Raw genomic sequence first — 115343 nt, forward strand, 5'->3', positions numbered from 1 at the left:
ACCCCGCCCGCCTGCTATTTTTTAAAGCGGCGACGTTTTTACAGCAGTACCGCTAATGCTCACCATCAACATACTGCCTTTGTCACCAATAACTTGGTAGTCAAGATCTATCCCCACAACTGCGTTAGCACCCATGCTACGCGCCTCGTGCTCAAGTTCTGTAAACGCTAGTTTTCTTGCCCGCGTTAACTCTTCTTCATATGAACCAGAACGGCCACCTACAATGTCACGAATAGAGGCAAATAAATCTTTTACTATGTTAGCGCCCATTACGGCTTCGCCAACTACAATGCCATAGTAGGCTTCAATTTTTTGGCCTTCCAAAGTAGGCGTAGTTGAAATTATCATGGGTTGCTCCTTGCTGAGTAGTTATAAAAATTTGGTTTATTATTTTGGCCTTATAGTAGACCATTAGATATCTTGTTGAAGTGCTAATCACATAGCACCTGGTTATCCTAGCCTATTAAGATAATGCCTGCTTCAGCACGTCTACCAATTCGGTCGCTTTGTCTTCAGGGTAAGCCACAACGGCTTGCGCGCCCCAAATTGGCTTTGGCCATGCGATATCACTTTTATACCTTGCAACATGGTGAATATGCAACTGACTCACCACATTACCCAGTGCCGCTACGTTTAATTTATCGGGTGAAAATTGCGATTGCAGTAAACGGCTCACCTGTGCCGACTCACTTAAAAACTGTTGTTGTTGGACATCTGACAACTCAATGATTTCAGTTACCCCATCTACACGAGGCACCAATATCAGCCATGGAAACTGACTATCATTCATCAGTAAAACCCGACAAAGGGGTAAATCGTGGATAAAGAACGTATCAGCCTCTAGCCTTGCATCTAACTTAAACACTGAGTTTCTCCAGCTTTGTAGGTACAACCGTTAATAAAGCGCGCTGTCCTATTGCCACATTCGCATTAGGAAACACTATCGCTTCGCCGTCTTGCTGCGCAGTATAGGTAGCACCGGTTTCGGTCGCCAATACCGTGCCTTTAGCATAATCGGTAAAATTAGGTGTGTCGTCATCGAAATGCAACGTGAAATCGTTTTGATGGCGATTAATGACTTGATTCACGCGATAAATATCTAACGAGTCTATATCAACGTCAGGTCTAAAATCATCTTCACAAATAAGAGCAGTAATTGATTGTTTCGCCGCTTCGAACCGGCTCATGTCGTTTTGACCAAACGGTTGCACTTTACCCAGTTCGACGGTAAAGGCATGCGCTTGGTGCTGCACTGAAGAAGAGTAGCTAAACGTTGTGGTCGCTGACTCAGACAGCAATATGGTTTGAATACCACACGCGGCTAAAAATCCAAGCTGGCTTTTGCTGTGCGCTTTACCATGTAAATACGGGTATACCGCAAACTTTTCATTTTTAGACTCACGAATAGCTGTATGTAAATCGTAGTGGTATTTCTCATCACCAGGAAGTGCCACAGAGAAAAATGCTGTTATCGCGTCTTCCAGTACTTTAGCCCGTTTGCGCTCACTGTTGTTGCACCCTTCCCCTTTGGAGTGAGCACCATTAAACAACCGGTTCATGTTTTCTTCTACAAATCTTTCGGCAATATCCATGGCGGGTAAGTTGCCAAATAGAAAAAGTACGCGATGGCTAAGCTCGAGCTTGTTAGTAAGAATATGCTGTACCAGCTCGTCGCATATTTCGATGGGGGCCGTTTCATTTCCATGAACGCCGCTAGATAGCACAACATGCTTATTAATAGACGTTTTCGCAACGGGCGTGAAGGCGATAATTCCGGGTGCAGTAATAGTAACGTCAGTACCATTGTCTAACGTAAATTGAATCGAAGAGGTAAATAACTCTGGTTGAGTTCTAGACAAAGAAAGAAAATTTCCTTGCTCGATAAGTTGTTGCATACAAAAACCAATAGTAGCTTGAATAGCGCTAGTTTAGCGATTCAGCCAAGCGAATGCACGTATTGCCACTTGCAAACTGGGGGTATTTTATTTACGCACGTAAAGGAGAGTTACCGACGATAATTTCTTGCTGAGCTAGACCAATAAAGTCATTTAAAGGAATGGCTTTTGAAAACAAGTAGCCCTGCCCTATGGTTACCCCCACTTCTCGAAGAATGTGCAGTTGAGCAATGGTTTCTACACCCTCGGCAATCACATCGCAGTTCTTCGCTTTACCGATGATTTTGGCAGCCTCGATAATAGCGCGATTAACAGGATGTTTAGCGAGTTCTATAACAAAGGTTTTGTCTATTTTAAGCGCGCTTAAATCAAGATCTCGAATATAAGCTAGGTTTGAATAGCCCTTGCCGAAGTCATCCACCGAAATAGCTACCCCTAAGGCCCGCAATTCATCCAGTTGCTTTTTCACCATCAGTGAGTTGGACAATGCAACGTCTTCTGTTAATTCCAACTCTATACGGGTAAGCGGCATGGAATAAGACTTACTGAGCATCTTCAAGGAAGGGATAAGGTGGTTATCATACAATTGAGTAGGCGATATATTAACCGACAAGGTGAGCGATAAACGGTGGATATCAAAATCAACTAAACTTCTAAACGCTTGCTCTAATGTCCAATAGCCCAGTTCATTCATCATATTATAGGATTCTGCCGCTTCGATAAGCGGGCCAGGAAATAACACGCCGTCTAACGGGTGATTCCAGCGAAGTAAGCACTCAGCACCGATAACTTCAAGGGTTTGCAAGTTAACTTTGGGTTGAAAGTAGAGCTCTAATTCATTTTGCGATAAGGCGCGTTTCAAATCAGCTTTTAAGGCAAGACTCCGACCAGTGTCCGTTTTATCCTGCATATTATAGAGGAAGAAATTTTCGTACTTATTTTCTTTCGCTTGCTTTAGTGCCGCTTCACCACGAGACACAAAAGCGGTAATTTCAAACGCCTGACTATCTGATGTCACTACACCTACATTAAAATCGGCAATGAACGCATGACCATCGTGATGCATAGGGGTTTTGAAATGCTCGACAAGCCGTTCGAACATGTCGCGCATTTGGCTTGAACTTCGCGTACCGGGAAACGCTATACCAAATACATCACCACTTATTCTGCCAAGGCGGATATCAACACCAAACAGAGATTGAATGCGGTTAGCAATTTCTAGCAGAAACCTGTCACCAATATTAATACCTAAACTGGTGGTTACATCTGAGAAACGGACCACATCTACCAACATTAATGATAACGACGGATGCAATACACCACACTTCGACACTGTGTCGATAAATGCAAATCGATTGGGAAGTGTAGCCAGCGACTTATGATGTTGGCTCATGACGGTTTCCTTGCACTAAACGGCGGCTAGGTGCTAAAAATAAGCAAACGGTAGTTCAACACGACTTAATACTTAGAGCAACTCGCAATTAGTATATAAATCGATACACAATTATATATCGTAGACTTTTCTCTTATGATTCCGCTATGTATTGATTTTTAATTTATTTTTGGTTTAAGCGGGTAAAAAGGTCACAACAAAAAGCCCGGAAAGCATAGCATTCCCGGGCTTTTTTTTTGAGAGTCGTTGAGACTAGCTTTCGATCTTACACGGTGAAAGTTTCCAAATACGTTCTACGTAATCTTTGATTGAACGGTCTGAGGTAAACTTACCCATTTTAGCGGTATTGATAATCGCCATCTTAGCCCAACGTGCTTTGTCGCGGTACGCCTCATCAATGGCGATTTGCGCATCGCAATAGCTACGGAAATCAGCTAATACCATGTATTGATCACCATGATCTAACAAGCTTTGCTTAATCGACACTAGCGCACCTGGTTTACCCGGCGTGAAGTAATCGGTTTCTAGCCAATCAAGAACGGCTTTAATTTCAGGGTCGCGGTAGTAGTAATCGTAAGGCTTGTAGCCTTTATCCTTCAGTTCGTGAACTTCTTCAACCGTTAAGCCAAAGATAAAGATGTTGTCATCGCCCACTTCTTCAGCAATCTCTACGTTAGCACCATCAAGCGTACCTACGGTAATAGCGCCGTTAAGTGCCAACTTCATGTTACCAGTTCCAGACGCCTCTTTTCCTGCGGTACTAATTTGCTCAGAAACATCTGATGCAGGGATCATTTTCTCAGCAAGAGACACGCGGTAGTTCGGCAAGAACACCACTTTAATTTTGTTGTTAACACGCGGGTCATTATTGATTTTATCAGCCACTTTATTGATGGCGTAAATAATATCTTTCGCTAACTTGTAACCCGGTGCTGCTTTCGCGCCGAAAATGAATACACGAGGCACCATATCGTAATCAGGATTTTCAAGCAGTCGACGATACAAAGCCATTATATGAAGCAAATTCAAGTGTTGACGCTTGTATTCGTGAAGGCGTTTAATTTGCACATCGAAAATAGCGTTTACATCTACTTCAATGTCTAACGATGCTCGAATTTCATCAGCCAGCAACTGCTTGTTGTTAAGCTTCACTTGCATGAATTGCTTTTGGAACGTTTTGTTATCGGCGTACTTTTCTAGCGCTTCAAGTTTGTATAAATCTTTTGGCCAATCTGAACCAATTTTCTTATCAATTAATTTAGAAAGTTCTGGGTTACACGCTTTTAACCAACGACGCGGCGTTATGCCATTCGTTACGTTCGTTAATTTACCAGGCCATAGTGCATCAAACTCTGGGAACAAATCAGACTTCACCAAGCGAGAGTGCATTTCGGCTACGCCGTTAACAGCAAACGAACCAATGACCGATAAATGGCCCATACGTACCATCTTCTCGTTGCCTTCTTCAATAATAGAAAGCTTCGCTTTAATGCGGTTGTCGCTTGGCCACTTCTTATCTACTTCAGCCATGAATCTATGGTTAATTTCATAGATGATTTCCAAATGCCGCGGTAGGATTTTTTCAATCATACGTGCAGGCCACTTTTCTAGGGCTTCAGGTAATAATGTGTGGTTGGTATAAGCAAATACTTTCGTGCTGATCCCCCATGCTTGATCCCAATCTAATTCTGCGCGGTCAACTAATATACGCATAAGTTCAGGGATGGCGATGGCTGGGTGTGTATCATTTAATTGGATAACAACCTGATCAGCAAAGCGGCTCCAGTCATCACCATGGGCACGTTTGTAACGGCGAATGATGTCTTTTAATGAACATGAGCAGAAGAAATACTGCTGAATTAAACGAAGCTCTTTACCCGCTTCAGTTTCATCGTTCGGATAAAGTACCTTTGAAATGGTCTCTGCCTGTACGTTTTCACGCTGTGCATCTACGTAACCACCGGCGTTAAATACATCCCAATTGAAGTAATCAGAGGAATCTGACTGCCATAAACGCAACACGTTTACGGTTTTGCCTTCATAGCCTACGACAGGAATATCCCATGGGATCCCTTTTACAATAGAACCAGGGTGCCATTCTTTTTGAATACGACCGCTTTCGCCATACTTAGTTTCTACATAACCAAATAAAGGCACTTCTTGAATTGACTCTGGGCGGCAAATTTCCCAAGGGTTACCGTAATCGCGCCAGCTATCAGGGCGTTCTATCTGCGCACCACTCTTAATTTCTTGACGGAAAAGACCATGCTCATAATGAATACCATAACCAATGGCAGGCAATTCCATCGTAGCAAGTGAGTCGATAAAGCACGCAGCTAAGCGCCCTAACCCGCCGTTACCTAGTGCCATGTCTGGCTCTTCTTCCATGATGTCGGTAATTTCAACACCGAGTTCTTTTAATGCGCCACTGGCAACATCAAATAAGCCTAAGTTTTGAAGGTTATTTGATAGCAAACGACCCATTAGGAATTCTGCAGAAAAATAGTGCACTGCACGAGTATCATTGAAGTAGTGACTTTTTTGCGTTTTACGAAGGCCTTCTAGTACCTGAGCCTGAATGGCTGCACAGGTGGCTTTCCACCATGCGTGGTTGTTGGCCTTATTTTCATCCGTACCTAGCGTACAGTGAAGGTGCTTAACAATAGCAGCTTTAAATTCAGCCTTGTCTAGCGGTGAAGAGGGTTGCGTTTTGGCAGCTTTTGCGTTCATTTTGCGTCTCACTCTGGTTGATGTGTACTAAGGCACACTCAATGTGTAATTTAATTACAGAAAAAATCAACGATATGAGAGCAATATAGCAGTGCTTAAACGATTATGTTGTGATAATTTTGTTAAAATAACAAAAAACCGGATGAAAACGTATGCATTCACCCGACTTTTAACACCATATTAACAATAAAAAGCTTGGGAAGGTTGTTTTTTGACCTTATTTGATAATTTTACCTACTAAGGCTTCCGCTTCTTGAATTAATTCTTGTAAGTGAGTTTCACCTTTAAAGCTTTCTGCATAAATTTTGTAGATTTGTTCAGTCCCTGATGGACGTGCTGCAAACCAACCATTTTCTGTAGAAACCTTTACACCACCAATAGCGGCATTGTTACCTGGGGCGTGGGTTTGCACGGCAGTAATGGGCTCACCAGCTAGGGTATCGCTGGTTACTACCGAAGCATCCATAGCAGATAACTTCTGCTTTTGCTCTAAGGTAGCGGCCACATCTACACGGTTATAAACCGGCGATGAAAATTGCTCAGTTAATGCCTGATAGTGTTCACCTGGATCTTTCTTAGTCACCGCAAGAATTTCAGCAGCTAACAAACACAGGATAAAACCGTCTTTATCGGTAGCCCAAGTTTCACCATTACGTTGTAAGAAGATACCTCCGGCACTTTCTTCACCTGCAAAACCAATTTCACTGTTAGATAAACCATCTACAAACCATTTGAAGCCTACTGGCATTTCAGCAAGGGGTTTGTCTAAGCTATTCGCTACGCGATCAATCATGCTGCTTGAAACCAGTGTTTTGCCAATTTTTAGCGAAGCTGGCCATTGTGCTCTGTGGGTATACAAATACTTAATAGCCACCGCAAGATAATGATTGGGGTTCATTAAGCCAGCACTTTTGCATACGATACCGTGGCGATCGAAATCTGGGTCGTTGCCCCATGCAAGGTCAAAATCATCTTTTAATTCGATTAAGCCCGCCATGGCGAAAGCACTTGAACAGTCCATGCGTAACTTGCCGTCTTTATCGCGGCGCATGAATCCAAACTGAGGGTCGACAGCAGGGTTTACAACCGTGATGTCTAATCCATATTTATCCGCAATACGAGACCAATAACCTATACCTGCACCGCCAAGGGGGTCAGTACCGAGTTTCAAGCCCGCTTTTGCGATAGCCTGCATATCAATAACCTGAGCTAGGTCATCAATATAAGGTTCCATAAAATCTTCTTCGCGCACTAACTTCTGGGCTCTTACGGAACGGATATCGATGCGTTTAACGTCTTTATTGCCTTCGGCAATAAGCGCGTTCGCACGATTTTGAATTTTGGTCGTAACGTCGCTATCAGCTGGGCCGCCATGAGGAGGGTTATATTTGAACCCACCATCTTCGGGTGGGTTGTGTGAGGGGGTTATGACTACCCCGTCAGACTTCGCCGCGTTTTCCCGGTTATAACGAATGATAGTACGGGAAATTACCGGCGTCGGGGTATAACCTAAGCTTTCGTTGTCGCTTCGTTGAATTACCACATCAACACCGTTGGCACTGAGTACTTCGATGGCGGTGATCATGGCAGGTTCAGACAATGCATGGGTGTCTTTACCTATAAATAGCGGCCCGGTAATACCTTCTGCTTCACGATATTCAACCAGTGCTTGGCAGATTGCACTAATATGGGTATCGGTAAAAGTATAGTTCGACGCCGATCCTCTGTGCCCTGAAGTACCAAAACTTACTGCTTCAGTTGGGGCAGCGGCGTCTGGTTTGTAGCTGTAATACTGGCTAACAAGTTGTGCCACATTAATCAGTTGTTCAGGTGCAGCTGGCTTACCAGCCTGCGGATGTAAAGCCATGAAAAGTCCTTATTTTAAGTTAAGCGTTTATTTGCCCTCTGGGGCGAATCGACTTACTACCGTTTCGACGACATCGGGCTGATACCCTAATGTACGCAAAACTTGTTCCAGCATGTTTACTTTCTTCGCGGTATTGTTGTTGGTGACCACCCAGAATGGGCTATTGGGAATGGCTTTCGGATTAGTACTACTGCCATTTTCTAACAACGCCTCTTTGCTTGTAGCAAAATAGGTACGATTTTTACCAATAATCGATTTAACATTTTCAAAGGTATCGCTATTTAACTTGTGCGCAGCACTTAGAATAAATAAGAACTGGTCGACACGTTTGGTAAAGGTCGATAACGCATCTTGAGATACCATACCCACAATATCATCTTTATTGTGATTTTCTATTTCAGTCACCACTGGCGCCACTACGTCTTTTTTAACAGGCGCTTTGGCTGCAGTTGTTGACTTTGCAGCGGGTGATTTCGTCACTGGCGCTTTGGCAACGGTTGCTTTAGGCGCCGCTTTGGCCACCGGTTTAGTGACTGGTTTCGCTTCTGCCTTTTGCGCCGAGGCGTTAGCTGTAGTGGTAGCAGCAACCGGTACTTTCGTCGATTGTACTGACTCATCAGGTAGAGAGGCGTTGCTTGCACCCTTTATTTCACCATCTTCAGGCAATAAAAGCCTACGTAAAATTTCTGATGCGCTCTCGCCTATATGTTTTGTTTGGCTGGCGATAAAGGCATACAAATCATCATCTATTTCAATGCTTTTCATAACTACTTCCTTAACAAGATGCCCCATTATAGACAACCGATACGCACAGCGCAGCACTATTTCTAACCTAACCCTAAATTCGTTACAACCAGCAATAAAATGCTGCTTTCAATGTGTTAAATAACCATGCTCATACCTTTGTATGGCTGCCAACTGCTATTTCAGCACTTTAGTTGCTACTATCAATATAGAAGGGGATTAAAAGGTCACGTTTTATCATGCGAAAAGAGATTCAATTAGTGCATGACGCGCTAAGTCAGAAGATTATTGGCAAATCGGAACAGTTAAAACTTGCGATGACGTGTTTGCTAGCCCATGGTCATCTCCTTATTGAAGATTTACCTGGTATGGGTAAAACCACGCTTTCCCACGCACTTTCCCACGTATTCGGTCTTCAATATTCGCGTATTCAATTTACGTCAGATTTACTCCCATCAGACATGCTAGGTGTTAATGTTTATCAAAGTCACAATGGTGAATTTCAATTTAGGCATGGCCCCATTTTTAGCCAAGTTGTTCTAGCCGACGAGCTAAACCGAGCAAGCCCTAAAACGCAAAGTGCCTTGTTAGAGGCGATGGAAGAGCGACAAGTGAGTATTGATGGCACCACCCATGCTTTACCTTCTCCCTTTTTTGTTATCGGCACCCAAAATCCTGGTTATCAATCTGGCACCTATCCGCTACCTGAGTCACAACTAGACCGCTTTTTTATGCGTATATCATTGGGCTTTCCCAATTGGGAAGCTGAAAAAGCCATGCTGAAGCAATCAACCGACGTTCAGCAGCAGATAGCCTCGTGTTTATCGCAGATCGACTTAATTACTATGCAAGACGCGGTTCCCCATGTGCACGCTAGTGATGATGTGATTAATTATATATTGCGACTAGTTACAGAGAGCCGCGCAGAAGGGCGCTACCCTACCCCATTATCACCTCGCGCTAGCAGAGCTTTGTTGCAGGCCGCTAAAGCTTGGGCTTTTATGCACGATAGAACGTTTGTTACTCCAGATGACGTGCAAGCTATATTCGTTGCCGTTACTGAGCATAGGCTTAGTGCAAGTACCCCTGAACATACAGGCACCTCGCTAAGTCAGCATTTACTGGATAGTATCGATCCGCTGGCGGCGTAATCCATGTTTAAAAAAGTACTACACAAGTCTTTGCTTGCTTGGCTAGACAAACGTATTCCGCCACATCCTTCACATGCTTTGAATATGCGCTCGGTGTTTATTTTACCGAGCCGTTTTGGCTGGGGATTTATCGTGATGTGTATGTGCTTGTTTCTATTAGGCACAAACTATCAAAACAACCTTATGTTGTTATTAAGCTATTTGTTACTTAGCGTAATGTTACTTACCTTGTTTTACAGCTATCAAAATTTTGCGGCTATTGCCCTTAGCGTATCACCTCCAAAAACCATCTTTGCTAACACGTCAGCACACCTCACCCTCAATCGGGTCAAACACTCCGACTATAAAACTACACCGGAAGGCTTGTTACAGGTGCAGTGGCTTCAGCTGCCGAGGCTTAAAGATACGAGCACTATCACCTTTGATATTGGCAATCGAGAACAACGACTGACTATTCCTGTCTTACTTCACGCTAGAGGCGAACACAAACTTCCCCGAATTACCTTAAAAAGCGCCTACCCCTTCGGTTTGTATCATTGTTGGACTCACCTAGATTTCGACGTGCAGGTCATGGTGTACCCAGAGCCTAAAGTTGGGAAACTTGGTGAAATGGCTCACAGCACTCAAGACACCACCGGAGGTATAGAGGATGAGCGACAAGGTAATGAGGACTTCTTTGCGCTTACCGACTTTATTGAAGGCGAGCCGTTAAACCGGGTAGCGTGGAAGCAGGTCGCTAAAACAGGAAATTGGGTGGTAAAGCAATTTAGCGAACAAAAAGGTGAAGACGTATATTTAAGCTTACCGACTAACACTCCGCTAGAAGAAGGGTTAAGTGCATTAACCCAAAAAATAGTGTCAATGCAATCGCAAGGCATACATTATGGTTTAAAATTAGGTAGTACGACCTTTACGCCCAATAATTCTATTACGCACATGCACCAATGTCTGAGGGCACTGGCGACTTACCCCAATACACCTTTTACTGTCACTTCGGCCAAATTTTCCGGTAAAGCCTCATCTTCAGGGGCGAATATCAGCGCGGCGCAAGGTCTGATTCAATGAACAATAAAGCCAATATGCTGCTAGCCACCTGCTTTATCGTATTAACGTTCAGTTTGCTTACCCCACTGCTAACGTGGGTGGTATTACTCGCCATATGCGCGGTTATTATGCAAACCGCGTTGTATTTTGGGTGGCAAGAATATAACCCAAGCAGTCGCACCGTCAATTTGTTGGCCGTACTGGCCTTAATAGCCCTAGGGTGGTTCGGCCTTTCTATTGGTTTGCTCAACAGCATGATTAATCTATTAGTAATCGCCTGCTCGCTCAAGCTTATGCTGCTCTCAAGAACAAGAGATTTCTTGCAGCTTTTCTGCTCCTGCATATTTCTTGTAGGGTGCGGTTTTATATTTGCGTTAGGTATAGAAGCGTGGTTAGGCTACGTCGCCATTATTGTTCTTTTGTTTACTGCCTTATCATTGGTATATGCCCCCGCTAGAAGCTTTAGGGTGTCTATGCGTAAATCGACGATAATACTACTACAAGCATTTCCCTTGGCAGCGCTGTTATTTGTAGTAATCCCGCAGTTTCCGCCTCTGTGGCAAATGCCAACATCAAAGTCGAATGAGACGGGTTTATCAGAGTCGGTCACGCCAGGGGACATTGCCTCGTTGGCGAGATCGTCCGATTTAGCGTTCACCGCCACCTTTGAGCAAAGCCCACCATTGGCCGAACAGCGATATTGGCGCGCGATGACAATGGAAGCCTTTGACGGAAAAACGTGGACAATTAGCCCAAGACGAAAGCAAGCTGAAGCACAACTTAAAGCCATGGGACGAAATGTTGCGGCTCCCTCACCGGCTTCCTCTCCCTCACAACCACTGATATCTTCTGAAAACTATCAATTGATTGTAGAACCCAGTAACCAACGCTGGTTGTATACTCTTGATGTGTCGGCTGAAAACACAGCTTTAGACAATCCAGAGATGCGCCGTCAGTTTAATTATGCATTACGGGCAGCACGTCCAATTGTTGGCAAACGTGCATTCTATTTAACTTACTTCCCTGATACCCCACTTATTAGTGAGATATATGACTTTGATTATCAGCTTAATATTCACTACCCAGAAAACAGTAACGTACGTACTCAAGCGTGGGCAAAGCAGCTAAAAGCAAATGCCCAAAGTGAGCGAAGTATTGCCGATGATATTCTTCGTCACTTTAGAACCAGCGGATTTAGTTACACCTTACAACCTAACGCTATGCCGAACTCGCCCATCGACACCTTTATGTTTGAAGCAAAGACGGGGTTTTGTGCTCACTATGCCAGCGCCATGGTTTTTGCACTTCGGGTTGCGGGCATTCCTGCTCGAATGGTGACAGGCTATCAAGGTGGCGAATTATTAAGTGATAACGTAGTACAAGTTCGCCAATACGATGCCCATGCTTGGGTAGAAGCGTTAATAGACGGCGTTTGGGTGTCGTACGATCCTACCAGTGTGGTGGCACCATCACGTATTACCTTTGGGTTAGAACAAGCGTTAGCCGATTTTAACGAAACTCGTAGCGAGGGAATATTTAACGATTTAAGTTCTGCTGAGTTGTTTTTATCCATTCGCGGCTGGTTTCGCCAACTTGATTATCAGTGGAGCCGCATTGTGTTAGGTTTTGATAATCAAACGCAAACTGATTTATTAAAAAAGCTCCTTGGCGATTTGACCTCTCAAAAAATGACGTTCTTTTTTCTGAGTGTACTGGCGATAGTGAGTATTTTTCTGCTGGTATTATTCTTCCCTCTTAGAAAAAAATCGACAATGCCTAAATATCAACAAATCTATCTAAAAGCCGCCGAATTAATTGCTAATTTCACCAAGATACACAGACAGACCATGGCTAGTTCGGCATACTTTAATCTTGTTAAACCCCATATGTCGGCACAAGCCGTGAGCCAGTTTAATACTATTACTCAAGAATTCGAACGTGCACGCTATCAGCCTGACGAAAACGACAATAGCGACAGCCGACAGCAACGGGAGCGTATAATGAAAAGCGCCCTTTCTGAGCTGCAGAAATCCTTAACGCTACCAAACAACACGCGTGCGCCTTAGTTCTTGCTGGGCTTACTTCTTGCTGGGGTAGAAGCGCTGTAAACTCTTGTGAATGTAAGGCAGATGTTATCTACAAGAAGTTATCTAGACACCCACCAAATCGGTGCATAACAGCGTGTAATTTGCACCATAGTGGATTAAATCTTATAACCTTCCCCTACAACAACACAATCCAGATACCTAATAACAAACTGATTTACATGGTTTTTTATAAAACAAAACGTTATTGGCATTAATCTCGCAAAGATTCTGTTAGTAAGAGTCAGGTAATAAACTGGCTATCACAATCTATCGAATTGGATAAAGACGTCCACAACCTTCTTTGGAAACAGGGAATGGTGTGGACGTTTTTTTTTATTTATTTGTTAGATAAAGCGGTTTAAAAGCACGTTATTTCAATAATAGTTTATATATCAGGGTGATTAATTATGGCTTATTTACTTCCCGCCGAGTTTGCCACGAAAATGGTAGATGCAGGTGAATCTAAAATTTACATGTCTACACGAGATACGCTGATACGCGCATTTATGGCTGGCGCAATATTAGCGTTAGCGGCTGTATTTGCTATTACGATTGCGGTACAAACCGGCATATTCTTACTGGGAGCCGTTTTGTTCCCTGTTGGTTTTTGTATGCTGTATTTAATGGGTTTCGATCTGCTAACAGGTGTATTTGTATTAACCCCGCTTGCATGGCTTGCCAAGCGACCGGGTGTTACCCCTAAACAAATTTTACGTAACTGGGGTCTAGTATTTTTAGGTAACTTTGGTGGCGCACTTACTGTTGCCTTTATGATGTCTTTCATTTTCACCATGGGTTACAACGTAGATGGTGGCGCTATTGCTGCTAAAGTAGCTAGCATTGGTGAGGCAAGAACATTAGGTTACGCAGAACATGGAACTGCAGGTTGGTTTACTATTTTTATTCGCGGCATGCTGTGTAATTGGATGGTATCACTTGGTGTGGTTGGCGCGATGATTTCAACCCACGTGAGCGGTAAAGTATTGGCCATGTGGATGCCTATCATGCTGTTCTTTTTCATGGGTTTCGAGCACTCTGTTGTAAACATGTTCTTATTCCCGTTTGGTCTTATCATGGGTGGTGAGTTCTCTATCATGGATTATTTCGTGTGGAATGAAATTCCAACAGCCCTAGGTAACCTTGTTGGTGGTTTAGCGTTTACTGGTTTAACGATTTACAGCACACACGTTAAAACTGCACCCAAGCGTAAAATTGCTGTTGCTGAAAATGCACCAGCTAAAGCCGCTACAGTATAATTTAGCAAGCCCGATACGTTTCCTCTGTATCGGGCTTTTTCAATATGCAGATTCAATCTTTATCACTTCACTATAGCGAGTTTAGCAGCGCCGGCGTTAAGCCTATAAATCAAGACGCTTGCGATGCCTTTATTCCAGCTAGTAACAGCCCAGCTTTAACATTAAAAGGCGCCGCCTTTGCAATTGCCGATGGTATAAGCAGTAGTACTGTTAGCCAAATAGCCAGTGATTTGGCGATTAAAGACTTCATAAAACAATACTTTTGTACCCCCGAAACCTGGAGTGTTGAAACAAGCGCTAAAACCGTTATACAAAGTATTAATGCCTCTTTATATACCAAAACCCAGCAAAGCCCTTTTTGCTATACCCCTGATAAGGGCTACGTATGCACTTTTTCTGCGGTTATCGTTAAAGGCGATACGGCACATATATTCCATGTGGGTGATGCTAGAGTCTGTTTGTATTCTGATGATAGGGTACAAGTCCTTACCCAGTCTCATCGAGTCAACCACTCACAGCATGAATCTTATCTCGCTAACGCACTGGGCGTGCATGCTAATGTCGACATCGATTACCTCGCGGTACCGCTAAAAGCAGGCGATATTATTATTCTAATGACAGATGGTGTTTATGAATACGTTTCTTCCCCTACGCTTGCTTCACTTATATCGACGGTTAACGTCTCTGAAAGTGACGTTGGTATACATAACACCTCTATTGATAATAAAAATGCTACGCCTCTTGCGCAACGCCTTGTAGACATAGCGCGTGAAAACGACAGCGATGATAATGTCTCTTGCCAGTTAATAACGGTAGAGTGCGTAGGCGATGGTAAGTTTTTAACACCGGAATATGCTGTTGATGAAACGTCAGTTCCCACTATCAAGCAGTTGAATGTGGGGGAGACAATAGATGGCTACCGCATTGAACGACAGCTATATCAATCGGCTAGAAGTCATGTTTTCCTAGCGTGGGATGAAAATACCAAAACACATATCGTTATTAAAATACCGTCTACTGAACTGGCACAAGACAGCCACTACCTTGAGCACTTTGCATTAGAAGAATGGCTGGCAAGACGAATTAAATCTAACCACGTAATAAACGTACCTACTCGTATTCAGCCACCTTCATGTATGTATACCATTAGCGAATATATTGAAGGGCAGAATTTAACCCAGTGGCTCACCGATAACCCTAAGCCAGATGTTGAAAAAGTACGAAGTATTGTTGAGCAGGTAGCGCAAGGCTTAATGGCCATGCACCGAGAAGGGCTTCTCCATCAAGACATTCGCCCTGAAAATATTATGATTGAAGCTTCAGGCAACTGCAAAATAATAGATTTAGGTTCGGCCCGTGTTGCTGGCATTAGTGACGCATTGTTTGAACACGAGAGCGATATTATGGGCACCGCAGCTTATGTTGCTCCAGAATACTTCTTAGGCGATAGCGGCTGTGATCAATCCGACCTCTATTCTCTTGCCGTACTCACCTATTACTTACTCAGCGACCGCTTTCCTTATGGCACACAAGTAGCCAAAACCCGCACCGTTGCGGCGCAGCACAAACTCAAATACCAATCGGTGCTTGATGATAGACGGCCTATTCCAGCATGGATAGATGCCACGCTGAAACGAGCATTACAGCCTAATCCTGAAAAGCGTTTTGCTAGCTTATCTGAGTTTATCTATCACCTTCGACACCCTAGCCCCGCTTTTCTTAACCGCGTGACCGCGCCATTAATACAACGTCACCCACTTAAATTCTGGCAGGGACTGTCCCTGCTGTTAGTTATTAGTAATGTAATTACATTCATACTGCTTTATGGCAACAACTAACTTTTATCAATAACCCGTATCACTCAAAAAAGGAAATGCAATGATTACCAATCGAACTCAAGTTACCGACATGATCCAGTCTTCAAAAATTTCTAAAGGCATTAAATGGAGTGAGATTGCCCAAGCGGTAGGACAATCAAAAGAATGGAGTACCGCCGCGTGTTTAGGGCAAATGGCGATGACAAAGGAACAAGCGACGGCCGTTGGCGAAATGCTAGAACTGAGTGATGAAGCCATTGCTTGGTTACAAATTGCGCCTTATAAAGGTTCGTTGCCGACCGCAGTGCCTACCGATCCGCTTATCTATCGCTGGTACGAATTAGTCAGTGTTTACGGTACAACCCTAAAAGAACTTATTCATGAAGAATTTGGTGACGGCATAATGAGCGCTATCGATTTCTCGATGGATTTGCAGCGCGAGAACGACCCTAAAGGTGACCGCGTCAGTGTGGTGATGTCTGGAAAGTTCTTACCGTACAAAATGTATTAATTAGCATTTAGCAACAAAAAAGCCCGTCTGGTATACCAGACGGGCTTTTATATGATTAACACTAAGGTAAGCATGAATGCTTACCTAGTTAGTAGCTAATTACTTAGCTGCTTTACGTGCTTTAGCTTCTTCCATTACTTTGTCAGCTACGTTTTGTGGACAAGCTGCGTAGTGTGAGAACTCCATAGAGAACTGACCACGACCAGATGTCATTGTACGTAGTGAACCGATGTAACCGAACATTTCTGATAACGGAACGTCTGCTTTAATGCGAACGCCAGTTAAACCAGCTTCTTGGTCGCTTAGCATACCACGACGACGGTTAAGGTCACCGATTACGTCACCAACGTGATCTTCTGGCGTAAATACGTCAACTTTCATGATTGGCTCAAGAAGTTGTGCACCCGCTTTAGGAATAGATTGGCGGAAAGCGCCTTTAGCAGCGATTTCGAACGCGATTGCTGATGAATCCACTGCGTGGAAGCCACCGTCAAAAAGTTCTACTTCAACGTCTAGTACTGGGAAGCCAGCTAGAACACCTTCGCCCATCATTGACTTAAAGCCTTTCTCAACTGCAGGCCAGAATTCTTTCGGTACGTTACCACCAACAACAGATGATGTGAACGTAAAGCCAGAACCCGCTTCGCCAGGCTTGATGCGGTAGTCGATTTTACCGAACTGACCAGAACCACCAGATTGCTTCTTATGCGTGTAGCTATCTTCAATTTCTTGAGTGATAGTTTCACGGTAAGCAACTTGAGGTTGACCAACAATAAGGTCTACACCGTAAGTACGCTTAAGAATATCTACTTTGATGTCTAAGTGAAGCTCACCCATACCTTTAAGGATGGTTTCGCCTGAATCTTCATCAGTTTCAACTTGGAACGAAGGATCTTCTGCAATCATTTTACCGATAGCGATACCCATTTTCTCGTTTCCGCCTTTATCTTTAGGCTGAACAGCAATCGAGATTACTGGCGTTGGGAAAACCATTGGCTCTAGTGTTACTGGATCTTTCGGATCACAAAGTGTGTGACCAGTTTGTACGTTCTTCATGCCTACGATAGCAATGATGTCACCCGCTTGTGCGCTAGATAACTCAATACGTTCGTCAGCTTGCATCTCAACCATACGGCCAACACGCTCAGTTTTACCCGTAAATGCGTTAAGGATGGTGTCACCCTTGTTCAATTTACCAGAGTAAATACGTACGAATGTTAGTGCACCGAAACGGTCATCCATGATCTTAAATGCTAACGCTTTAAACGTTTCATCAGCAGATACGATTGCATGTTCGCCATTTTCGTTACCTTCTTCATCCATAAGAGGCTGAGGATCAACTTCTGTAGGAGAGGGTAAGTAGTCAACAACGGCGTCAAGTACTAATTGAACACCTTTGTTTTTGAATGCAGAACCACAGAACGTAGGGAAGAAAGCAAGGTCACGTGTACCTTTACGGATACAACGCTTGATGTCTTCAACCGAAGGAGTTTCACCTTCCATGTACGCTTCCATTAGGTCATCGTCTTGCTCTACAGCAGTTTCGATAAGCATTTCATGGTATTCATCAACTTTGTCTACCATGTCTGCAGGAACGTCTTTAATTTCGTAGTTTTCAGGAAGACCAGTGTCATCCCAAACGTATGCTTGTTTAGTCAATACGTCTACTACACCTACGAAGTCATCTTCGATACCAATTGGTAACGTCATAACTAGTGGTACAGCACCAAGTACTTTACGTACTTGCTCAGTTACACGGTAAAAATCAGCACCCATACGGTCTAATTTATTTACGAATATAATACGTGCAACTTCTGATTCGTTAGCATAACGCCAGTTAGTTTCTGATTGCGGTTCAACACCACCAGAACCACAGAATACACCGATACCGCCGTCTAATACTTTTAGTGAACGGTAAACTTCAACTGTGAAGTCAACGTGTCCTGGAGTATCGATAACGTTGAAGCGGTGATCTTTCCAGAAACAGCTTACTGCTGCCGACTGGATAGTAATACCACGCTCAGCTTCCTGTTCCATGAAGTCAGTAGTTGACTCACCGTCGTGTACTTCACCGGTTTTATGGATTTTACCAGTAAGCTTCAAAATACGTTCTGTAGTGGTAGTTTTACCCGCGTCTACGTGGGCGAAAATACCAATGTTTCTGTAAAGGGATAAGTCTGACATTAGTTCACTTTCATTGATTCAGAGTAAAAAAACGGCCGGATTATAAAGGATTTCTGTACAAGAGATACACCTTTATTTAGCACAAACTCTGAAAACGTTTGTGAAAAACCGAGCCACCATAAATTTTTTATTTAAATATCAATAATATAAGCATTTAAGATATTTTTTTTAAAAGTAACAAAAACACACCTCGTTTCACGAAGTGCGTACAATCGTTACTGTAACTTCATCTCTGTCATGATAGAGATGTCTAACCTTGACAGTGAATGCATCGTCTAACGCATTCAATCTGGTCATTAACGTCGACATGGCCTCTATTACGGTTTCATATCGTCGTTTCATGGGTAGCTTTAAATTAAACACCGCATGAGTGGCCCAATGTTTTACCAACCAGTCACCCATCAGCTTTGCTACCCGATCGGGTTGCTCTATCATATCACACACTAGTAAATCTACACGACCAAATTGTGGTCTGTAAGTAAACCCGTCTGCAGCATGGTGTTCAACAAGCCCTGTGCTCATTAAGCTGTCAGCAATTGCTCCATTATCAATCGCTTCAACGTACATTTCACGTTTAACTAGTTGATAAGTCCATCCACCAGGGCATGCACCCAAGTCTACTGCTCTACCGCCAGCGCGAAGTACTTCACGTTGCTCGTTAGCACTTAACATGTTCACCAAGGCATCTTCCAACTTGAGGGTTGAGCGACTTGGTGAATCGGACGGAAATTTTAATCGGCAAATGCCTAAATGGTCATTAGAGCGATATCCAGCAAGACTATAGCCTATATAGCAAGTTTCAAAAGACTCGAAGAAAACATGCAATTTAGGTTTAACCTCGTTTTCCTTTGGTGATAGCCAGCCCTTCTTTCTTAATGCCTGACGAAGAGGAACGGTAAACTTCCTACAAAATTTCGCTAGGGTTTTGCCGTCTTCCGTATCTGGGTATTCAACATCGATGGCACCGAATACACCATGAGCACCGGTAAATGCTTCTAAGGACACATCTTCTAGCGCATCGAGTACTTGCCCTACTCTATCGTCTTTTTCAATATCATTAAGCGTAGCGAACACACCTATTAATTGGCGGGGAAATATAGACTCGCTTACCGCGAACAATGCCAATGCATTACCTAGGCTCGTATTATCGTACAAGTTATAATGCACAAAGCCCGTGTTCGACTTTGATACCGGGTAGCCAAAGAGTTCTTTTTCACCGTAACGGGTAGCCAGTTCATTGGCCGTGTCGTTTTCATAGCCAGGGCGACAATAAGCTAAAATACTAGTCATTAGATTTTCCCTTACTGGTCTTTCCCTTAACGACTGCGATAGCCAATGCCATCCACCCGATAATTAAACATAGGCCGCCCAAAGGCGTAATAGGGCCAAATAACCCGTTACCGGTTACTGCTAATAAGTATAAACTGCCACTGAACAACGCACAGCCAATCACAAAAAGTGCCGCTACCGCGTTAAGCCATTTAGGTGGAATGTATGCCGACAAAGCGGGAAGCGCCACAATGGCTAAACCATGATACATCTGGTAGCGAACCCCAATTTCAAATGTAGTCAGTGCCGATGGTGCTAATATCGCCTTTAAGCCATGTGCACCGAAAGCGCCTAGCATTACTGCGGTAGCCGCCAAAAGAATGCCAGCACACAGCCAGAGTTTGTTTAGGCCTTGCTTATTACTTAGGCTCTGATCAACAGACCCTGTGTTATTTATTGCCTTATTCAAAGCACCTGCCCATGACATTGAGTGTGAGTTAAACCGAAGATTAATTGGTGGTTCATTATTTATTTACGCGTGCTTTTATAAAATCAGCTGTCGATTTAGCCGCGCATTCTATATGGGTCTCTAACGTAAAGCCACTTTGCTTTCTGGGTTTAAAACTATGATCGCCGTCAGCTAAGTAAGAAACCGCAATACCACGCGATAACGCATAGGCACTCACCTCATCTTTTGTGCCAAAGGTATCACGCTCGCCTTGTAGTATAAGCAGTGGTTTTTTGAGCGTTTCTAAATGGACGGTTCTGAGTTTTTCTGGCTTACCCGGAGGGTGAAATGGATAACCGAATGCTATCGCGCCTATTATTGACTCAGCATCATCAAGCACCATAGTCGCCATGCGTCCTCCCATGGATTTACCGCCAATAAACGTAGGTACGCTAATTTGGGTTTTGCTCACCTCATCGATAAGCGCTGTGAAGTGTGTGAGTAACTTTTCGGCTTTATCTGGCGGCCTACGCTTTCCCGTTTCCATCATGGTTTGCATGTAAGGAAAGTTAAATAATATCACTTCAATATTATGGCCAGTTAACTGCGAAGCCATCGCTTGCATAAATTCATGGTGCTTACCGGCACCCGCGCCGTGCGCAAGAATAAGGCGTGCTATAGGTGCATTAGCCTTTCCATCCGTATTTACCGAATGAATTTCAATATCAAACATCGACTGACTCATTATCTGTATTATTTCTAAATGTAAAATTCATCATTCTTGCTCTTCTTCAACCAAGCCTAAGATCCACTCTCTGAAAGCGGCAATCTTGCCTAACTCAGCTTGAGACTCTTCGCACACCAAATAAAAGGCATCACGACTTTCTACTTTCTCTTCAAAAGGCATAATCAATCGGCCTGCATCTAACTCTGGCCGAGCAAGTACCGTGTTACCTAACGCAATCCCCTGCCCCAACGCCGCCGCTTGAAGTACCAACATAGAGTGACTAAAAACCGGACCTTGGTTTACATTCACGCCCGACACGCCAACATGCTTAAGCCAGTTCTTCCACGCCGCGCGGCTTAAGTCGTGAAGCAGCACATGATGACGTAAATCTGCCAAGCTCGTTAATGGCTTAGGGCCATTGAAAAGCATAGGGGAACATAATGGTGTTAGGAATTCACGGTGAAGCTTGTCTGCTTGCAACCCACTCCAGCGGCCTTTGCCATAGTAAATAGCAACATCTACATCATCGTCTAAAAAGCCTTCATCGAAGTCTACCGCTTTTATTCTTACGTCTATGTCCGGTTGCGCCACACTAAATTGACTAATTCGTGGCACTAACCACTGGCTGGCAAAGCTCGGCGGCATGGCAACGGTTATGGCTCCCTTACTGCCTCGCGCTAACAGTCTTTCCGTCGCTTCTTGCAGGTTTTTAAAGATATCTTTCAATTCAAGGAAGTAAGCCTGACCTTCCTCGGTTAATAACAAGGTTCTGTTACGACGAATGAATAACTTCATCGATAAGAATTCTTCAAGCGCTTTAATTTGATGACTGACCGCGGCTTGCGTAACAAAAAGCTCATCTGCGGCTTTAGTGAAACTCAAATGCCGGGCAGCCGCTTCAAAGGCTTTTAAGGCGTTTAGAGGGGGAAGACGTCGATGCATGTTAAGAAATAAATCCTGTGTGACCTACTCATTCTATAGTAGCAGTGATCGCATTAGTTTTACTAATGATAACCCATACTTTTACTCGTTTTATTTTTGCACGAGTTTTGGTTATTATTTGCGCGAACTTTGGAAAGAGCCTCGAATATCAACTCTTTACAAAGCCTATTTGTTAAGCAATTTAACAAGTGGAAACATATTTTTAAATTATTTTTATTAGGTGTGAAAATGAAAAAACTACTACTAGCTAGTGTATCTGTAATGGCTTTTGCAAGCGCTGCTGCGAATGCTAACGTACAACCAGAAAAGATCAATCTTCAATCGTTAATCGCTACGGCGATGACCAGCGTAAACATGGCAGACGTATTGCCTGAAAACGACGCTCACATTGTTGTTAAAAAGCAGTCAGCTGCATTGCTGGCAGAAGAAACGCAAATTGCGTTACATAAAAACTTACTTGCCATGGCAAAAGAAAATAATAAACAATCTACTGTATTAGTTGCTGAAAGCGAATAATACACGCCCACACCTGATACGCATGCCGGTGCGACGCACCGGCATTCGCCATCAGACTTGCCTAGGTATTACTGGTATCTAACGGCTCAAATCCTTTCACCAATTCATCTAACGCTTTCATTTGCGCTAAATACGGCTCAAGTTTTGCCAATGGCAACGCACATGGACCATCACATTTTGCTTCATCCGGATTCGGGTGTGCTTCAATAAACAACCCAGCAAGGCCTAACGCCATTCCGCTTCGCGCTAATTGTGCCGCTTGAGCACGACGACCATCGGCTGATGTTGCTCTGCCTCCTGGCATTTGCAGCGCGTGGGTAGCATCAAATATTACCGGTGCGTAGGATTTCATTGCATCCATACCCAGCATATCAACCACAAGGTTGTTATAGCCAAAGCTACTGCCACGTTCACATAAAATGACTTTATCGTTACCCGCTTCACCCAATTTAGTCATGATATGACGCATTTCATGGGGCGCTAGAAATTGCGGCTTCTTCACATTAATCACGCTACCGGTTTTAGCCATGGCAACCACCAAATCAGTTTGACGGGCTAAAAACGCGGGAAGTTGAATAACATCTACCACTTCAGCCACAGGTGCGGCTTGGTGAGGCTCATGAACATCGGTAATTAATGGCACATTGAAAGTAGATTTAATTTCTTCGAATATGCGCAAGCCCTCTTCCATACCAGGGCCACGGTAAGACGCTACCGATGAGCGGTTTGCTTTATCAAATGAAGCTTTAAAAACATAAGGAATACCCAATTTTTGGGTAACTTCAACATAATGCTCAGCAATGCGCATGGCAAGATCGCGAGACTCTAATACATTCATTCCGCCAAAAAGCACGAAAGGTAAGTGATTAGCAACTTCTACATCGCCAACACGAATGATCTGTTGAGATTCAGACATAATTAATTCGTTATCCGTTGATTTCTAGAATAAGGGTTGTTTAGTGACTGCCACCATCGCAGTGGTCATCAGTACCACGAGCGCGGCAATGAAAAAGGCCCAACGTCCTAAGGTCGTTTTTGCTTTTTTAAGGGCAAATAAACCAAGTACGATATAAGCAATAACGCCAGCTAACTTGAATGTGAGCCATGCATTTACAATGGGATATTGAGACAAGATCACACATAGCCAAACAGCACTGGCTAATAAAATAGTATCAATAATATGAGGCACAATTTTAACCCACTTTTTCGCTAAAATTGTGGCGTCAAATTGTGACCATACAAAGCGAAAAATAAACAGTAAAATACTTAATCCTACTGCCGTTAAGTGCAGATGTTTTGCCATCATATACATACAATAATTCCTATCGTTCTTGAGTTTTGATTATGTAATTATTCGTTATTGTACGTTATTTACTGACATTCGACTAAGTTAAACATACTCAGGAATATCAGGGTACTGATGTTGAATAGCCATGAATTTTTCAATATGGTTCAACAGGTAGTCGACTAATAGCGGGTCGAAATGTCGCCCTTTTTCCGCCTTAATAACCTTTTCCACCTTTTCTAATGGCCAAGCAGTTTTGTAAGGGCGAGTATTGATTAGTGCATCAAACACATCTAACAGGGTTGCAATACGGCTTTGTAACCTTATGTCACTGCCTTTCAACCCTTCTGGGTACCCATTACCATCCCACCGCTCGTGGTGTTGCCGTGCCAATGTTGCGGCCAACTGAATGGTGGGTCGTGTTGAATCTTTTAAAATCTGATAGCCAAATTCGGCATGCTGACGAATAGCAAAAACTTCATCTTCCGTTAATGGCTCAGTTTTACGCAAAATGGTAACAGGTACCCGTGAATTACCTACATCATGAAGTGGTATAGCATGCTTTAGTACCCGCACGTCATTTTCATTCATGCCAATGCCACAGCCTATAATCTCTGCCATCGCACTCATTCGCGTGATGTGATTACTTCCATGATCGTCATGCTCCATCGCTTTGCCTAAGCGCTCAATAATTTCTCTTTGAGTACTTTCTATTTCAATGGTTTTAAGCACATTATCAAAGGCGAGTTGGACGCTGTTCGAAAAGCGTCTAACCAAGTGTTTGTCATTTTCGCCTATACGGCGAGGTAACCCCGATAAATATAACAAAGCACCGTTTTGCGTTTTGCTATTACAATACGCCACCACATGATCTTCTGCGTACACAATTTCACGGTCGCGCATAGCGCGTTTGCAGAGTTCATATTGCTCAGCGGAGACGGCATCTTTTAACAACACGCCTTCTTTGTCTGAATACTCGCCGTTACCTGCAAAAACATACAGCTCATTTAGTTTCAGTTCGCTACCGTGGTTAGATGATGCATCGGGAGTGGCTGCAACTGCAGTGGTAATATAAGCAGCATCTTTCGAACAGCCTAAGATAGATGCTAGCTGTTGAATAATGCCTTGCATGAATTTTTCGAGCGAATTGGATGAAAACAAATCAACAGAGGCATCAATAATTTTTTCTAAGCCGGCACGGCTCTCTTCGATTACAATAATATCGCGATAAGAACGCAGCGCCGCAATAATAACCGTAAACAGCTTTTGTGCGGTTAGTTCTGTTTTCGATTTATAGTCATTAATGTCGTAATTAATAATGACATCTTTTTCAGGGGCTTGCCCTGGCTGACCCGTTCGAAGAATAATGCGGGTAAAGTGATTGTCGAGTTCGTTGCGAACATACTCTGCCACTAGCAACCCCGCATCGTCACTTTCCATTACGACATCAAGTAAAACCACCGCTATGTCATCATGTTCTTCGAAACAACGCTTTGCTTCGTCGCCGTTATAAGCACTAATGAATTCAAGGGTTTTGCCATTCAAGAAAAAGTCGTTGAGTGCCAATTTTGTGATGGCATGAACTTCTGGTTCATCGTCAACAATTAGAATTTTCCATCTGCCTAATTCTTCTACTACATCATCTTCATCGTCTTCGATGAACAGTAAGTCATCACTCATCTATCACTTCCTACTCCCCAAATGCTCCTAAAATACTAATGCAATACGTATTTTTAGCAAGTCCCTATATAATGGCAGCACGTTTTTATGACGTTGTGGATAGATAACCGTACGTGACTCGCTCATTCCCACCATAGTCGTTTTCGGTACGAATACTCACAAAACCATGGGCTTTTAACAGGCCGCCAACCGCTTTTGATTGGTCGAAACCATGTTCAAAAGCCAGTAAGCCGCCTTCAAATAAATGGGGAGCTGCAAGTGCAATAATGTGCTTAATATCGTCGAGCCCATCAGCGCCTGATGTAAGTGCTGATGCAGGTTCAAAGCGCACATCGCCTTGCTGAAGAAATGGACTGGATGTTTCTATATAAGGTGGATTGGAAACGATAACGTGAAATTTTTCATTCGCTAAATTATCGAACCAACTACTTTGTTTAAAGTGTACATTTGAGATGTTATTAAGCGTAGCATTGCGGGTAGCGAGTTGAACGGCTTCATGTAGTAAATCTACACCTGTGACCTTTGCGCTAGGTAATTCTGAGGCTAGCGCCAAGGCAATTGCCCCTGTGCCTGTACCTAAATCACAAATCGCTAACCCATTATTTTCTAGATCTGGGAAAAACGGTTCCGACGCGATACATGCAAGAGTTTGCTCTACTAACACTTCCGTATCGGGGCGAGGAATTAAAGTATGGGGTGTTGTAGCTAAACGCAGTGTCCAAAAATCCCGGCTGCCCGTTAGGTAAGCCACTGGCATGCCTTCAACACGTTTACTGACTAGCGTTTTATATTGAGATAACTCATTCTCGTTTACTGTTTTGTCAGGCCATGTAAATAGATAAACCTGAGGTTTATCTAACACATGGCTTAACAGTACTTTAGCATCAACTGCTGGCGACTCGCCTTCGTGCAACTCGGCTATCGCCCACGCTAATGCGGCGTCTATACGCATGGTATTAGTCGTCTGACAACGAGGCGAGTAAGTCAGCTTGGTGCTCTTGCATGATAGGGTCAAGAAGCTGTTTCAAATCACCTTCTATCACTTCATCTAACCGGTAAATCGTTAAGTTAATGCGGTGATCGGTGACACGCCCTTGCGGGAAATTATAAGTACGGATTCGCTCTGAACGATCACCACTTCCTACCAGACTCTTACGAGTAGAGGCTTCTTCTGCCGCACGCTTTTCTTCTTCAATATTGTTCAAACGCGCTTGCAATACCGACATGGCTTTGGCGCGGTTTTTATGTTGCGAACGCTCGTCCTGGCATTCAACCACTAACCCAGACGGTATGTGAGTAATACGAATAGCCGAGTCGGTTTTGTTAACGTGCTGACCACCTGCGCCAGATGCTCTAAAGGTATCAATGCGAAGATCCGCTGGATTAATATCAATCGCTTCTGATTCAGGGATTTCAGGTAATACTGCAACAGTACAGGCAGACGTATGAATACGACCTTGAGATTCAGTGTCAGGTACGCGCTGAACACGGTGGCCGCCTGATTCAAATTTCAAGATACCGTAAACGCCATCGCCACTAATATTCGCAACTACTTCTTTATAACCACCATGCTCACCTTCGTTAGCGTTAACTAGCTCTACGCGCCAACCTTTGGTTTCTGCATAACGGCTGTACATACGGAACAAATCACCGGCGAAAATAGCCGCTTCATCACCACCGGCACCGGCTCGGACTTCTAAGAAACAGTTGCTATCATCGTTAGGATCTTTAGGTAACAATAAAACTTGTAACTCAGTTTCTAGGCGTTCAATATCCGCTTTCGCAATTTTAAGTTCTTCTTGCGCCATTTCACGCATTTCTGCATCATCTTCTTTCAACATTTCATTCGCTGAATCAAGATTCTCTTGCGCTTGTTGATAGGCATTAAATCCACCCACTACGCTTTCAAGCTGGCTGAACTCTTTTGACAAATTACGAAACTTTTCTTGATTGCCGATTACTTGCGGATCGCCCAATAAGGCCTGCACTTCTTCGAAGCGTTCCACCAAGTTTTCGAGTTTTCTGACAACCGAGTCTTTCATATTTTTATGTTTACCTTATTTTTTGATATCTGACGTAGTGTCAGATAACGATAATGCCTGCCCCAACCACCGACTCAGCGCCGGGTCATCATGCATTGCAGCTTCTCTAAGTGCCAGGGTTGTGGGGTGCAGCAATGTATTGGTTAGCTTATAGGCCATTTCACTTAAAACCGTTTCGGCGTCTTTGCCTTCGGTTAACTGCGCCAATGCTTTTTCTACTACATCGTCGCGCTGTTCCATGCCTTTTTGACGATACTGCCTAACTAAATCAATAGATTGTTGAGACTGCTTCCAGCTCATGTAATCGCCAGCTTGCTTCTCAATCAACTTTTCAGCTTCCAGCGCCGCTTGCTCACGATTTTGTAAATTCTTTTGAACGATGTGCTGTAAATCATCTACGGTATATAAATAGGCATCACCCAATTCGTTCACTTGCGCTTCAATGTCACGAGGTACCGCTAAATCAACTAAAAACATGGGCATATTTCTGCGTTGTTTCAACGCCTTCTCTACCATGCCCTTCCCTATTAAGGGTAGTTGACTGGCAGTAGAGCTGATCACTATATCAAAATCTTTTAGGTGTTCCGGTACCTGTGAAAGGGTATACACACTGGCATCCAATTTTTCAGCCAAGGCTTCTGCACGAGAAATAGTTCGGTTCGCTACCGCTAGACAAGTAACACCTTGCTCTTTTAAGTGCTGTGCCACTAACTCAATGGTTTCACCCGCACCCACCAGTAGCACCGAGCGCTTGGGTAGCTCAGCAAATATATGCTTTGCTAATTGAACTGCAGCATAAGCTACGCTGACGGCATTCGCGCCAATTTCAGTTTCGCTGCGTACCCGCTTAGCTACAGAAAAGGTATGCTGAAATAGTTTATCAAACTCGGTATTAATCATACCTGAGTGTTTGGCATCACCAAAGGCTTGCTTTACTTGCCCTAATATCTGCGGTTCACCAAGAATGAGCGAATCTAACCCACTTGCCACCCGCATAATATGTTTAACCGCATCATCTGCGGCAAGCACATAACTGTTATTGGCAATTTCATCAACTTCAACATGGTGGAAGTTTGATAACCACGCTAATAATGCAGTCGCAGTTTCATGCTGGGTGTTCACGTAAAGCTCTGTGCGGTTGCACGTAGAGACAATTACCGACTCATCAACCCCGTCCACCTTTCTTAATGACGCAAGCGCTTCCACCAGAGAGTCTGGTGTAAAAGCCACTTTTTCACGCAATGCGACAGGGGCGGTTTTGTGGTTAATACCAAGGGCGAGTAGAGTCATTCAAATCTGTGCTGGCAACGTCGGACGCGCATTGTACGAAAAACCCAAAATGATTGAAAGTGTTGGTAGAACTGTGTTCACATAAAGTATGCACTTTACCTAAGACGACACCCAATGATTCGCTTTGCTTTTTTACTTGTAGTGGTTAGCCTATTTATCAGCGCCTGTATCACCTTACCTGATGGTCCTGAAGACGCCGTCAACCTTAGCGCCCAGCTTAAAAAGGTGGCTCAAGTTGATGCCTGGCAATTGCGCGGAAAAATAGCCTTCAGAAAGGAAAAAGAAGGGGCTAGCGCGAACCTATTGTGGAAAACCGATGACGCCAATTTTCATTTCCGATTAACCAATTTACTCGGTGTAACCATGGTTGATTTGAATGTAAATGGTGATAAAGCCATTTTAGAAGCCGGTAATGAAGTATATGAAGACGCCGATCCTGAACCTTTAATCTATTATACCACTGGCATGGATATTCCCGTCGCCCCCTTACTTTCGTGGATCAAAGGGCTTCCTCTTGCCGATGATAAATTTACCCTTACCGACAAGGGTTTGCTTAATACCCTTGAAAGCAATTGTCGTGCATGTAAAGGCTGGCAAGTGAGTTATGCTAACTATGGCAATGTGACTACCCCCGAAGGCAATAATGTGTGGCTGCCCCACGCTATTAATTTGGTTCAACCCAACCCGCCATCAACGCAATTAAAAATAAAAATATATGAATGGACGCTGCTTTAGTTTCAAGCCTAAACCTAGCAGCGTCAAACCTAGCACTAAAAAAAGCTAGAAGTAACAAACTAAGTCGTGACAAACTCAGTTGTGACAGGCTCGGAAGTAAAGAAATAAACATGACTAATTCAGAAGTAACGAATCCACAAGAGATAAGCCCAGATTGGTGGCCATCTCCCGCCAAACTTAATCTTTTTCTACATATTAATGGTCGTTACCCGAACGGCTATCACCAATTGCAAAGCTTATTTCAGATGCTTAATTACGGCGACAAGCTTGCTTTTGACATTAATGATTCGGGTAAAATTTCTATGGCTACCCCGCTCGAAGGGGTAAAAGATGAAGATAATCTTATTGTGCGTGCCGCTAAGCTATTAGCTGAACATGCTCATATTGATAAAGGTGTTAGCATTAGTGTAGAAAAATGCTTACCCATGGGCGGCGGAATTGGCGGCGGATCTTCAAATGCCGCCACAACGCTAGTCGCTTTGAATCATTTGTGGGGGACGGGGCTAAAAGAAGATGAACTTGCTGAATTTGGGTTAAAGTTAGGCGCCGATGTACCTATTTTTGTTCGCGGGCTTACCGCTTTTGCATCAGGAGTAGGTGAAGAGATCACCCCTGCCCCGCAACAAGAAAAATGGTATTTGGTGGCGAACCCCAATGTGCATATTAGTACCGCCGAGGTATTTACCGCTGAACAATTGCCTAGAAATACACCAATTATGCAGTGGGAAGACTACCAATTTGGAAAAACTCGCAATGATTGTCAGCAATTAGTCGTTAATCGCTATCCCGAAGTTGCAAATTTATTACAGTGGTTGGTACACTACGCACCGTCGCGAATGACGGGCACAGGTGCCTGCGTATTTGCCACCTTTTCTGACGAAGTTTCCGCTAAACAAGTTCAGGCTAAACTGCCTGCTGCTTGGCAAAGTTTTGTTGCAAAAGGTGTGAATCGCTCACCGCTATTACAAAAATTAAAAAAATCAGAGCACGTGTACGCCACATCGGACAAGAAATAAAAAATTGGGGTATAGCCAAGTTGGTAAGGCAGCGGGTTTTGATCCCGCCATTCGTAGGTTCGAGTCCTGCTACCCCAGCCAAACCTCTTTTATCAACGCACTGAGGAACCCACTTGTGCCAGATATGAAGCTCTTTGCAGGTAATGCCGTACCAGAACTTGCCCAGAAAGTCGCCGATCGCCTTTATACCAAACTCGGAAACGCCAAAGTAGGCCGTTTCAGTGATGGTGAAATTAGCGTAGAAATTCATGAAAACGTCCGTGGTTCGGACGTTTTTATTATCCAATCAACCTGTGCACCCACTAATGACAACCTAATGGAATTGATCGTGATGATCGACGCTTTGCGCCGCGCATCAGCAGGTCGTATTACTGCGGTAATTCCATACTTTGGTTATGCGCGTCAAGACCGTCGCGTTCGTTCAGCCCGGGTGCCAATTACTGCAAAGGTTGTCGCAGACTTTCTTTCTAACGTTGGTGTAGATAGAGTACTTACTATCGACTTGCACGCCGAGCAGATTCAAGGTTTCTTCGATGTACCTGTAGATAATGCATTCGGAACGCCTATCCTGTTGGCCGACATGGTTCAACGTGATTTTGCCGATCCGGTTGTAGTATCGCCAGATATTGGCGGTGTTGTTCGAGCACGTGCTACCGCTAAGCTACTTAACGATGCTGATCTTGCCATTATCGACAAACGCCGTCCTAAGGCGAACGTTGCTCAGGTAATGAACATAATTGGTGACGTTAATGACCGTGACTGTATTATTGTGGATGACATGATTGATACTGGCGGCACGTTAGCGAAAGCAGCTGAAGCATTGAAAAGCCATGGTGCACGTAATGTTTATGCTTACGCCACCCATGCAATTTTCTCTGGTAACGCAGCACAGAACCTAAAAGAATCTGTCATCGATGAAATTATCATTACCGATTCTATTCCGCTTAGTGCAGATATGCAGAAGATTGGAAAAGTGAAACAACTAACATTATCTGAAATGCTTGCTGAAACGATTCGTCGTATCAGCAACGAAGAGTCTATTTCAGCGATGTTTGAGTACTAGTTTCTAGTAACCGTCACAAGTACTCATCTCGAATTCTCGCCGCGAATAAGTTAAGCGATGACAGTTCGACGATTTATATATAAAAGGGCCTACGGGCCCTTTTTTTGTGCCTACTATTCTTGCCTCTTCATCTCCACATTAAAAATCACCTGAAAAAAGTAAAATATTTAGTGTCTCTTTTACTATTATTAACACTCGTAGACTAAGTCGTAGACTAACGGTCGAATTTCAACCACGATCAGTCTGTTAAAAAAGTTGTTCCTAACGTGAGTTTTCTTACAAGCCACGTTCAAATACAAATAATAAAAAAGGAGCGGTTAGTGAATGTAAGAAAAACTCGCTCGTCAACAGCATTTTGGTATTGGTTAAGTCGATTTTGGACCGACCCCGATGCTACGTCTGAGCTGGCTAACTACTATCGTGCCCGGCAAATTGACTCTCTATCTCGACAACTTCCCCTTGCCAGCAGTGCAACTGTTCTCATCGTTATTTTGTGTTCCGTTTTTGCTAATGACCTTATTAATAGTGATTTCATGATTGCATGGTCGTTGTCATTACTTATTATCGCAGCCGGTGATGTTATTGCTTGGTACTTATTGGTTAAACGAAAAATTGAGAATACCGGCTCTAAGCGGGTTCAATTTATCTTGGCACTCATGTTGGGATTGGCGGCTGTTTTATATGCGCAAATGACGACCGTATTACTTGGAGTATTGGATACCCAAGGTAAGATTATCTTAGTTGCTATTATTGCAGCATTTATTGCAACTGGCGCTTGGCAGTTTGCGTCCTTACCCGCAGCCGCGTTATTTTGGGTTTTGTTCTTAACCTTGGGGGTATCAGTAGGTATCCACATAAGTTACTTTGGCGAGTATTTATTTATATCTGCATTGCTGTTGATCTATTGGATATATCTAAGCTGTGTGGTGCTGGTTACATCGAAACGTTTTGTTCGCGGATTAATGGCAGAAACCGCGATAGAACATCAACGCCAGGTTGTAGGGTTGTTGTTGAAAGATTTTGAAGAAAACGCTAGTGATTGGCTATGGGAAATTGATAGTCACGGATGTTTGAAGCATGTCTCGTTACGTATGCAACATGTTTTAGGGAAACCTGTACAACAACTCTCTGGCAGCCATTTTTTAAACTTACTTTCAGACAGCACATCTGCGGCGAACCAGCACGTAGTGAGAGAATTAGCGACCAATTTTCAACAGAATGAGCCCTTCACACAAGATAACATTCCTATTGAAGTCAATGGCGATACTAAATGGTGGTCGCTGACTGCCCAACCTCTTATTAATAGTACGGGTAACTTATCTGGCTGGCGCGGCGTAAGCACTGATGTGACAGATGCGCTACTTCGCGAAAAAGAGATGACGTTTTTAGCTAATATCGACTCTTTAACTGGGTTGGCTAACCGCCACTTATTCTCCAAAACATTACAAGAATGCTTTGTCGTTGAAGCTGAACTGAACACCCCTGAAATAATCAAGGATATAACCTTAGTTACGTTAGATCTTGATAATTTTAAAGTGATTAACGATACGTTAGGCCACTTAGCTGGTGATGCGTTATTAAAAGAAATTTCATGTCGTTTTCAAGAAATCACACCAAAGAATGTCTTGCTCTCAAGACTGGGGGGTGATGAATTTGCTTGGGTTTTCAAAAATAGCCTTACGCCTCTGGAAGCAACACGTTTCGGGCAGAAAATCCACGACTTATTAGCTGAACCATGGCTACATCAAGAGCACTCGTTTGATTTAGGCGCCAGCATTGGGGTAGCAAACGCGCCAATGGATGGTGTGTCCCCAGTGTCTCTTCAACGTGCCAGCGACATGGCACTATATGCAGCCAAGGCGAGCGGTAAAAACAAACTTTGCTTCTACGATCCTAAACTCGATGAGTATGCCATGTTGAGATTGGCGCTGCTAAGTGATTTTCGTCAGAGCTTTGCAGACCACGACTTTGTTGTGCTCTACCAGCCTCAAATTCGGTTTAGCGATAATACGCTAATCGGTTTTGAAGCATTGGTTCGTTGGCACCACCCCGAACGAGGCGTCGTGTCGCCTACCGATTTTATTCACCTTATTGAAGAAAATGGCATGATAGTCCAGTTAGGGGAATGGGTCTTAAGACAGGCCTGTAGTGATGCCATGAACTGGCCTGCACCGCTTCAAGTTGCTGTGAATGTTTCTCCCGTTCAAATTGAGCGAACCAATTTACTCACTACGGTGATCAAGGCGCTTAAAGCAACCGGTCTGCCCGCTTCTCGATTAGAACTTGAGTTAACTGAATCATCATTAATGTGTGATGGCGACAGCACGATTGTGCTTTTGAATAGCTTAAGAGAGCAAGGCGTTCGGATCGCATTGGACGATTTCGGTACAGGGTACTCTTCACTGTCTTACCTTCAACGTTTCCCTTTTGACAAGCTTAAGGTAGACCGAAGTTTCGTTATTGCCGCGTCAGAACACACTCAAAACCTAAACAGTGCAAATGCGGAATCTATCTTGTCAGCAATACTACAATTGGCTAATGCATTACACTTGCAAACCACTGCAGAAGGTGTAGAGACCCGAGAAGTTTCCACTTTGTTACAACAGCTAGGTTTTACGAATGCCCAGGGCTTTTTCTATGGTCGCCCGATGACCTCCGAACACGCTCAAAATTTCATCAGTAAATGGCCCGACATTCAAAATAAAGAGAACTAAACCTGCTTTAAAGTAGTCTTTCTTTGTAGCCATGTGGCCACTTTCGGTTTACCGTTAGTATCTAACAAAAAACTATAAAAGAGGCATTTATGAAATTTACTCGCACATTATCTACGCTGTCAGCCGCCACATTACTATTAGCCCTTGTTGGCTGCTCTAATGAAGATGACGCCACTGTAGATGTTAAAGAAGAGCCCCTTATGACTGAAAAAGCAGATGAAAAGCCTCAGCAAGCCTTAGTGGCTAAAACTGCGGAACAAAAACGTCTTAGCGCGTCAGGTGAAGCCAGTGAAGTTACCCTAACCGGCACCATTGTGTACAAAGAAATGGAAGGTGGCTTCTATGCCTTTATTGCTGAAGATGGCGAGCGCTACACACTTCGAAAACTGGATAAGAAATTTCATAGAAATGGCTTAATCGTTAAGGTTACCGGTATGCCTATGCCGGACCTTATGACTATCACCCAATACGGCACCGTGTTACAGGTTGAAAGTGTAGAAATTCTCGACGCCAGCAGAGTGATAGGAAACGCACCCACTCACTAAGCATGCTTTGACTAAGCAGTGGTTGATTGGAAAAAGGAACCGGTGATCGATTACGGCTATCTACGCCGTACAAACGTCACTGTTAATAGTAGGAGTAATAAATGATTAATGCATACGCAGCACAAGAGCCAGGTGGAAAGCTGGAAAAGTTTGAATATGACCCTGGCGAATTAGCCTCTCACGATGTTGAGATAGACGTGGAGAGCTGCGGCATTTGTCATAGTGATTTAAGCATGTTGGATAATGAATGGGGTATAAGTGAATACCCATTCGTACCAGGACATGAAGTGGTGGGAAAAATAAGTGCGGTAGGCGAACACGTTACGTCATTGAAAGTAGGTCAGCGGGTAGGCTTGGGCTGGCACGCCGGCTACTGTAATAGCTGTGGCACCTGTGAGTCTGGCGATCAAAACTTATGCTCTAATGCCACGATGACGATTGGCGGTCGCCACGGTGGATTTGCCGATAAAGTTCGAGCTCAAGCTACGGCCGTTGTACCTATTCCTGATGGTGTAGACCCACAAAGTGCTGGGCCACTATTTTGCGGCGGTATTACGGTATTTAACCCACTAGTACAATTTGATATTAAACCCACCTCAGTAGTTGGCGTGGTAGGTATTGGCGGCTTAGGGCACTTAGCATTGCAGTTTTTGAATGCGTGGGGATGTAAGGTTGTTGCTTTTACTTCGAGTGAATCGAAGAAACAAGAAGCGTTAGAACTTGGTGCTCATGAAACCTTAAATAGCCGCGATAAAGATGAACTTAAAGCCGCCGCGGGCAAGTTCGACCTTATCATTTCTACGGTGAATGTGAAGCTTGATTGGAACTTGTACTTATCGACTCTAGCGCCTAAAGGCCGTTTACACTTTGTTGGTGCAACGTTAGAGCCTTTAGATATAGGGGCGTTTAATCTTATTGGAGGTCAACGTTCAGTATCAGGTTCGCCAGTAGGTAGCCCTGCAACCATTAAAACCATGCTGGAATTTGCAGCGCTGCATAATATTGCGCCGGTGACAGAAACCTTTAAATTCGACGAGGTTAATGAAGCAGTACAACGGCTTCGTGACGGTAAAGCCCATTATCGTGTTGTGTTGACTAAATAGGCATTGCTGTAGTGCCATTTAGACACGCAAATAAATGACTCCCGCCAAGTAAAATTTGTATGTTATAGGTCTCGGTGTTAGAATTCGCCGCCCTCAAAATTTGAGGCGGCGATTGTTGTTTACAATTTGTAGCTACAACGCCCTATAACAGTAGGTTCTGGTCGCAAGAACTTACATTCTTAATTTTTTATTGGAGACATATAATGTCTAAAGCAATTTTTACTCTGGAAGCTACTGTACGTACAGACCTAGGGAAAGGTGCGAGCCGCCGCCTACGTCGTGAAGACAAGCTTCCTGGTATCATCTACGGTGGTGAAGAAGCACCAGTGTCGATTACTCTTGAGCACAACAAAGTAAACAACGCCGCTGATTTTGAAGCGTTCTACTCTCACGTTCTTACTTTGAACGTAGACGGAAAAGCTGTTGAAGTACTTGTTAAAGACATGCAACGTCACGCTTTCAAGCCGCGTATTCTTCACGTTGACTTCCAGCGCGTAATCGCAGGTCAAGAGTTACACACTAACGTACCTCTTCACTTCATCAACGAAGACAAGTCTGCAGCTATCAAAGCTGGCGGTATCGCTGAGCACCACGTAAACGAAATCGAAATTACGTGTTTGCCTAAAGATCTTCCAGAATTCATCGAAGTAGATATTGCTAACGTTGAAATGGATTCTACTCTTCACTTGTCTGACCTTACACTACCTGCTGGTATCACCTCTGTTGAGCTTGGAAAAGACGACGAGACTCACGACCTTGCAGTAGTCACTGTTAAGCCTGCTCCTAAAGCAGCTGATGCAGAAGAAGGCGACGAAGAAGCAGCTTCTGAGGAATAATCAGCTTGGCTGATATCCGACTTATCGTGGGCCTGGGAAATCCAGGCCCCGAATATGATAATACCCGACACAATGCCGGTGAATGGTTTCTCAACCAACTTGCCGACACCTTCAATACCCCGCTAAAACCAGAATCCAAATTTTTCGGTAAAACCGCCCGCGTGACTATTGCTGGGCAAGATGTGCGCTTACTCTACCCTACAACTTTTATGAATAAGAGTGGTCAGGCTGTAGCGGCATTAGCCAATTTCTACCGTATTGAACCCGAACAAATTTTAGTGGCCTTTGATGAACTCGACTTACCTCCCGGTGTAGCAAAATACAAAATCGGCGGTAGCTCTAGTCAAAATGGTGTTAGAGACATTGTGGCAAAATTGGGTAACAATAAAGACTTCTTACGCTTGCGTATTGGTATTGGACATCCGGGTCACAAAAGCCGTGTTACCGGACATGTATTAGGTAAGCCCCCCGCTGAAGAAAAAATGGCCATAGAAAGTGTCATTGACGAAGCTGTGCGCTGTACTGAAATACTCCTTAAAAACGACCTAAAGCAAGCGCAAAATCGGCTACACTCCTTTAAGGCGTGAGCCTGAGCTAGTACTAATTCCAGACAAGGATCCCTACCATGGGTTTTAAATGCGGTATTGTTGGACTACCAAACGTAGGTAAATCAACACTCTTTAATGCACTGACAAAAGCAGGTATTGAAGCGGCAAACTTCCCTTTTTGTACCATAGAGCCCAATACAGGCGTTGTACCTGTACCGGATCTTCGCTTGGACAAACTGGCTGAAATTGTAAACCCTCAACGTGTTATTCCAACCACGATGGAATTCGTTGATATTGCAGGTTTGGTTGAAGGGGCTTCAAAAGGTGAAGGCTTAGGAAATAAATTCTTAGCTAACATTCGTGAAACCGATGCCATTGGCCACGTGGTTCGTTGTTTTGACAACGAAAATATTGTTCACGTTGCGGGCAAAGTTAACCCACAAGACGATATTGATATTATCAATACCGAACTTGCACTTTCAGACTTAGAAACCACAGAAAAAGCCCTACATCGTGTTGCTAAACGCGCTAAAGGTGGCGACTCTGATGCTAAGTATGAACTTAAAGTATTGGAAAAAATTAAGCCTCATTTAGATGAAGGTTTATTACTTCGTTCTTTAGAACTAACTAAAGAAGAGCACGCGGCAATCAGCTACATGAACATGCTTACCCTCAAGCCAACCATGTACATTGCTAATGTTGACGAAGACGGTTTCGAAAATAACCCATACTTAGACAAAGTACGCGCTATCGCCGAAAGCGAGAACGCCGTTGTAGTTGCAGTATGTGCCGCTATCGAGTCTGACATTGCCGAGCTTGAAGACGATGAGCGTGAAGAATTCATGCAAGACATGGGGCTTGAAGAACCAGGTCTTAACCGTGTTATTCGTGCAGGCTATAACTTGTTGACTCTTCAAACCTACTTTACAGCAGGGGTAAAAGAAGTACGCGCTTGGACCTTCCCAGAAGGCTCAACTGCACCACAAGCAGCAGGTAAGATTCACACCGACTTCGAGAAAGGCTTTATTCGTGCCGAAATCGTTAGCTACGATCACTTTGTTGAATTCAACGGTGAACAAGGTGCTAAAGACGCCGGTAAGTGGCGTTTAGAAGGTAAAGAATACATTGTTAAAGATGGCGATGTAATTCACTTTAGATTTAACGTGTAATAAGAATGTAGCCTAGGCTAGCCTTTCTTTTAACGTTACAAAAACCACCCTTAGAGGTGGTTTTTTATTGCCTGTAGAATTAGTTGTTGATTTAACAGGCAATGACTCGGTACTTTAAACACATCAAATGGCACTTATAACAGTGCTTATAATAAGATTCACATTAGGGCTTACAAATAAAATGATAAAAAACCTCATATGTTCACTTTCAGCACTGTCTGTCTCGCTCTGTGTGGCATTTTCTGGTGTAGGTATTGTTTCCGCAAATGACCATGGGAAAAGCGTTGAGGATACTCTGATAAAAGAAAAGCTCCTGCTGGATACCAACATAGCCAACAAATGGTACAAGGTGCCTACTAAACATATCGTTACCCTTGAGACACACTACGGTGATGTCGTCATAGCGCTGAACCCAGCTTTAGCGCCCCATCATGTAAAACGCTTTCGTAAATTGATTAAGCGTGATTTTTATCAACAGCAGTACTTCTATCGCGTGGTAGACGGTTTCGTAGCCCAAGGAGGAAGTAATGAAAGCCATACCCCCTCGCAAGGAACCGATAAGTTGAAGGCTGAGTTTGTTACCCCACTTTCATCCTCTGCGGTTGTTATAGAAGAAAATGACATGTTTGCCCCCGCTACAGGTTTTCTAAATGGGTTTCCTGTAGGAATAGACAGCGCTCGAAATGAGATGTGGGCGCTTCACTGCCCTGGCACGGTCGCTTTTGCCCGAAATAGTGAAAAGGACACTGCCAGCACGGAGTTTTATATTGTGATTGGCCAAGCCCCCAGACATTTAGACCGAAATATGTCTGTTATTGGACGAGTACTTGAGGGGATGGAAGTATTGCAGCAATTGCCTAGGGGCCCAATAGAGAATAGTGGCGTTATTGAAGTGCCTTCAGATAAGAGCCAAATTAAAAATAGTTACGCAGGTAACAAAGATACGTCGGGTAAACTGTATTATATTCAGCTTCCCTCACACCCGGAATACCAAAAACGTATGAAAACTGGACAAACACTCAATAATTCTTTCTTTCATGACAAAATTTATAGTCCTAGACCTATCGATGTTTGCTATTACCAGACTAAAACTTCATCAACGCCATGGAATTAAGTTTAGGTTTATTGGCGATATTTGATTAAATTCACTGCACTTTGACTAGATTTTAGACCTGAACGCACAGATATTAGCCACTTAGAAAAAGTTAGTAAAAAAGGGGTTGACGGTCGCCAGTCATATCCGCATAATACGCGCCACTTCCTGAGAGGGAAAAGAAAAAGCCGGAGGCTATGTAGCTCAGTTGGTTAGAGCACATCACTCATAATGATGGGGTCGCAAGTTCGAATCTCGCCATAGCCACCAATTTTTCTTTTTATCTAACTTCTCTTGAGGTTCTGACTGTGCGGGAGTGGTGGAATTGGTAGACACGCTGGATTTAGGTTCCAGTGCTTCACGGCGTGAGAGTTCAAGTCTCTCCTTCCGCACCACAGTTGGGGTATAGCCAAGTTGGTAAGGCAGCGGGTTTTGATCCCGCCATTCGTAGGTTCGAGTCCTGCTACCCCAGCCATACATAAGAAACCGGTCCTTCGACCGGTTTTTTGTTTTTAGACCTAAATAAAGTTGTAATCTAACTACTTATTCCCTCTTCACTCTTTTTTCCCACATGCTACTATATTTGCTTACTGTGTCTTTTGAGCGCTCTCCTGCAAGATACTTTCTTCTACGGTGCTTTAGTTAAGGTGTATTCATTTAAAGTACTCTCGATTTAGATATTAGCCTTTTAAGGTACTTGCCTTTAAGCGAGTAACAGCCTCTTTAGGATTTCTACGAGTCTCACAACAAAAACAAAGGAAAACGCGTGATATACGACTTTGTCTCGGCGGTGAATAACGTCTTATGGGGTAACGGCCAAGTATTAATTATAATGCTATTGGTGTGTGGTATTTGGTTTACCGTTAAATTAGGTGGTGTTCAATTACGTCATTTTGGTCACATGTTTTCCTTATTGAAAGGAAGCAATAAATCCTCAAAAGAAGGTATTAGTTCTTTTCAGGCATTGTGTACTAGTTTATCAGCCCGAGTAGGTACCGGTAACCTAGCAGGGGTAGCTGTAGCTATCTCGCTTGGTGGCTCGGGGGCTATTTTCTGGATGTGGATGATTGCCATATTAGGCATGGCCACAGGCTTCGCAGAGAGCGTGTTAGGGCAACTTTACAAAGTACGTGATGAAAACGGTGAGTTTCGTGGCGGCCCTGCGTATTACATTAAACAAGGTTTGAATAAAACCTGGTTAGCGGTAGCCTTCTCTTTATGTCTTTTCTTCGGTTACGGCTTTGTCTTTAGTGCGGTGCAAGCAAACACCATCACGGATGCATTAAACAACGCGTATCAATTTCCCAGCGAATACACAGGCATAGCGATTATTGCCCTAGCCTCTTTAATCGTAATAGGTGGCTTACGCGGTATTGCTAGATTTGCTGAGTTTGTTGTGCCTTTTATGGGTATTGGTTATGTATTAGTGGCATTGGGAATTACCTTTATCAACATCTCAGAACTACCTGCGATGCTGATGGATATCGTAAAATCTGCATTTGGATTGCAAGAAGCGGGAGCTGGCGCGCTAGGGGCAGCGATTAAAAACGGTATACAACGAGGGTTATACTCAAACGAAGCCGGAAGTGGCTCTGTGCCTCATGCAGCGGCCAGCGCGGTACCTAATCCTAACCACCCAGTGTCACAAGGCTACATTCAAATGCTGGGCGTGTTTTTAGATACTATGGTGCTTTGTACCTCTACCGCCTTTATTATTCTGCTTGCCGGCGGGTCTAACTCCGATCAAATGGAAGGCATTAGATTAACCCAAGATGCAATGAGCAGCCACTTAGGCGAAGGGGGAACTGACTTTGTTGCCGCCGCTATTAGCTTATTCGCCTTCACTTCGGTTGTGGCTAACTATGCCTACGGCGAAAGTAACTTACATATGTTCAAACTCGATAACCGCGCGGGTCGAGCCGCCTACACAATAGGTTACCTGGGTATGATTTACTGGGGCGCTCAAGCTGCTATGCCGCAAGTATGGGCCATGGCCGATATGGCATTAGGGTTAATGACTGTTATTAATATCACCGCGATTGTGTGGATGACGCCTACCATTGTCTCTATCAGCAAAGATTACTTTGCTAAGCGCGATAGGGGTGAAAAGGTAGAATATAAAGCTGGAGACTGTGAAATTCAGGGTAAATCTGAAGACGGTATTTGGTAAGCGAAACATTAAGCAGTAATAAAAGGCAGTGGCCGCTAACTAAACACAGTCGCCACTGCTTTTTTATGCCATAAACTCTCTCTATTTCGGCCTGAAAAGCGCAAACATATTGCGACTATCTACGGTGAAGTAATCCCCTGCTCCGCCACCACGCATGACAGGTTCAGCTTTCAACGTTTTATATACACCCGCTTCAATCATACCTTTTTGAATGTGAACGCCTACTACCTCGCCCATGACAAACCAGCTTTCACATAAGCCGCCTTCTGCATTTTTTAGCTGTACGATATCGGTAAGCTTACATTCCATACTGACCGGGCTGGACTTAACCCGTGGTACATCAACAATGTGAGATTCAGCGGTGCTTAAACCAGCGAATGCGAACTCATCTTCATCAGATGCTAACGGTGCACTTGTTTGGTTCATTGCCTCAACTAATGATTTACTGACAAGATTCCAACAAAACTCACCGGTTTCTTTGATATTTTTCAGTGAATCTTTATCACCCACGCTAGAAAAACCGATAATAGGTGGTGTGTAATTAAGTGCATTAAAGAAACTGTAAGGCGCTAAATTGGGCTTACCGTCTTTACTTTTAGTCGAAATCCAGCCAATGGGTCTAGGCGCAATAATGGCATTAAACGGATCGTGTGCGAGGTTATGACCTAACTTGGGTTCGTAGAAGTGAATGTCAGACAAGAATGTTCCTTAGCGGCGAGTATCGTTACTTTACCATTATGAGTATAGCGCCTAAGACGTTCAATTAGCAGTAGTGGATACTCATTTAGATGAAGCATTTATCTGATGAACTGTGGCACCGAAACAGACATACGAATGCCATTAATAGAAAATAAAAACGGCGTAAAGCCATGCTTATACGCCGTTTTATAAATGTAAATTAATATAGCGAACTATTTTTTCTTCGCTTTTTTAAGCTCTTTTTTAAGCTTTTTAAGTTTACCTTCTTGCTTAGAAATTTTAGCTTTTGTTACTTTGATTTCTTGTTTGACTTTTTTAGCTTTAGCCATTGGAAATATCCTTTTATTACTATTGTTATTGAGTGAGGAATGCTAGGCATTATACGCCCACTCGATGTAATCACTGCTTTAAGAGCATATGCATTTTTGATAAAGCAAAAGCGCTAATCTGAAGACTTGGCTTTTTGCTCTTCAGTGAATTCTTTAATAAACCGCCTGATCTCTCTAGCCGCTGTAGTATCTAACTCTTCGCAGAGATGAATAAAGTCAGCACGCTCCTGATCATTTATGCGAATAATCAGCTGACTATTCTTTTTTTTCTTTTTCTTATCCAATGTAAGTCCTCATCAAGAACTTCATTATGAGTTCATGCGGAATATGGCTATACACCATATATCAATTGTATATACACTTTCAAGGTTTATTGCTTTTATATGACAGTTTTGTTTAACCAAAATAGCAAATAACAAGAAAATTAGACGTAAAAAAACGGCCTTTGATTATCAAAGGCCGTTTTTGTATATTCATGTTTTACTTGAACTTTCGTAAAACCATTGCTATTTCACTACGGGTAGAAGAGTTAGCTCTCTCTACCTTCTTCGTACCTTACTTCGGTTCCCAGGCAAACGATTTGAATGCATCGTCTACTGGGGTTTCAGCTAGGTGGTTTGTGTAGTTACTCATCACTTTTTGCGCCAATATTAGAATAATCTCTAATAGTTGCTTATGCGCATAACCCGCATCGTAAAATGCTTTAAGCTGTGCATCTTCAATGTGGCCACGACCACGCGTTACTGCTAGTACGGTATCTTTCAAAGTGTTTAGCTTGGCATCAGAAAGGGTTTCGTCGTTACGTAACTCTTCAATTAGCTCATCACTTACTTTCATACTTTTAGCAATACCGGTATGTGCTGGTACGCAGTAATGACACGCATGCTCTACGTTAACCGCTTGCCATACTACCGTAAGCTCTTCTGCATTGAATGACGTATCTTGTGCTAAGCCGTGAAGTACTTGATAACCTTCAAGCAACGTTGGCGCTTCCGCCATTACTGCATGCAAGTTAGGGATCATACCGAAAGCTTTTTGAGAATTATCAAGAAGTGGTTTAGCTGCTTCTGGTGCACTATCTGCTGTGTGTAATGTAAAATCGCTCATGTCACTCTCCTATTGATGTGAACTGAAAACCAGTAACTAAAATGATAAATACTGATTACGTTTTGATGTAATACAATATAGGTTTACTTGAACACTTGTTCAAGCCATAATTGAACAAGTGTTCAAAACATTCAAATATAAGGTATACCAGAATGAAATATGAAGAGTCTGAAGTGATTGAGAAGGCAACGGCGCTTTTTTGGCAAAAAGGCTTTCAGGCCGCTGGTATGCGCGACATTCAACAAGCGCTAGATATGCGACCCGGCAGTATTTACGCTCGCTTTAAAAGTAAAGAAGGCTTGTTCCAGTTAGTAGTGGAAAAGTATGTTACGAACAGCCAAGAAAAACTCAGCATTGTTATTGAGGCTGTCAGCCCCCTTGACGCTTTACGCGAATTTTTCGTCAGCGAGCTTATTAATCCTGAAGAAATGCGCTTCCAGCGCCAATGCTTATTAATTAAGTCTATTACCGAATTAGAGATGCTGGGTGAAAACGGGAAACAATCTGTGCTTGATGGCATGAGTACCTTAAAAGCGTGCTTCAAATCGATTGTAGAAAAGGCCGTTCAAACTAACTCTCTACCTTCGAGCACACCGATTGATAAAGCCGCAGATTGGTTACAAAACCAATTTATAGGCCTTCGCACTTTTGCGTTAATGCAAAGCGACGATCACGCCATCGAAACCATGATAGATAAAGTACTCATCGATCTTAAAACTTCTTGGCCTGAGTGAAAGATGTATATGGTGAACCCGCTTTACCCCTTCACAATGTGAACGCCTTGGTAGACCTTCCATGGATGGATTTACCACGAGTTTTTAAGTGTTAGCTGTTCACTCGTGCATCTATAGAGCATTGGGAGAGTATGCATTAGAAACCTTCCACAGCATGGATGCTGTGGCAGAGCGCCCATGGATGGGTTTACCGCGAGTTTCTAATGCACACTCTCCCAACGCCCTTTCAACCTTTCGAGCTTTCAACTTCCCATCCAAACAGCTAGCTAAGCAGCATCCGCAGAAGTTGTGCAACAAGTAGAATGCCCATTAGCGGCCATATCCACTTAGACCACTTGGCGGTGTCTTCATCACTAATGCGCATTTTCGAGCGCTCGATAAGTGGTATTACTATAAAAAGTGCGCCGAACAGTACGGCAAGTATGATTAAAACTTCCATTCTCGCATCCCTATCGCATATTTAAGTACTTCCCGTTTAGCTGGCTCAAAGTGTTGTGCCACAGAAAGTAATTGGTTTCTTAACCATTTAATGGGGCCGATATCGTTACTAAACAAGCCATAGAAACCGTCCATGGCAGACATCATCAAGCCATTATCACGCTGGCGTGGCTTTTCGTAGCTTGTTATTAAGCGGCTTTTAAACGCTAGCGACGTTAAGTCGATACCTTCGCCGGTCACCGCTAATAAGGTTTCAACATCTCTAAACCCTAAGTTAACTCCCTGCCCTGCCAATGGGTTAATGGTGTGGGCGGCATCGCCCACCAAAATAACGCTATCGGTAACATAGCGGCTAGCATGTGCACGGGTTAACGGGAATGTAGCTTTGTCTATTACTGTAAAGTCGTTACCGTTTTTTATTAGCTCACTGGGAAAGGCTTCTATAATGGCTTGTTTTAATTGTGCGGCATTAAGGGTTGATAACCGCTTAAGTTCATCGGGCGAGTCGTACCATACTAACGAGGCGTAATTGTCGAACATTGGCAATAAGGCTTTAGGGCCTTCAGGGGTAAATTCTTGCCATGTAATGGCGTTAACCGGGTTTGCCATTTCAATAGTAATACCCATAGCTTGTTGGCGGTATTGCCAACCCGATACACCAATATTTGCAGATTGCCTAACTTGCGAGGCCGCACCATCGGCACCTATCAACCACTTAGCGTGAATAGTTTCGCCGTTATCAAGACTAAGGATAGCGGCGTGGGCCAATGACGCTGCAGAATTAGCCGAGCTATTAACTGAGCTATCAACTGAGTTACTAACTGAGCTATTGCCAAGCGCGATATCAGTCACCTTACAGCCAGTAAACCATGTTACGTTGTCAAACGCCTTTAATGCTTGATGACACCCTAATTGCAATAAACGGTTTTCAACAAAAAAGCCTAGCTGAGGTACATCGATACTTTGCGCTGTAAAGTCTGTTCGATGCGCGGGATCGTCCCACACACTCAGGCCCGTATAGGGCTTAACACGCATTGTTTCAATGTATTCCCACGCGCCTAACGAGGTTAATAACGATACAGACGCGTCACTAATGGCAGATACTCTTAAGTCTGGCTTACTGGCCTCGTCAAAAGCTTTGGGCAAGTGGGGCTCAATTATAGCTACCCGGTATTGCTGCTTCGCTAAGCCCAATGCAAGCGCAGCCCCAACCATGCCACCACCATTTATACAAAAATCATACATACTATAAATCTCTTCTACTTACCCAATAGCTTACTCGCTTTGCACTAATAAATAATACGAATGTGAGCCCAAATACGTTCGCCATTTTAATTTACTAATATCTTCTGCTTCATGCTTTATATCAACCACACCGCCCTTGCAAGATGGCAGTGCATTAAATTCCGTCGAATGTGGGTGAATACACTGGGCATTCGACGTTATAACAGGTAAAATACGCGGCTATTTTGAACATCTTCCCAAAACTGCAGTGGCAGGCTTTGCCAGAATTTACACCTAACCTAGTTAGCGTGTGGCATTTTCAACCGCCAGTCAATTGCTTACGGGAACTCTATCAGGTTATCGACTAGTTGTTATGACTAAAAAGCTGTATATCAAAACCTGGGGCTGCCAAATGAACGAGTACGACTCGGAGAAAATGGCAGACTTACTCGACTCTACTCATGGCTACACTGCAGCAGAAACTGCGGAAGAAGCCGATGTTATCTTGCTTAATACGTGCTCTATTCGTGAAAAAGCACAAGAAAAGGTGTTCCACCAACTTGGTCGTTGGAAGAACCTTAAACAAGATAACCCCGAGCTTATCATTGGCGTAGGCGGTTGCGTAGCTTCTCAAGAAGGTAGCGTTATTCGACAGCGCGCGCCTTATGTTGATTTAGTTTTCGGCCCGCAAACCTTACATCGTTTGCCCGAAATGATTAACCAACTTAAAGGCGGCGAAAAGTCGGTTATCGACGTAAGCTTCCCTGAAATTGAGAAATTTGACCGTTTACCTGAGCCTCGAGCTGAAGGCCCTACGGCGTTCGTTTCTATTATGGAAGGCTGTTCTAAGTACTGCACATTCTGCGTAGTACCTTATACCCGTGGTGAAGAAGTAAGCCGTCCGGTAGATGACGTATTACTTGAAATTGCCCAGCTAGCCGGTCAAGGCGTACGCGAAGTTAACTTGTTAGGCCAGAACGTAAACGCGTTTCGCGGTGAGAACCACGATGGAACCGTATGTCGCTTTGCCGAGTTATTAGAACTTGTTGCAGCTATCGATGGTATAGACAGGATTCGTTATACCACGTCGCATCCGGTTGAGTTTACCGATGATATTATCGACGTGTACGCCACTATTCCTGAGCTTGTTGATCACCTCCATTTGCCTGTGCAAAGTGGTTCAGACCGAATTCTTAACTTAATGAAGCGTGGTCATACCGCTATTGAGTATAAGTCTAAAATTCGTAAGCTTCGTAAAGTTCGCCCAAATATTAGTATGTCGAGCGACTTTATCATTGGTTTCCCAGGTGAAACCGATGCTGACTTTGAAGCCACAATGGACCTTATTCAGGCCATTGATTACGACCTAAGCTTTAGCTTCATTTACAGTGCTCGCCCTGGTACACCCGCGGCAGATGCAGTAGATGATGTAACCGAAGACGCCAAGAAGCAGCGTTTATACCTTTTACAGCAACGTATCAACCAACAAGCGTTGCGTATTGCGCGTAACATGGTAGGTACTGAACAACGTATTTTGGTAGAAGGCCCGTCAAAGAAAAATCCTATGGAGCTTTCTGGCCGTACTGAAAATAACCGCGTGGTTAACTTCGAAGGTACGCCGGATATGATTGGTGAATTCGTAGATGTGAAAGTGACAGACGTATTCTCCAATTCATTACGTGGTGATGTTATTCGCCGTGAAGATGAAATGGGCTTGCGTGTTGCTGTTTCGCCCCAATCTATTATGGCCAAGCACGAGGCTGACTTGCCTGACGCGATAGGCGTAGGTCAATTTAACCCAGCATAAATATTGAAAGTGAGGAATACAGTAGTTTGAGTACATTGGTAAGTAATGAATTTGATTTAGAGCCGGCAGACACAAAACGTTTGTCTAACTTATGTGGGCCGTTTAACGACAACATCAAGCAAATAGAGCGCAGGTTGGGAGTAGAAATTACTTACCGGAATAATGCGTTCAAGGTGCTAGGTGAGCCACGTCAAATTCAGAGCGCCACTGAGTTACTTAAGCAACTGTATGTAGAAACTCAGCCAGTAAAAGGCCGCTTACCTGAACTTGAACCTGAGCAAGTACACTTAGCCATTCAACAGGCCGCGGCTCTAGAGCAAGATACAGAGTCAGGCACTGGCGATTTCGGTAAAGAAGTACACATTCGCACGAAACGCGGCGTTATTAAGCCCCGTAACCCGAATCAAGCTCAGTATGTAGCTAATGTTCTCAATTATGATATTACCTTTGGTGTAGGCCCTGCAGGTACAGGTAAAACGTATTTAGCCGTTGCTGCAGCAGTTGATGCGCTAGAACGCCAAGAAATACGTAGAATACTACTCACTCGCCCTGCTGTAGAAGCGGGTGAGAAGCTAGGCTTTTTGCCAGGTGACCTTTCACAGAAAGTAGACCCTTACCTGCGCCCGCTTTACGATGCTTTATTTGAGATGCTTGGTTTCGAAAAAGTAGAAAAATTAATGGAACGTAACGTAATAGAAGTTGCACCATTAGCCTATATGCGTGGCCGTACGTTAAACGATGCCTTTATTATTTTGGATGAGAGTCAAAATACCACGGTTGAACAAATGAAAATGTTCTTAACCCGTATCGGCTTTAATTCTAAAGCGGTGATCACCGGTGATATCACCCAAGTTGATTTACCACGTGGTGCCCGCTCTGGTTTGCGCCACGCTATTGAAGTATTGAGTAACGTTGACGATATTTCGTTTAACTTCTTCAACGCTGAAGATGTGGTCAGACACCCTGTAGTAGCCCGAATCGTGCGTGCTTATGAACATTATGACGCCGAACAAGAGCGTGTTCGCAAAGAGAAGAAAGAGGAAGCTTTGCGTCTTCAACGTGAACAAGCTGATGCTAACGCCTCATCTAATAGCTCATCTGCACAACAAAATAGCGATAGCCAGTGATAGCTATTGTAGATTACCAGCAAGCTTATGAAGCTGACGCGGAAATGGCTAAGGCCATTCCCTCTGTTGAGCAAATCGAAACATGGGCCAATGCAGTCCTTGTGGCGGAAAATACTGGTGAGCAAGAAATTACCGTACGCTTCACTGATGATGAAGAGTCACAAACGCTAAACCATGAATACAGAGGTAAAAATAAGCCTACTAATGTGCTGTCTTTTCCCTTTGAAGTTCCACCTGGCATAGAAATGAACCTGCTTGGTGATTTGGTTATTTGTGTGCCTGTGATCATGCGTGAAGCGGTAGAGCAAGACAAAGCCCCCACCAACCACTATGCCCATATGGTCGTTCACGGAATATTACATCTTCTGGGCTACGATCATATAAACGATGCTGATGCTGAGATTATGGAAGCAAAAGAAATTCGTATATTGGCATCTTTAAATATTGGTAATCCTTATCAATAAAACCCAATAGCGCCAACAAGTTACACTTGGGCAGTTGCGTAATTTATGTGCAAATAAACAATAAAGCATTGACGCCCCTCCCCAAGACATTTAACGTTGACGTTGTATCAATAAATTAGCGGACATTATGAGCGACGATAATCCTCACTCTACCAACGGCTCCCAAGGAAAAAGTTGGTTAGACAAACTTAAACTTTCTATCTCTGGCGAGCCGAGAAGCAAACAAGAACTGGTTGAAGTTATTACTGAAGCCGAGCAGAACGAAATCATTGATCCCCAAACCCGGGAGATGATTGAAGGCGTTATAGGTGTCAACGAAATGCGAGTTAGGGATATTATGATCCCCCGCGCGCAGATGACCACCATAGACGTTGAAAAAAATGTCGATGAATTCTTACCTGTGGTGTTGGAATCAGCCCACTCCCGCTTCCCCGTTATTAGTGAAGATAAAGATCATATTGAAGGCATATTGCTTGCTAAAGACTTACTAAGCTATGCGTTTAATCCAGAAAAAAGTCTTAATTTACGCGATATCTTACGTCCTGCCGTTATTGTGCCGGAAAGTAAGCGTGTAGATGTACTGCTGAAAGAGTTTCGCCAACAACGCTATCACATGGCCATTGTTGTGGATGAATACGGCGGTGTGTCAGGGCTTGTTACCATTGAAGATATACTAGAGATTATTGTTGGTGAAATTGAAGACGAATACGATACCGAAGAAGACGGTACCGATGATATTCGCCCACTGAACAAATCGACCTATTCAGTTAAAGCGTTAACGCCCGTTGACGAATTTAACGCCTTCTTTGAAACCAAATTCAGCGAAGAAGAAGCTGATACCATTGGCGGTATTGTGCTTAAAGCGTTCGGGCACATGCCTGAAACGAACGATGAAGTTACCATTGGTGATATTCACTTTAAGGTAACCAACTCTGATAAACGCCGTCTTATACACCTTAAAGTGTCGGTGGCCTCTCTGGAGTAACTCCGTTGAAACGGTTCATTCCTTATTTACTGCTTTTACTAAGCGGCGCTAGCTTAACGCTGGCGTTTGCGCCCTTTGGTATCTGGCCACTTGTTATTCCCGCTTTTGCGTTAGGAATTAGGCAAGTTATTAAACTTCCACATCGCCCTTTTTTAGCTGGCTGGGTATTTGGGCTAGGCTGGTTTGGTGCGGGCATCAGTTGGGTACACGTGAGCATTGCTGATTTCGGTGGCTTACCGCTGGTTGCATCCATAGGCCTTATGGTTTTGCTGTGTAGTTACCTTGCGTTGTTCCCGGCCCTTGCCTTTAAGCTTACCGCTCGCTATTTCCCTCATCGGCTTTGGCCATTAGCTTTGCCTTTTTTCTGGGTATTCGCAGAATGGTTGCGCAGTTGGTTACTAAGCGGTTTTCCCTGGCTGTCGTTAGGCTATAGCCAAATTGATAGCCCCCTAGTGGGTTGGGCACCCATATTAGGTGAAACCGGCATAACGGCCTTGCTGGTTATCGGTGCGAGCTTGTTTGCCGTGTCGCGTACTAAACGGCATTTCACCGGCGCTGTTGTGGTTAGCTTAGCTTTGTATATTAGCGGGTTCACTGCCAATCAGCATTCATGGGTTGCGCCTAAACGGCAGTATAACGTCGCGATGGCGCAGGGTAATATTGCACAGTCTTTGCGATGGGTGCCGGAGCAAGATGCCCCCACCATGAACCGTTATTTAAGCCTTACGGAACCGCTGTGGGATAACGACCTGGTAATTTGGCCTGAGGCCGCTGTACCAAAACTAGAGCCACTTGCATTAGATTATTTAACTCAAGTTAATGCCCGCGCCTTTGCTGAAAACACAGCCCTTATCACAGGGATTGTTAATTATAATTGGGAAACCGATGAAGCATGGAATAATTTGATTGTACTGGGTAAAAGAACACCCGATGCTACAACACCAGATTATCAGTATTTCCACAACAATCGCTTTGCTAAACACCACTTGCTACCCATTGGTGAGTTCGTCCCTTTTGAAGATTGGTTGCGCCCCTTAGCGCCCTTGTTTGATTTACCCATGTCTTCCTTTGCAAGAGGTGATTTTCAGCAAGCTAATCTTGTTGCCAACGGTATCCATTTGGCGCCGGCAATATGCTTTGAAATTGCCTTCCCAAGGCAAGTGGCGGCGAATATTTATAACGCCACCGACATGATTATTACGGTCAGTAACGATGCCTGGTTTGGCCATTCTCATGGCCCAGCTCAGCATTTAGAAATTGCTCGAATGCGTGCCGTCGAATTTGGCCGCCCAGTAGTGCGTGCGACCAATAATGGCGTAACTGCCTTTATTGATCACAAAGGCAATATAACTGCACGGTTACCTCAATTTGAAGCGGCCAGTTTAACTGCTCCTGTGTTGGCGACCTCTGGTTTAACGCCCTATTACCTGATTCAAGATATAGGCGTATGGGTGCTGGTATTAGTATTTTTCGTCATTGCCCTTTGGTTAAGGAAACGTGCTAAGGCTTGGTAGCCAAGCCACGCTTTAATAAACAGGTTTGATTAATTCGACAAGTTAAACTTAGTTGACGAACTAAAATTTAACCATAAAAAACGGCGCATGATGCGCCGTTTTTGTACGTGTAACTATCAAATTTTTATAGTCATAATTTACGATAGCGTTAAGCTAATTGATACAGCCTTGAGCCAGCTTAAACAGCCCCTAACTAATTCGCAGCCTGAATAGCAGTTAATGCAATAGTAAACACAATATCATCCACCAATGCCCCACGGCTTAAGTCATTGACTGGCTTGCGCATGCCTTGCAACATTGGCCCAATACACACCAAATCAAAACTACGCTGTACCGCTTTGTAAGTGGTGTTCCCGGTGTTTAAGTCTGGGAATACAAATACATTAGCTTTACCCGCAACAGGGCTATTTGGTGCTTTACTGCGCCCTACGCTTTCTATAGCAGCGGCATCGTATTGAAGCGGTCCATCAATTAATAAGTCAGGGCGAAGCTTTTGTGCAATCTCGGTAGCTTCACGCACTTTTTCAACATCACTACCAGCACCTGATGTGCCGGTAGAATAACTGATCATGGCCACTCTTGGTTCAATGCCAAACATCTGTGCCGACGTGGCAGACTGAATAGCAATATCCGCCAGCTGCTGGGCGTTAGGGTCTGGATTAATAGCACAGTCACCATAAACCAAGACTTGGTCTGGCAATAACATGAAAAATACCGACGAAACTAACGATGCATTTTCTGCTGTTTTAATTAACTGCAATGCGGGGCGAATGGTATTTGCTGTAGTGTGAACGGCGCCAGATACCAAGCCATCAACATCACCTTGCTGCAACATCATAGTACCTAGGGTAACGTTGTCTTGTAGCAACTCACGAGCAACCACATCGGTAACCCCCTTGTGACCGCGAAGCTTCACTAACCCTGCCACATAATCTTCTTGTATGGCAGCAGGTGAAACAATTTCAACACCATCGCCCAGCACCACGCCTTGTTGCTGTGCCACACGTTGAATTTCGTTTTCATCACCTATAAGCACAGGGCGCGCTAGCCCACGTTTAGCACAAATGGCTGCCGCGGCTACAGTGCGCGGTTCATTACCTTCAGGTAATACCACACGCTTGTTAACTTGGCGCGCACGATTAGTCAGATAATAGCGAAATGCAGACGGAGAAAGTTTCTTTTGACGAGATACTTTTTCGGTAAGTGAAGATACCCATTTAGCATCTAAACTTTCTGCCGCGTGTACCATCACTTTTTCGATACGTTGACTATCATCCACCGGCACTTCCTGATTGAACGCGTGCAGGTTCTGTGCGGTTTGCCACGTATTAGTATTTACCAGCATGACAGGCAAGCCGGTTTCCAGAGCCTGGCTGCATAAATGCTTTATGTTTTCATCTGGCTGGTAGCCGCCAGTTAATAACAATGCGCCTAACTTAGTGCCATTTAATGCCGCTAAGCAACAAGAAACAAATACATCGCCTCTATCACCAGACATCACTTGCAGTGCACCTGGCTTTAAGGTGTGTGTCATATTGTGAATTTCACGGGCAGCAAAGGTAACACTACTTAATCGACGTGAAGCAATATTGCCTTCGTTAATTAACGTGGCATTTAAGTGCTTGGCAATGTCGATAGCACGAGGAGACATTAGCTCGGCATTCCAATCGATATTTCCTAGCAGGTTCAAGCCTTTTGCAAATATAGGCAGTTCACGCAGCGCTTTGCTTCGGGTTTCATCGTGTTCAGGCGCTTCCAGCACACTTAAATCAGTACGTAGCTGACCGTGTTCGTCGTACGGTGCGTTAACTTTATTAAAAATGCAGCCCACTACCTTTTTACTTTTGTGGCCGCCGTAAGCGTCTACCACAATTTCAAGGCGATGGTTAATATCCACAGGATCATCATTTCCTGGTACGCAGACAAACACGATGTCGGCATCTAACGCACGACTAATTTCAAGATTTAAACGCTCTGCGTAAGGGTGATGGCGAGTTGTCACCAAGCCTTCGATTACTGCCACGGCATCGGCTTCTTGATTCGCTTCAAAGCGCTCTATAATCTCTTCAAGTAATTCATCAGTATTGTCGCTACTGATCATTCGCTCTACTACGTTCAAATCGAATGGCGCTATAGGCTTAACACTACAGTGGTGACTAATAATAGCGGTTGAGCGCTCTTCACCGGTGTCGCCTCTTCGAGGCTGTGCTACAGGTTTAAAGAAATTCAGTTTAATGGCTTGTTCTTCTAATGCACGAACGAGCCCAATGCTGACAGTAGTTAACCCTACGCTTGTGCCAACAGGGATCAGCATAATACGGCGTGACATAGTTGCTCCTAAAGCAAAGACAATTTACGCGAAAAAACCTAAGCGAATTTCGCAGCTTCGGCGGCGATAACCCACTCTTCATTAGTGGGTACGATTAAAACAGGTTTTGTGGATGACGAAGTCGCTATGTTTCCTTTTGCACCAAAGCGCATAGCTTGGTTGTTTTGATCATCAATGGTAAAACCAAGATGGGAAAAATACCTCATGGTAATTGCACGAATATACGATGAATTTTCACCAATGCCACCTGTAAACACCACAGCATCTAATGACGGCACTGCTATCATGTAGCTAGATATATACTTGGCTAAGCGATAGCAGAACATTTCGAGGGCTAATAATGCGCCTTCGTGCCCCGCTTCTGCCGCTTCTTCTAGCGTACGGCAATCGTTGCTTAACCCGGAAATACCCGCCAACCCAGACTCTTTGTTAATCAATGAATTGATTTCAGCAGCAGACTTACCTAGCTTTTCTTGCAAAGTCCCTGGCAGGCTGGGGTCGATATCACCGCAGCGCGTGCCCATCATCAAACCTTCAAGGGGCGTAAACCCCATACTGGTATCTACCGCTACACCCTTTTCAATAGCGGTAACACTGCAACCATTTCCTAAGTGAGCACTAATAATACTGGTTTGTTCAACAGGCTTACTAAGCAATTGCGCAGTGCTATCTAGAATGAACTTGTGGCTAGTGCCATGGAAACCATATTTACGCACACCGTGCTGCTCGTACAAGGCCTTGGGTAGCGCATACATATAGGCACGTTTTGGCATTTGTTGGAAAAAAGAGGTATCGAACACGATGACATGAGGTAACGCTGGATACGCGGCTTGAGCAGTGGTAATCCCCTTCAAGTTCGCTAGATTATGCAACGGCGCCATACTGGCATATTCCTCTACAGAGGCTAATACGCCATCGTCGACTAACGCAGCTTCTTTGAACCGCTCACCACCGTGGACTACTCGATGTCCCAACGCTATTGGCTTAACGCCGGTACTGGTGACTATGTTCTGAATTGCCGCTAACGCTTCTGCATGAGACGCATTACTAGGTAGGGAGTGCTGTTCTTTTTGCCCGTTTAATTTAAACGATAATCTAGCATCATCATTTCCTAGGCTTTCAGCAATACCACTTAACCCAGCCTCACCTGTGTCGGCGTCGATAATGGCAAATTTTACTGACGAACTACCACAATTTAAAACAATAACTTCTTTTTTCATTCGATTTCTTGAGTTTGATTAAGTGACAAAAAGAACGCTAAGTGTAGCATTTACGTACATAAATGCTTACTTAATACTCTTTCAAGTAGAGTCTCATAATACTATCCCACACCACCCAAATACAATTAATTATCATTTAGTTCAGTATGCGTTAAACGTTATGCGAATCTATTTTCGCTACAAAAACTTTATTGATTTGATAGAACGCTAAATAGGAAGGGACAAAAACAAGGAGAGGTAAATAATTGTCGACACCTAAAACAATAGACTTTAATAATAAAAATTCGGTCGCACTTTAATAGTTCCGGTAATTAAGACTGTTACGTGTTAGAAGCCGGAAAAATCAGGGGGCTTTTACGTTTCAAAATAAAATTTAAAATTTTTTGAAAAAAAACCTTGAAAAGAATTTGAGCCACCCTATATCTATTATGTCGACGCTGAAAGCTCAGGTTGACAACACCGCCGCCGAATAGTCGGGGCGAATTATTTTTAACATATTGCTAAATTAATAGGATATGACTATGCGTACTATCGATCTATCTCCACTTTACCGTTCATTTATTGGTTCTGACCACTTAGCTTCATTAGTTGATGCTGCGTCTCGTGCTGAAAAACAAAGTACTTACCCCCCTTACAACATTGAATTGCTTGGCGATGACAAATATCGTGTCACTATGGCAATAGCGGGGTTCAGTAAAGATGACGTGTCCATTGAGGTTCAAGAAAACACCCTAGTAATAACGGGCACACGTAAGCCGGAAGAAAAAGAATCCGCCGAACGTAAGTTTCTTCATAAAGGAATATCCGAGCGTAATTTCGAAAGGAAGTTTCAGCTTGGCGACCATGTGAAGGTGTTAGCCGCTGATATGGAAAATGGGTTACTGCACATCGATATGGAGCGTGTCATACCCGAAGCTAAAAAACCTCGTCAAATTGAGATTGGTTCACGATTAATAGAGAGTTAAACAAGGCTTTTAAAAATCGTTTCCCTGATTTTGGACGGCGCTGAAAAGCGCCGTTTTTTCGTTTATACAGTGTGTAAAAAATAGGTTATTGGTAAGATTTATTCGGTAAGATTTATTGTATAATTTGCTTTACCGCCTTCAGCAGACTCGAACGTCCCTGAAATATCACAGTTAGATAGTTCACCCGTTGCACTGCCATCAATCGATGAGAAGTTGCTGCTGGCAATGCCATTTTCAAATTTTCCATCGTGTTTAAACGAAATTGTGCCTCGACGACCGTCTATAACCCCTACAAAACTCTCGAATCCAACGAATAGTGCCAACATTGATGTCTGATACGACATGAGAAATTCAACGTCGCTTTGCCCCGCCATGCTGCCTTCATAAGCTTGCGTAATGCTAGCATGGGTTTGCTTAACACCTTCTCGTTTTTCACTTAGTATATTTTCATCCCACCCCGTAATGGAAAATTGCCCATTGCAGTTCATTGTTTGCTCCAAAGAAAAAGTGTGGTCACACAATACAAGTGAGTTCGATGCCGTTCAACATAAAATTGTTACACTCTGTTACAGTCAATAATCAGGCTGTTAACTAAATAAACCCTTTTAAACGGGCAAGTCCGAACGCATTGCAGGTAGATGCATCTTTAATAGTGCCTTCAGTTATCATAGATTCTAATTCTTTAAAATGCACAGGTATGATTTTTAAATCCTCTTCCTCTATATCTAGCTTTTGCTCGCCCTGCGTTAACCCTTTCGCAACGAATATATGATACCCCTGATTACAAAAGCCATAGGCAAGGTATTGAAAACCAACGTAATGCATTTCGTTGGCTGTAAACCCCGTTTCTTCTTTTAATTCGCCGGCGGCTAACACTTTCGGGTCGGCATCCGGGTTATCTTCCCAGGCACCTTGCGGAAATTCTAGCAATCGCTGCTCTACCGTATACCGGTATTGTTCAACCAAATAAACAATATCACCATCGATGGGAAGAATAATCGCAAAGTCTGGCTTTTCAACAACACCATAAATACCTTCGTTCCCACTAGCACGACGAATTTTATCTTCACGTACTTTTAGCCACTTATTTTCGTAAACCACTTTCGACGAAAGCGTTTCAATATCCTTATCCGACATAATAGCGCCTTTCAGTAAGTCTTAAAAAACTCAGTGTACAAGCGCCTATACCAAGGAGCAACTCCGTCCACCTACGAATTAACTATAGGTTGGACAGTCATTCAAAATAAACTGAAGAGGTTAGGTAATTAGATAAGAGGCACAGATAGTTAGCAGATAGAAGCAGATAGGACAGTCACACAAATATGCGTCATTTTAAGCTAAATAAGCAGGTTTAACGACGTAGATAAAATAGGATTAGAGGGTGGAATATAAGTTGTAAAAAATTGGACACACACTGATGTTCATCAAAATTAATGTGTGTGTCCAATATACGTTTTCTATAAATACATTCGATATCTAAATAAAGTAAATAGTGACAAAGCCTAACTTTTAGCTTTTATTCTCATCTTCTTCATCGGCATTGTTACGCAAGAAGCCGGCGGCCTCTTCTTCTTGTTCAAGGGTAATTTTGCTTTGAGGCGCGTCATTGTGGCTTCGGGTTTGCTGGTTTACCTGATGAATGGTTCCAGCGTTCGCTAAATCGGCCTCATTGGTGATAGATGCGATGGTTTCTCGGCCGCGAAGGAATACCTTGATTTCAGTGACAATCTCGCCAAGCTCGGCATCGTTCTTATTCATTCCCATAATGAAACGTGGCGACTCTAAGTTGTTCATACCGCTTGTAGCAAAAATAGAAGTATTGATTCTACTGGTTATGATCCAAGGGGTAATACTGCTTCGCACCACAACATTTTCGGAACGTGTAGAATCATGAATGGCCATGCCTGTAGATACACGAGACTCTGTATAGGTACCTTCCGTTTTCATAAACATGAGTAACGATGAGAATGTCATTTCCCCCCAAAACATGTGGGACGCTTTGTTCATCACATTGGCAGCACCACGAACCGTTAACCAGGCGAAGATTAACCAAATGAGGTTATTACCCATGGTAATTGCGGAATTAACTTGCTCATCGGTATTAACGCCTTGGCGAATAACTAAATCGAGCACTTCAGCTAGCTGCAACCCACCCACATAAAACAATATAGCTGCGGCAACTACGGCCACTTGTGCAACGGCAGTTAGGGTCATTTTCTTTTTCTCTGGCAAGGTAACACCGGCGGTTAATGTAGGCTGGGTTTCTATTAATAACTCGCCCTCAAAACTGCCTTTACCTTCTGCTTGCTCTTTTAGTCTAGGATCGAAGTCGGCATAGATACGATTTGGCACTTCACGGTATCTGCGGTTAGCAAGCACAATATTTTCAATATTGATAAAAATTTCATTCGGGTGAACCGACTCCTGCATATTAGCGCGGAATTCACTGACTTCAGTTTTCGGTGTAACCTGCCCCATTCGTTTGTAAAGTAACGGCATGATTAACGCCATCACAGCAATCACGCAAACTAGTAACAAGGCTAAGTTTGCCCAAGCGCTAAACAGTGGGAACGTATTTGCCCACGCTTGTACTTTATCGATATCGCGGCCAACCAACTCATCTAAGAATACACCCGCGCCTAACGGCACAACTATCGCTAGGCCAATAATCACCCCTAGCGATAAACTGCTCGCTTTCGCAAGTTGAGAGTTACCTTCATTGTGAATGCCTTTTGCGGTAGAGCCCCAATTCGCTATTAAGTACACAAGAAGCAATATTGAGAGCAAAGGCATCACCAATACTTTAGCTACCTCACCCGCTAACCCGTTGCTCACTAAAAAGTAGACAATAGCGAATGCAAGCAGCGCCACAAGAAAGGTCACCGCCATGGCAATAATTTCTTGAGATAAATGGCGCAAAGGAAAAGGTAGGAAAGTAAGTTTAGGAAGTACACTATGCACTAATCTGGCTAGCCAACCACGAGGCTCTTCAAACGTGGTGTTACGACGACCCATTAACATAGCGTGTAAGCTTTCTTTCGAATACAGCAGGGATTTTTTTTCGGCTTGCGCTGCATCCTGTTCGGAAACTGAGTGATTATACGCAAGAGAAGTAGGCACAGTACGCCCTACAAAAAACCGCATGAGCTGCAAAATACCCACAGCGCAATGTTTAATGCCTGACACGATCAGCACAAAAGCCACGCCTAGTAGCGTGTAACCACGCACTTTGTTCTCGGCAAACAAATCGGGCACGCCCGCTACTGCATAAATGGCTAAAGCGAGTACCAAGCCCCCGCCCACTGCGCGGAATACCCCTTCTTTTTTGAAGGGGTTGGCTATGCCTAACGTCTGTGAACCAAAATCATATGCCATCGAAAAAATCCCTGTTAAATAAAAGCTTATGCAGAATAAACTTTGCCTAAGGGTTAGGCAATGAAAAGTCTCAGCAAGATTGTAAAGGGTTGGCAGTTAAGCGCGAGCCTGCCACTTTAAATAGTCACCTAAAATAAGAGAAGCAAAATGAGTGTTTGTCCAACTAGTGAAGTGAGCCAATTTTTGGGGCCCAATATTTGGGGGGGGAGTTAGTCATTGTCCTTTTTCATCGAACTAGGCTTCAGAAGTTAATCATTATCCACTTTAAACCCATCTATTGTGCGTTGAAGAAGAAGGTTGTTTTCTTTCATGTCACCCGATAATTTAGATAAATGTTGGGCTATATTTACTTCATGGCTAGCCGCCTTTTCGACGTTCACCACATCTTGCGCTATCACTGAGGTAGTAGCTGATTGTTGTTCTGCCGAGGAAGACATGCTGTTAGCCATACCTTCCACATTAGTAGCCGCTTCTTTTACTTTTTCTGCGGTGGTCCTTCCTTCGATAGTCACTTCCATAGAATTGGTAATAGAGGCCACATTTTTATTAATATCTGCCACCACTATCACACTGGCATCTTTTAAATTAGACAGCAAACTTGAGATTTTGTCAGAGGAGGCACGACTACTTTGCGCTAGCTTTCTCACTTCATCAGCAACAACGGCAAAACCTCTGCCATGTTCACCCGCGCGGGCCGCTTCAATAGCCGCGTTTAACGCCAATAAATTCGTCTGATCAGAAAGCGAGTTGATGGTATCGAGAATTGAACCAATTTCTGTAACTTGCTGCTCCATATCGGCGGCATTTTGTTGCACACCTTTAATATCATTAGATAGTACTTCCATACTATGACGAATTTTATCATTCGCTATTAGCGACTGCTCAGCTAAACCATCTAACTGTTTACTGGCACTTAACGTATCTAATGCGGCTTTAGCTATTTCCCTGCCAGTCGACGCAACTTGTTCAATTGCTGAAGCAATATTAGCGCTAAGTTGCTGAGTATTTCCCGCATCATCCAGCATTTCGCCACTAGAGTCTTCTAATTGATTGGAAAGCCTTGAGCTTGTGAGAATAGATTGCCCTAACCCACGCAAAAGATCCCGCAGCGCTAAAATGGTGGCATTGACTGAACGGGAAATATCGCCTAATTCGTTCTTCGTGCTCATTGATAAATCAATAGTGAGATCACCCTCTTTTGCTATTTTATCAAGGTTCGCCACCAACTTGTCTAACTGTTGCGTAATGATGCCGTGCAACGTGCGATATATAACAAAAATAATCAGCGTGAGTAGCACAATGGCTACGAATGTAATCACTAGGTTTGTGTTCGCGCTATTTGCTTTTGCGTTAACATCATTTAGCACGTAATCAAACCGCTCTTTTAGCAGCCCGGCAATCCCCCCAATTTGCTCTGAGGCTAATGCGAACCAATCTGTATTGGTGGGTAGTGAAGAGAAATCAGGGTTATCAGAGGTGGCTCCATTCACAATTCGATTAATTTCATTGCTTGTGGAACTGTTCAATAATGTTTGAAACCCAGTTAATGACTCGCCGTCTAAATTCAGCTTCAGCTTATCTTCTATGTACTTAGTTTCGTTGGTATAGGCTACCACCTGCTGCCTGACCGGATCGGAAATACTTCTGGCTGCTAGAACAGCGTTCATTTTACCTCGTCGCTGCCCCATTTTTTCTTTTGCTTGCGCAAACAGCAGCGCCTGTGACAGCGCCAGTTTAGCATCGGGGGCATTAACCAGCATGGTTAGCGCATTGGTAGTATTTAACGCGCGTTTATTAAGGCTACTGTAAAAGGAAAAAGCATTTTTCCCATTTAATTCGTCTACCTGCTGTCTAATCTCACCTTTATTTTTCAATAATGTAAAAACGGGTGAAAGAATGACGTTAATTGTCGATGAATTCTTCCAGTCCGACGCTATTATACTGTTTATTTTTTCAACCGCCGCATCGGCTTTCTCTCTTTGGCTTAACACTTTATTGTGCGATGCATCATTCGGATTACCTAAATAACCTGCCGTAATCCCCCTTTCGACCGCGTGATGATGTGCCACCCGTTCTACGGCTGTTATTATTGTCACTAATTTAATATCTTTTTGCGCAGAAGATAGTCGTTCTCTTGAGGAATTTATGTCTTTGTAGGCAAGAAACATTATTGATATGAACAAGCAGGCTGTACCTAAAATGGCAAGCTGCATTACTGATAGCTTTTTCAATACCATAACGAAGACAGCCTCTTAATAGGTAGATAACGTGGTTACAAAATTCAATAAGCACGTTGTTAGTGACAACAAGCAATTAATATCGCTGTTGCTGATAAACGCGTACGCTATTAAAAAGTAGCCTACTATTGGCGACTTTCACCTTTATCAATTAGTGTAAGGTTGTTTCGAAATCACAAGGCATTGCGCTTTTTTCCGTACAGTTGGACAGACACATAAGTAAATGTAGTAATCAAAACTAAACACGCAAACGTGACTGTCCTACGTTAAATGCGAGAGCTTAACTGATTTCCAATGCACTATGTAACACGACAGGAGGTTCAATTTTAACGATTATCTTAATATTTCATAACTGTGCTATCTTTCCTATCCAAACTTATAAAAAATGCGCTCATGGTCATTCGCTCTAGATTAATATGTTTACTGCTTCCATTCACTTTCTTCATATTCCTTTCTTCTTATAGTTTGGTGTTGAAGGCTGCCGAAAGTTTTAAAGGAGTTAACGCGCAATATTCTCTTGCACCAGATTTCGAAACGGCATTTACGCTTCTTATCGATGTGAAAGAAGACGTTACTAGCTGGTCGGCCAAAGAACAGGGTCAGTATTTTCAATGGCTGGGTTCGACCGCTGGCGAATTGGATAGACTTGACTTGGCTGAGAAGTATTTGAGTCAGTCGTTACAGATACTTGAAAGTGAACCTGTTTCAGTTCATGTAGTAATGGCTCTGCTAGAACGCTCATTCTTTCGCTATTTGGCAACTGGAGACCCAAATCATTACTGCCCCGACAGGTACAAAGCACTCAACATTGCCCGACATTTAGACGACGCAGAACATTTAGTATTGGCTCTTTCTCAAACCGCCTTTTGTGCCACTTCAACGAACAATTTTGCGGAAGGCTTAAGCCTACTCAACGAAGCATTGGCTCTGGAAGACCGCTATTCCATACCGCCATCAGACAAAGGCGTTATTTATAATGCGCTGGGTAATATCTATCGCTTTAACGGCTTACACGGAAAATCCTACGTATATTTATCGAAGGCTTTAACAGAATGGGAGAAAATAGACGACTATCAAGGTGTATTCAATATGCACCATACGCTGACACTCGAAGCCATAAGGCTGGCAGATTTCCAGCAAGCACAAACTCATGTGAACAGTCAGTTTGCCCTCGCTGAAAAAAGTAACGCAGGCCCCGACTTCTTCTTTTTTGCGCAGTTTAATCAGGGGCATGTTTACTACGCCAAGGAAAAATACCAAGACGCTTACAACCGATATCGCGATGCATTGGCGTTAAAAGAAACAACAGTAGAAACAGCGTTCGTTAATCAACTTTACTATCACCTTGCGCTAAGTGCATACCGAATAGGTGAGTTTAGCTCGGCGGCAGAATTCGCATCAAAATACACCATCGACAATGATGAACGTCCTGTCGAAGGCATTATCGCGAAATCACTCACGTCACTTTTAAATAACAAACCAGCATCTATAGAGAAGGTGGCGAGTTTACTTTCACTAAATACCTATTATGAAGATCACGTAAATTCACTGATACAAAAACAAGTTAGTATTGTCGCTTCTGAAAACGACATCACCGTCGCCCAGATGGAAAACGATATTTTACAAAGACAGTTAGCTATTTCCGAGCTACAGCTACATAAAAAGGAAAGCCAGGAAACAAATGCCAAGCTGAAGCTTTTCTTAGCAATTTCACTATCGTTTTTGCTGATTTTAGTGGTTATTTCCCTCGTAAAAGGCATTTCACGTTATAAGAAGATTGCAGACTATGACCATCTTACAGGTGTACACAACCGCCGAAGTGGGTTAAGAATTGGCGAGCGTATGATTACTCAAGCAAAGCGTTCAAGAGAAACCTTTACGGTAATCGCTTTAGATATTGATCATTTCAAAGTGGTAAACGACACCTACGGGCACGACGCTGGCGATGTGCTTCTTAATGCTGTGGTCAACACCTGTAAACACACCTTAAGAAAACATGACGTAATGGTTCGTATGGGCGGTGAAGAGTTTTTATTAATGTTGCCAAGCACTGAGCTGACAGACGCAACAGAAATAGCCCAGAGGGTATTGGTTAATATTGAGCGCATGGTGGTTAATTATGGACAAAAGCAGCTACAAGCAACGGTTAGCCTAGGTATAGCGTGCACTAATAACTCATCACAAGGCTTCAAAACCTTGCTGAAAAAAGCTGATGAGGCGCTTTACAGAGCCAAAAATGCGGGTAGGAATCAATACAAAGTGGATGAAAGTTACCAGTAAGTCAGTATATTTCATTGCTTACAAAAAAACGCCGAGCAGGGCTCGGCGGTTTTATCTTCAATAACACTTTCGTCTCTTTTAGATATATTGAACTTCAATAATCTCTACTTCAACACTGCCAGCTGGCGTTTGAATAGTCACCATATCATCAAGCTCTTTACCGATAAGGCCGCGAGCAATAGGTGAATTTACCGAAATACGGTTTTTCTTAATATCCGCTTCGTCGTCGCCCACTATCCGATATGTGGTTTCTTCGTCGGTATCGACATTCAAAATGGTAACGGTAGTGCCGAAAATAACCTTACCTTTGTTTTCCATTTTAGTGACATCGATAATTTGTGCGTTCGACAATTTACCTTCAATATCTTGAATACGGCCTTCGCAGAAACTTTGTTGTTCACGGGCGGCGTGATATTCAGCATTTTCTTTTAAGTCGCCGTGCTCGCGAGCTTCAGCAATAGACTGAATAATACGCGGGCGAGTTTTTGTTTTAAGTTCGTTTAGTTCGTCGCGCAGAAGCTGTGCGCCGTGCGCGGTCATTGGATACTGACTCATGAATACAGTCTCGACTGGATAGTTGATTTTAAACAGAAAAAAGTGCGCCTTTTCGGCGCACTTTTGATTGGTTCACATAAGTGTCATATACACAGGATACCGCGTATCCCATGTAATGTCATCAGTGTTAGAGTCTTGCGTGAAGCTCTTGTACAGAAGCCACCTTGTCACGATCGTCTGCTGACTTCGCACGAATAGTGGCAAAAGCAGCATTCATTGTGGTGGTGTAAGTCACCTTATTCAGCAACGCTTCTCGGCGAATATAAACCGAGTCGGTAATCGCTTGGCGACCTTCCGTTGTATTGATGATATAGGCGTACTCACCGTTTTTGATAGAGTCCACAATGTTAGGGCGGCCTTCAGACAGCTTATTCACAACAGAGCAGGCAATGCCGGCATCATAAAGTGTGGTCGCTGTGCCTCGCGTCGCTTCAATGCTAAATCCAGCGCTGTTCAATGCTTTGGCTAATTCGATAATTTTATTCTTATCGTTATTACGCACAGAGATTAACGCTTTACCTGATCTAGGTAATGGCGCCCCTGCACCTAAGTTAGCTTTAGCATACGCTTCTTCAAACGTGTCACCTACACCCATTACTTCGCCAGTAGAGCGCATTTCTGGGCCTAATAGTGGATCAACACCTTGGAATTTAGCAAACGGTAATACCACTTCTTTCACAGAGTAAAACGGAGGAATAATCTCTGTCGTAACACCCTGCTCTGCCAAGCTAACACCCGCCATCGCACGCGCGGCAACTTTAGCAAGTGGAACACCTGTGGCTTTCGATACAAATGGTACTGTACGTGCTGCACGCGGGTTAACCTCAATTAAATACACTTCGCCATCTTTTACCGCAAATTGTGTATTCATTAGGCCAACAACACCAAGTTCAAGCGCCATGGCTTTCACTTGTTCGCGCATAACATCTTGAATCTCTTTACTTAAAGAGTGAGGTGGCAATGAACAGGCTGAGTCACCAGAGTGAACACCGGCTTGCTCAATATGCTCCATGATTCCGCCAATAACGACTTCTTTACCGTCGCAGATTGCATCGATATCGACTTCGATGGCGTCATCTAAGAAGCGGTCTAGCAGTACAGGAGAATCATTAGAAACCTTCACCGCTTCCGTTAGGTAGCGTTTTAAGTCTTTAAGGTCGTAAACAATTTCCATTGCGCGGCCACCTAGTACGTACGAAGGACGTACTACAAGCGGAAAGCCAATACCATCAGCCATGGCAAGGGCTTGCTCAATGTTAGTCACGGTCGCATTCGCTGGCTGTTTAAGGCCTAGCTTATTCACCATTTGCTGGAAGCGTTCACGATCTTCTGCTCTATCGATAGCTTCAGGCGACGTACCAATAATGGGGACACCCGCAGCTTCAAGGGCACGTGCTAATTTAAGCGGCGTTTGGCCACCGTATTGCACTATGACGCCTTTTGGCTTTTCTTTAGCCACGATCTCAAGTACGTCTTCTAGCGTTACCGGTTCGAAGTACAAGCGGTCAGATGTGTCATAGTCGGTAGAAACCGTTTCAGGGTTACAGTTAACCATAATGGTTTCGTAACCGTCTTCACGCATTGAAAGCGCCGCGTGAACACAACAATAATCAAACTCGATACCCTGACCAATACGGTTTGGACCACCGCCTAACACCATAATCTTATCGTTGTCAGTGGGGTCAGCTTCACACTCTTCATCGTAGGTTGAATACATGTAAGCCGTGCTGGTAGAAAACTCTGCCGCACAGGTATCAACACGCTTATAAACTGGCGTTACACCAAAGCCACGACGGGTTTCACGAATGTCACCTTCCGCTACTTTCGTTAGCTCGGCTAAGCGAGAATCAGAGAAACCTTTGCGCTTAAGCTTACGCATAAGGTCTTCATCAATGCCGTGCAATCCGCACTCAGCAACCTGAGCTTCAAGCTGAATAAGCTCTTCAAGTTGAACTAGGTACCAACGGTCTACATTGGTGAGCGTAAATACTTCATCAACGGTCATGCCCATGCGGAACGCATCGCCAATGTACCAAATACGCTCAGCACCAGGCTCACGTAGTTCGTAAATCACTTTGTTGCGCGCTTCTGGGTCTTCTAAATCGACCATTGAGTTCAAGCCATTCGCGCCAACTTCAAGGCCACGAAGTGCTTTTTGTAATGACTCTTGTTGGTTACGACCAATCGCCATCACTTCGCCCACTGATTTCATTTGCGTGGTTAAGCGATCGTTCGCACCAGCAAATTTTTCAAAGTTAAAGCGAGGAATTTTTGTGACTACGTAATCGATTGAAGGCTCAAACGATGCTGGTGTTAAGCCTCCAGTAATATCGTTAGCAAGCTCATCAAGGGTGTAACCAATGGCTAACTTGGCGGCCACTTTAGCAATTGGGAAACCTGTGGCTTTTGATGCTAATGCAGATGAACGCGATACGCGCGGGTTCATCTCGATAATCACCATACGGCCTGTATTAGGATCTACACCGAACTGTACGTTCGAGCCGCCGGTTTCAACACCGATTTCACGTAATACTGCCATGGCGGCATTACGCATTAGCTGGAATTCTTTGTCAGTAAGGGTTTGCGCTGGCGCTACTGTGATTGAATCACCAGTATGTACACCCATGGCGTCGAAGTTTTCAATCGTACACACGATGATGCAGTTATCTGCACGGTCGCGCACTACTTCCATCTCGTATTCCTTCCAACCGATTAACGACTCATCAATGAGTAGTTCTTTGGTAGGCGAAAGGTCGAGACCACGGCCACAAATTTCGTTAAATTCGTCAATATTGTATGCAATACCGCCGCCGCTTCCACCCATGGTGAATGACGGACGAATGATACAAGGAAAGCCAATGCGCGTTAATACATCGTGGGCTTGATCCATGCTTTGTGCAATTTCAGCACGTGGGCATTCAAGACCAATGTTCTTCATTGCCTTGTCGAAGCGCTCACGGTTTTCGGCTTTATCGATAGCATCAGCCGTTGCACCGATAAGTTCAACATTGAACTCTTTCAATACACCGTGATGATCTAAGTCAAGCGCGCAGTTAAGTGCGGTTTGTCCGCCCATTGTTGGGAGAATAGCGTCCGGACGCTCTTTTTCGATAATTTTGCGTACCACTTCCCAATGAATTGGCTCGATGTATGTTGCATCGGCCATTTCAGGATCGGTCATGATAGTAGCGGGGTTCGAGTTAACCAGAATAACGCGATAACCTTCTTCGCGTAGCGCTTTACATGCTTGAGCGCCTGAATAGTCAAACTCGCAGGCCTGGCCAATAACAATAGGGCCAGCACCTATGATGAGAATACTTTTTATGTCGGTACGTTTTGGCATAGCGGGCTCGTTCCTACTGCTTGTGTTGTTCGATTAATTCAATGAAGTGGTCGAATAGCGGCGCAGCTTCGTGCGGTCCTGGGCTTGCTTCTGGGTGCCCTTGGAAACTAAACGCTGGCTTATCGGTACGATGAATACCTTGTAACGACTTATCGAACAACGAAACATGCGTTACTTCTAAATTAGAAGGTAGGCTTGATTCATCTACAGCGAAGCCATGGTTTTGACTGGTGATCATAACCACATTGCGTTTTAAGTCTTTCACTGGATGGTTAGCACCATGGTGACCAAACTTCATTTTCACCGTAGTAGCACCACTGGCTAGCGCAAGTAGTTGATGACCTAAACAGATACCAAACACTGGCAAACCTGTTTCAACGATAGTTTTAATCGCTGTAATGGCATAATCGCACGGCTCAGGATCACCAGGGCCGTTAGATAAGAATACACCATCAGGCTGCATAGCCAACACTTCTTCAGCAGGTGTTTGCGCTGGTACCAAGGTAACGCGACAACCACGGTCTGCAAGCAAACGTAAAATGTTGCTCTTAACCCCGTAATCGTAAGCGACTACATGATATTTACTATCGGCTGGAGTGATATACCCTTCGCCCAATTTCCAGCTGCCTTCAGTCCAGTTTTTTGGCTCAGTAATGCTTACTACTTTTGCCAAATCCATGCCTTTCAAGCCAGGATAATCTTTTGCTTGTGCTAACGCGCTCGCTTCATCTAACTCATCAGTACAAACGATGCAGCCGTTTTGCGCGCCTTTATCACGTAAAATACGTGTTAAACGACGGGTGTCGATATCGGCTATACCTACAACGCCTTTGGCTTTGAGGTATTCAGATAACGTTTGTTGTTGACGGAAATTACTAGCAACCAATGGTAAGTCACGAATGATAAGACCTTTAGACCAGATTTTATCTGCTTCAACGTCTTCTTCGTTAATACCGGTATTGCCAATATGTGGATAAGTAAGGGTAATGATTTGTTCAGCGTAGGATGGGTCAGTGATGATTTCTTGATAGCCTGTCATTGAAGTATTAAAAACCACTTCACCAACGGCAGTACCTTGCGCACCTATCGCCGTTCCTTTAAAGACAGAACCATCCTCTAACACCAAAAGGGCAGAATTAGCCAAGTCAACCTCCAGATTAAGGATAACTATGTGTTTGAACAGAATTTCTGTCCAAACCCCACAAAAAATGAGAGTACTGATTTAACAGCGCTCATTTTACGATCTTTGCAGCTAATAAAACCGTGCTCTACAGCCAGTTTTATAGCTTTAGAATACGAAATTCGGGCAAATTCCGGCGAGTATACATGACTGACTAAAAATGTCTAATTTAAATATCAAAAATCATTAAAATCACCACTTAAACTCATTTACCTTGTATAACCGCCAAAACCACCACTTATTAGCCTGAAATAATTTCACTTAAGCTGCTGTTAAAATTAAAAACACCGCTATAGCATGTGGCTTTTATTTTAAATCTAAAACATCAACCATAGAATATAACCCTGCTGGCTTATCATGCAGCCACTGGGCAGCGTGCACAGCCCCTTTTGCAAATGTCAGTCGGCTAGATGCCTTATGGGTTATTTCTAATCGCTCACCAATATCAGCGAACAAAGCGGTATGCTCACCTACAATATCGCCTGCGCGAACGGTAGCAAACCCAATAGTGCCTTGGTCGCGCTCAGGTTCTTTTCCTTCACGGCCGTATACTGCACATGTCTTTAAGTCACGACCCAGTTCATCGGCAATAGCTTCACCAATGGCCATGGCGGTGCCGGAAGGTGCATCTTGTTTAAACCTGTGGTGGGCTTCCATAATTTCTATATCAGCCGTGTTACCTAACGCCTTCGCAGCTTGTCGAACCAATGACAACATCAGGTTAACGCCCACGCTGTAGTTAGCCGCAAATACAATAGGAATGGTTTTCGCCGCTTCATCTAGCGCAGCCAATTGGCTTTCACTTAGCCCAGTAGTACCAATGACCACTGGCATTTTGTTGGCCACACACCATGCAATATTATTTTCAAACACCACTGGCAATGTAAAATCAATCATTACATCGGCGTGTGATTGGGTTAAAGCAGACATGCCTAAGCAATCAATTGGCTTTTTGCCAATGCCTGCCAGTTCGCCTACATTCATGCCAACCCAAGGAGAGTCATCGCGCACCGTAGCAACGCTCAATTCTGCATTCTCGTTTTGATCTAGTGCTTCAATAAGCACCCGACCCATGCGCCCATTGGCGCCAAATAAACCTACTTTCATTTACGTTATTCTTTTCCTTTAACAGTAAACGCATTTTGCCAAATGCAGTTACTATTGCAACGAGATAAGCTTAAATATTACCGATAATTGAAAAATTGCAGCATTAATACAAAAAAGGCGGGCAACCTATCGTTTTTAACGGTAAAAATAGCTAGCATGATAGCCTGTGGGTTTACCCCAAGACCTAGATGACGTGAAAAATACCGTTTATTGAATTACTTCAAAACACATAGGCAGAATAATATGCATAAACAGCTTATATGGGATCTCCCCACTCGGCTTTTCCACTGGCTATTGGTTGCCAGTATTGCAGCACAATATATTACCGCTGAGTGGATGGATGATGCGACCCAATGGCATTTCTATATTGGCTACTTCACCTTAGGGCTTTTAGTATTTAGGGTGATTTGGGGAGTCATAGGCCCAACTTATGCCCGCTTTAGTCAATTTGTGAAAGGCCCTAGTGCGGTAATAGGTTATTTACGTACGCTGTTTGATAAAAACAGCGCCGCTGTGGCAGGCCACAATCCCCTCGGTGGCTGGTTTGTGGTAGTAATGATTTCACTGTTGTTGGTACAAGCAGTAAGCGGCTTGTTTATGACCGATGATATTTTTCTAGATGGCCCCTATCGCCATCTTGTCAGCGGTAGCACGGTAGACCTTATGAATACCTTGCACCATCTCGCCTTCGAGATTTTACTGTGGGTAATAGGCTTACATGTTGCCGCTATTGGGTTTTATGCCGTGTATAAAAAGCAAAAACTTGTGCCCCCTATGTTTCATGGCAAAAAAGAAACTCAAGCTCCCCCTATTCCTTCATCGCGCCTTTTGCTAGCTCTGGCTATAGCACTAATGACAGCGGCTGCGCTTTACTACGCGATAGAAATTGCGCCGCCCGCACCTGAAGTAGAAGAGTACTTCTAACTCCTTGTGCAAGAGAAAAGATAAGGCTTAGCGTTCAACTAAGCCTTTGTGTTTCATTAAATCGGCAATCTCTGTCACACTGGCTGGGTCGTCAATGGTAGACGGTATATTGATTGGCTCATCAGCCGCGATTTGCCTTAACAGTTTACGCAATATTTTCCCTGAACGTGTTTTTGGCAAGCGGCTCACAATAATGGCACGCTTGAAGCTGGCTACCGGGCCTATCGTATTTCGTACTTTAGCAATGAGCTCTTGCTCAAAGGCCGCTTCTTCTACTTCAACGCCATCTTTAAGTAAGACTAAGCCTACTGGAATCTGCCCTTTTAGCGCGTCAGCCACTCCAATAACACTGCACTCAGCCACCGCATGGTGTGAAGCCAGTACTTCTTCCATTTCCCCAGTTGATAATCGATGCCCCGCCACATTGATGACATCGTCGGTTCTGCCCATAATGAACACAAACCCTTCTTCATCTATGTACCCATTATCACCCGTGCTGTAATAACCTTCGAATTCCTGCAAATACCCTTGGGTGAAACGCTTATGGTCTCGCCAGATAGTCGTTAAACACCCGGGAGGCAACGGCAAAGAAATGGCTATTGCCCCTTTTTTACCTACGGAGACTTGCTCCCCACTTGAACCGAGCACTTTTACGTTAAAGCCGGGGGTTGGTACGCTAGATGAACCAGGTTTAGTGCTCAAAGGTTCTATGCCAATGGGATTAGAACAAATGGGCCATCCGGTTTCGGTTTGCCACCAATGATCAACCACCGGCTTACCGGTTTTTTCCACAGTCCAATGATATGTTGGCGGATCTAATCGTTCTCCTGCCATAAAAATAGTACGCAAGCTACTTAGGTCATAACGGCCGATGCAACTAGCTTCAGGGTCTTCTTTTCTAATCGCTCTGAATGCCGTTGGCGCTGCAAACAGTACACTTATTTTATGCTGCTCTACCATACGCCAGAATGCGCCAGCATCTGGTGTACCTACGGGCTTGCCTTCAAACATGACAGTAGTAGCCCCCTTTATTAGGGGTCCATAAACAATGTAAGAGTGCCCTACTACCCAGCCCACATCAGATGCTGCCCAAAAAACATCACCTTGATCTATTCCGTAAATGGCTTGCATAGAATAATTAAGTGCTACCGCATGACCACCATTGTCACGAACAACCCCTTTGGGTTTGCCCGTTGTGCCAGAGGTATACAAAATATAAAGGGGGTCGGTAGCATCTACGGCTGTGCATTCTACTGGCTCGCTGGCTTGACACAATGCTTGCCAATCGTGGTCAAAATCATCAACAAGAGAAGCGGCAAGCTGTTTGCGTTGATAAACAACGCAGCCTACCGGTTTGTGGTGAGCAAGGGCAATAGCGTCGTCAACCATGGGTTTGTAAGGCAGTAGTTTTTTACCTTCTATTCCGCACGACGCCGTAATAATGAGTGCAGGTTCGGCATCATCAATTCTGACCGCTAATTCACTGGCGGCGAAGCCACCAAATACCACCGAGTGAATTGCGCCAATTCTTGCAACCGCTAACATTGCTACCGCCGCTTGAGGGATCATAGGCATATACACAATAACGGTATCGCCTTTCGTCACACCAAGGCTAGTGAGTGCGCCCGCTAACGTAGCCACCTCATTGAGTAGGGTATTGTAGGTCCAGGTTTCTTGCGTGTTGGTAACAGGGGAATCGTAAATTAGTGCCGCGCTCTCACCGCGGCCAGCGTTTACATGGTGATCTAATGCCAAATAACTAGTATTAAGCTTTCCCCCTTTAAACCACTGAGGATAGCCGTTTGTATCTTCGCTAATTGCTGTTTTAGGGGGAGTAAACCAGTCGAGATACTGTGCTTTATCTAGCCAAAATGCTTCTGGGTTATCAATTGACGCCTGATATTCTTGATGATAATTCATGACCGTTTCCGCAGTAAAGTATTACTTTACCCTACTTCATAAACATGAATTTATCGTATAAGACTTCAGGCTTACGTTAATTAAGCTACTGTATTCACTGAAATTATTTATTAAACCTTTGTGCTATCAGCATCGTCAATTTGGTGTTAGTGAATATAAACACGGGGTTTAATGTGGTTCGCTTTACCCAATAGTCACGCTATTTCACTGGTAATTTTGCACGCCAATCTCTGACATTAAGAGGCCTGTCTAGAAAGTACCCTTGAAAAACATGACAACCACGCTTCTTTGCATCGTCAAATTGCGTGGTATTTTCTATTCCTTCTGCCACAGTTCTTAGCTCGAATATATTTGCGATATCGAAAATACTGTTTAATAGCGGGCTTTGCGCCCCCTTCCCATCCTCTTCATCAATAAAGTGCCTATCAAGTTTTACTTCTTTTATGCAAAGGTCGCGAAGGTAACTTAAATTCAAATTACCACTACCAAAATGATCTATGGAAAAAGATACCCCTTTCTCTGATAGCTCTTTCATTGAGTTACGTACCAAAGCAAAACTTCCGATAAGTTCGGCCTCTCTAAGTTCAATGGTGAGGCTCCCCGTAGGAATATTCCAATGAGCAATCACTGCGAGCATTTTTTCGCTAAAGTCGGCTCTAGCCATATGTTTGGCACTAATATTAATTGAGAGCCGTGTTCTCAAACCGCTTTTATTACACTCGTATAATAGCTTTCCGCATTCATTCATCACCCATTGGCCAATTTCTACTATTGCATCAGTCTCTTCAGCAATAGGAATAAACTCAGCGGGGGCAATTAAGCCTAATTGGGGGTGCTGCCAACGAACTAACGCCTCGGCACACACCATACTGCCATCGCCCTCATATTGGGGTTGCAACTCAATGAAGAGTTCATGATTACTGACAGCAGCACCAAGGGATTGTCGAATAAAATTGTATCGGTCATAACCCACACTAGAAGCACTATGAAAAACCACTGGTGTATTTACTTGGTCTGCGCTCAGTTGGTTATACCCTTGGGAAAGCATATGCCTGACTTTCGTCACGCTTGCCTCCATGCCCTTAAGCTGGCAAATGGTCACTACGGCATAAATTTTATGCGGGCTATTGTGCAAGGTGATATCGCTACACACTTCATCGGTAAATTGCTGTTTAACTGCATCAATAGCGTGGCGAGCTTCTTTATCTTCCTCGGTAATGACGTCTTCGTATAACAAATAAAAGTTGCTTTCTGCGCCTCTGTAAATAGAAAAGGGTTTAGAAAATGTTCGGGTGAGCCTAGAGGCAAGAATACGCATAACATAATCGGCGGTAGGCTGGCCAAACGCCTGCTTATACTGACTTATATTGTCGATAGAAATTTGCGCACAATAGATATCAGCATAGGTTACTCCCGCTTTTCGAATTACACACTTCAACCCCTTTTCGAACAGTTTAGTGTTTGGCAGTTGGGTGATATTGTCATAGAAAGCCGCTTGATAAACTTGGTCTGCCAATTGTTTTCGAACACTCATATCTCGAAATACCACCACTATCCGTTTCTGCATATCGAAATGAAAAGAAGATAGTGAAATATCAACAGGGATCAGGCCACCATTTTTATGGCTAACAAAGTGGTGTTCCACGGAAGCTTTAGTGGTTTTCCTCCCCCCTTTCATGAAAGTTTTCAGGTGATCTTTAGTATTTTGTGATTCAACTTTAGGCACCAATATACAGATATCTTGCCCTATTAGTTCATCAGCATCGTAACCTAGCACATGCTCAACCGTGTTGTTGGCCGTGATCACTGTGCCTTCTTCATCAATCGTCACTAGCGCATCTGCAATACTGTCCAAAATAGTAGAAAGGTATTCCGTGTAGTTGTGTTGGGTATCCGATAAGCGTTTATGTTCTGTTATATCCTGTACAGAACCATAAATTCTATACACATTGTCTTGATGCTTTTGAGTACCATCCGACTGAGGTGTACCCGTCATTTTTAGCCAGCGCCGATAACCTTCAGCATTGATGTACTCTACTTCTAATGCAAAAGTAGAGAGTGACTTAATTGCCGCTTTAATCTCCATGGCAATTTTTTCGCGGCTATCTTGTGGGAAGTTGGCTAACGCTCGCTCTACCGTGATATCTCTTCCAGGCGTAACACCGAACAATAAGTAGGTTTCTCTTGTCCACGCGACAACCCCAGCATGTAAATCGAGCTCCCAGCCACCAACATGAGAGATACGCCCTATTTCATTGAGTAACTGAATCTTTTCGGCGAGCTTGTCGGTAAAGGGATGCTGAATAAGTTTATATTGAAGACTTAGTTCTATTTGCTGGCGGGCGATACTGGCGTAATGCTTTTGTTGATTCGTTAATTGGTGACATGGGAGCACAATAAAAACAGCACCAATAATATTACCTTGAAAATCTTTTATCCCACCGACAATCACGTTTTGGTTGACACATTTTTTTAGCGCCTCTGGCCATTCAAAATCACTGCCCGGTAAAGTGGCACTCATTTCTGTCATTGATAATAGGAGTTGAGCATGCTTGGGCATGACCAGTGTTTGTTTCTTTGAATCGGCATTATTATCATCGCAGAATAGAATATCCACGCGACTGGCGGTAGGAGGTAATGAAACGAGCAAGACTGCGGTAGCTTCCGTATTTACTCTGGCTTCACTCAACCGCGAGGTAACTTCTGGCAAACTACTATCTTGTAAAGAGCCCAACAATCCGTCGTGAAGCTGCATTATAGGTGAACTCCAATCCATCTCAAGATGGTTATAGTACGATCATTTATCGTTGAATATTGGCTTAATGTCTTTCATTGCTTACGCAAAACTGTGATCACTATTTAACCAACAATAGTGAGTTTTTATTACTTTTTCCAGCACATTTGCAATAAGAAATGAGTAATCACCTGACATATAATAAGAATTTATGCGCCAGTATAAATAAGTCGTATATTTAAAGTGATAAACATGAGGGAATATGAATAACAGCGCACGAAAGCTCATGCGCTGCGAATGACTCAAAGGGTTAGTCTTTTTTGTAGTCGTCGTGACAAGACTTGCAGCTTGCACCTATTTTGCCAATCGCGCCGCGATAAGCACCTTCATCCCCTGCTTTTACTGCCGCTTGTAAGCCCATAGAGGCTTCTTTTAAAGCAGCAATCTTGGTTTCTACGTCCGGGAAGTTTTCCCATAACGCGTCTTTAGCACCTGTCTCGACGTTGAATTTACGTGTATCGACTGACAAGTAATCACTCATCATATCTGCAAGTTGTTCCAAACGTACGCCATTGGTCATCATCACAGACTCGTCAAAAGGTAGCGCACCTTTCGCCATGCCGCCCAACGGTCCCATATTGCTGCGTATCAATTGGAACATTGCTTGGCGGTATTGCGTCGCCGCTTTTGCGTGCTTTTCTGACGAGGCTTCTGATGTTTCCGTCGCCGCAATGGCACCACCAGCTAAAACGGTTGCTAACGTTGCGGTAGCTAACGTGGTCTTTATTATCTTTCCTAGATTCTTGCTCATAGTTATCGCCATGCCTGTTCGTTGTGTTGGTCTGGTTTCTATCCTGACGAATACCCACCTTTTGCGCAAGGTTTTAGCATGTAAATTTTGTATTTTTCCGATGTTTAGGACAAAAAAAAGCCCTCCTAAGAGGGCTTTTTTAATGCGATACAATTTAGTTAGTTAAATCATCGAAAAACTTTTTCACACCGTCAAAGAAGCCTTGTGCTTTTGGACTGTGTTTACTTGATGCTTTACCCATCGATTCTTCTAATTCTTGCAGCAATTCTTTTTGACGTGATGATAAGCTAACCGGTGTTTCCACCACGACTTTACACATCAAATCGCCAACCGCGCCACTTCGAACCGATTTAACGCCTTTACCACGTAAACGGAACATACGTCCTGTCTGGGTTTCAGGGCTAATCTTAAGTTTCACTTTGCCATCGAGCGTAGGTACTTCTAGCTCGCCACCTAGCGCTGCTGTTGTGAAACTTAATGGTACTTCACAGTACAAGTTGTTGCCGTCACGCTGGAATATTTTGTGTTCACGCACATGTACTTGAACATACAAGTCACCTGCCGGTGCACCATTCTCTCCTGCTTCGCCTTCGCCAGATAAACGAATACGATCGCCGGTATCAACACCAGATGGGATCTTAACATTAAGGGTTTTGGTTTTTTCTTTACGACCATGGCCATGACAGCTATTACATGGATCTTCAATAATCTTGCCTTTGCCTGAACAGGTTGGGCAAGTTTGTTGAACCGCAAAAAAGCCTTGGCGCATTTGCACCTGACCGTTTCCATGACAGGTTGGGCACGTTTTGGGCGTAGAGCCTTTCTTCGCACCAGAACCGTCACACACTTCACATTCAACCAATGTAGGCACGCGAATATCAACGCTTTTGCCACGTACCGCTTCTTCAAGCGAGAGTTCTAGGTTGTAACGAAGGTCTGAGCCCTGACGAGCACGTGATTGACGACCGCCGCGAGCACCGCCGCCACCGAAAATATCACCAAATACATCACCGAAGATATCACCGAAGTCGCCACCACCACCAAAGCCAGCGCCACCGCGATTAGGATCTACACCAGCGTGGCCATACTGATCGTAAGCGGCACGCTTTTGCGCATCGTTTAATACTTCGTAGGCTTCCTGGATTTCCTTGAATTTAACTTCAAGGGCTTTATCGCCCTGTGTACGGTCTGGGTGATATTTCATCGCTAGCTTTTTATACGCTTTTTTGATTTCGCGTTCGCCAGCGCCTTTATCTACCCCAAGCACTTCGTAGTAGTCACGTTTCGACATAGTGTTTACTTATCCTACCTATTATTATCACAAGCACGTTGTTCGAGCACATTATCGCCCTTGTGAAACTACATTTATTATCGTGTTTTATTACACGACAAAGGCGCAACAAGTGAACCTGATGCGCCTTAACTGCTAAAGTTTGCCCGGCTTACCGGGCATATCGCAACAGTTTGCTTACTTTTTATCTTCGTCTTTGACTTCTTCAAACTCAGCGTCAACAACGTCTTCATCAGCTTGACCAGTTGCTTGTTGCTCAGCACCTTCAGCGCCCGCTTCACCGGCCGCGCCTGCTTGCTGTGCTTGAGCCGCTTCCATCAACTTGCTAGACGCTTGAATGAGTTCTTGCGTTTTCGCTTCGATGTCTGCTTTGTCTTCGCCTTTAACCGCTGTTTCTAGCGCGCTAACAGCTTCTTCGATTGGCGCTTTATCTTCTGCACTTAGTGCATCACCAACTTCTTCAAGTTGCTTGCGAGTAGCGTGGATCATGCCATCAGCTTGGTTACGTGCTTGAATGAGTTCTTCAAACTTAGCATCAGCTTCTTTGTTAGCTTCTGCATCAGCAACCATCTTCTCGACTTCTTCATCACTTAAGCCTGAAGACGCTTTAATTGTGATCTTCTGCTCTTTACCTGTGTCTTTATCTTTCGCAGACACATGTAAGATACCATCCGCATCCAAGTCGAAAGTTACTTCGATTTGAGGGGTACCACGTGAAGCTGGACGAATACCTTCAAGGTTGAACTGACCTAGTGATTTATTACCGCTAGATTGCTTACGCTCACCTTGTAGCACGTGTACTGTTACCGCAGACTGGTTATCTTCAGCAGTAGAGAAAGTTTGCGACTTCTTCGTTGGAATAGTCGTGTTCTTCTCAATTAGTGCTGTCATCACGCCGCCCATGGTTTCGATACCAAGAGACAAGGGCGTTACGTCAAGAAGTAGTACGTCTTTAACGTCACCAGAAAGTACACCACCTTGAATTGCTGCACCTACTGCTACGGCTTCATCAGGGTTAACGTCTTTACGTGGCTCTTTACCGAAAAATTCAGTAACTAGCTTCTGTACCAATGGCATACGTGTTTGACCACCTACCAAGATAATATCTTGGATATCACCTACTGATAGATCAGAGTCTGCCAACGCTTGCTTAAGCGGGTTAAGGGTATTCTTGACAAGCTCTTCAACCAAAGACTCAAGTTTTGCACGCGTTAGTTTAATCGCTAAGTGCTTAGGACCTGAACCGTCTGCTGTGATGTACGGTAGGTTAACTTCCGTTTGCTGTGAAGAAGAAAGCTCAATTTTCGCTTTCTCACCGGCTTCTTTAAGACGCTGCATAGCAAGCGGATCTTTACGTAAGTCGATGCCTTGGTCTTTCTTGAATTCGTCAACAAGGTAGTTAATTACACGGTTATCGAAATCTTCACCACCAAGGTGAGTATCACCATTAGTTGCTAGTACTTCAAACGTGTGCTCGCCGTCTACTTCATCAATTTCGATTATAGAGATATCGAACGTACCGCCACCAAGGTCGTATACCGCAACCACGTTATCGCCTTGCTTTTTGTCCATACCGTACGCTAACGCAGCCGCAGTTGGCTCGTTGATAATACGTTTAACTTCTAGACCAGCAATACGACCCGCATCTTTCGTTGCTTGACGCTGTGAATCGTTAAAGTAAGCAGGGACAGTAATTACTGCGCCAGTCACTTCTTCGCCAAGATAATCTTCAGCGGTTTTTTTCATTTTCTTAAGTACTTCAGCAGAAACTTGAGGAGGCGCCATTTTCTCGCCTTTCGCTTCTACCCATGCATCACCGTTGTCTGCACCTACAATTTTGTAAGGCATGATGTCGATGTCGCGTTGTACTTCTTTATCTTGAAAACGACGGCCAATTAAGCGTTTAATCGCGAAAAGCGTGTTTTCAGGATTTGTTACCGCTTGGCGCTTAGCAGATTGGCCCACTAAAGTTTCGCCGTCGTTTGTGTAAGCAATGATTGATGGCGTTGTACGATCGCCTTCCGCGTTTTCAAGTACGCGAGGTTTGTCGCCGTCTAGCACTGCGACACATGAATTCGTTGTACCTAAATCGATACCAATGATTCTACCCATTACGTGTCTCCAAAAATTTATTTAATCTACAGTTTTAGTGGGGTTATTCCGCACTATTTTCAATAGTTGTCAGTAAAAAAACTGACATTTTTGTGTAATTTATGCCGCAAGACGTATTTACGCTTGCGTATCTACACCACCGCTAGGCGCTCTCGAAACCATAACCATGGCTGGGCGCAACAAACGGCCATTAATTTGATACCCTTTTTGCATAACCGCCATTACCGTATTCGGTGCGTGGTCTGCACTTTCTTGCATAGACATAGCTTGGTGCAAGTCAGGGTTAAAGGTTTCACCCTGCGGATCAATAAGGCTCAATCCAAATTTCTCAATAGTGCTTAAGAAACTTTTATGCGTCATTTCTACACCTTCAAGCAACGGCTTAACCGCTTCGTTCTCGCCATCGGTTAATTCGATAGCGCGCTCAAGGTTATCAACAACAGGAAGAAGCTCACCCGCAAAACGCTCTAATGCGAACTTACGTGCTTTTTCTACTTCCATTTCAGCGCGGCGACGGGCGTTTTCCACATCAGCACGGGCACGTAATACGCTATCTTGCTGTTCTTTAATGGTTGCCTGTGCTTCTGAAAGTGCTGTTTCCAGTTCATAGATGCGCTGCGTTGCATCTGATTCAGCTTCTGGTGAAGATTGCTCTTCTTGTATCACTTCAGCATTTTGTACGGTTTCGTCTACGCCAGAAACTTCTTGCTCTGCCTGCACGTCGCGGTTATCGCTCATGCTTTCCTCCAAACGTTAATGTCTATACTGCATAAACCCATGAATGACTCGTACTCAATCATAGGCAATGTCTATGTTGGGATTAATTATGGGGCTGCTTTAACCGCCTTCAAGGGTAACCACACTATTTTTATGGTTTGTTTTTGCGTTTTTTTAAATAGATCAATAAATGCGAGCTGCACACCCACACCTTGTAAAAAACATGTTAACTTTAATACGTATTGTATTAGGGAATTTTGATGCTCAGTATTTGGACCGTTGGAACGGTAGTTGCCCTTTATTTGCTCGCATTATTTGCCATTGCCTTTTGGGGCGATAAGCGGCTACGCGATAATCAACAGCACCCTATTTTATACAGCTTGGGATTAGGGGTTCACTGCACATCGTGGGCGTTCTTTGGCACCACATCTCAAGCGGCTGAATACGGTTGGGCCGTCATACCTACTTATATGGGTATTATCCTTACCATGGCGTTTGCTTTTCCCGTGGTACTGCACATTAGCCGGTTATGTCAGCAACACAATATCAGCTCGTTGGCCGATTTAATTGGCCTTAAATATCAACACTCTCACCTTATTGCCGCGTTAATCACCTTGCTGTGCTTTATTGGTGTAATTCCTTATATCGCCTTGCAGCTAGACGCTATCACAAAAAGCATCAACCTCATTACACCCGATACTCAGCATTCAACGCAAAACGTAAGTTTATATGTGGCGGGGCTAATGGCTATTTTTGCCATTGTATTTGGTACACGCACGCTCAACCTTACCGACAAGCACCCAGGTTTGCTGCTTAGCATTGCCTTTGAATCGGTGGTGAAGCTTGTTGCACTTTGGGTGGTGGGCATATTTGTTTGTTTTTACGTGTTTGATGGCGTGCTTGATTTAGTCACACAAGCCGCCAGTAGCGACGCGGCGCGCAGTGTTATTTATGCCGACAGGGCACCATGGGTGTATTTATCGCACGTACTTTTAGGTGTGTGTTCTATGTTTGTATTACCGCGCCAATTTCACATGAACTTCGTTGAATTAAACGGCGAAGGAGAATTAAGAACCGCTCGCTGGCTATTTCCCCTGTACCTATTGGGTATGACGGTGTTTCTTATTCCCTTGGCATTGGCTGGTAAAGTGTTACTGCCGCAAAGCGTCAATTCCGATGCGTATGTATTAGCCCTTCCTCTGTATGCAGAAAATATGTCTGTTTCTATTATTGCTTTTATTGGTGGCCTATCGGCTACTACCAGCATGGTCATTGTTGCAACGCTTGCCCTTGGCATCATGATAGCCAACAACTTAGTTACTCCGTTGTGGCTGAAGCTACGTTTGCGCGCTGAACCCAATCACACTATGCAACCCAGTAAAATTTTAACTATCCGGCGCCTTACCGTATTGGTGGTGTTGTCAGTGGCACTTTGGTATCACTTAAATGTTAGCCAATCAGCTCCCTTAGTAAAAAGCGGTATTATTGCGATTGCCTTACTAGGCCAGTGCTTTCCTGTGCTTATGTTCGGTATTTATTGGCAACGAAGTACCAAATCTGCCGCCGTATGCGCGTTGCTAGCCGGCTTTAGCTTTTGGGTAATGTACTTGCTGTACCCCAGCATAATGTCGAGCTATTACTTTAATAGCCCACCTTCTGATGCCGAGCTAGGAATAGGGTTTGCTTATTCTCTATTAGCGAACTGCGTCACCTTTATTGTGGTTTCTTATATTACGTTCAAACGCCCGCTTCATGGCATTGAACACGAAACGCTTGCATCACCTGCTTTTGCTATTCGCATTAAAGATTTAACGGCGTTAACGAAGCGCGTGCTAGACCCCAATGTTCATCAAGCTTTAGTAAATCAACTTTCTGTGAATATCTCCGATGCTAATGATGCCAATTCTGGTTACGCAAACCATACCCTTCTGCAGCGCACAGAAAAATTGCTCAGCGCTCAAGTGGGTACGCCAAGTGCGCGCATATTGCTAGGCGCTATTACCGAAACTAAAAACGAGACCTTGCCTGAATTAGTAGATTGGGTAGAAGAAGCGTCGCAATCTTTTCAGTTTAATCATGAGGTACTGCAATCGTCGGTACAAAATATTGAGCAAGGCATTAGCGTATTAGATGAAAAGCTGCAGTTATTAGCGTGGAATGAGCGCTATATTGAAATGTTCGACTACCCTCGGGCTTTCCTTAAAACCGGTATGTCGATTGAAAGTATTCTTTCTTACAACGCTAAACGAGGACTATTCGGTAACGCCACGCTAAGCAACGAAGAAATTAATAAACGTATTGTTTATATGAAAGAAGGCAGCCGGTATAAGTACGTACGAAAACAACCTGACGGAAAAGTGATTGAGCTAAACGGCTCACCACTTCCAGGGGGCGGATATGTAACAACCTACAGTGATATAACAGAATACATTGCCATTCAAGAAGCCCTTGAGCGCGCTAAATTTGACTTAGAAGGCCGCGTAGCTGCCCGCACTGAAGAGCTGCAGCATGCAAAACTTGAAGCCGACAGGGCAAATGAAAGTAAAACTAAATTTTTAGCCGCAGCTGGGCACGATCTCATGCAACCCTTTAATGCCGCTACCTTATTCGCCGCCATGCTGGCTCAAAAAACCAAAGGTGGTGAATTAGCCACACTTTCAGAGGGGGTGGTAAGCTCACTTAATAGTGCAGAAAGCCTGCTAACTATGTTACTAGATATGACCAAGTTGGAGTCGGGCAAGCTGGCTCCACAAACAAGCGATTTTGCACTTGATGATATGTTAGCGCCACTCGTTCAAGAGTTTAGTGTAATAGCAGCATCTAAAGGCTTAACCTTGCGTTATGTACCCACCCTACTCGTTATTCATTCCGATAAAAACTTGTTACGCCGTATTGTACAAAACTTATTATCGAATGCGATACGCTATACTGCTGCCGGCAAGGTGCTGATTGGGGTAAGGCGCAAGTACATGCCATCAGGCTTTCAGTTAAATTCGGGATCAAATGCGCCGCTAGTTGATATTTGTGTTTACGACACAGGAGCTGGTATTCCTAGCCACCAGCAAAGTGAAATTTTCAATGAATTCCATCAATTAGACGAAAAACAAAACGCCCAAGGTTTGGGATTAGGGTTAACTATCGTAGAGCGCATAGGCCGGTTGCTACACCACCCTATTTCACTGGTATCCACAGTAAACAAGGGCAGCAAATTTAGTGTGTCTGTACCTTGCGCTGAAATTTCAGCTAGCAACGGGCACTTAGACATGAAAAGCGCGGGCGTTGCACATGCCGAAACGGCAGAGCCTCAATCAAACTCAACCAGTGACGACATAAAGCTAAGCGCAGCGACAACCCACTCGATGCCAATTAAGCCGTTTTTGGCCGGCAGGCGAATACTACTGATAGAAAATGATGCACAAATAGCCCAAGCCATGGTGGTTTTACTTTCTGATTGGGGCGCAGTAGTGCTAGTTGCCGAGAATACCAATGAATCGATACAAACATGTCCTACACCACCGGACTTGCTTCTTGTTGATTATCATTTAGATGCAGGTGAAACCGGTACGCAAGCTGTTTCTCAATTACAAGCTATTTGGGGGCGCAAGGTATCGGGGGTTTTAATTACTGCAAACAGAAGTGAGGGGATTAGGGATGCTGCTAGCGACTTAGGGCTTTATTATTTACCCAAGCCTGTTAAACCTTTAGCCCTTAAGCGCTTGCTTAAAAATGAATTGAAACGTAATGATTAGGCAAATGAGCAGATGAACAATATAAATGGTTATGCTTCATTAACAGGTTATGCTTATTAATGCGTGAGTTTGTTTGATGCGTTAGTTAAAATCGGCTTGTTTAATTAATAGCTTAGACCTATTCGTGTACAGCCATAGCATGTTTAAACGCAATACCTGCTTTCGTTCGATTAATAACCTTCAACTTTCTTAATACTGCTGAAACGTGCTGCTTTACGGTAGACTCGGAGATATCCAGTTCATAGGCAATTTGCTTGTTTAACAGCCCATCCGCTACCATCCGCAGCACTTTTAATTGGTGAGGCGTGAGCATGGCTAGCTTAACGCTAAAATCGTCAACTTCAATGTTATCTTTAGTAAGATTCACTACCGACTCAGGAAGCCATTGCTCGCCCTCTAGTACACGTTCAACCGCCTCAGCTATACATTCAATGGATGCCGATTTAGGAATGAAACCGCACGCACCTAAAGAAAGTGCCTTGCGAATAAGGTTTACCTCTTCAAATGCCGTCACCATTACCACCAACACATCGGGGAATCGTGCACGCACCTCAGACAACCCTATCAGGCCATCGTTACCCGGCATCTTCACGTCTAAAAATACCAAGTCGATATCTGGGTTAGCTTCAAGCTGACTTAGGGTTTCATTCAGCGTGGATGCTTGCAGTATGTTTGGGCCCACAATATCGCCAAGAGCTTGACACATTGCCGCTCGAAATAAGGGGTGGTCGTCTGCAATAAGTACGCGTATTTTCATTTTAATATCTGCCGCACAATTGTAACAATAATGTTAATCACATAATAACACGATAGTTACAAATACCTAGTATTAAAAGGCGCCTATATAGGGTGTAAAATACGATAACCTAATAAACGTAGCCGCAAATAACAAAGCCGAAACATGATATTCCGGCTTATGTCTGGTCGTTAACTATAACGCTAACCGTTATACTAGTTGTCAATATTAAAAACGATACCCTAGCGTAACGTGAACCGTACGTGGGTCGCCATAATACCCAATTAACGTGGTATCACCACCTAGACCCGGCCCGAAATTACCGTCTTCGTCTCGGGTAACAAAATCATATCCACCCACCAAATATTCTTCGTCGGTAAGGTTTTTCACATGAAGGCCTGCGTACCAGTCGCCCTCTACACTTTCCCATCGCGCACTTAAATTCACCATGCCATAAGCATCTTGTTCAATTAGATCGCTGGTTTCAAACAGCAAGTAGTCATCACGATAGTAGTAGTTGGCATTTAACGTAATATCGCCAAAGCCGGTTTCAAGCAGATAATTAGCACCAATGTTCAATGTATTTTCAGGTGTGCTAGCCAAACCAATGAGAGGGGGTATCGCATTGTTTTTCTTAATTTCAAAGTCGATATACCCGTAAGCCACGTCAAATTGTAAGTTATCCGAGGCTACCCACGTCATTTCAACTTCTGCGCCTTTTGCGGCCGTTTCAGCAGCATTACGCAAACGTTGATCTAGCGCAGTTGGATCGCTTAAATCACCTTCAATACCAATGTATTGTCGGTCTGAATGGTCATACGAAAACAAGGTTACATTCAATCGCAATGCTTCGTTTAAGTCACTTTTCATGCCCACTTCGTAGCTATCAACTACTTCGGGTTCAACCCCGGGCTCGTTTACCGTAGCTCGTGGATTAAAGGTGCCCGATTTAAAGCCTTGCGAATAACTCGCAAAAAACATTGTATCGCGGCTCATTTGGTATTCCACGCCAACTCGCGGCGTAAAGCGTGACCAGCTTTCCACTGCAGGTCCTTCAAATACCCCATCACCGTCACTGTCAGTACCCAGCACTTGAGGCACTAAGTCACCATCAGGGCGAACATACCCATCAATCCAATCGGTATAAGGGTATACGTTGGCGAAGATTAAGCCGTTATTTACGGTTGCCGACTTTTCTTCATCAGTGAAGCGGGCGCCGAGTGAGAGAGAAAGCTTATCGTTGATGTCGTAATTAAATTGCGCATAAGCAGCCCAACTTTCTGAGTTGTTACAGCCGCTTACTTCACGTGTTAAACCTGGCGCGCCTAGCGCTACACCTAACACACCTAAAACCGCATCGAAGTTTCCGCATGACTCACCATCATAAAGATATAAGCCAGATACGAGCGAGTAGCTATTTCCCATGTAATTTAGCTGTAATTCATGGGTGTCATTGCTATCGTCATACTCGGCGGGCACATCAAAGATAGGCAATGCCGTATTATCAAAATCAATATTTGTAGGCGAGTAACTCTCGCGATGTGAGCCTATATATTTAAGTTCTAAATTATCGCTTACATTATATCGGGCTAGCCAGTTATACCCTTCAAGTTCTACTTTATTCCAGGTAGGCAAACTGGTGTACGAATCGAACTTTGAATCAGGCACGGGCGCGTCGGTTAGAATACTGGGGATAAGACGATAGCCACCTTTTGCGTTCGAGGTATCTTCGGTTTTATCCCAGCCGAAACGGAAAAACAAATCATCACTAGCGTGTACTTCTAAGGTAAGACGAGCAGCCCATAAATCTTTGTTATAGTTTTCTTTATCTTGGCCGTCTAATGCACTTACTAAATATTCGCCAAAGCCGTCGCGATTTAAATTAGCGTAACCTACGCCCAAATACACCGTATCTTCTATTAGTGGAATTTGCCCAGTGACCTTAAGATCCCGCTGGCTATAACTACCAAGGGTAGCTTGCACATTTAACTGGGTTTCCCCTGTCATTTCTTTGGTGACATATTTAACTGCCCCACCAATAGTATTTTTGCCATAAAGCGTACCCTGCGGCCCGCGTAGTACTTCAATGCGCTGTACATCTAACAAATCGAGTACCGCACCTTGTGGGCGAGCAATGTATACATCATCAACGTAAATACCTACGCCAGGCTCGTATCCCCAAAGCGGGTCTTGCTGACCTAAGCCACGAATAAACGCGGTTAACGTAGAGTTCGTGCCACGGCTGGTTTGCAATGTAGTGTTCGGCGAGAACTGTTGAACTTCGGTGAGTACGCTTATGCCCTTTTCGGCTAACTCAATAGCACCAATTGAGGTAATAGCGACAGGAGTTTCCTGCAACGATTCAACGGTTTTTCGTGCGGTAACTTCAATACGTTCCAGTTTGCCTTTTTCGTCAGCATCTGCGTCTTGAGCAAACGTAGTGGGTGAAATTAACAGTGCGCTCGCAACAGCTGCTGCACAGATAGAGCGAGGGTAACGCTGCATGTGTGTAGTGAGTGACATAGTGTGTCCTTTTTTAATTCTAAATTATCGTTACTGTCGGATGTAATGCCTGCGGTCGAACTTTACTCTAGGTAATTTTACCCTCGTCGTATGTAGTACCATCGTACTATGGGAATTTAGCGCCACTACCGCCACACTTTAGCCCTAGGACATAACTTCACCAATCAATTATTGATATAAAAAGTTATGACTAAAAGCTACATAAGCGCTATATAAACATAAACTTAACTGTTATGGAGAATCTGCGGTCACAGATTTTTAAGGAAAAATAATGATGTTAAGTATGATTGGTCTGGTAGGCGGACTAGTGCTATTAATAGTGTTAACCATTCGGGGAATGAATCTATTCATTGCAGCCCCTTTGTGTGCACTGGTGGTGGCATTAACCAACGGTATGTCTGTTTTTATTGGTGATGTAAACTTTGTAGAAACCTACATGGGTGGGTTTTCAGGCTTTATCGCCGCATGGTTTTTTATGTTTTTGCTTGGTGCTTTATTTGGCAAATTCATGGAAGACAGTGGCGCTGCCGATTCGGTCTCTCGTTGGATAATACAACGTATAGGTTACAAACAGGCCGTGTTGGCAGTGGTGCTGGCTTGCGCTATTTTAACTTACGGGGGCGTGAGCGTTTTTGTTGTCGCCTTCTCGGTGTACCCCATGGCAGTAAGCTTATTTAAAGACGCTAACTTGCCGCGCCGTTTTATTCCCGCAGCCATGGCCTTTGGTTCTGTCACTTTTACCATGACCTCTGCTGGTTCGCCAGAAATCCAAAACTGGATCCCTATTAAGTACTTGGGCACGTCGCCCTTTGCTGCATGGGAAGTAAGCTTAGTAGTTGCTATTTTCATGGCAGTGCTTGGTTACTGGTGGCTGGCGAAAATGATCCGCAAAGCGATAGCTAATGGCGAGGAGTTTGAAGCGCGTATTACCGACCCTGAAATACGCGAACGAGACTACCCTCACCCGCTCACAGGCATTATTCCATTGCTTGTGGTGCTATGTATTTCCTTCTTTTTACATGAAGCACTAGCGCAACTTGCGCTTATTGTAGCCTTAGGGGGAGGCGTACTTACTTTGCTTGTTATAAACCACGCCCACTTTCACAATTTACAAGCGGCGATAAATACCGGCACCACGGGGGCACTGGTCGCTATTGGTAATACTGCGGCAGTAGTAGGGTTTGGCTCTATAGCCAAAAACACCGAGGCATTTCAGCAAACGGTAACCCTAATGACGCAAATCCCTGGCAACGAGTTAATTGGCGCTGCAATAGCGATTAGCGTAATAGCGGGATTAACTGGCTCGGCTTCAGGAGGCCAAGCCATCGCGCTGCCGTTGCTAGCACCGCATTATCTCGACCAAGGCGTGCAGCCAGAACAATTACATCGTATTGTTTCTATCTCTTCAGGTGCGCTAGATTCACTGCCTCATAACGGGTATGTTGTCACCACAATTCGCGCCATATGCCATGAAACTCATAAGGCAGCCTACGGTGCAGTCGCAGCATTAACCGTAGTCGTACCGGTTATAGGGCTAGCCCTTGCCATAGGCCTATTTAGCGTGTTTTAGACAAGGATTTCCATGAAACTAAAAATAGCTTTTCTATATTGTACTTTGCTGGCGTTGCCGATAATTACTACAACAGCGTGTAGTGCTAATGTAGCTAATCCAGCATCAACTGAATCAGCGAAGTCTATTAACACAGTTAATGGGCCGAGTGCAGCTGATACAAGCGCTTTAGATAAAAACAATTTTGATGCAAATGGCATAGAAACTAATCAACCAACGCTGATTACGAAGAAAGAAACGTTCTCAATGGAAAGCTTCACCACATTTGGTGGCAAAACCATTAATAACGTGAAAGTGGGTTGGGAAGCCTATGGGCAATTAAATGCAGATAAAAGTAACGTTATTCTTATTACCCACCATTTTTCGGGCACATCCCATGCGGCGGGTGTATATGAAGAAAATGAGGAAAAGACAAGCCCTAACATAGGCTACTGGGATGCATTAATTGGCTCTGGCAAAGCCATCGATACCGATATCTATTACGTTATAAGTGTAGACAGTTTAGTGAATTTAAACGCCTATGATGACCACGTTATTACTACCGGCCCAGCGACTATCAACCCAGAAACCGGTGAGCCTTGGGGGCTAGAATTCCCCGTCGTGACAATCCGCGACTTCGTCAATGTGCAAAAGGCGCTACTTGAAAGCTTGGGCGTTCAGAAACTGCATGCTGTGGTTGGCCCTTCTATGGGGTCGATGCAAGCTATCGACTGGGCTAGTGCTTACCCCGACTGGGTGCCAAGAATGATATCGGTTATTGGCACGGGTGAAAGCGATGCGTGGACAACCGCCGCCCTCTCTCACTGGGCAACGCCTATTCGATTAGATACTAACTGGAAACAAGGTAGTTACGCTCGACATAACCAACCAACAGAAGGGTTAGTGGCTTCTTTGATGATGATCACCCAACATGCCTTGTACCCTACTTATTTTAATCAGCAAGGTAAAACGCTAGGCTATCAAGCGGTGGAGCAAGCGCCATTAGAGAACATTAATGCTCAGCACTCTATTGTGAAATGGTTGGAAAGCCGTGCTCGTCAGCGCGCTGATAAAATGGATGCAAATCATCTTCTTTATTTAGTTCGCGCCTGCCAATTATTTGTAGCAGGCCATGGGAATAACTTAGAAGAAGGACTTAAGCACATTCAAGCCAAAACCTTGTTCTTGCCGGCATCCACCGACTTGTTACTCATGCCTTATTTAGCAGAATCGGCAGACTATCAACTCAAGCACTTGGGAAAAAACAGCGAACTGGAAACACTGAATGGCCCCTTCGGACACCTTGAAGGCATAGTGAATGTAAAAGCCGAAGGCGAGCGGATTGCCGCGTTTCTTTCCAGCGCTTTATAAAGACTAAAAAGAACCGTTTAAATAAGTGCAATGCTTAGCGGCAAACTAAGCATTTAACTGTAGGAACCTGATATGAAAACAACTTATAAAATAATGGCCAGCTTTTGTGCGCTATACAGTGGCGTAGCGTTGTCCAACGCAGCTAGTTCAGGCAATGGACTACCACCGCTAAGTCTTGATGTAGAGCAAGTTACGGTATCTGGCCTTTCTTCTGGCGGATATATGGCGACGCAATTTCATATTGCACACAGTGATTGGGTAAAAGGCGCAGGCATCATTGCTGCGGGGCCTTATTATTGTGCGCAAAATGATATCACCACTGCATTAAACCAGTGCGTGAATAAGGTAGATACACCAATTAATCTAGATGCACTTTCAAGCGTTGCCATAGACTATACAAACGAAGGCAGCATTGCGCCTTTAACGGGCCTTAAAGATGCCAAAGTATGGTTATTTCACGGCACAAACGACGTGCGTGTAACGGCGCAAGCCAGCGATTTACTGTACCGCCAATACCAAAGTTGGACAGACACTCAAAATATTGTATACGTGAATGACCAAAGCGCAGCACACCACTTCCCTACCTTGAATGAGGGCAGTAATTGCAGCGTTTCAGAAAGCCCTTTTATTGGTAACTGTAATTACGACGCTGCGGGTAATATGTTGAACCACCTGTTGCCCAACTTAACCGCACCCGATGATTCGGTTTCAGGCAAGGTTTACACTATTTCTCAGCAAAAACTTGCGGGCAGCGATGGCGAAACCTTGGCGGAAAAAGGGTTTGTTTTTGTACCCGAAAATTGTGCAGCGGGCGATTCGTGCAGCCTACATATTAGTTTCCATGGCTGCAATCAATATGCCGAAGTGGTTGGCAATAGCTATGTAACCAAAACAGGTATCAACCGATGGGCCGATGATAACAATATCGTTGTGTTGTACCCGCAAACTAAAAAATCGTTATTTATGCCATTAAACCCCCAAGGTTGCTGGGATTGGTGGGGATACACTTCAGATCATTATGCAAATCGAAAAGGCGCGCAAATTTCTGCTGTGGCCAATATGATTAAAGGCATTAACACAGGCGCTATCAATAAACCAACGACGAATACAGGAACTGCAAATAATGACTAAACGAACTGTATTTATAACTGGTGGCGCAAGCGGTATTGGCTTTGGTATAGCACAAGCAATGTCAAAAGCGGGACATCATGTGATTATTGCCGATATTAACGAACAAGCCGCACAGCGTGCTGCGAACGATATTATACGAGAAAACGGCAGTGCCAGCGCTATTGAAGTTGATGTTTGCAATGCACAGCAAGTAGCCGCTTTACCCGACTTGCTCAAAGAGCAAAAAGTAGATGTGTTGATTAACAATGCCGGTATTCAGCATGTCTCACGCATTGAAGATTTCCCACCTGAAAAATGGCAGCAATTAATTAATATTATGCTGGTTGGCCCCGCGCTTTTAACCCAAGCGTTTTTACCTAACATGCGCGAGCAAAACTTTGGGCGAATAATCAACATTGGTTCAATTCACTCACTGGTGGCATCCCCTTATAAATCGGCTTATGTGTCAGCGAAACATGGCCTGCTGGGGTTCGCTAAAACTATCGCCCTTGAAACCGGCGACTGTGATGTTACCATCAACACCCTATGCCCTGCTTATGTAAAAACACCGTTGGTCGAAAAGCAGATTGCCTCTCAGGCCAAAGAAAACAATCTTACAGAAGAGGAAGTAATCAACAAAATAATGCTTGAGCCCATGCCTAAAAAGCAGTTTATTAGCGTAGATGAGTTGTCTGACACAGCGGCATTTTTAATGTCGGATAGTGCACGCAATATTACCGGCCAAACCATGGTACTGGATGGCGGCTGGACAGCCCGATAAACGTTACGCTAAGGCTTTCCATTCGGAAAATATCTGTGCTAATGTCCTGACACCAGTAAGGAAAACACATTAGCACCACATGCCCTATCAAACCGTTGCTTTAATTGGCAAACCTCAACACGCTGCTACGCACGACAGCTTAAATCTATTGGCCCAATACCTCACCGCAAAAGGCTGTGAATTATTGGTTGAAGAGAGCATCTCAAAAGAATTAGAAAGTGATAACCATCGAGCATGCAACTTAGTGACCATTGGTAAAGAAGCCGACCTTGCCGTAGTAGTAGGCGGTGATGGCAGTATGCTAGGTGCAGCAAGAGTATTGGCACGCTTTGATATCCATGTAGTAGGCGTAAACCGAGGCAACTTGGGTTTTTTAACCGATATTCACCCCGATGAAATCGTTCAGCAACTTGATCTCATTTTTGAAGGTGAATGCGTAGTTGAAAAACGCTTTTTATTAGATGTGGGCGTATATCGTCATGAAAAACTAAAAAGTAGCAATTCCGCTGTGAACGAAGTGGTGCTTCACCACGGAAAAGTGGCGCACATGATGGAATTTGAAATTTATATAGATGACCAATTTGTGTTCAGCCAACGCTCCGATGGGCTAATTGTTGCGACGCCTACTGGCTCTACCGCCTACTCACTGTCGGCAGGTGGACCTATCATCATGCCTAAGCTTGATGCGCTTACACTCGTGCCTATGTTTCCCCACACACTAAGCAGCAGACCGATTGTGGTAGACGCTGATAGCCAAGTGTCGATGAAAGTATCGAAGGTTAACAGCGACTCACTGCAAATAAGTTGCGACAGCCACATTGTACTTCCTGTACTTCCTGGCGATGAAATACGCATCAACAAAAGTGAAGATAAACTTTATTTAGTGCATCCAAAGGGTTACAGCTACTTCAATGTGTTACGCAAAAAGTTAGGCTGGGGTAGTAAGCTTTATTGAGTAAAGCAAAAGAAGTAAATTAATTTTACCCCGCCTCTTTACATGCGCAAAATACTGTATATATTTACATATACTGTATGAACATCGAGTATAGTTATGTTAGCGCATCTTTCTATTAGTAACTTTGCAGTGGTTAAGCAACTGTCAGTTAATCTTGAAAAAGGGCTTACTGCCATCACAGGGGAAACCGGTGCCGGTAAGTCTATTGCCATTGATGCTTTAAGCTTGTGCTTAGGCGAGCGAGCTGATGCAAACGCCGTAAGAAGCACCGCGTCTAAAGCAGAAATTATTGCTCATTTTGCATTGGCCACAAATGCGAATGCAAAGCGCTATCTCGATGAGCATGAACTCACCTCAGACGAGGATGAAAACAGCTGTTTCATCCGTAGAGTTATATCGAAAGAAGGCCGTTCCAAAGCCTTTATTAACGGTATTCCAGCGTCACTTCAGCAATTGAAAGGCTTAGGCCAACACTTGCTTGCTATACATGGTCAGAATACTCACCTTCAACTTTTGAAAGAAGATTATCAACGCCAGCTTGTTGATACTGTGGGCAACCATAAAGACAGCCTTTCAAATGTAAAACAACACTTTGCCCTATGGCGTGAAAAGCAAAAAATGCTTAGCGAGCTACAAGCACAAGCTCAGCAGCGTGAAGACAGATTGCAATTGCTTACTTATCAAGTTAGAGAGCTAGACGAATTTGCCTTAGAAGACGGTGAGTTTTCAGAGCTCGAAACTGAACATAAGCGTTTAAGCAATGGGCAAAGTTTGCTAGAGCAAGCACAAACTAGTTTTTATCACTTGTACGAAAGTGACGAAGGCAACGCACTGTCTATATTACAAAATAGCATAGACCGTTTGGGCGAACTTGAATCTCACGATGCCAGTTTAAGCCCTATTCTTGTGTTGTTAAATGAAGCGGCCATTCAGGTTGAAGAAGCGGCTGGGGAATTGCGCCACTATTGCGATGACCTAGAAATAGACCCTCTTCGTTTACAGCAGGTAGAAGCTCGGTACGCTAAAGCGATGGAATTAGCCCGTAAGCACAGCGTTATGCCTGAAGAATTGTTTGCGCACCACCAATCCCTAGCCAGCGAATTTGCGTCGTTAGGCGATCAAGAGTCTTTATTGACCACACTAGAAGATGAAGTAGATGTACTTAAAGCCCAATATCTAAGTGAAACGAAAGTATTGTCTGAATGTAGATCAAAAGCTGCAAATTATTTGGCTAGTGAAATTGAAACACAAATTCATCAAATGAACATGCCTCACGCTAAGGTAGCCATTGAAGTCAATTACGATGAGTTTAAAAAGCCATCAGCTTTAGGCCAAGACTCGGTAGAAATTAAAGTTTCTACTAACCCCGGCCAAGCAGCTGACAAACTAGATAAAGTCGTATCTGGTGGTGAACTTTCAAGAATTGGCTTAGCCATTCAAGTTATTGCCAGCGATAACCATGCGACGCCTACTATGATTTTTGATGAAGTAGATACGGGCATTAGCGGGCCTACCGCGTCGATTGTGGGTGGGTTGCTTCGCCGTTTAGGCAAACAGGTACAAGTCATGTGCGTTACCCATTTACCTCAGGTTGCTGCTCAAGCGCATAACCAACTCTTTGTAACTAAGCTTACCGACGGTGAAAGTACTGAAACACAAATGTTGGCGTTAACGAAACAAGATAGAGTGGATGAATTAGCACGCTTGTTAGCTGGCGACAAAGTAACCAAGTCGGCCCTTGCTAACGCAAAAGAGTTGTTGAAAAGCGCGCAATCGAACTAAAATGCAGTTGATTGGTCATACTTGTCGATGTAGCATGCCTTCGTGCTTACATTAACGCACCCCACCCGCTTGTATGCTGTTGGGTAACGAAGAAAAAGCAATACTGGACTGATTTACGCATGAAGTTGCAACATTTATTAATAATTTTAGGTTTAACCCTTACATCAAGCGCTTGTTCTAACTGGATTTATCGTATTGATGTGCCTCAAGGTAACTTTCTCGATCAACGAGATGTTTCTAAACTACGCATCGGCATGACTAAAGAACAGGTTATCTACGTACTTGGTAACCCAGTAGTACAAGATTCTTTCGATGATGATACCTGGTACTACGTTTACGATATGAAACGCGGCATGAAAAAACGCGGTGAAGATTTCCAAAAGCAAATGGTTATTACATTTGAAGACGGCAAAGTAACGTCTGTAGAAGGTGACTTTGAACTGTCTGAAGATTTTAATACGCCGCTAGACAGTTAAATAGCAACAGTAAGTACCAACAGATATATAGCGAAGGAGCGTTTGTTTATTAACAGATTGCTCCTAGCTAGTTAGAGGTTTACACAAGTTGCTTTAAACAAGTTTATCCCCTCGATTTGTCTGTAGCCCTCACACGTTAAGGAATATATTGATGGAACATGATTTTTGGCACAGTAAGTGGCATAAAAATGAAATTGGTTTCCATGAACCTGAGGGCAATGCGCTTTTAGTTAAATATGCTGATACCTTATTATCTCCTACCACACCGCGAGTATTCGTCCCCTTGTGCGGTAAAACTAAGGATATTCATTGGTTGCTTGCTAATGGCTGCGAAGTGGTAGGTGCTGAATTAAGTGAAATTGCAATTACGCAGCTATTCACCGAACTGAATATTGAGCCAGAGATCACAACCGTAGGTAGCCTTAAGCTTTTTAAAAATGGACCACTAAGTATTTTTGTTGGTGATATTTTTGAGCTAACCAACAAAACACTGGGTGGCGTAACCGGTATTTATGACAGGGCTGCATTGGTTGCTTTGCCTACCGAGCTTCGCGAGAAATATGCAGCGCATATTTGTGATATCACCGAATGCGCCCCCATCCTTTTGATAAGCTTCGATTATGACCAAAGCGTCATTCCTGGCCCTCCATTTTGCGTTGACGAAACAGAAGTAGCTCGGCTATACAACGCTAGTTATTCTATTACTCTGCTTGAACGTGAACCGCTGGAAGGTGGCCTTAAGGGTAAAGTAGCGGCAGACTCACTAGTCTTCAATCTAAAGCCTGAAGCATAAATAGTAAGTTTAAAGCGCAGTAGCACAGGCTTTAGAACGTGCTCCCTCTTCAATTATTGTCTAAAACATCGCATAACCCAACATTCTCTATTGCGACGTAAGTGCGATAACTTGCTCTAGACCAAATAACAATGCGCCAATTAAGCCTCCCACCAAGGTGCCGTTAATTCGTACCTTTTGAAGATCGCGCCCAATATTTAGCTCAATTTGCTCAGCCATCTCATTTTCATCCCAACTATTTATGGTGTCTTCAATATGCTTGGTTAAAAAGTCTGCCAACTCTGGTGCCATGTACTTTCCAGCTTCACCAATATGCCGGTCGAATGCGCTCGATAAGCGCTCATCGGTGGTTAAAGAACGGCCTAATTCATTTAACCAATGCATCACTTTAGTTTCTGCTTTACCATTTTCAGCCGTTAACGATTCAAGCATTCGGCTATGTAACGCTACCCAGCTTTTATTTAAAAACGCTTTAAGGGCGGGATCATGAACCAGTTGCGCTTTATAATTGTTGATACGTTGAGCCATCGAGTCACTGGTTTGCACTTCGTGTAAAAAGTCATTTACCTGCTCGTCAAACGCATGTCTCAAAGGGTGATTATCATCGGCGTACACGTCATCAAGTACGCGAGAAACCGCTTTTACCGCAATAAGTGCTCCCCGCTCACTCAACCAGGTTGAAGGAAGTAGTTTTTCTAAACGGTTATGCTCTGTTTTAAGCCAATCTATGAGTGTGGCAGCAATATATTCTTGCGTTTCAGGCTCACCCATCAATTTAGCAACATTCCCTAGCAGCTTATCTAATACAAGCTGATGATGCCGCTCTCGGGTAATACTGCTCAACACAGTGGCTATAAGCTGTTGTAAGTCGAGTTGATTAATTCCTTTTTCAGCTGTTTTGCCGATAAAGGCTTTAACTGGTTTGTCATCCACTAGGCGAAGAATGCCGGCAAGTGCATCACATAAAAATCGGCTTAATTTTTTCGCATGTTGAGGGTCTTCCAACCATCGCCCTGCCCCTTTGGCAGGTTGACTAGATGCAATTAAGCTTTCAATGGCACTAGCATGAAAGAATTTTTCTTTAACAAATAGTGATAAGTTTTGCGCTATCACTCTTTTATTGCTCGCGACAATATTGGTATGAGGAATGGGATACCCAGCAGGTATCGGTTTAAAAAGCGCTGTTACCGCAAACCAGTCGGCGAGCCCACCGACTAATGCAGCTTCACTAGCCATTTTTATCAGCCCCAACCATTTAGCACTAGCCAAGCTGGGAACATACACTTGTGTGACAATGGCTATCACGAAAACACCCGCGGCTATCAATAAGCAAATTAATGCATTTTGCTTCGCTCGCTTTAACTGCGAATGTTTGTCGTGCATAAATTACATCCTTTTACCAAGTTCATTTAATATTTGCTCACCATCTTCTTTAAAATAAGGGCCTGATGGCCATGAAGGTAGCAAGTCGAGTACTTTTTCACTAGGCCGACAAAGCCCTACGCCTTTTTCTGTGCAAACTATAGGCCTATTTACCAAAACTGGGTGTACCAACATAGCATCAAGCAAAGCATCGTCTGATACAGACTCATCCAGTAACCCTAACTCTTCTGCCGGTGACTTTGTTGTCCTGAGTGCTTGCCTAGGGGTTAAGTTCGCAGCTGCAAATAAACCAAGTAACTGAGAACGGGTCCAACCTTCGTTCAGATAATCTACAACAATTGGCGAGTACCCAGCATCTTCAATAATTTTAAGCACGTTACGAGATGTGCCGCAGGCGGGGTTGTGGTGAATAACAATCATAATTTAGACCTTGTAGGAAAAGTGACTTACTGAATTAAGATAGTAACAGCTTAACACATATGATATTTCATATTTGTTATCATTTGAGTGTGTGTCCAACTCAATTGCTGCTCATTTAAGTGTGTGTCCTACATATTCGAGTGTGTGTCCAATTCTCATAGTTTTTGATTAGTTATCAAAGCTGCTTTTACTAACAGCCTTTCACAACGCTCAGCTGTTCAAATAGAAATAACTTGAATGCCGAACAATTGGTGTATTTCGCTATTATCTAGTGAAGTCATAAAAAACTATGATTGAGAGTTGACTCAGAAACTATTAAAACATTGATAATTATATTATTTTTATCTTGGCATGCTCTGTGATAGATAAGCATACATTAATGAGTAATTTAGAACGTTAAACAACACTGAAAAGGCTTCACGATGAAAAAAACACTTATTGCCAGCACTTTATGCTTTGCAGCGACAACATTGCTTTCTGGCTGCGTAATTCACATTGGCAATGCCAATGCCCAAGAGGGAGAGGATATAAGTAGCGTGTTTGGTAGTGTAGATGTAGCAGAACATCGCTCGGTAGGCGATCTATCTTCGGTCAATGGCAATGTGTCGCTTGAAGATCATGCACAAGCGGAAGATATTAGCGTTGTGAACGGCGGTGTAGAGATAGGTTCTCATGTACGCATTGACGACATCAACATCGTGAATGGCGACCTTGATGCGGGATCGAATCTGCATGTAACTAACAGTATTGAAACCGTTAACGGCGATATAAATATTGAGAAGCAAAGTACCATTCAAGGCAGCGTAGAAACGGTTAATGGTGATATTGAAATTGTAGACAGCGTAGTTGAGAACAATATTGAAAGTATGAATGGAGACATCACCCTTAAAGGCGATACCTTAGTTAAGGGCGACATTATATATAAGATGCGTGATGAAGGCTGGCTGGAAAGAAATAGCACAAAACCTAAGCTCACCATCGACGATGATGTTTCTATCGGCGGCTCAATAATTCTTGAACGCCCTGTAAATATGGATATTGCTAACGCCGCTCTACAAGAAAAAGTGATTGTCAGTTATTCATCTAGCAAGTAAGGTCTTGGTATTATTCCAAATGTAGATTGGCATGAACGAAAAACAGAAAATGTTATCCGGTGAACTCTACTACCCTAGCGATCGTGAGTTAACCGGATTACGCAAGGCCTGCAGGATAAAATTGGACGAGCTTAATGCTACCTGTCAAACAGAACACAAAGCCCGCACTCGTCAATTAAAGGCGCTTTTTGGCACTACGGGCAAACGCCTATACATAGAGTCGTCTTTCAAGTGTGACTATGGCGAAAACATCCATGTGGGTGAAAACTTTTACGCTAATTTTAATTGCGTCATATTGGATGCCGCTAAAGTCACTATTGGTGACAATTGTATGATTGCACCGCAAGTAGGTATTTACACTGCCACACACCCTATCGATCCAACATCTAGACAAACCGGTATCGAGTTCGCAAAGCCAATTACTCTCGGTCACAATTGTTGGATTGGCGGTATGGCGGTAATAAATCCAGGTGTTACCTTAGGCAATAATGTGGTGGTAGCTTCAGGGGCCGTTGTCACCAAAAGCTTTGGTGACAACGTTGTTATTGGCGGTAATCCAGCCAAAATTATCAAGCATCTTGACGCTAAAAATTAACAATACCTATTTAACCTAGATACCGATTAATCCAGCTTAGCGTCAACCTCTCTAACGTTTAATTCCTCTAACGTTTAATTCCTCTAACGTTTAATCCCAGTTAGGCGCAAAGTCTGGATTAACGATGCGCTCACCGTTATCTAGCTCATCGATGCGGGTAATATCATCATCTGTGAGTGAGATATCAGTGTAAGAGAAGTTTTGCGCCAAGTGCTCTTTGCTGGTTGAAGAAGGAATGGTGTTAATCCCTTTTTTATCTAACCATGCCAATACCACCTGAGCAGGACTGGAGTCATGCGCATCGGCTATAGCGTTTAATGTGTCATCCTTCATTACATCACCGACGGCAAATGGCATATAAGCCGTTACGCCGATACCGCGCTCTTCACAGGCTTGTACAACTTGACGGTTCTGCATAAACGGGTGCAGCTCTATTTGGTTGGTGTAAATCTCTCCCTTACCTAGGATTTTCTCAGCCTGTTTAATCTGATCTATTGTGAAGTTAGACACCCCTATATGGCGCGTAAGACCAAGCTCTTTAGCTTGTTTCAAGCGCATCAAGTAATCTTCTAAAGAAATGTCATTACCTGGGTAAGGCCAGTGAATAAGCAGTAAATCAACATACTCAACTTTTAGCTTCGACAAGCTCTCGTGAACACTAGGAATAAACTTATCTTCACTTAAAGACTCGTACCACACCTTGGTGGTAATGAATAAATCGGAGCGTGTAATGCCGCTGGTTTTAATCGCATCGCCAACGAGCTCCTCATTTTTGTATATTTGTGCGGTATCTACATGCCTGAAACCTACATCAAGCGCATCAGTTACAGCATTGAGTGCAGTATCACCTTCCAAACGGAATGTTCCCATTCCTAACTGAGGCATATCTTTCATATCAGTCTCCTTTTTTGTGCACGTTTATCAAATCATTGATGTGTTGTTCCTACGCACTCAAACCTCGGGGAGATCGAATTCATTGAAAAAATTAATCTACATTTCAAGGCCGTCGGCATTGACACAACAATTCGCCCATCTGCATCGAAAAGGATATAAAAGTGGAAAATGGATCTGTAAAAAAGTATCCTGCCCGCCATGAAACACATGCCGTGAAGCCCTAATGTTTAACCGTTTTTTCCTGCTGATAATTTTCTGCATCCCTGTCAGTAACTTAGCTACAGCCTCTAATGTTAAGCACCTACGAGTCGGTGTTGAAGCCATGAATTACTTCCCTGTGATGGACTTTACCACTACGCCACATCGCGGGTTATTAAGCGACATCATGGCGGATTTTGGTGATGTACATCATATTTCTTTTGAGTTCATCCCCCTTCCCTTACAACGCTTCAATCACTGGTTCGAAGACAATGCCATTGATTTTCGCTTACCTGATAACCCTAGGTGGACCCAAAGTGGTACCCCAGGCCTGATTTACGGTGAAGCGCTAATTACCGTATGCGATACCTCGGTTGTGCTCGCCGAAAACAGTGACATGCCAATGGATGAAGTTACTCGGCTCGGTTTATTAAACGGCTTTACCCCTGCCGAAAAATGGCAAGAAAAGCGTTCAGACGGCACGCTGACTATCGCCAATGAGCGTTCGGTTCGTATTCTTACTCGCATGCTTTTGAAAGGGTTAGTGGATGCTATTGATTTAAATATTGCGACGATTAAAAGTGAATTGGTATCGCAGGGCTTGCCTGAAGATTTAGTGGCGATCGCAAAAAATGTTCCTGCTAATGGGGTAAAGTATCGTATCTCTACTCAGTCTCAACCAGAAGTGCTCACTAAACTTAATCGCTATGTTGTTGAAAACCGCGAATCAATAAATGCTAAAGCGCGTGAATATGGTATTGCTGCTGGGACTAATTGCGACTAATTATTTTAGGTGTAGGCTTTAGAAGCGCATACATGCTCAACATCGCACAGCCCCCATATTTGCATGGCATAGCTGTGCACGAAAGATAATTCTGCAAAAAAAAACGGGCAATGCCCGCTTTTTCTAATCTACTATTTCACACTGTTATTAACGCTTAGGCGTTCTCGCTACCCGCTTTTTAACACCGCCATTCTCTTTACGTACCTTGTGTTTTTTCACAGAGCGACGCATACGGCTTAAACGTGCATGATCTAATTTGCCTTGGCGTACATCCACCATAGTTTGCGTTTCTTCAGGTAATTGCACAATGTCCCGTAGTGAGTTTACGTCTTCTAAACCCAGCTCTACCCAAGCTCCCTGAGGTAAACGCTTTTGTAAGTCCATTGGACCGTATTTAACACGGATTAATCGGCTTACCTGTACACCCTGTGATTCCCACAAACGACGTACTTCTCGGTTACGTCCTTCTTTAAGCGTAACGTTGAACCAACGGTTCATGCTTTCTTCTTCTGAGCCTGGAGGAGCGACTTTACCCGAGATACTTAAAAACTTAGCTTCGCCATCTTCAAGTTGAACACCTTTTTTCAAGGTATTTAACGTTTGATGTGTTACATCACCAAATACACGAACAGCATATTCCCGCTCTACTTCACACTTAGGGTGCATCAACCGGTTTGCAAGCTCACCATCGTTGGTAAACAACAATAGGCCGCTCGTGTTCATATCTAAACGCCCTACCGCAATCCAGCGGCCCATACGAATAGCAGGTAAACGGTCAAACACCGTATCACGCCCTTCAGGATCGTGGCGGCTACATAACTCGCCCTCGGGCTTGTTATACATTAAAACCCGGCATACAGGCTGTTCAGTTTGACGAGACAACAAATGCCCATCAACACGAATCTGCCCTGTTTCGTCAACACGGTCGCCCAATGTTGCCAATGTACCATTCACAGAAACGCGGCCTTGCTCTATCCAACGTTCCATTTCTCGTCGCGAGCCTAGCCCTTGGTTAGCTAGTACTTTTTGCAACTTTTCAGTCATTTGTATCACTCTTTATTTGCTTGTTTTCGGTCGCACGGTCTGTTACCTCAGACGGTGCCTCATTTAACACCTTAAGCGACGAGGTGGAATCAATACTCTTTGCCATTTCATCAAAGGCATCGGAATTTGGAAGCTCCGATAATGATGAAAGCGAAAAGTAATCTAAAAAAGTATGGGTGGTGGCATACAATGCTGGCCTACCTGGCACTTCTTTATGCCCCACAACTTTTACCCATTCTCGTTCTGTGAGTGTCTTCATTATACTACTGCTTACCGCTACGCCTCTTACTTGCTCAATTTCTCCGCGAGTAATAGGTTGACGATAGGCAATAAGTGCCAAAGTTTCCAACATAGCACGGGAATACTTTGGGGCAGTTTCCTGCCATAGTTTGCTCAACCATGGACTTAACGCATCCACAGATTGAAATCGGTAGCCACTGGCTACTTTAACTAATTGTATACCCCTAGGTTGATAATCTAGGGTTAGCTCATTAATAACTGCTTTTAAGGTTCTCTCTGCTACCGCGAAGTCACTTAGCACCGTGTCTCTTAATTGCTGAATAGACACAGGGGCATCGGCGACGAATATGGCGGCTTCAACCAGTTGTTTTAATTGAGCTGTTTTAATTTTTTTCATTATTACTCAACGCTGCTGCCTAATTTTACATGAATTCGAGCGTAAGGACCTGCCTGAATGCAAAAAATCAGTTGTTCTTTTACCAACTCTAAAATGGCTAGGAAGCAGACCACCACACCAGCGCGCCCCTCTTCCACCGTGAATAACCCTTCAAGTGGCGTAAATTCACTGGCGTTTAACAAACTGAGTATCATCGACATACGCTCACGCGTACTTAGGGCTTCACGGGCAATAGTATGGTGTTCAAAGGCAGCTGCCCGTTTCATTGCTCCACTAAACGCAAGTACAATTTCCGCTAGGCTTATCTCTGGTTCAATTCGCACTGGCGCAACACTCTCAGCTGTCAGTACATGAGTATCGAATATGTCACGTTCTAAACGAGGTTGAACATCCAAATCTTCAGCGGCTTGTTTCACGAGTTCATATTCTTTTAGCCGCCTAATAAGTTCAGCGCGTGGATCTTCTTCCTCTTCGCTATCGCTGCTACGTTTAGGTAGCAATAACCGTGATTTTATTTCGGCTAAAATAGCGGCCATCAACAGGTATTCAGCCGCTAGTTCTAGCTTTAACGACATCATGGCATCAACATATTCCATGTATTGCTTAGTGATTGTCGCCACCGGCAAGGTAATAATATCGAATTTTTGTTTTCGTATTAGGTACAGCAGAAGGTCGAGCGGCCCTTCAAACGTTTCTAAAATAACTTCTAGCGCATCAGGCGGTATAAATAAGTCTTCAGGCTTTTCTATTAACGCCTCACCATGAACAAATGCGAGCGGAAGCGGCTGCTGAATGGGCGATTGCTCACTGCTCATCTGAATATACTATTCAAACGGAGCAGGGTCGCCGGTACCACGGCGCATGATGACAGGGGTATCTTCAGATAAATCAATTACGGTGGTAGGTTGCTCACCTAAATACCCGCCGTGAATAATCACCCCCACCTGCTTTTCTAAATTATCGCGAATAACGTCAGGGTCTGATTCTGCCATGGTATTGCCTGGCAAAATAAGTGAGGTAGACATTAGCGGCTCGCCTAAGGTTTCAAGTAGCGCTAATGCAATGGCGTTATCGGGCACACGAATTCCAATGGTCTTACGCTTTGGATTTTGCAGACGCTTAGGCACTTCACGGGTGGCTTTTAGTACAAACGTGTACGAACCTGGCGTGTTATTTTTAATTTGTCTAAATGCCGTATTATCCACTTTTGCGTAAATAGATAATTCAGACATATCTCTGCACATCAGGGTGAAGTTGTGGTCTTTGCCAATATCTCGAATGCGGCATAATTGCTCTAAGGCTTTTTTATCTTCCATCTGACAACCAATGGCATAACCAGAGTCGGTAGGATAAACCACTACCGCCCCTTCACGTATAAGCTCACAAGCTTGGTTCAACAAACGTTGCTGTGGGTTTTCAGGATGAATATAGAAAAACTGACTCATGATAATGTCCTGTTCATGCCTATTGCTTGGCTATTGTTTAGCGAAAGAAGGCAGCTAATAACACGCTGCGAACCACTAGCCGCTAATCGTTAATACTAGGTGCAGATTGGTTCACAGCGTCTGCAACCCCTGCGACCACAGGCCAATCGTGCCAAATAGGCGTTAAGCTACTGCTAATACCCAAATTTTTACCTAGTTCTGTCCATCGCGATGGAAAGTGAAAATCTGAGCCTGCCGAGGCCAATAAATTATGGCTAGCGGCGAGTTCATTCACCAGCGCTTGCTTGTCTTTGCTAATACCAGGAAACGCAGTTTCAATTGCATCGCCGCCCGCTTGGGCAAATAAATCGACCAATCGGCGTAACCATTTTGCGGTCATATCGTAATGAACGGGGTGTGCAAGTACGGCTTGTCCACCCGCGCCGTGAATCCACTCGATGGCAGTTTCAACACTTGGCCACTCTGCTTTTACCGCTGCTCGCTTGCCTTTGCCTAAATACTTTTTAAAGGCTGCATTCATGGTGCCAACGCCATAGTTATTCACCAGCACGCGCGCGAAATGTGCGCGGGTTACCTGCCCTTCACCGGCTAATGCAATGGCCCGAGGAAGTACCCCTTCAAACCCGCACTTGCCCAACTTTTCCGCTATTTTTTCTGCTCTTACTTTTCGAGTATGAGCCTGACCTTCAAGTTGCGCTAGAAATGTTGGGTTGGTTCTATCAACATTTAACCCCACAACGTGAATATCGAAACCATGCCAATTGGTGGAAATTTCAACACCATCAATAATCTTTAAAGGCCGTTTTTGTTTCGCCTGCGTGTTATGCGCCGTTTCTAATCCTGCCACTGTGTCGTGGTCGGTAATGGCTAGTACGTCAACCTGCATGGTGTGCGCACGCAGTATAAGCTCCTCTACAGTGAGGTGCCCATCGGAGAATTTTGTATGGCTGTGGAGATCTATTTTCAAAGGCTTTTCAATAATTGGTTGACACAAAGGTGAATTTGTTTTCTTCTATACGCACAAGTATACAGATTTACGCCTTCGATAACTATCGATGTTCGTACAAGATTGAACCAAACACGAGTTTATTCATGCAATTAATGACAATCACAACTGCAACAACTATTGCTTCTTGGTGGTGGCACTCCCTCGATTAACGGGTGGTGTGCGCATTTGTGCGTGAATAAAACACAAAAGGCCCGTATTTACGGGCCTTTTTTTTATCTTTTTGCAGTCGGAGAGTGGCAAAAATGAGTTTAGCGGAACTGGGCACAACCCCAGGCAAAGTCGAAACAATTGAGCAGGTTGGGCATTACATCGACGACCCTCTTGCAGCCTTCGCACACATTTGTGCCGAACGTCCTAATGCGTTGTTATTAGAGTCGGCAGAAATCGATTCGAAAGACGATTTACAAAGTTTATTAATGGTACAAGCGGCTTTACGCCTAGAGTGCACTGGAAACCGTGTTGACGTAAAAGCCCTTACGGAAAACGGCGCTTCCGTGTTGCCAATATTTAAATCTCAGTGCCCTGATGGGGTAACATGCGTTGACAGTACCGACACATCGGTCACCTTGTTATGTGAACCTGCTGATGCGCAGTTAGACGAAGATAGCCGTTTAAAGTCTGCCAGCGTAATGGATACCTTGCGTATTATCGTGAAAAAAATCACGCCTATTCGTCAACATCCCCACGCGCTTTTTTTAGGCGGTGTATTTGCCTATGACATGCTAGCGGGATTTGAATCGCTTCCTCATGTAGAAGATGGCGATAATGATTGTCCAGATTTTGTTTTTTACTTGGCTGAAACCCTTATTACGGTAGATCACCAAACTCGCGAAACCCACTTGATTGGCAGCGTGTTTAGTGGCGAAGACGTAGCCCAGCAATATTTTGGAATATCCCAGCGCTTAGAATCATTGCATCAGCAATTGCAGTCTATGCCCGAGACACCTACTTTAACTTCTGGCACTGGTATTGATGGCGCAGGTATTGATGACGCTGTTATCGGTGGAGACATTTCGGTAAACGTAGATAAAAGTGATGAAGAATTCTGTAGCAATGTGCTTGAGTTAAAACAGCACATTCTTGCAGGGGATATTTTCCAAGTGGTTCCTTCTCGTACATTCTCACTGCCTTGCCCTTCTCCGCTTCTTGCTTACGCCCATTTAAAAGAACAAAACCCCAGCCCTTACATGTTCTTTATGCAAGATGAAGCCTTTACTATTTTTGGTGCTTCACCAGAGTCTGCACTCAAGTATGAAAGTGATAGCAACCAAGTTGAAATTTACCCCATTGCCGGCACCCGTCCTCGCGGCAAACGCCCTGATGGCACGATTAATCACGACTTAGACAGTCGCATTGAACTTAACTTGCGTGAAGATAACAAAGAGAAGTCTGAGCACATTATGCTGGTCGATTTAGCGCGAAACGATGTGGCGAAAGTAAGCCGCCCGGGAAGCCGCTTTGTTAAAGACTTATTGAAAGTAGACCGCTACTCTCATGTTATGCACCTTGTTTCCCGTGTTGTTGGCCAACTTCGTGACGATTTAGATGCGCTACATGCTTATCAAGCGTGTATGAACATGGGCACCTTAGTGGGTGCGCCAAAAGTGAGTGCCGCTACGCTGATTCGTGAAGTAGAACAAAAACGTCGTGGTAGCTATGGCGGCGCAGTAGGCTATATAAACGGACAAGGTGACATGGATACCTGTATTGTTATTCGTTCGGCGTTTGTGAAAAACGGCCGTGCTTTCATTCAAGCAGGCGCTGGGGTGGTTTACGACTCTGTTCCACAAGCTGAAGCCGATGAAACCCGTGCAAAAGCGCAAGCGGTTATTAGCGCGGTTACCGCAGCACTCAAAGCGGAAGCGGAGACACAAGCATGAGTATGACTATGAGCAACAAAACCACCCTATTCTTACTCGATAACGTCGACTCTTTTACCTATAACTTGGTAGATGAATTACGTGCGCTTGATTTAGAAATAAACGTATATCGCAACACAGTGTGCGCTGATATGTTATTCGAAAAAATGCAAGAACAAGCCACCAAGAGCCCAGTACTGCTAATGCTGTCGCCAGGCCCTGGCGCACCAAGCGAAGCGGGCTGCATGCCGGCTTTACTTGATAAAGTAGCAGGTACTTTTCCAGTACTGGGTATATGTTTAGGTCATCAAGCCATTGTTGAATATTATGGCGGTATTGTCGGCCGCGCCACGCAAGTTATGCATGGTAAAAGTTCTGCTATTACCCATTCAGAAAAAGACATGTTTACAGACCTGCCACAGCCATTACATGTAGCACGTTATCATTCGTTAGCCGCACAAACACTACCTGACGCCCTTGAGCCCTGTGCGTCTTGTGTTAACGATGATGGAACTGAAACCGTCATGGCAGTGTTTAACAATACTGATAAAATGTTGGGCTTTCAATTTCACCCTGAGTCGATATTAACGGCTCAAGGCAGTGTGCTGCTGAAGCAAAGCATCGACTATTTAACGCAACAAGGATAAAGCCATGTTTGACGCTACTCCATTACTTGAAAAACTCATCAAACAAACGGCGCTGTCTCAAACCGAAGCTTACACGTTGTTCAACAGTATTATGCACGGTGAGCAAAGCGAAGCCGTTATTGCAGCGGTTCTCACAGCGCTAAAGATTAAGCATGAATCTCCGGGTGAAATTGCCGGAGCAGCCAGTGCCATGGTTGCGAACGCCAAGCCGTTTCCTGCACCCACCTACCCGTTTGCCGACATTGTAGGCACAGGTGGCGATGGTCATAACACTATTAACATTTCGAGCGCCGCAGGGGTGGTGGCAGCAGCATGTGGTGTGAAAGTGGCCAAACATGGCAACAGAAGCGTATCTAGCAAGTCTGGCTCGGCTGATCTGTTCAAACAATTCGGTTTAAACTTAGAAATTACACCGGAATTGTCGAGAAAATGCTTAGATGAAGCAAATTTCACATTTCTTTTTGCGCCGGTATATCACGCAGGCATGCGTTTCGCAGCCCCCGTCCGTGCTGCCCTGAAGACCAGAACCTTATTTAACATACTAGGGCCACTTGCCAATCCAGCGGGCCCAACACATGGTGTGTTCGGCGTTTACTCCCCTGAACTGCTTGAACCTTACGCAAAAACCCTTATGCTTCTTGGCCAACATCGCGCCATGATTGTTCACGGCGATGGCTTAGATGAACTTGCTCTGCATGGTGAATCTATTATTTACGATCTTGAGCATGGTGACATTCGTAAGTTAACTGTCACCGCTGAAGACTTTGGCCTTTCCTCATACCCATTATCGGCGATTGAGGGCGGCGAGCCAGAAGAAAACAAGAAATACATTGAAGCCGCATTAGCCGGTGAAGGCCAAGAAGCCCATCGCGCTGCCATTGCAATGAACTGCGGCGCACTACTTAAAGTTACCGGTACCGCCGATTCATTTAAAGACGGCACCGAAATGGCCATGCAAGCAATGAAAGATGCAAAACCTTTGGCGGTATTAAACCAAGTTGCCAAAATCAGTCAGGAGGTCAGCTCTGATGCCTAATGTGCTAGAAAAAATTGTTGCCGATAAACGCATTGAAGTTGATGCTGGAAAAACGGCTCTGCCACTTGAAAGCTTTAAAGCAGATTTAGTGCCTTCGAACAAAAGCTTGTTTGATGCATTGAATGAACCGAATGCTGGCTTTATTTTTGAGTGTAAAAAAGCCTCGCCCTCAAAAGGGCTTATTCGCGAACATTTCGACCTAGACGAAATTTTAGCTGCATACACACCCTATGCAGCGGGCATTTCAGTGCTTACTGACGAGAAGTATTTCCAAGGTAAATTTGAATATTTGGCCTACGTTACAGAACGTGTAGCACAACCTGTATTAAACAAAGATTTCTTTATTGATACTTATCAGGTTTATTTGGCTCGCCATTATAATGCCGATGCCGTATTGCTCATGCTAAGCGTGTTAGACGATGCGCAGTATCGCGAGCTCGCTACCGTAGCCAATAGCTTGTCGTTAGATATTCTTACTGAGGTAAGCAACGAAGAAGAGATGCGTCGCGCGATTGCTCTTGAAGCAAACATTATTGGTATTAACAACCGTAACCTGCGCGACTTATCAACCGATTTAGCCACCACAGAACACTTGGTGCCTATGCTGGAAAGTGCCACACACGACTTTGTGGTAATTTCAGAATCGGGTATTTATACCCATGAAGACGTATTGCGCTTAAGCCCGCTTTGCCAAGGCTTCTTGGTAGGCAGTGCACTTATGTCGCAAGCTAATTTGAAACGCGCCGTTCAAAGCTTAATTTACGGTTCGGTAAAAGTATGCGGGTTAACCAGTGTTGAACAGGCACAACTTGCTTTTGGAAGTGGCGCGAGCATGGGCGGGCTAATTTTCGCTGAAAAATCACCTCGGTTTGTAGCCGAATCTGTCGCAAAAGATATTGTAGAAACCGTTGAAGGCGATTATGTGGGCGTGTTTGTGAATCATGACATAGACCATGTTGCTAGGTTAGCTGCAACGCTTTCGCTAGCCGCCGTTCAATTACACGGCAGCGAAGGTGCAACATATAGAACAAAACTGAAAGACGCCTTGCCGTCACGTTGTGAAATATGGCAAGCCGAAGGCGTGAAAGGCGCATTGCCTGAACAGTTACCTCAGTTATTAGAAGATGAAAATATCGATTATGTACTGCTTGATTGCCAAGTAGGTAATGCCAAAGGCGGTACAGGGGAAAGCTTCGATTGGCGATTGTTAGACAATATAGCCAACAAGCAAAAAATTATTCTAGCCGGTGGAATTAACGCAGCCAACATTGCTCAAGGCATTGAGGTAGGCTGCGCAACCATCGACATAAATTCAGGGGTAGAAAGTGCCCCAGGCGAAAAGTCGGCTGAAAAATTAGCCGAGCTATTTTCAATTTGTCGCCGCTATTAACACTTAGGACAACGCATGAATCAATTAGATACAAAATTTGGAGAGTTCGGTGGCATGTATGTGCCAGAACTACTTATTCCTGCACTGGACCAACTAGAAAAAGCGTTTCTAGATGCGAAAGATGATCCTAGCTTCAACGAAGAGTTTTTGGGGTTATTAAAAGATTACGCAGGCCGCCCAACAGCAATGACGCTAACCCGCAACTTGGTGAGCAACCCTAAAGTAAAATTATACCTTAAACGTGAAGACTTACTTCACGGAGGTGCCCACAAAACAAACCAAGTTCTGGGTCAGGCGTTATTAACCAAGCGTATGGGTAAAACCGAAGTTATTGCCGAAACTGGGGCTGGTCAACACGGTGTTGCTACAGCGTTAGCATGCGCATTATTAGGCTTAAAAGCCCGTATTTATATGGGTGCAAAAGATGTTGAGCGTCAAGCGCCTAACGTTTTTCGAATGAAGCTAATGGGCGCAGAAGTTATTCCAGTAAATGCTGGCTCTGGCACACTTAAAGATGCGGTAAACGAAGCTATGCGTGACTGGTCTGCTAATTACGATACCGCACATTACCTGTTAGGTACGGCTGCGGGCCCTCACCCATTCCCGACTATTGTACGTGAATACCACCGTATGATTGGCGAAGAAACACGTGCACAAATTCTAGAAAAAGAAGGCCGTTTACCAGATGCGGTTGTTGCCTGTGTAGGTGGTGGTTCTAATGCTATTGGTATGTTTGCTGATTTCATCGACGAACCTTCTGTACGCCTTGTAGGTGTTGAACCTGCGGGTAAAGGAGTGCACACCAAAGAGCACGGCGCCACTATTGTGACGGGCACTAAAGGTATACTGCACGGCGCTTATACCTTCATTATGCAAGACCACGAAGGCCAAATTGAAGAGAGCTATTCAGTTTCTGCCGGACTAGATTACCCAGCGGTTGGCCCTCAACATGCTTATTTAGCCGAAACTGGCCGTGCTGAGTACGTTGCCGCTACCGATGAAGAAGCCCTTAACGCGTTCCAATTGCTTGCACGCAAAGAAGGTATTATTCCCGCGCTTGAGTCTTCACACGCCCTAGCACACGCATTAAATATGGCCGACGAAGCAGAAGAAGAAACCATTATTGTGGTGAATTTATCTGGCCGTGGCGATAAAGATTTAGCACATGTAACCAAAATTTTAGGGGACAAACTGTAATGGAAAGATATGCAGAAATGTTTGCGCGCCTAGACGCAAAAAATGAAGGCGCTTTTGTTCCCTTCGTGATGATAGGCGACCCTGATTTAGCGCAATCTGAAGCGATAATTTGCCAATTGGTTGAAAGTGGTGCTGATGCACTAGAGCTTGGTATTCCCTATTCAGATCCAATCGCCGATGGCCCTACTATTCAAGCGGCGAGTATTCGTGCGCACAAAAGCAACGTTACAGTAGCTAAATGTTTTGAATTACTCACTCGCGTGCGTAGTAAGTACCCACAAGTGCCTATTGGTTTACTTCTTTACAGCAACCTAGTGATGGCACAGTCTATCGATGGCTTTTATAAAAAGGCCAGTGATGCAGGTGTAGATTCTATTTTAGTTGCTGATGTACCTATTCGCGAAGCTGCACCATTCCAAAAAGCGGCTGATGCTAATGGAATATCACAAATTTTGATTGCTCCGCCGAATGCGACCGATGAAACCATGGAAAAAATTGGTGAGTACTCGAAAGGCTATACCTACCTATTAGGTAGAGCTGGGGTAACTGGCGCTGAAACTGCTGTAGAAATTCCTGCCGCTGAGTTGATTGCGAAACTAACGGCACACAAATGTGCACCTCCACTACTTGGGTTTGGTATTTCTACGCCAGCACAAGTAAAGTCGGCCATTGATGCTGGTGCAGCGGGCGCTATTTCAGGTTCAGCTACAGTGAACTTGATTGCAGCAAACCTAGATGACAACGATGCTATGCTAAGTGCATTGGGTGAGTTTGTGCAGTCTATGAAAGCCGCCACTGCTAAGGGTTAAGGAGTCATTATATGCTTTATATGATTTGTGCTACCGATGTGGCAAACAGTTTGGAAAATCGTTTAGCGGCCCGCCCTGCGCATTTAGCACGTTTAAATACGTTAAAAGATGAAGGTAGGTTAGTTATAGCTGGCCCCTTCCCTGCTATCGACAGTCCAGACCCGGGCCCAGCTGGTTTTACAGGTTCATTGGTGGTTGCAGAATTTGAATCGCTAGAAGCGGCGCAAACTTGGGCAGATGCCGACCCGTATATTGAAGCGGGTGTTTACGAAAGTGTAATTGTTAAACCTTACAAGAAAGTGCTTCCTTAGCGGTCACTCTCAGCGGTTATCGATTTGTGCCTACTTTACGTTTTGTTGTAACTAGTAAAGGTACAGTAGCAATCGTGATGTTAACTGACTCGGCCTCATGAATAGCGAGCGTCAATTGAGCACTCAGCTTCGATTACTGCTCATAAAAAAGCCTGAGAGAAATGCTAACGCATTCCTTTCAGGCTTTTTTGTGTGCGAATCTAAATTGGACACACACTTCAATCTAAATTGGACACACACTCATTTGAGCATTCTAGCTACAAAGTCACTTTGTCGTGTTCACCCATTTCATCAGGTGAAATGGTTTTGCCGGTCATCAATTTAAACATTCCTTTAAGGGATGGGTCAGCCTCCCAAATCTCGGCATCCGCCAAATTAAATCGCAGCATGAGTAAATTCGGATCGTCCTTACCCTTCTCGTACCAAGCTTCTACGCCGTTAGACCAATACTTGTCGATAATATCTTGGCGAGTTTCCTGAACCAATGTTCCGCGAATACATGCGAACACATCATGCCCTTTTGATGAAAACTGTACCATGGCTTCGCCACCTTCAGCGATGCGATTATCTTTAGTGGTGTAAAACCAAAATTCGCTATTAGCATGCTTATCGAGCTGGGCACGCATTGGTTCAGCGTGCGTGTTTTTACTAATAAGGCTAACCATTACATTTGGACTGCTAGACATAGCTTCCCACATTGCCGTTTTAATATCGTGCGACATATTGCCTCCGTTGCATACATTTGAATAAACTTACCCAACTACAATTCACACTACGTGCCAGAAAAACCTCTAGATGCTACAGGTCTTACTAAGAAAGGGCTACATAGGCATCACGCTCTGTAAAAGAGTAAAACACTTGCTACTTCTACCTATAACCTATTCACTCTTGCAGTAAGTTTTTCACACCGACTAAGATTGGATGGACTAAGGTTGGACACACACTTAAATTCGAAAGGAAAGTTAGACACTCTCGTTAATTTAAGCCGCTTTATTCTTAGCCCTTCATATTGGACAGTCACTCAAGTACGAGTATCTTTTGTCACCCGAAAAGTTGAAATTAGAGTGTGTGTCCAATCTAGTACGTTGTTGAATTACTTGTCTGCTTAAGTGACTGTCTCATATTCATTCTTATTATAGCTTTATGTACACGCACTATTTGGCAAGGTAGACTTACACAGATATTCAGTAATGGTTCAGCTCAGGTCTCTATACTAGGTTCCTATCGGGCTTTGCCTGCTTTTTTGGTGAGGATATATGGTGAACATACTTCGCGCTGTAGCTTTGATGCTAGCACTGTTTATAGGCAGTGGTGGCAGTGCCTATGCACAGCAGGAAAAAAGTGGTGAGTTAAGTAAAAGCCAAGCTG

The 115343-nt window shown here is 44.0% G+C and carries 97 protein-coding genes and 4 tRNA genes (1 of these 101 running past the window's edge); 51 read left to right on the top strand and 50 right to left on the bottom strand.

Going from position 1 to position 115343, the window contains the following annotated elements:
* Positions 1 to 21: 21 nt before the first annotated feature.
* The 7 genes from JKP82_RS11275 to seqA all read right to left on the bottom strand — a co-directional run bounded on the left by JKP82_RS11275 (position 22) and on the right by seqA (position 8650).
* Positions 22 to 348, bottom strand: coding sequence for a heavy metal-binding domain-containing protein (locus JKP82_RS11275; protein WP_013784663.1), 327 nt, complete (start codon positions 346 to 348; stop codon positions 22 to 24).
* A gap of 115 nt (positions 349 to 463) precedes the next feature.
* On the bottom strand, positions 464 to 865 hold the full coding sequence (locus JKP82_RS11280; RefSeq protein WP_159531125.1) for an HIT domain-containing protein: 402 nt from the start codon (positions 863 to 865) through the stop codon (positions 464 to 466).
* The gene (gene astE / locus JKP82_RS11285; RefSeq protein ID WP_218397088.1) at positions 858 to 1895 is read right to left on the bottom strand and encodes a succinylglutamate desuccinylase; all 1038 of its coding nucleotides are present in this window, start codon (positions 1893 to 1895) and stop codon (positions 858 to 860) included. The genes JKP82_RS11280 and astE overlap by 8 nt, the downstream gene beginning before the upstream one ends.
* 91 nt (positions 1896 to 1986) lie before the next feature.
* Positions 1987 to 3288 carry a putative bifunctional diguanylate cyclase/phosphodiesterase gene (locus JKP82_RS11290; protein WP_159531129.1) on the bottom strand — a complete coding sequence of 434 codons (1302 nt, stop codon included), beginning with the start codon at positions 3286 to 3288 and terminating at the stop codon, positions 1987 to 1989.
* Positions 3289 to 3540: 252 nt separating this feature from the next.
* Positions 3541 to 6018, bottom strand: coding sequence for a glycogen/starch/alpha-glucan phosphorylase (locus JKP82_RS11295; protein ID WP_218397090.1), 2478 nt, complete (start codon positions 6016 to 6018; stop codon positions 3541 to 3543).
* Positions 6019 to 6235: 217 nt separating this feature from the next.
* Positions 6236 to 7885, bottom strand: a complete 1650-nt coding sequence (pgm, locus tag JKP82_RS11300) for a phosphoglucomutase (alpha-D-glucose-1,6-bisphosphate-dependent) (RefSeq protein ID WP_159531133.1) — start codon at positions 7883 to 7885, stop codon at positions 6236 to 6238.
* A 27-nt stretch (positions 7886 to 7912) separates the two neighbouring features.
* Entirely contained in the window at positions 7913 to 8650 is a 738-nt protein-coding gene (seqA, locus tag JKP82_RS11305) for a replication initiation negative regulator SeqA (protein WP_218397092.1), read from the bottom strand.
* Positions 8651 to 8868: 218 nt separating this feature from the next.
* On the opposite strand from seqA, the gene JKP82_RS11310 reads away from it, so the two are divergent.
* From JKP82_RS11310 to cynS, 6 genes are all read left to right on the top strand, one after another.
* Positions 8869 to 9780, top strand: a complete 912-nt coding sequence (locus JKP82_RS11310; protein WP_159531137.1) for an AAA family ATPase — start codon at positions 8869 to 8871, stop codon at positions 9778 to 9780.
* Positions 9781 to 9783: 3 nt separating this feature from the next.
* A complete protein-coding gene (locus JKP82_RS11315) occupies positions 9784 to 10845 on the top strand; it encodes a DUF58 domain-containing protein (RefSeq protein WP_159531139.1) in 1062 nt (353 codons plus the stop codon).
* Entirely contained in the window at positions 10842 to 12890 is a 2049-nt protein-coding gene (locus tag JKP82_RS11320) for a transglutaminase TgpA family protein (protein WP_218397094.1), read from the top strand. The genes JKP82_RS11315 and JKP82_RS11320 overlap by 4 nt, the downstream gene beginning before the upstream one ends.
* 428 nt (positions 12891 to 13318) lie before the next feature.
* The gene (locus JKP82_RS11325; protein ID WP_159531143.1) at positions 13319 to 14167 is read left to right on the top strand and encodes a formate/nitrite transporter family protein; all 849 of its coding nucleotides are present in this window, start codon (positions 13319 to 13321) and stop codon (positions 14165 to 14167) included.
* Between the two features lie 44 nt (positions 14168 to 14211).
* Entirely contained in the window at positions 14212 to 16005 is a 1794-nt protein-coding gene (locus tag JKP82_RS11330) for a bifunctional protein-serine/threonine kinase/phosphatase (RefSeq protein WP_218397096.1), read from the top strand.
* 40 nt (positions 16006 to 16045) lie between these two features.
* Positions 16046 to 16495, top strand: a complete 450-nt coding sequence (gene cynS, locus JKP82_RS11335; protein WP_218397098.1) for a cyanase — start codon at positions 16046 to 16048, stop codon at positions 16493 to 16495.
* A gap of 99 nt (positions 16496 to 16594) precedes the next feature.
* On the opposite strand, the gene fusA is transcribed toward cynS, so the two are convergent.
* The 5 genes from fusA to JKP82_RS11360 all read right to left on the bottom strand — a co-directional run bounded on the left by fusA (position 16595) and on the right by JKP82_RS11360 (position 22065).
* Positions 16595 to 18679 carry an elongation factor G gene (gene fusA, locus JKP82_RS11340; RefSeq protein ID WP_126873886.1) on the bottom strand — a complete coding sequence of 695 codons (2085 nt, stop codon included), beginning with the start codon at positions 18677 to 18679 and terminating at the stop codon, positions 16595 to 16597.
* A gap of 195 nt (positions 18680 to 18874) precedes the next feature.
* Complete coding sequence (gene rlmM, locus JKP82_RS11345; protein ID WP_159531147.1) at positions 18875 to 19969, bottom strand: 23S rRNA (cytidine(2498)-2'-O)-methyltransferase RlmM; 1095 nt, start codon at positions 19967 to 19969, stop codon at positions 18875 to 18877.
* Positions 19962 to 20417 carry a DUF423 domain-containing protein gene (locus JKP82_RS11350; RefSeq protein WP_309475333.1) on the bottom strand — a complete coding sequence of 152 codons (456 nt, stop codon included), beginning with the start codon at positions 20415 to 20417 and terminating at the stop codon, positions 19962 to 19964. The genes rlmM and JKP82_RS11350 overlap by 8 nt, the downstream gene beginning before the upstream one ends.
* Before the next feature lie 55 nt (positions 20418 to 20472).
* Positions 20473 to 21129 carry an alpha/beta family hydrolase gene (locus JKP82_RS11355; RefSeq protein ID WP_159531151.1) on the bottom strand — a complete coding sequence of 219 codons (657 nt, stop codon included), beginning with the start codon at positions 21127 to 21129 and terminating at the stop codon, positions 20473 to 20475.
* A 42-nt stretch (positions 21130 to 21171) separates the two neighbouring features.
* A complete protein-coding gene (locus JKP82_RS11360) occupies positions 21172 to 22065 on the bottom strand; it encodes a transcriptional regulator GcvA (RefSeq protein ID WP_159531153.1) in 894 nt (297 codons plus the stop codon).
* Between the two features lie 228 nt (positions 22066 to 22293).
* On the opposite strand from JKP82_RS11360, the gene JKP82_RS11365 reads away from it, so the two are divergent.
* The gene (locus JKP82_RS11365; RefSeq protein WP_159531155.1) at positions 22294 to 22581 is read left to right on the top strand and encodes a hypothetical protein; all 288 of its coding nucleotides are present in this window, start codon (positions 22294 to 22296) and stop codon (positions 22579 to 22581) included.
* Positions 22582 to 22642: 61 nt separating this feature from the next.
* On the opposite strand, the gene kdsA is transcribed toward JKP82_RS11365, so the two are convergent.
* The 6 genes from kdsA to hemA form a co-directional block, all read right to left on the bottom strand.
* Positions 22643 to 23497: a 3-deoxy-8-phosphooctulonate synthase gene (kdsA, locus tag JKP82_RS11370; protein WP_159531157.1), complete on the bottom strand. Its 855-nt coding sequence runs from the start codon at positions 23495 to 23497 to the stop codon at positions 22643 to 22645.
* 24 nt (positions 23498 to 23521) lie between these two features.
* The gene (locus JKP82_RS11375; RefSeq protein WP_218397099.1) at positions 23522 to 23893 is read right to left on the bottom strand and encodes a SirB2 family protein; all 372 of its coding nucleotides are present in this window, start codon (positions 23891 to 23893) and stop codon (positions 23522 to 23524) included.
* Between the two features lie 78 nt (positions 23894 to 23971).
* Positions 23972 to 25546 carry a DUF3369 domain-containing protein gene (locus tag JKP82_RS11380; RefSeq protein ID WP_159531161.1) on the bottom strand — a complete coding sequence of 525 codons (1575 nt, stop codon included), beginning with the start codon at positions 25544 to 25546 and terminating at the stop codon, positions 23972 to 23974.
* Positions 25547 to 25631: 85 nt separating this feature from the next.
* Positions 25632 to 26498 carry a peptide chain release factor N(5)-glutamine methyltransferase gene (prmC, locus tag JKP82_RS11385; protein WP_159531163.1) on the bottom strand — a complete coding sequence of 289 codons (867 nt, stop codon included), beginning with the start codon at positions 26496 to 26498 and terminating at the stop codon, positions 25632 to 25634.
* A gap of 4 nt (positions 26499 to 26502) precedes the next feature.
* Positions 26503 to 27588: a peptide chain release factor 1 gene (gene prfA / locus JKP82_RS11390; RefSeq protein WP_159531165.1), complete on the bottom strand. Its 1086-nt coding sequence runs from the start codon at positions 27586 to 27588 to the stop codon at positions 26503 to 26505.
* Between the two features lie 15 nt (positions 27589 to 27603).
* Positions 27604 to 28878, bottom strand: coding sequence for a glutamyl-tRNA reductase (hemA, locus tag JKP82_RS11395; protein WP_159531167.1), 1275 nt, complete (start codon positions 28876 to 28878; stop codon positions 27604 to 27606).
* A 114-nt stretch (positions 28879 to 28992) separates the two neighbouring features.
* Here hemA and lolB point away from each other — a divergent pair, with 114 nt between their 5' ends.
* From lolB to JKP82_RS11470, 15 genes are all read left to right on the top strand, one after another.
* The gene (gene lolB / locus JKP82_RS11400; RefSeq protein WP_159531169.1) at positions 28993 to 29613 is read left to right on the top strand and encodes a lipoprotein insertase outer membrane protein LolB; all 621 of its coding nucleotides are present in this window, start codon (positions 28993 to 28995) and stop codon (positions 29611 to 29613) included.
* Between the two features lie 110 nt (positions 29614 to 29723).
* Positions 29724 to 30629 carry a 4-(cytidine 5'-diphospho)-2-C-methyl-D-erythritol kinase gene (gene ispE, locus JKP82_RS11405; RefSeq protein ID WP_218397100.1) on the top strand — a complete coding sequence of 302 codons (906 nt, stop codon included), beginning with the start codon at positions 29724 to 29726 and terminating at the stop codon, positions 30627 to 30629.
* Positions 30630 to 30634: 5 nt separating this feature from the next.
* Positions 30635 to 30710: transfer RNA gene (locus JKP82_RS11410), tRNA-Gln, on the top strand.
* A gap of 43 nt (positions 30711 to 30753) precedes the next feature.
* Positions 30754 to 31692 carry a ribose-phosphate pyrophosphokinase gene (locus tag JKP82_RS11415; protein WP_208806010.1) on the top strand — a complete coding sequence of 313 codons (939 nt, stop codon included), beginning with the start codon at positions 30754 to 30756 and terminating at the stop codon, positions 31690 to 31692.
* 320 nt (positions 31693 to 32012) lie between these two features.
* On the top strand, positions 32013 to 34406 hold the full coding sequence (locus tag JKP82_RS11420) for a putative bifunctional diguanylate cyclase/phosphodiesterase (RefSeq protein ID WP_218397101.1): 2394 nt from the start codon (positions 32013 to 32015) through the stop codon (positions 34404 to 34406).
* An 89-nt stretch (positions 34407 to 34495) separates the two neighbouring features.
* On the top strand, positions 34496 to 34951 hold the full coding sequence (locus JKP82_RS11425) for a ribose-phosphate pyrophosphokinase (protein WP_218397102.1): 456 nt from the start codon (positions 34496 to 34498) through the stop codon (positions 34949 to 34951).
* A gap of 101 nt (positions 34952 to 35052) precedes the next feature.
* Positions 35053 to 36054: an NADPH-dependent aldehyde reductase Ahr gene (gene ahr, locus JKP82_RS11430; RefSeq protein ID WP_218397103.1), complete on the top strand. Its 1002-nt coding sequence runs from the start codon at positions 35053 to 35055 to the stop codon at positions 36052 to 36054.
* Between the two features lie 203 nt (positions 36055 to 36257).
* Positions 36258 to 36890 carry a 50S ribosomal protein L25/general stress protein Ctc gene (locus JKP82_RS11435; protein ID WP_218397104.1) on the top strand — a complete coding sequence of 211 codons (633 nt, stop codon included), beginning with the start codon at positions 36258 to 36260 and terminating at the stop codon, positions 36888 to 36890.
* Positions 36891 to 36895: 5 nt separating this feature from the next.
* Positions 36896 to 37477 (top strand): aminoacyl-tRNA hydrolase, encoded by a 582-nt coding sequence (pth, locus tag JKP82_RS11440; RefSeq protein WP_126873900.1) that lies wholly within the window; start codon positions 36896 to 36898, stop codon positions 37475 to 37477.
* Positions 37478 to 37515: 38 nt separating this feature from the next.
* Positions 37516 to 38607: a redox-regulated ATPase YchF gene (ychF, locus tag JKP82_RS11445; protein ID WP_159531181.1), complete on the top strand. Its 1092-nt coding sequence runs from the start codon at positions 37516 to 37518 to the stop codon at positions 38605 to 38607.
* 181 nt (positions 38608 to 38788) lie between these two features.
* Positions 38789 to 39721, top strand: a complete 933-nt coding sequence (locus tag JKP82_RS11450) for a peptidylprolyl isomerase (protein WP_258544386.1) — start codon at positions 38789 to 38791, stop codon at positions 39719 to 39721.
* A gap of 172 nt (positions 39722 to 39893) precedes the next feature.
* Positions 39894 to 39970: transfer RNA gene (locus JKP82_RS11455), tRNA-Met, on the top strand.
* A gap of 40 nt (positions 39971 to 40010) precedes the next feature.
* Positions 40011 to 40095: transfer RNA gene (locus tag JKP82_RS11460), tRNA-Leu, on the top strand.
* Positions 40096 to 40099: 4 nt separating this feature from the next.
* Positions 40100 to 40175, top strand: a tRNA-Gln gene (locus JKP82_RS11465).
* A gap of 291 nt (positions 40176 to 40466) precedes the next feature.
* Positions 40467 to 41870, top strand: a complete 1404-nt coding sequence (locus tag JKP82_RS11470) for an alanine/glycine:cation symporter family protein (RefSeq protein ID WP_159531183.1) — start codon at positions 40467 to 40469, stop codon at positions 41868 to 41870.
* A gap of 81 nt (positions 41871 to 41951) precedes the next feature.
* Here JKP82_RS11470 and JKP82_RS11475 read toward each other — a convergent pair whose 3' ends face one another.
* From JKP82_RS11475 to JKP82_RS11485, 3 genes are all read right to left on the bottom strand, one after another.
* On the bottom strand, positions 41952 to 42569 hold the full coding sequence (locus JKP82_RS11475; RefSeq protein WP_159531185.1) for a flavin reductase family protein: 618 nt from the start codon (positions 42567 to 42569) through the stop codon (positions 41952 to 41954).
* A 442-nt stretch (positions 42570 to 43011) separates the two neighbouring features.
* Complete coding sequence (locus JKP82_RS11480; protein ID WP_013784701.1) at positions 43012 to 43182, bottom strand: hypothetical protein; 171 nt, start codon at positions 43180 to 43182, stop codon at positions 43012 to 43014.
* Positions 43183 to 43453: 271 nt separating this feature from the next.
* Positions 43454 to 44005, bottom strand: coding sequence for a carboxymuconolactone decarboxylase family protein (locus JKP82_RS11485; RefSeq protein WP_159531188.1), 552 nt, complete (start codon positions 44003 to 44005; stop codon positions 43454 to 43456).
* 152 nt (positions 44006 to 44157) lie between these two features.
* On the opposite strand from JKP82_RS11485, the gene JKP82_RS11490 reads away from it, so the two are divergent.
* On the top strand, positions 44158 to 44739 hold the full coding sequence (locus JKP82_RS11490) for a TetR/AcrR family transcriptional regulator (protein WP_159531190.1): 582 nt from the start codon (positions 44158 to 44160) through the stop codon (positions 44737 to 44739).
* A 262-nt stretch (positions 44740 to 45001) separates the two neighbouring features.
* Here JKP82_RS11490 and JKP82_RS11495 read toward each other — a convergent pair whose 3' ends face one another.
* Positions 45002 to 45178, bottom strand: a complete 177-nt coding sequence (locus JKP82_RS11495) for a hypothetical protein (RefSeq protein ID WP_201299258.1) — start codon at positions 45176 to 45178, stop codon at positions 45002 to 45004.
* On the bottom strand, positions 45166 to 46422 hold the full coding sequence (locus tag JKP82_RS11500) for an FAD-dependent monooxygenase (protein WP_159531192.1): 1257 nt from the start codon (positions 46420 to 46422) through the stop codon (positions 45166 to 45168). Before JKP82_RS11500 ends, JKP82_RS11495 begins: the two co-directional genes overlap by 13 nt.
* A 352-nt stretch (positions 46423 to 46774) precedes the next feature.
* Here JKP82_RS11500 and miaB point away from each other — a divergent pair, with 352 nt between their 5' ends.
* From miaB to lnt, 5 genes are all read left to right on the top strand, one after another.
* A complete protein-coding gene (gene miaB / locus JKP82_RS11505; protein ID WP_159534559.1) occupies positions 46775 to 48208 on the top strand; it encodes a tRNA (N6-isopentenyl adenosine(37)-C2)-methylthiotransferase MiaB in 1434 nt (477 codons plus the stop codon).
* 26 nt (positions 48209 to 48234) lie between these two features.
* The gene (locus tag JKP82_RS11510; RefSeq protein ID WP_218397105.1) at positions 48235 to 49335 is read left to right on the top strand and encodes a PhoH family protein; all 1101 of its coding nucleotides are present in this window, start codon (positions 48235 to 48237) and stop codon (positions 49333 to 49335) included.
* Positions 49332 to 49799, top strand: a complete 468-nt coding sequence (gene ybeY, locus JKP82_RS11515; protein ID WP_159531196.1) for an rRNA maturation RNase YbeY — start codon at positions 49332 to 49334, stop codon at positions 49797 to 49799. The genes JKP82_RS11510 and ybeY overlap by 4 nt, the downstream gene beginning before the upstream one ends.
* Before the next feature lie 127 nt (positions 49800 to 49926).
* Positions 49927 to 50784, top strand: coding sequence for a CorC family transporter (locus JKP82_RS11520; RefSeq protein ID WP_013784735.1), 858 nt, complete (start codon positions 49927 to 49929; stop codon positions 50782 to 50784).
* A gap of 5 nt (positions 50785 to 50789) precedes the next feature.
* Complete coding sequence (lnt, locus tag JKP82_RS11525; protein WP_220099923.1) at positions 50790 to 52298, top strand: apolipoprotein N-acyltransferase; 1509 nt, start codon at positions 50790 to 50792, stop codon at positions 52296 to 52298.
* A gap of 193 nt (positions 52299 to 52491) precedes the next feature.
* On the opposite strand, the gene pta is transcribed toward lnt, so the two are convergent.
* The gene (gene pta, locus JKP82_RS11530; protein ID WP_159531197.1) at positions 52492 to 54627 is read right to left on the bottom strand and encodes a phosphate acetyltransferase; all 2136 of its coding nucleotides are present in this window, start codon (positions 54625 to 54627) and stop codon (positions 52492 to 52494) included.
* 38 nt (positions 54628 to 54665) lie between these two features.
* A complete protein-coding gene (locus tag JKP82_RS11535) occupies positions 54666 to 55847 on the bottom strand; it encodes an acetate kinase (protein ID WP_159531199.1) in 1182 nt (393 codons plus the stop codon).
* A 521-nt stretch (positions 55848 to 56368) separates the two neighbouring features.
* Between JKP82_RS11535 and JKP82_RS11540 the strand changes: the two genes are divergently transcribed.
* Positions 56369 to 56812: an Hsp20 family protein gene (locus tag JKP82_RS11540; protein ID WP_057792724.1), complete on the top strand. Its 444-nt coding sequence runs from the start codon at positions 56369 to 56371 to the stop codon at positions 56810 to 56812.
* 98 nt (positions 56813 to 56910) lie between these two features.
* Here JKP82_RS11540 and JKP82_RS11545 read toward each other — a convergent pair whose 3' ends face one another.
* The 4 genes from JKP82_RS11545 to JKP82_RS11560 form a co-directional block, all read right to left on the bottom strand.
* On the bottom strand, positions 56911 to 57300 hold the full coding sequence (locus tag JKP82_RS11545; RefSeq protein WP_159531201.1) for a DUF3224 domain-containing protein: 390 nt from the start codon (positions 57298 to 57300) through the stop codon (positions 56911 to 56913).
* Between the two features lie 103 nt (positions 57301 to 57403).
* A complete protein-coding gene (locus JKP82_RS11550; RefSeq protein ID WP_159531203.1) occupies positions 57404 to 57949 on the bottom strand; it encodes an NUDIX domain-containing protein in 546 nt (181 codons plus the stop codon).
* 372 nt (positions 57950 to 58321) lie between these two features.
* Positions 58322 to 60187 carry a hypothetical protein gene (locus JKP82_RS11555; protein WP_218397107.1) on the bottom strand — a complete coding sequence of 622 codons (1866 nt, stop codon included), beginning with the start codon at positions 60185 to 60187 and terminating at the stop codon, positions 58322 to 58324.
* 248 nt (positions 60188 to 60435) lie between these two features.
* Positions 60436 to 62424, bottom strand: a complete 1989-nt coding sequence (locus JKP82_RS11560; protein ID WP_218397109.1) for a methyl-accepting chemotaxis protein — start codon at positions 62422 to 62424, stop codon at positions 60436 to 60438.
* A 393-nt stretch (positions 62425 to 62817) separates the two neighbouring features.
* Between JKP82_RS11560 and JKP82_RS11565 the strand changes: the two genes are divergently transcribed.
* Complete coding sequence (locus JKP82_RS11565) at positions 62818 to 64704, top strand: tetratricopeptide repeat-containing diguanylate cyclase (protein ID WP_218397111.1); 1887 nt, start codon at positions 62818 to 62820, stop codon at positions 64702 to 64704.
* 78 nt (positions 64705 to 64782) lie between these two features.
* Here JKP82_RS11565 and greA read toward each other — a convergent pair whose 3' ends face one another.
* From greA to dapB, 4 genes are all read right to left on the bottom strand, one after another.
* A complete protein-coding gene (gene greA, locus JKP82_RS11570; RefSeq protein ID WP_159531210.1) occupies positions 64783 to 65259 on the bottom strand; it encodes a transcription elongation factor GreA in 477 nt (158 codons plus the stop codon).
* A gap of 127 nt (positions 65260 to 65386) precedes the next feature.
* A complete protein-coding gene (gene carB, locus JKP82_RS11575) occupies positions 65387 to 68602 on the bottom strand; it encodes a carbamoyl-phosphate synthase large subunit (protein WP_159531220.1) in 3216 nt (1071 codons plus the stop codon).
* A gap of 13 nt (positions 68603 to 68615) precedes the next feature.
* The gene (gene carA / locus JKP82_RS11580) at positions 68616 to 69746 is read right to left on the bottom strand and encodes a glutamine-hydrolyzing carbamoyl-phosphate synthase small subunit (protein ID WP_159531231.1); all 1131 of its coding nucleotides are present in this window, start codon (positions 69744 to 69746) and stop codon (positions 68616 to 68618) included.
* Positions 69747 to 70088: 342 nt separating this feature from the next.
* Positions 70089 to 70889 (bottom strand): 4-hydroxy-tetrahydrodipicolinate reductase, encoded by an 801-nt coding sequence (gene dapB, locus JKP82_RS11585; protein ID WP_159531233.1) that lies wholly within the window; start codon positions 70887 to 70889, stop codon positions 70089 to 70091.
* Between the two features lie 243 nt (positions 70890 to 71132).
* Between dapB and JKP82_RS11590 the strand changes: the two genes are divergently transcribed.
* Positions 71133 to 71813: a cytochrome b/b6 domain-containing protein gene (locus JKP82_RS11590; protein WP_218397113.1), complete on the top strand. Its 681-nt coding sequence runs from the start codon at positions 71133 to 71135 to the stop codon at positions 71811 to 71813.
* A 27-nt stretch (positions 71814 to 71840) separates the two neighbouring features.
* Here JKP82_RS11590 and JKP82_RS11595 read toward each other — a convergent pair whose 3' ends face one another.
* From JKP82_RS11595 to grpE, 6 genes are all read right to left on the bottom strand, one after another.
* On the bottom strand, positions 71841 to 73733 hold the full coding sequence (locus tag JKP82_RS11595) for a propionyl-CoA synthetase (RefSeq protein WP_218397115.1): 1893 nt from the start codon (positions 73731 to 73733) through the stop codon (positions 71841 to 71843).
* 199 nt (positions 73734 to 73932) lie between these two features.
* On the bottom strand, positions 73933 to 76488 hold the full coding sequence (locus JKP82_RS11600) for a GGDEF domain-containing phosphodiesterase (protein WP_218397117.1): 2556 nt from the start codon (positions 76486 to 76488) through the stop codon (positions 73933 to 73935).
* Positions 76489 to 76777: 289 nt separating this feature from the next.
* On the bottom strand, positions 76778 to 77278 hold the full coding sequence (locus JKP82_RS11605; protein ID WP_218397118.1) for a c-type cytochrome: 501 nt from the start codon (positions 77276 to 77278) through the stop codon (positions 76778 to 76780).
* 154 nt (positions 77279 to 77432) lie between these two features.
* Entirely contained in the window at positions 77433 to 78569 is a 1137-nt protein-coding gene (dnaJ, locus tag JKP82_RS11610; protein WP_159531241.1) for a molecular chaperone DnaJ, read from the bottom strand.
* Between the two features lie 177 nt (positions 78570 to 78746).
* The gene (gene dnaK, locus JKP82_RS11615; protein WP_159531243.1) at positions 78747 to 80681 is read right to left on the bottom strand and encodes a molecular chaperone DnaK; all 1935 of its coding nucleotides are present in this window, start codon (positions 80679 to 80681) and stop codon (positions 78747 to 78749) included.
* Positions 80682 to 80798: 117 nt separating this feature from the next.
* The gene (gene grpE, locus JKP82_RS11620) at positions 80799 to 81419 is read right to left on the bottom strand and encodes a nucleotide exchange factor GrpE (RefSeq protein ID WP_159531245.1); all 621 of its coding nucleotides are present in this window, start codon (positions 81417 to 81419) and stop codon (positions 80799 to 80801) included.
* A gap of 239 nt (positions 81420 to 81658) precedes the next feature.
* On the opposite strand from grpE, the gene JKP82_RS11625 reads away from it, so the two are divergent.
* Positions 81659 to 85147 (top strand): hybrid sensor histidine kinase/response regulator, encoded by a 3489-nt coding sequence (locus tag JKP82_RS11625; RefSeq protein ID WP_159531247.1) that lies wholly within the window; start codon positions 81659 to 81661, stop codon positions 85145 to 85147.
* 118 nt (positions 85148 to 85265) lie between these two features.
* Here JKP82_RS11625 and JKP82_RS11630 read toward each other — a convergent pair whose 3' ends face one another.
* Both JKP82_RS11630 and JKP82_RS11635 read right to left on the bottom strand, forming a co-directional pair.
* Positions 85266 to 85904, bottom strand: coding sequence for a response regulator (locus JKP82_RS11630; RefSeq protein ID WP_159531249.1), 639 nt, complete (start codon positions 85902 to 85904; stop codon positions 85266 to 85268).
* A 207-nt stretch (positions 85905 to 86111) separates the two neighbouring features.
* Entirely contained in the window at positions 86112 to 88406 is a 2295-nt protein-coding gene (locus tag JKP82_RS11635) for a TonB-dependent receptor (RefSeq protein ID WP_159531251.1), read from the bottom strand.
* A 274-nt stretch (positions 88407 to 88680) separates the two neighbouring features.
* On the opposite strand from JKP82_RS11635, the gene JKP82_RS11640 reads away from it, so the two are divergent.
* From JKP82_RS11640 to tmpT, 8 genes are all read left to right on the top strand, one after another.
* Positions 88681 to 89976, top strand: a complete 1296-nt coding sequence (locus JKP82_RS11640) for a GntP family permease (protein WP_218397144.1) — start codon at positions 88681 to 88683, stop codon at positions 89974 to 89976.
* A gap of 12 nt (positions 89977 to 89988) precedes the next feature.
* Positions 89989 to 91326 carry an E22 family MetX-like putative esterase gene (locus JKP82_RS11645; protein ID WP_218397120.1) on the top strand — a complete coding sequence of 446 codons (1338 nt, stop codon included), beginning with the start codon at positions 89989 to 89991 and terminating at the stop codon, positions 91324 to 91326.
* A gap of 72 nt (positions 91327 to 91398) precedes the next feature.
* Complete coding sequence (locus JKP82_RS11650) at positions 91399 to 92457, top strand: extracellular catalytic domain type 2 short-chain-length polyhydroxyalkanoate depolymerase (RefSeq protein ID WP_218397121.1); 1059 nt, start codon at positions 91399 to 91401, stop codon at positions 92455 to 92457.
* Positions 92450 to 93217, top strand: coding sequence for a 3-hydroxybutyrate dehydrogenase (locus JKP82_RS11655; RefSeq protein ID WP_159531257.1), 768 nt, complete (start codon positions 92450 to 92452; stop codon positions 93215 to 93217). The genes JKP82_RS11650 and JKP82_RS11655 overlap by 8 nt, the downstream gene beginning before the upstream one ends.
* Positions 93218 to 93296: 79 nt before the next feature.
* Positions 93297 to 94172, top strand: a complete 876-nt coding sequence (nadK, locus tag JKP82_RS11660) for an NAD(+) kinase (RefSeq protein ID WP_013784764.1) — start codon at positions 93297 to 93299, stop codon at positions 94170 to 94172.
* A gap of 96 nt (positions 94173 to 94268) precedes the next feature.
* A complete protein-coding gene (gene recN / locus JKP82_RS11665; protein ID WP_159531259.1) occupies positions 94269 to 95954 on the top strand; it encodes a DNA repair protein RecN in 1686 nt (561 codons plus the stop codon).
* 119 nt (positions 95955 to 96073) lie between these two features.
* On the top strand, positions 96074 to 96430 hold the full coding sequence (locus tag JKP82_RS11670; protein WP_057792766.1) for an outer membrane protein assembly factor BamE: 357 nt from the start codon (positions 96074 to 96076) through the stop codon (positions 96428 to 96430).
* A 151-nt stretch (positions 96431 to 96581) separates the two neighbouring features.
* Positions 96582 to 97223, top strand: coding sequence for a thiopurine S-methyltransferase (gene tmpT / locus JKP82_RS11675; RefSeq protein WP_159531261.1), 642 nt, complete (start codon positions 96582 to 96584; stop codon positions 97221 to 97223).
* Between the two features lie 87 nt (positions 97224 to 97310).
* Here tmpT and JKP82_RS11680 read toward each other — a convergent pair whose 3' ends face one another.
* Together JKP82_RS11680 and arsC are read right to left on the bottom strand one after the other, a co-directional pair.
* Positions 97311 to 98606, bottom strand: a complete 1296-nt coding sequence (locus JKP82_RS11680; RefSeq protein WP_218397122.1) for a DUF445 domain-containing protein — start codon at positions 98604 to 98606, stop codon at positions 97311 to 97313.
* Positions 98607 to 98609: 3 nt separating this feature from the next.
* Positions 98610 to 99026: an arsenate reductase (glutaredoxin) gene (gene arsC, locus JKP82_RS11685; RefSeq protein WP_159531265.1), complete on the bottom strand. Its 417-nt coding sequence runs from the start codon at positions 99024 to 99026 to the stop codon at positions 98610 to 98612.
* Between the two features lie 422 nt (positions 99027 to 99448).
* Here arsC and JKP82_RS11690 point away from each other — a divergent pair, with 422 nt between their 5' ends.
* Together JKP82_RS11690 and JKP82_RS11695 are read left to right on the top strand one after the other, a co-directional pair.
* Positions 99449 to 100120 (top strand): DUF4097 family beta strand repeat-containing protein, encoded by a 672-nt coding sequence (locus JKP82_RS11690; protein WP_218397124.1) that lies wholly within the window; start codon positions 99449 to 99451, stop codon positions 100118 to 100120.
* A gap of 31 nt (positions 100121 to 100151) precedes the next feature.
* Complete coding sequence (locus tag JKP82_RS11695; protein WP_159531269.1) at positions 100152 to 100715, top strand: sugar O-acetyltransferase; 564 nt, start codon at positions 100152 to 100154, stop codon at positions 100713 to 100715.
* Between the two features lie 90 nt (positions 100716 to 100805).
* Here the strand turns inward: JKP82_RS11695 and dkgB are convergent, their stop codons facing one another.
* Positions 100806 to 101609, bottom strand: coding sequence for a 2,5-didehydrogluconate reductase DkgB (gene dkgB / locus JKP82_RS11700; protein ID WP_159531271.1), 804 nt, complete (start codon positions 101607 to 101609; stop codon positions 100806 to 100808).
* 223 nt (positions 101610 to 101832) lie between these two features.
* Here dkgB and JKP82_RS11705 point away from each other — a divergent pair, with 223 nt between their 5' ends.
* Positions 101833 to 102591, top strand: coding sequence for a hypothetical protein (locus JKP82_RS11705; RefSeq protein ID WP_218397125.1), 759 nt, complete (start codon positions 101833 to 101835; stop codon positions 102589 to 102591).
* Positions 102592 to 102738: 147 nt separating this feature from the next.
* On the opposite strand, the gene rluB is transcribed toward JKP82_RS11705, so the two are convergent.
* The 5 genes from rluB to JKP82_RS11730 form a co-directional block, all read right to left on the bottom strand.
* Positions 102739 to 103635: a 23S rRNA pseudouridine(2605) synthase RluB gene (rluB, locus tag JKP82_RS11710; RefSeq protein WP_013784776.1), complete on the bottom strand. Its 897-nt coding sequence runs from the start codon at positions 103633 to 103635 to the stop codon at positions 102739 to 102741.
* A complete protein-coding gene (gene scpB, locus JKP82_RS11715; RefSeq protein ID WP_159531275.1) occupies positions 103628 to 104272 on the bottom strand; it encodes an SMC-Scp complex subunit ScpB in 645 nt (214 codons plus the stop codon). Before scpB ends, rluB begins: the two co-directional genes overlap by 8 nt.
* Before the next feature lie 2 nt (positions 104273 to 104274).
* On the bottom strand, positions 104275 to 105087 hold the full coding sequence (locus JKP82_RS11720; protein WP_159531277.1) for a segregation and condensation protein A: 813 nt from the start codon (positions 105085 to 105087) through the stop codon (positions 104275 to 104277).
* Positions 105088 to 105096: 9 nt separating this feature from the next.
* Positions 105097 to 105717, bottom strand: coding sequence for an L-threonylcarbamoyladenylate synthase (locus tag JKP82_RS11725; RefSeq protein WP_013784779.1), 621 nt, complete (start codon positions 105715 to 105717; stop codon positions 105097 to 105099).
* An 82-nt stretch (positions 105718 to 105799) separates the two neighbouring features.
* Entirely contained in the window at positions 105800 to 106684 is an 885-nt protein-coding gene (locus JKP82_RS11730) for a PHP domain-containing protein (RefSeq protein ID WP_159531279.1), read from the bottom strand.
* 284 nt (positions 106685 to 106968) lie between these two features.
* On the opposite strand from JKP82_RS11730, the gene JKP82_RS11735 reads away from it, so the two are divergent.
* Genes JKP82_RS11735 through JKP82_RS11765 form a run of 7 tightly spaced genes read left to right on the top strand, consistent with a single transcriptional unit; the run spans position 106969 to position 113975 of the window.
* Positions 106969 to 108606 (top strand): anthranilate synthase component 1, encoded by a 1638-nt coding sequence (locus JKP82_RS11735; RefSeq protein ID WP_159531281.1) that lies wholly within the window; start codon positions 106969 to 106971, stop codon positions 108604 to 108606.
* Entirely contained in the window at positions 108603 to 109232 is a 630-nt protein-coding gene (locus JKP82_RS11740) for an aminodeoxychorismate/anthranilate synthase component II (protein WP_373996595.1), read from the top strand. Before JKP82_RS11735 ends, JKP82_RS11740 begins: the two co-directional genes overlap by 4 nt.
* Positions 109233 to 109236: 4 nt before the next feature.
* Positions 109237 to 110268, top strand: coding sequence for an anthranilate phosphoribosyltransferase (gene trpD / locus JKP82_RS11745; protein WP_159531283.1), 1032 nt, complete (start codon positions 109237 to 109239; stop codon positions 110266 to 110268).
* A complete protein-coding gene (trpCF, locus tag JKP82_RS11750) occupies positions 110261 to 111658 on the top strand; it encodes a bifunctional indole-3-glycerol-phosphate synthase TrpC/phosphoribosylanthranilate isomerase TrpF (protein ID WP_159531285.1) in 1398 nt (465 codons plus the stop codon). The genes trpD and trpCF overlap by 8 nt, the downstream gene beginning before the upstream one ends.
* 15 nt (positions 111659 to 111673) lie before the next feature.
* Complete coding sequence (trpB, locus tag JKP82_RS11755) at positions 111674 to 112855, top strand: tryptophan synthase subunit beta (RefSeq protein ID WP_159531287.1); 1182 nt, start codon at positions 111674 to 111676, stop codon at positions 112853 to 112855.
* A complete protein-coding gene (gene trpA, locus JKP82_RS11760; RefSeq protein WP_218397127.1) occupies positions 112855 to 113664 on the top strand; it encodes a tryptophan synthase subunit alpha in 810 nt (269 codons plus the stop codon). The genes trpB and trpA overlap by 1 nt, the downstream gene beginning before the upstream one ends.
* An 11-nt stretch (positions 113665 to 113675) precedes the next feature.
* A complete protein-coding gene (locus tag JKP82_RS11765; protein WP_159531291.1) occupies positions 113676 to 113975 on the top strand; it encodes a YciI family protein in 300 nt (99 codons plus the stop codon).
* Between the two features lie 257 nt (positions 113976 to 114232).
* Here JKP82_RS11765 and JKP82_RS11770 read toward each other — a convergent pair whose 3' ends face one another.
* On the bottom strand, positions 114233 to 114697 hold the full coding sequence (locus tag JKP82_RS11770) for a pyridoxamine 5'-phosphate oxidase family protein (protein WP_218397128.1): 465 nt from the start codon (positions 114695 to 114697) through the stop codon (positions 114233 to 114235).
* A gap of 534 nt (positions 114698 to 115231) precedes the next feature.
* Here JKP82_RS11770 and JKP82_RS11775 point away from each other — a divergent pair.
* Positions 115232 to 115343, top strand: partial view of a PepSY domain-containing protein gene (locus JKP82_RS11775; protein WP_159531295.1) — the 5' portion only. 164 nt of this gene lie beyond the right edge of the window; only the first 112 of its 276 coding nucleotides appear in the window; it begins with the start codon at positions 115232 to 115234; the stop codon falls past the right edge of the window.

It is taken from the genome of Alteromonas lipotrueae (genome assembly GCF_019249215.1).
Classification (GTDB): domain Bacteria; phylum Pseudomonadota; class Gammaproteobacteria; order Enterobacterales; family Alteromonadaceae; genus Alteromonas; species Alteromonas lipotrueae.

Excerpts from the sequence above, each read along its gene's own strand:
- JKP82_RS11275 (WP_013784663.1), bottom strand. The coding sequence starts at position 348 with ATGATAATTTCAACTACGCCTACTTTGGAAGGCCAAAAAATTGAAGCC.
- astE (WP_218397088.1), bottom strand. The coding sequence starts at position 1,895 with ATGCAACAACTTATCGAGCAAGGAAATTTTCTTTCTTTGTCTAGAACT.
- JKP82_RS11290 (WP_159531129.1), bottom strand. The coding sequence starts at position 3,288 with ATGAGCCAACATCATAAGTCGCTGGCTACACTTCCCAATCGATTTGCA.
- JKP82_RS11295 (WP_218397090.1), bottom strand. The coding sequence starts at position 6,018 with ATGAACGCAAAAGCTGCCAAAACGCAACCCTCTTCACCGCTAGACAAG.
- pgm (WP_159531133.1), bottom strand. The coding sequence starts at position 7,885 with ATGGCTTTACATCCGCAGGCTGGTAAGCCAGCTGCACCTGAACAACTG.
- seqA (WP_218397092.1), bottom strand. The coding sequence starts at position 8,650 with ATGAAAAGCATTGAAATAGATGATGATTTGTATGCCTTTATCGCCAGC.
- JKP82_RS11310 (WP_159531137.1), top strand. The coding sequence starts at position 8,869 with ATGCGAAAAGAGATTCAATTAGTGCATGACGCGCTAAGTCAGAAGATT.
- JKP82_RS11315 (WP_159531139.1), top strand. The coding sequence starts at position 9,784 with ATGTTTAAAAAAGTACTACACAAGTCTTTGCTTGCTTGGCTAGACAAA.
- JKP82_RS11320 (WP_218397094.1), top strand. The coding sequence starts at position 10,842 with ATGAACAATAAAGCCAATATGCTGCTAGCCACCTGCTTTATCGTATTA.
- JKP82_RS11325 (WP_159531143.1), top strand. The coding sequence starts at position 13,319 with ATGGCTTATTTACTTCCCGCCGAGTTTGCCACGAAAATGGTAGATGCA.
- JKP82_RS11330 (WP_218397096.1), top strand. The coding sequence starts at position 14,212 with ATGCAGATTCAATCTTTATCACTTCACTATAGCGAGTTTAGCAGCGCC.
- cynS (WP_218397098.1), top strand. The coding sequence starts at position 16,046 with ATGATTACCAATCGAACTCAAGTTACCGACATGATCCAGTCTTCAAAA.
- fusA (WP_126873886.1), bottom strand. The coding sequence starts at position 18,679 with ATGTCAGACTTATCCCTTTACAGAAACATTGGTATTTTCGCCCACGTA.
- rlmM (WP_159531147.1), bottom strand. The coding sequence starts at position 19,969 with ATGACTAGTATTTTAGCTTATTGTCGCCCTGGCTATGAAAACGACACG.
- JKP82_RS11355 (WP_159531151.1), bottom strand. The coding sequence starts at position 21,129 with ATGTTTGATATTGAAATTCATTCGGTAAATACGGATGGAAAGGCTAAT.
- JKP82_RS11360 (WP_159531153.1), bottom strand. The coding sequence starts at position 22,065 with ATGCATCGACGTCTTCCCCCTCTAAACGCCTTAAAAGCCTTTGAAGCG.
- JKP82_RS11365 (WP_159531155.1), top strand. The coding sequence starts at position 22,294 with ATGAAAAAACTACTACTAGCTAGTGTATCTGTAATGGCTTTTGCAAGC.
- kdsA (WP_159531157.1), bottom strand. The coding sequence starts at position 23,497 with ATGTCTGAATCTCAACAGATCATTCGTGTTGGCGATGTAGAAGTTGCT.
- JKP82_RS11375 (WP_218397099.1), bottom strand. The coding sequence starts at position 23,893 with ATGTATATGATGGCAAAACATCTGCACTTAACGGCAGTAGGATTAAGT.
- JKP82_RS11380 (WP_159531161.1), bottom strand. The coding sequence starts at position 25,546 with ATGAGTGATGACTTACTGTTCATCGAAGACGATGAAGATGATGTAGTA.
- prmC (WP_159531163.1), bottom strand. The coding sequence starts at position 26,498 with ATGCGTATAGACGCCGCATTAGCGTGGGCGATAGCCGAGTTGCACGAA.
- prfA (WP_159531165.1), bottom strand. The coding sequence starts at position 27,588 with ATGAAAGACTCGGTTGTCAGAAAACTCGAAAACTTGGTGGAACGCTTC.
- hemA (WP_159531167.1), bottom strand. The coding sequence starts at position 28,878 with ATGACTCTACTCGCCCTTGGTATTAACCACAAAACCGCCCCTGTCGCA.
- lolB (WP_159531169.1), top strand. The coding sequence starts at position 28,993 with ATGATTCGCTTTGCTTTTTTACTTGTAGTGGTTAGCCTATTTATCAGC.
- ispE (WP_218397100.1), top strand. The coding sequence starts at position 29,724 with ATGACTAATTCAGAAGTAACGAATCCACAAGAGATAAGCCCAGATTGG.
- JKP82_RS11415 (WP_208806010.1), top strand. The coding sequence starts at position 30,754 with ATGAAGCTCTTTGCAGGTAATGCCGTACCAGAACTTGCCCAGAAAGTC.
- JKP82_RS11425 (WP_218397102.1), top strand. The coding sequence starts at position 34,496 with ATGAAATTTACTCGCACATTATCTACGCTGTCAGCCGCCACATTACTA.
- ahr (WP_218397103.1), top strand. The coding sequence starts at position 35,053 with ATGATTAATGCATACGCAGCACAAGAGCCAGGTGGAAAGCTGGAAAAG.
- JKP82_RS11435 (WP_218397104.1), top strand. The coding sequence starts at position 36,258 with ATGTCTAAAGCAATTTTTACTCTGGAAGCTACTGTACGTACAGACCTA.
- ychF (WP_159531181.1), top strand. The coding sequence starts at position 37,516 with ATGGGTTTTAAATGCGGTATTGTTGGACTACCAAACGTAGGTAAATCA.
- JKP82_RS11450 (WP_258544386.1), top strand. The coding sequence starts at position 38,789 with ATGATAAAAAACCTCATATGTTCACTTTCAGCACTGTCTGTCTCGCTC.
- JKP82_RS11485 (WP_159531188.1), bottom strand. The coding sequence starts at position 44,005 with ATGAGCGATTTTACATTACACACAGCAGATAGTGCACCAGAAGCAGCT.
- JKP82_RS11490 (WP_159531190.1), top strand. The coding sequence starts at position 44,158 with ATGAAATATGAAGAGTCTGAAGTGATTGAGAAGGCAACGGCGCTTTTT.
- JKP82_RS11495 (WP_201299258.1), bottom strand. The coding sequence starts at position 45,178 with ATGGAAGTTTTAATCATACTTGCCGTACTGTTCGGCGCACTTTTTATA.
- JKP82_RS11500 (WP_159531192.1), bottom strand. The coding sequence starts at position 46,422 with ATGTATGATTTTTGTATAAATGGTGGTGGCATGGTTGGGGCTGCGCTT.
- miaB (WP_159534559.1), top strand. The coding sequence starts at position 46,775 with ATGACTAAAAAGCTGTATATCAAAACCTGGGGCTGCCAAATGAACGAG.
- JKP82_RS11520 (WP_013784735.1), top strand. The coding sequence starts at position 49,927 with ATGAGCGACGATAATCCTCACTCTACCAACGGCTCCCAAGGAAAAAGT.
- pta (WP_159531197.1), bottom strand. The coding sequence starts at position 54,627 with ATGTCACGCCGTATTATGCTGATCCCTGTTGGCACAAGCGTAGGGTTA.
- JKP82_RS11535 (WP_159531199.1), bottom strand. The coding sequence starts at position 55,847 with ATGAAAAAAGAAGTTATTGTTTTAAATTGTGGTAGTTCGTCAGTAAAA.
- JKP82_RS11540 (WP_057792724.1), top strand. The coding sequence starts at position 56,369 with ATGCGTACTATCGATCTATCTCCACTTTACCGTTCATTTATTGGTTCT.
- JKP82_RS11545 (WP_159531201.1), bottom strand. The coding sequence starts at position 57,300 with ATGAACTGCAATGGGCAATTTTCCATTACGGGGTGGGATGAAAATATA.
- JKP82_RS11550 (WP_159531203.1), bottom strand. The coding sequence starts at position 57,949 with ATGTCGGATAAGGATATTGAAACGCTTTCGTCGAAAGTGGTTTACGAA.
- JKP82_RS11555 (WP_218397107.1), bottom strand. The coding sequence starts at position 60,187 with ATGGCATATGATTTTGGTTCACAGACGTTAGGCATAGCCAACCCCTTC.
- JKP82_RS11560 (WP_218397109.1), bottom strand. The coding sequence starts at position 62,424 with ATGGTATTGAAAAAGCTATCAGTAATGCAGCTTGCCATTTTAGGTACA.
- JKP82_RS11565 (WP_218397111.1), top strand. The coding sequence starts at position 62,818 with ATGGTCATTCGCTCTAGATTAATATGTTTACTGCTTCCATTCACTTTC.
- greA (WP_159531210.1), bottom strand. The coding sequence starts at position 65,259 with ATGAGTCAGTATCCAATGACCGCGCACGGCGCACAGCTTCTGCGCGAC.
- carB (WP_159531220.1), bottom strand. The coding sequence starts at position 68,602 with ATGCCAAAACGTACCGACATAAAAAGTATTCTCATCATAGGTGCTGGC.
- dapB (WP_159531233.1), bottom strand. The coding sequence starts at position 70,889 with ATGAAAGTAGGTTTATTTGGCGCCAATGGGCGCATGGGTCGGGTGCTT.
- JKP82_RS11590 (WP_218397113.1), top strand. The coding sequence starts at position 71,133 with ATGCATAAACAGCTTATATGGGATCTCCCCACTCGGCTTTTCCACTGG.
- JKP82_RS11595 (WP_218397115.1), bottom strand. The coding sequence starts at position 73,733 with ATGAATTATCATCAAGAATATCAGGCGTCAATTGATAACCCAGAAGCA.
- JKP82_RS11600 (WP_218397117.1), bottom strand. The coding sequence starts at position 76,488 with ATGCAGCTTCACGACGGATTGTTGGGCTCTTTACAAGATAGTAGTTTG.
- JKP82_RS11605 (WP_218397118.1), bottom strand. The coding sequence starts at position 77,278 with ATGAGCAAGAATCTAGGAAAGATAATAAAGACCACGTTAGCTACCGCA.
- dnaJ (WP_159531241.1), bottom strand. The coding sequence starts at position 78,569 with ATGTCGAAACGTGACTACTACGAAGTGCTTGGGGTAGATAAAGGCGCT.
- dnaK (WP_159531243.1), bottom strand. The coding sequence starts at position 80,681 with ATGGGTAGAATCATTGGTATCGATTTAGGTACAACGAATTCATGTGTC.
- grpE (WP_159531245.1), bottom strand. The coding sequence starts at position 81,419 with ATGAGCGATAACCGCGACGTGCAGGCAGAGCAAGAAGTTTCTGGCGTA.
- JKP82_RS11625 (WP_159531247.1), top strand. The coding sequence starts at position 81,659 with ATGCTCAGTATTTGGACCGTTGGAACGGTAGTTGCCCTTTATTTGCTC.
- JKP82_RS11630 (WP_159531249.1), bottom strand. The coding sequence starts at position 85,904 with ATGAAAATACGCGTACTTATTGCAGACGACCACCCCTTATTTCGAGCG.
- JKP82_RS11635 (WP_159531251.1), bottom strand. The coding sequence starts at position 88,406 with ATGTCACTCACTACACACATGCAGCGTTACCCTCGCTCTATCTGTGCA.
- JKP82_RS11640 (WP_218397144.1), top strand. The coding sequence starts at position 88,681 with ATGTTAAGTATGATTGGTCTGGTAGGCGGACTAGTGCTATTAATAGTG.
- JKP82_RS11645 (WP_218397120.1), top strand. The coding sequence starts at position 89,989 with ATGAAACTAAAAATAGCTTTTCTATATTGTACTTTGCTGGCGTTGCCG.
- JKP82_RS11650 (WP_218397121.1), top strand. The coding sequence starts at position 91,399 with ATGAAAACAACTTATAAAATAATGGCCAGCTTTTGTGCGCTATACAGT.
- JKP82_RS11655 (WP_159531257.1), top strand. The coding sequence starts at position 92,450 with ATGACTAAACGAACTGTATTTATAACTGGTGGCGCAAGCGGTATTGGC.
- nadK (WP_013784764.1), top strand. The coding sequence starts at position 93,297 with ATGCCCTATCAAACCGTTGCTTTAATTGGCAAACCTCAACACGCTGCT.
- recN (WP_159531259.1), top strand. The coding sequence starts at position 94,269 with ATGTTAGCGCATCTTTCTATTAGTAACTTTGCAGTGGTTAAGCAACTG.
- JKP82_RS11670 (WP_057792766.1), top strand. The coding sequence starts at position 96,074 with ATGAAGTTGCAACATTTATTAATAATTTTAGGTTTAACCCTTACATCA.
- tmpT (WP_159531261.1), top strand. The coding sequence starts at position 96,582 with ATGGAACATGATTTTTGGCACAGTAAGTGGCATAAAAATGAAATTGGT.
- JKP82_RS11680 (WP_218397122.1), bottom strand. The coding sequence starts at position 98,606 with ATGCACGACAAACATTCGCAGTTAAAGCGAGCGAAGCAAAATGCATTA.
- arsC (WP_159531265.1), bottom strand. The coding sequence starts at position 99,026 with ATGATTGTTATTCACCACAACCCCGCCTGCGGCACATCTCGTAACGTG.
- JKP82_RS11690 (WP_218397124.1), top strand. The coding sequence starts at position 99,449 with ATGAAAAAAACACTTATTGCCAGCACTTTATGCTTTGCAGCGACAACA.
- JKP82_RS11695 (WP_159531269.1), top strand. The coding sequence starts at position 100,152 with ATGAACGAAAAACAGAAAATGTTATCCGGTGAACTCTACTACCCTAGC.
- dkgB (WP_159531271.1), bottom strand. The coding sequence starts at position 101,609 with ATGAAAGATATGCCTCAGTTAGGAATGGGAACATTCCGTTTGGAAGGT.
- JKP82_RS11705 (WP_218397125.1), top strand. The coding sequence starts at position 101,833 with ATGTTTAACCGTTTTTTCCTGCTGATAATTTTCTGCATCCCTGTCAGT.
- rluB (WP_013784776.1), bottom strand. The coding sequence starts at position 103,635 with ATGACTGAAAAGTTGCAAAAAGTACTAGCTAACCAAGGGCTAGGCTCG.
- scpB (WP_159531275.1), bottom strand. The coding sequence starts at position 104,272 with ATGAAAAAAATTAAAACAGCTCAATTAAAACAACTGGTTGAAGCCGCC.
- JKP82_RS11720 (WP_159531277.1), bottom strand. The coding sequence starts at position 105,087 with ATGAGCAGTGAGCAATCGCCCATTCAGCAGCCGCTTCCGCTCGCATTT.
- JKP82_RS11725 (WP_013784779.1), bottom strand. The coding sequence starts at position 105,717 with ATGAGTCAGTTTTTCTATATTCATCCTGAAAACCCACAGCAACGTTTG.
- JKP82_RS11735 (WP_159531281.1), top strand. The coding sequence starts at position 106,969 with ATGAGTTTAGCGGAACTGGGCACAACCCCAGGCAAAGTCGAAACAATT.
- JKP82_RS11740 (WP_373996595.1), top strand. The coding sequence starts at position 108,603 with ATGAGTATGACTATGAGCAACAAAACCACCCTATTCTTACTCGATAAC.
- trpD (WP_159531283.1), top strand. The coding sequence starts at position 109,237 with ATGTTTGACGCTACTCCATTACTTGAAAAACTCATCAAACAAACGGCG.
- trpCF (WP_159531285.1), top strand. The coding sequence starts at position 110,261 with ATGCCTAATGTGCTAGAAAAAATTGTTGCCGATAAACGCATTGAAGTT.
- trpB (WP_159531287.1), top strand. The coding sequence starts at position 111,674 with ATGAATCAATTAGATACAAAATTTGGAGAGTTCGGTGGCATGTATGTG.
- trpA (WP_218397127.1), top strand. The coding sequence starts at position 112,855 with ATGGAAAGATATGCAGAAATGTTTGCGCGCCTAGACGCAAAAAATGAA.
- JKP82_RS11765 (WP_159531291.1), top strand. The coding sequence starts at position 113,676 with ATGCTTTATATGATTTGTGCTACCGATGTGGCAAACAGTTTGGAAAAT.
- JKP82_RS11770 (WP_218397128.1), bottom strand. The coding sequence starts at position 114,697 with ATGTCGCACGATATTAAAACGGCAATGTGGGAAGCTATGTCTAGCAGT.